Genomic DNA, 100,419 nt, shown 5'->3' on the forward strand with positions numbered 1-100,419 from the left:
ACGTTCTTCAACAGCTTCTGTAATAGCTTCGAAACCTGGTTTCAAGAATTTACGTGGGTCGAAGAGTTTCTTCTTGTCGTATTCTGCTTCATTTGCTTCGTATTCAGCAACAAATTTACGTGTTGCGTTAGCAAATGCGATTTGACATTCAGTGTTAACGTTAACTTTAGCAACACCAAGTTTGATAGCTGCTTGGATTTGATCGTCAGGAATACCTGATCCACCGTGCAATACGATTGGGAAGTTAGGAACAGCTTCTGTCAATTTTTGCAAGTGGTCAAGGTGAAGTCCGCTCCAGTTTTCTGGGTAAGGACCGTGGATATTACCGATACCTGCTGCCAAGAAGTCAACACCAGTTGCAACCATAGCTTTAGCATCTTCGATTGGTGCCAATTCACCGTCACCAACGATACCATCTTCTTCACCACCGATTGTACCAACTTCAGCTTCAACTGATACACCGTTAGCGTGTGCAAATTCAACAACTTTAGCTGCTTTTTCAAGGTTTTCTTCGATTGGAAGGTGTGAACCGTCAAACATAACTGAAGTGTAACCTACACGGATACATTCCAAAGCATCATCGTAGTGACCGTGGTCAAGGTGAATAGCAACTGGTACAGTGATACCCATTGATTCAACCAATTCTTCGATAAGAGCTTTACACAATTTGTAACCACCCATGTACTTAGCTGCACCCATAGAAGTTTGGATAAGTACTGGAGCTTGTTTAGCTTCTGCTGCACGCAAGATAGCTTGAGTCCACTCAAGGTTGTTTGTGTTAAATCCACCAACTGCATAACCATTATCACGAGCTGCTTGGACAAATTTTTCTGCTGAAACGATTGCCATTATAAAGGCCTCCTATATTTTTTTGGGTTTGAACCCGTTTACAAGTTTATTCTATCACAATTAGACTCAAAAAACTAGCTTTTCTACAATTTGTAAGCGTTTTGATTTTTTAATACAAAAAAACCAGTCATCTGACTGGTTACTCTGCGGAAAGAGGGACTTGAACCCTCACGACCTAAAGCGGTCACAGGATCCTTAGTCCTGCGCGTCTGCCAATTCCGCCATTTCCGCTAACAACATTAGTTATTATATCAAGATTGACAACTCGTGTCAATACTTTTTTTGAAAGTTTTTATAACTTTCTCTTGTCTCTTTCGAAACAACTACTATATAATACCATTTATTGTTTGCTGACGTCAATACTTTTTTGCCTTTTTTAAATTTTTTAGCAAAAGTTATCTATTATATCTTTTATCAAAGGTTAAGCTAAACTCTTATTCAGTTTATCTAATTTCTCTCTAAGGGGAGCTAAGTACACTTCTTCTCCAAAACCACGCGATTTTAAACCATCCTCAGCACAAGACAATAGCGATTCTGTCAAAGGTAAAATCATTTTGAGATCTGTAGCAGAAATATCCTTTTTCGAAAATAAACGACGAATTCTAGGAAAATCATAGTCAAATACTTCAAAAAAAGGTGAGTCATTCAAAATATTTTCCAGATTTTCCAAATTGACTAAAAGACCAAGGTGAAAGGCTGCTGGTGCAAAGGTTGATGAGAAAGGTTGGGTACAAACACTGCGAAACTCAATCGTCCCTCGTGTCGTTAAATCTTGGAATTGATAAGAACGGTGAGTCTTAAAATCTTCCTCACTTGGCTCAATAGTGACTACTTCGCCATGAATAGAGTGTGCTTTGACAGATGACGTACTTAGATAGTCTTTAGCACGTATTGGTTCAAAATAGTAGGTTTCATCACCACGCTTAGCAGTAAAAATGGCCGTCTCAGACAAGTAAGAAAAATAGTGATCTTCGCTCTTAAACACCTTGGGAAATACCCCTGCATTTTCCTCAAAAACACCATGCATGGAATTCTCCCAGAAAACATCACGAGAAAGCGCTAAATCCCAATCTGAGCCCCAAAATTCAGAGTTTGCCAATAATACTGCTTTGGGTCCCTCTATTTGATTAAAAGCATTTAAAACCCTTAAATAGGACGTTTTTGAAACATCTAACTGTACCTGACTCCCACAGATGAAAGAACCATATTCTGGATAATCATGAAAGAAAGGATCGTTCTTTGCTTTAGATAACTCGAGAAAATCCATAAGCATCTCATAACGAGGAGATTTAACAGGTCTGTTGTCATTTTTTGCCCAGTTTGGATTCACTCCCCAACCTTGCAACTCATGATTATGATTCTGAAGATAAGGTTGAATTATACCGAGGTAAGTATCCAAACGTTCCTCAACCTCAGAGATTCTTTCAGCCTTTGCAAAAGCAAACTCAATCGTATTGTAGGAGACTTCAAAAAGAATCATATCTCCAGAAGCTTTATCGATAAGCTGAATGGGATTATTATCAGAATCATACTTATCAGCTTGAAAATCAAAATTATCTAAGAGATAGACTAGTAACTGTTTTGTAAGAGAGACATCTGTAGCATTACCACTCAAATTAACAACTGGGTATTCCAACTCAATCCCCACAAATAATTCCGGTTGCTCCTTAATTGGCTCATAATACCTTTGCTTAAGCAGTTCCTTGGCTGTTGTCAAAATAATGTCCCCCTTTTTGAAATAAGCTTATTCCATTATATCAAAATATTCAGACGATTTATAGCCCAAAAAAACGCCTGCTTACGAAAAATAACAGTATTACCTTTCGTAAACAAGCGTTACATGCTTATTTATTCCCATTTTTATGATGAGTGTTCCCGCTAGGCGTTTGCCCAGCGGTAGACCAGAGCTAGACTAAGAAAAGCTAAGCTATTCCATCATCATAACACTCAACAAAATTGATAAAAATTAAACAAGTTCGATGATTGCCATTGGGGCAGCATCGCCACGACGTGGTTCTGTTTTAAGGATACGAGTGTATCCACCGTTACGTTCAGCATAACGAGGTGCGATTTCTGAGAAAAGTTTTTGAAGAGCAGTTGTTGATGTATATTTATCAGTTGCTTCATCATAGCTTTCAGATGCAATTTCGTTACGTACAAATGCAGCTGCTTGACGACGTGCGTGCAAATCACCACGTTTACCAAGAGTGATCATTTTTTCAACTGTTTTACGGATTTCTTTAGCACGTGCTTCAGTTGTAACGATTGCTTCGTTAATGATAAGATCTGTAGTCAAATCACGAAGAACCGCTTTACGTTGTGAGCTTGTGCGTCCAAGTTTACGGTAAGCCATGTTATCCTCCTATATTATTATTTATCGTTTTTGAGTCCAAGTCCAAGATCAGCCAACTTAACTTTGACTTCTTCAAGAGATTTACGACCTAGGTTACGGACTTTCATCATTTCAGGCTCAGTTTTTTCTGTCAAATCATGAACGGTATTAATACCGGCACGTTTCAAACAGTTATATGAGCGTACAGACAAATCAAGTTCTTCGATGGTACGGTCAAGCACCTTTTCATCGTTCACTTTTTCAGTTTCTTTCATTACATCAGTGGCTTTAGCAACGTCAGTAAGGTCAGTAAACAAGTTCAAGTGTTCAATCAAAACGCGAGCCGAGAGACCGAGGGCATCTTCAGGGATGATTGTTCCGTTTGTCATGATTTCGATTGTCAATTTATCAAAACCATCATTGCTACCTACACGGGCAGGTTCAACTTGATAATTGACTTTCTTCACTGGTGTGTAGATTGAATCTACAGCCAATGTTCCCACTGGTGCATCATCTTTCTTGTTTTCATCTGCTGGAACATAACCACGGTTTGTAGCTACAGTCATAGTCGCTTTCAAAGAAGCGCCGTCAGCGATAGTGAAAAGATAATGATCAGGGTTAACAATTTCAATGTCGCTATCAGTCAAGATGTCTCCAGCAGTAACTTCAGCTGGACCTTGGACATCAAGTTCAATTGTCTTTTCGTCTTCGACGTAAGATTTTACAGCAAGTCCTTTAATATTAAGGATGATTTGCATCACGTCTTCACGGACGCCTGGTACGGTATCAAATTCGTGGAGTACTCCATCAATCTTAATTGATGTTACGGCAGCACCTGGAAGTGATGACAAAAGTACACGACGAAGAGAGTTACCCAAAGTTGTACCATAACCACGTTCTAGTGGTTCGATGACAAATTTGCCGTAATCTTTATTTTCATCAATTTTTGTTATTATTGGTTTTTCAAACTCAATCATTTATTATACTCCCTCGAAACGAACCTTGTGTACTATTGTTATTAAAGATTACACACGACGACGTTTTGGAGGACGACAACCATTATGTGGTACAGGTGTTACATCACGGATTGCTGTTACTTCAAGACCTGCAGCAGCAAGAGCACGGATAGCAGACTCACGACCTGAACCAGGACCTTTAACAGTTACTTCAACTGTTTTAAGACCATGTTCTTGTGCAGATTTAGCAGCAGCTTCTGAAGCCATTTGTGCAGCAAATGGTGTAGATTTACGAGAACCTTTGAAACCAAGAGCACCAGCTGATGACCATGCTACAGCGTTACCATGCACATCTGTAATCATAACAATAGTGTTATTGAAAGTAGCGTGAATGTGAGCAATACCAGATTCGATATTCTTTTTCACACGACGTTTACGTGTTGGTTTAGCCAATGTTTTTACCTCCTATTTTATTTTAATTATTTTTTCTTACCTGCAATCGCAACAGCTTTCCCTTTACGAGTGCGGGCATTGTTTTTAGTGTTTTGTCCACGGACAGGAAGTCCACGACGGTGACGGATACCACGGTATGAACCGATTTCCATCAAACGTTTGATGTTAAGGTTAACTTCACGACGAAGGTCACCTTCAACTTTGATTGCATCCACTTCGCGACGGATAGCGTCTTCTTGATCGTTTGTCAAATCTTTAACGCGGATGTCTTCAGAAACGCCTGCAGCAGCCAAGATTTTCTTAGATGTTGCAAGTCCGATACCGTATACGTAAGTAAGTGAAATTACTACACGTTTATCGTTTGGAATGTCAACTCCAGCAATACGAGCCATGATTTCTCCTTTCTATATTATCCTTGACGTTGTTTGTGTTTTGGATTTGTTGGACAAATTACCATAACACGACCGTTACGACGAATAACTTTACAGTATTCGCAAATTGGTTTAACCGATGGTCTTACCTTCATGTTTTAATCCCTCCAATTATTTCGATTATTTAAAGCGGTATGTGATGCGTCCACGTGTCAAATCATAAGGACTCATTTCAACAGTCACACGGTCACCGACCAAAATACGAATGTAGTTTTTACGGATTTTACCAGAAACTGTCGCCAAAATTTGGTGTCCATTTTCCAATTCAACAGTAAACATAGCATTAGGCATAGTTTCTACAACTTTACCTTCAATTTCAATCACGTCTTCTTTTGCCACGCAAAAGTACCCCCTAAAATTTCGATTTGATTTCCTCTGAGCACAGAGGTAACAATTATAAGTCAGACTAAAGTATTATAACATGCTTAAGCCTGATACGCAAGTAAGATTATATAATTATTTAATTGCTGCAATCGCTTTTTTAACATCAGCGAATACATCATCGATATCTTGGTTACCTTGAATATCTGATACAAGACCAAGCTCACGATAATGTGCAATAATTGGCTCACCTTGAGCAATGTTTACGTCAAGACGACGTTTAACAGTTTCAGGTTTGTCATCTTCACGTTGGAAGAATTCATGTTCGCCACAAACATCACATGTTCCTTCAACCTTAGTTGGGTTGAATACTTTATGATATGTTGCACCACATGAGCGACAAATGAAACGACCTGAAAGACGTTCAACCAAACTCTCTGGATTAACTTCAATATTGATTACACCGTCAAGTTTAATACCAAGTGCTTTCAATGTTTCATCCAATGCATGAGCTTGCTCAATAGTACGTGGATAACCATCTAGCAAGAAACCTTTTTCAGCAATATCAGATTCAGCCAAACGCTCTTTAACGATTCCATTTGTCACTTCATCTGGTACCAATTCACCTTTATCGATGAATGATTTTGCCAAAGTTCCCATTTCTGTTTGGTTAGCCATAGCAGCACGGAACATATCACCAGTTGAGATGTGAGCTACACCAAATTCTTCAACAATTTTTGCAGCTTGAGTCCCTTTACCAGCACCTGGTAGACCCATAATTAAAAGATTCATCTTACGAACTCCTTATTTTTGTTTTCAAATAACTCTATCAAAGTTTAAAAACATTGGTAGAGTTATCAAAAAACAAAAGAGAAGGGACAGAAAGTAACCTTTCTTTCCCTCTCAATTGTTCATGAGAAGACTTAGTCTTCAAGATTCATAAATCCAACGTACTGACGTTTCAATAGGTAACCTTCGAGTTGTTTCATACCTTCGATACCAGTTGAAATCAAGATCAAAAGAGATGTACCACCAAGCGCGATTGAGCTTGTAAGGTGCATAAACTGTTGAGCCGCAATTGGAGCCAATGAAATAAACGCGAGAAATACAGCCCCGATTGTTGCCAATCTCTTAAGCAATGAAGACATGTACTTTTCAGTCTCACGACCTGGACGAACACTAGGAATATAAGACCCATTCTTTTGAAGATTTTCTGCAGTTTTTTCAGGATTTACTTGGACAAATGTGTAGAAGAATGAGAACAAGATAATCAATATCGCGTAAGTGATCATTCCACTAGGTGTATTATACGAGAGTAGTCCTTGTAAGTGTGATAACCATGTAACCTTCGAGAAGAATGGAAGAATAGTACTAGGGATTGTTGTAATCGAGCTAGCAAAGATAACGGGAATAACACCAGCTGGATTAACTTTCAATGGAAGGTAAGAACTCGTTGGAGCCCCTTGAACCAATTTAGTATATTGAATTGGAATTTGATATTCTGCCTGTTGAACAAATGTCGTAAAGAAGACAATCGCCAAACCTACCACAATTAGCAAAGCAACTATGATATATGAACGAGTCAATTCTCCTGAACGAACGTTGACAAAGAAATCCTCGTAAATTGTTGAGAACATTTTTGGAATAGAAGCAATGATCCCTGAAAAGATAATCATTGACACACCATTACCAAAACCTTTATCTGTGATTTGTTCACCAAGCCATGTCACAATTATGCTACCAGCAGTTAGAATTGTTCCAATCAATAGGTAGGTTGAAACATTTGGTGTTTTAACCAATGAAATTGATGAGAGAGTATTAAAACTTGCTGTAATACCAATCGATTGAACAAAGGCTAAAACAAGAGTGATGTAGCGAGTCGCTTGGTTCAATTTACGACGACCAACTTCCCCTTGTTTGCCCCACTCTACAAATTTTGGATAAATATCCATCTGCAAAAGTTGGACAATGATTGATGCTGTAATGTAAGGACTAACCCCCATCGAGAAGATAGAGAAGTTATTCATGGCATTACCAGACACCAAGTTAAGCATGTTCAAGAAAGGTAAATCACTTAATTGTTTCAAACTTTCCGCATTGATACCAGGAACTGTTACATGAGTCCCTACACGAAAAACGAAAATAATGAAGATTGTAAATAAAATCTTATTACGAACGTTTTTGACTTTCAATGCGTCTTTTAATAGTTTAAAGAACATAATGAGTTACCCCTCATTAGATGACTTCGATTGAACCACCTTTAGCAGTGATAGCTGCTTCAGCAGATTTTGAGAATTTAGCTGCTTTAACAGTCAGTTTCTTAGTCAATTCGCCGTTACCAAGAACTTTAACGCCTGATTTTTCAGCACGAACGATTCCAGCTTCTTTAAGAACTGCTGGAGTTACTTCTGTACCATCTTCAAAGACGTTCAATTGATCAAGGTTTACAAGTGCGTATTCTTTAGCGTTGATGTTAGTGAATCCACGTTTTGGAAGACGACGGAACAATGGAGTTTGTCCACCTTCAAATCCTGGACGTACGCCACCACCGCTACGAGCTTTTTGACCTTTTTGACCACGGCCTGAAGTTTTACCGTTACCAGATGAAGTACCACGACCTACACGGTTACGGACTTTACGAGAACCTTCAGCAGGTTTCAATTCATGAAGTTTCATTATTATTTTCTCCTCTTTTTGTAAAATGCTAGCGCCTCTAACCAAGTAAGGTAGCTTAATTAGAAACTCGCCTATACATGAAATTCAGTTTAAGTCGCAAGGGAACCCTCACGACTTAAATCAATTTTTATTTAACGTCTTCTACAGTTACCAAGTGAGATACTGCGTTGACCATACCACGGATAGCAGCGTTGTCTTCTTTAACAACTGAGCTATTCAATTTACCAAGTCCAAGAGCAACAACTGTTTTACGTTGTTCTGGTTTGCGTCCGATTGGAGACTTAGTCAAAGTAATTTTAATTTGAGCCATTGTTATCTCCTTTCTTATGCCAAGTCAGATACTGAGATGCCACGAAGAGCCGCAACTTCTTCAGCACGTTTAAGTTGTTTCAACCCTTCAACAGTCGCACGAACGATGTTGATTGGAGTGTTTGAACCGAGTGATTTAGATGTTACATCAGCAACACCAGCCAATTCGATGACGGCACGAACTGCACCACCAGCGGCAACCCCAGCCCCTTCAACAGCTGGTTTCAACAATACTTTCGCTCCACCAAATTCTGAACGAACTTCGTGAGGAATAGTTGTACCAACCATAGGAACTTCGATAAGGTTTTTCTTAGCTGCTTCAACTGCTTTACGGATAGCTTCTGGAACCTCTTGAGATTTACCAGTACCAAATCCTACGCGACCATTACGGTCACCAACAACAACAAGAGCAGCAAAACGCATGTTGCGTCCACCTTTTACAACTTTAGTAACACGGTTGATAGCAACTACGCGTTCTTCAAGTTCTACTGCATTATCTTTAAATGCCATTATTAAGTGTCCTCCCTATTAGAATTTCAATCCGTTTTCACGAGCTGAGTCAGCCAAAGCTTTAACACGTCCGTGATAGAGATATCCACCGCGGTCAAACACCACTTCAGAAATACCTTTAGCTACTGCGCGTTCAGCAACAAGTTTACCGACAACAACGGCTTGTTCTGTTTTAGTTCCTTTAGAAACTTCTTTATCAAGAGTTGATGCACTTGCGAGCGTTACACCCGCTACGTCATCAATAACTTGAGCGTAGATGCCTGTATTAGAACGGAAAATGTTCAAACGTGGGCGATCAGCAGTTCCAGAGAGTTTTCCGCGAACGCGACGGTGGCGTTTTTGGCGGAGTTTGTTTTTATCTGGTTTCGAAATCACAATTTTCACCTCTTAATTATAATGCTTGCTCATGAGAGCTTTTGGTAAAGAGACAATCCAAAAAGAATTGCCAAAAGGATAAAATCCTATTATTTACCAGTTTTACCTTCTTTACGACGTACGTATTCACCAACGTAACGGATACCTTTACCTTTGTAAGGTTCTGGTGAACGAAGGCTACGGATGTAAGCAGCTGTTTGACCAACAACTTCTTTGTTAATACCACTTACAACGATTGAAGTTGCAGATGGTACTTCAAAAGTAATACCTTCTGGAGCTTCAACTTCGTCTTGGTGAGATTTACCAACTGAAAGAACAAGTTTTGTTCCTTGGAGTTGCGCACGATATCCGACACCGCGCATTTCAAGTTCTTTTTTGAAACCTTCAGAAACACCAACAACCATGTTGTTCAAGTTTGCACGTGAAGTACCGTGGATTGTTTTGTTTTCTTTTGAGTCGTTTGGACGGTGAAGTGTAACTTCGTTGCCTTCAACTTTGATTTCAATGTTTTTGTTAAACTCACGAGTGAGTTCGCCTTTAGGTCCTTTAACAGTAACAACGTTATCGTTGTTTGTTACTTCAACACCAGCAGGCAAAGTAATAACTTTATTACCAATACGTGACATAGTATTTAATTCTCCTGTTAGATTATCAAGCCACAAAGTGACTAGTTTTCACGGGGATGAGTTTCATCGAATATAATCAACGAAACTCGCACAAATCATTTGAGATAAGTGCTTAGTATCAGCTTCTTACCAAACGTAAGCGATAACTTCTCCACCAACGTTCTTTTGACGAGCTTCTTTGTCAGTCAAAAGACCTTCTGAAGTAGAGATGATCGCGATTCCAAGTCCGTTAAGAACTTTAGGAACATCTTCACGTTTAGAGTAAACACGAAGACCTGGTTTTGAGATACGTTTCAAGTTAGTGATAACACGTTCACCGTTTTGTCCGTATTTCAAGAATACGCGGATGATACCTTGTTTGTCATCTTCGATAACTTCAACGTTTTTTACGAAACCTTCACGTTTAAGGATTTCAGCGATACCTTTTTTAATGTTTGATGCAGGTACTTCAAGTACTTCGTGTTTAGCTTGGTTAGCGTTACGAATACGTGTCAAGAAATCTGCAATTGGGTCAGTCATAACCATTTTATATTTTCTCCTCTTACTAGTAGTTTGAATAATTCACTTGCTAGTTAATGATTGAGCTAGGCTCAGATTGTGTTTAATACAATCAAATTAGGTAAAACTAAATTGATTGTACCATGTTTTTACCAAGAAGCTTTGGTAACACCTGGAATTTGACCTTTGTAAGCCAATTCACGGAAGCAAACACGGCAAAGTTTAAATTTGCGATAAACTGAGTGTGGACGTCCACAACGTTCGCAACGAGTGTAAGCTTGCGTAGAGAACTTCGCAGGGCGTTTGTTCTTAGCAATCATTGATTTTTTAGCCAATTTATTTACCTCCTAGATTATTTTGCAAAAGGCATTCCAAGGCCTTTAAGCAATTCACGACCTTCTTCGTCAGTGTTAGCAGTAGTTACGATAACGATATCCATACCACGTACTTTATCAACATCGTCGAAGTTGATTTCTGGGAAGATAAGTTGTTCTTTAACACCAAGTGTGTAGTTACCACGTCCATCAAATGATTTAGTTGGAACACCATGGAAGTCACGAACACGTGGAAGTGATACTGATACCAATTTATCCAAGAATTCGTACATGCGTTCACCACGAAGGGTAACTTTAGCACCGATCGCTACACCTTCACGAAGACGGAAGCCAGCGATTGATTTCTTAGCTTTAGTAATCAATGGTTTTTGACCTGAAATAAGTGCCAACTCAGCAGCAGCTTTTTCAAGAGTTTTAGCGTTGTTTACAGCTTCACCAACACCCATGTTGATAACGATTTTATCAACTTTTGGCACAGCCATAACTGAAGAATAGTTAAATTTTTCAGTCAAAGCTGGAATTACTTCGTTAGTGTATTTTTCTTTAAGACGGTTAGCCATTTAATACTTTCTCCTTTCCTTCGTGATTAGTCAAGCACTTCGCCTGATTTTTTGTTGTAACGAACTTTTTTGCCGTCAACAACTTTGTAACCTACACGTCCAGCTACACCGTTCTTGTCAAGAACTTGAACGTTTGAAGCGTGGATTGGTGCTTCTTTTTCCACGATAGCACCTTGAGGGTTTTCTGCTGATGGTTTTTGGTGTTTTTTGATGATTGCAACACCTTCAACAACAACTTTGTTTACTTTTGGAAGAGCTTTAAGAACTACTGCTTCAGTTCCTTTGTCTTTACCAGCAATAACGCGAACTTTATCGCCTTTTTTTACAAACATTTGAGTATTTCTCCTATTATTTCTTACGCCCTAATGGGCACCCTGAATATATCAGGGGACTAAGTTTGTGTTAATTCAGATTAAAGTACTTCTGGCGCCAAAGATACGATACGCATGTATCCACCTTCACGCAATTCACGTGCAACAGGGCCAAAGATACGAGTTCCACGAGGAGTTTTGTCATCGCGGATGATTACTGCAGCGTTGTCATCAAACTTGATGTATGAACCGTCTGGACGGCGAGCACCAGTTTTTGTACGAACGATAACAGCTTTAACAACATCACCTTTTTTAACAGCTCCACCTGGTGTAGCTTGTTTAACAGTTGCAACGATAACGTCGCCGATGTTAGCGAATTTACGTCCTGAACCACCAAGAACCTTGATAGTCAAGATTTCACGAGCACCGCTATTATCAGCAACTTTTAAGCGACTTTCTTGTTGAATCATTTCAATTGTCTCCTTTTAGTTTTATTAGATAATAACAGCTTCTTCCACAACTTCTACAAGACGGAAGCGTTTTGTAGCTGAAAGTGGGCGAGTTTCCATGATACGAACGATATCGCCTTCTTTAGCAACGTTGTTTTCATCATGTGCTTTGTATTTTTTAGAATAGTTGATACGTTTACCATAGACTGGGTGGTTACGTTTAGTTTCAACTACAACTGTGATTGTTTTATCCATCTTGTCAGATACTACGCGTCCAACAAGGGTTTTACGTTGATTACGTTCCATTATTAGAATTGCTCCTTTCCCAATCTATTATTTGATTTCAGATTGCACAGTTTTAACACGTGCAATTTGTTTTTTCACTTCGTTCAAACGGGCAGTTTGATCAAGTTGACCTGCTGCAGCTTGGAAACGAAGGTCGAAAAGTTCTTTCTTAAGTTCGTTTTCTTTTTTAGCAAGCTCTTCTTGAGACAAGCCACGAAGCTCAGCAACAAACTTTTTGATTTCTTCAAGTTTCATGTCTTCTCCTTATTCTGCTTCACGTTTCACGAATTTACATTTAACTGGCAATTTGTGGCTAGCAAGACGAAGCGCTTCACGTGCAACTTCTTCAGAAACACCTGCGATTTCGAACATTACTTTACCACGTTTAACTGGTGCTACCCAACCTTCAGGTGCCCCTTTACCAGAACCCATACGTACACCGATAGCTTTAGCAGTGTATGATTTGTGTGGGAAGATCTTGATCCAAACCTTACCACCACGTTTCATGTAACGAGTCATGGCAATACGAGCAGCCTCGATTTGACGGTTTGTGATCCAGTGGCTAGTTGTAGCTTGAAGACCGTATTCACCGAATGATACTTCTTTACCACCTTTAGCCTCACCGCGCATTTTTCCACGGAATTCACGACGGTGTTTAACACGTTTAGGTACTAACATTTGTTATTTGCCTCCTTTAGTGTTTTTACGAGCTGGAAGAACTTCTCCACGGTAGATCCAAACTTTAACACCAAGTTTACCGTAAGTTGTGTCAGCTTCTTCCCAAGCGTAATCGATATCAGCGCGAAGTGTGTGAAGTGGAACTGTACCTTCAGAGTATCCTTCTGCACGGGCGATATCTGCACCGTTCAAACGACCTGATACTTGAGTTTTGATTCCTTTAGCTCCAGCACGCATTGCACGTTGGATAGCTTGTTTTTGTGCACGACGGAAAGCAACACGTTGCTCAAGTTGGCGAGCAATTGTTTCACCAACAAGGTGAGCGTCCAAATCAGGTTTCTTGATTTCAACGATGTTGATGTGTACTTGTTTTCCAGTCAATTTGTTAAGTTGAGCGCGAAGAGCGTCAACGTTTGATCCACCTTTACCGATAACCATACCTGGTTTAGCAGTGTGAAGTGAAACAATAACTTTGTTTACAGCACGTTCGATTTCAATAGTTGAAACTGAAGCGTCTGCAAGTTCTTTTTGAATGAATTTGCGGATTGCCAAATCTTCGTGAAGGTAATCTGCGTATTCTTTTTCAGCATACCATTTCGCATCCCAGTCACGGATGATCCCGACACGCATACCAATTGGATGTACTTTTTGACCCACGAGTTTACCTCCTTATTTTTCTGACACAACTACTGTTACGTGAGTTGTGCGTTTGTTGATTGGTGAAGCTGAACCTTTCGCACGTGGACGGAAACGTTTCATTGTTGGTCCTTCGTTTGCGAATGTTTCAGATACTACCAAGTTAGCTTTTTCCAAACCAAAGTTGTTTTCTGCGTTAGCGATAGCAGAGTTAAGAGTTTTCTCAACAATGCGAGCTGCTTTGTTTGGAGTGAATTTCAAGATTGCGATTGCATCAGCAACGTTCTTACCACGGATAAGATCAAGAACAAGACGTGTTTTACGAGGTGAAACACGCACTGTACGAGCCATTGCTTTAGCTGAAGTAATTTCTGCCATTGTGTCCTCCTCCTATTAACGACGTGTTTTCTTATCGTCAGCTGCGTGACCTTTGTAAGTACGAGTTGGTGCAAATTCACCAAGTTTGTGACCTACCATGTCTTCTTGGATGTAAACAGGAACGTGTTTACGTCCATCATAAACTGCGATAGTGTATCCGATGAAACTTGGGAAAATCGTTGAACGACGTGACCAAGTTTTAATTACTTTTTTCTTTTCGTCATTTGCTTGAGCTTCAACTTTTTTTCATCAAATGCTCATCGACGAAAGGTCCTTTTTTAAGACTACGTCCCATTTTGTAGTTTTCTCCTTTAAATTAAATGTACCACAGCGGCTTGCACTAAGAAGTGCTACCGAGTTGGCGGATGTTATGTGCTAAGCGACTAAATTATTTTTCGTTACGACGACGAACAATAAGTTTGTCAGATTTAGCTTTCTTGTTACGAGTTTTAAGACCAAGCGCAGGTTTACCCCATGGAGTAGATGGCGCTTTACGTCCAACTGGTGCTTTACCTTCACCACCACCGTGTGGGTGATCGTTAGGGTTCATTACAGAACCACGAACTGTTGGGCGAACACCTTTCCAGCGATTACGGCCGGCTTTACCAAGGTTGATAAGTGATTGTTGTTCGTTACCTACAGTACCGATAGTTGCACGACATGTACCAAGAACCATACGAACTTCGCCTGATTGAAGACGAACAAGTACGTATTTACCTTCTTGACCCAAAACTTGAGCAGATGCACCAGCAGCACGGATAAGTTCAGCACCTTTACCTGGTTGAAGCTCAATGTTGTGGATAACTGTACCAACTGGGATGTTTGCAAGTGGAAGAGCGTTACCAACTTTGATATCCGCATCTGGACCTGAAACGATACGTTGACCTACTTCAAGACCTTTAGGTGCGATGATGTAAGCTTTAACCCCGTCAGTGTAGTGTACAAGAGCGATGTTTGCAGTACGGTTTGGATCATACTCAATTGTTTTAACAACTGCTTCAACGCCATCTTTGTTACGTTTGAAGTCAATCAAACGGTAGTGACGTTTGTGTCCGCCACCTTGGTGACGTACAGTGATACGACCGTTGTTGTTACGACCAGCTTTGTTCTTAAGAGAAACAAGCAATGATTTTTCAGGAGTGCTTGTAGTGATTTCTGCGAAATCCAAAGAAGTCATGTTACGACGGCCATTTGTCGTTGGTTTATAAACTTTAATACCCACGTTAATTTCTCCTTTGATTATTCAGCTTCAGCTGCAAACAACTCGATTGCTTTAGAATCAGCTGTAAGAGTGATGATAGCTTTTTTAGTTTTTGAAGTGAAACCAGTGTAACGTCCAACACGTTTTTGTTTTGGTTTAACAGTTACAGTGTTCACGCTAGCAACTTTAACACCTTCAAATGCAGCTTCAACTGCTTGTTTGATCAAGAGTTTGTGTGCACGTGTATCAACTTCGAAAGTGTATTTTCCTGCTTCAAGAGCAACCATAGATTTCTCAGTGATAACAGGTTTTTTGATTACGTCATACAAATTCATTATGCAAGAACCTCCTCGATTGATGAGATAGCTTCTTTAGTAACAAGAAGTTTATCTGCGTTTACGATGTCAAGTACACTTGCAGTTGCAGGAGTTGCAACAGTTACGTTTGCAAGGTTACGTGCTGAAAGTTCAGCGAATTTGTTTCCTTCTTCAACGATAACAAGTACTTTAGAATCGATGCTAAGAGCTGAAAGAACGTTTGCGAATTCAGCAGTTTTTGGAGCTGCAAATGAAAGAGCTTCAACCGCTACAAATTTATCTTCTGCAACTTTAGCTGAGTAAACAGATTTCAATGCAAGGCGACGAACTTTTTGAGGAAGTTTGTATCCGTAAGAACGTGGAGTTGGTCCGAAGACAACACCACCACCACGCCATTGTGGTGAGCGGATAGAACCTTGACGAGCACGTCCAGTTCCTTTTTGACGCCATGGTTTACGTCCACCACCTGATACTGCTGAACGGTTTTTAACCGCGTGAGTACCTTGGCGAAGGCTAGCACGTTGGCTGATTACGACATCAAATACTACTGATTCGTTTGGTTCGATACCGAAGATAGCGTCGTTAAGTTCAACTGTGCTAACTTCTTTACCAGTTTGGTCAAATAGTTTTACGTTTGCCATTTTTAACTGATTTCTCCTTTCTTATTATTTAGCAGCTTTAACTGCTGATTTGATAGTGATAAGAGATTTCTTAGCACCTGGTACGTTACCTTTGATAAGGATAACGTTTTTCTCTGGGATAACTTGTACAACTTCAAGGTTTTGAATTGTCACACGGTTGCCACCCATACGTCCTGCCAAGTGTTTGTTTTTGAAAACACGGTTAGGCGCAACAGGTCCCATTGAACCTGGACGACGGTGGTAACGAGAACCGTGAGCCATAGGTCCGCGTGATTGACCATGGCGTTTGATAACACCTTGGAAACCTTTACCTTTTGAAGTACCAGTTACGTCAACAACATCTCCAGCTTCGAATGTGTCAACAGTGATTTCTGACCCAACTTCCAAGCCTTCAATGTTTTTGAATTCACGAATGAAGCGCTTAGGAGCTGTGTTAGCTTTCGCTACGTGGCCTTTGGCAGGTTTGTTGCTCAATACTTCGCGTTTGTCGTCAAAACCAACTTGAACTGCTTCGTAACCGTCTGTTTCAACAGTTTTAACTTGAAGCACAACGTTTGGAGTAGCTTCGATGACAGTAACAGGGATAAATTCACCTGCTTCAGTGAAGATTTGAGTCATTCCCACTTTTTTCCCTAAGATTCCTTTTGTCATGAGAAAATATTTCCTTTACTTTATTGTTTTTTCAAAAAGTTTTTTATGAGCGTTTTTTATGCTCAAAAAAAGTTTTTAACGAGCGTTTTTTATGCTCAATGAATCAAGCTTTAAATTAAAGTTTGATTTCTACGTTCACACCACTTGGAAGATCAAGTTTCATCAAAGCGTCAACTGTTTTTTGAGTTGGGTTGATGATGTCGATAAGACGTTTGTGTGTACGCATTTCAAATTGTTCGCGAGAATCTTTATATTTGTGAGTCGCACGAATAATTGTGTAGAGACTACGTTCAGTTGGAAGTGGAACTGGCCCAGCAACTGTCGCACCTGTGCGAGTTGCAGTTTCTACGATTTTTTCAGCCGCTGTATCAAGCGTACGGTGTTCGTAAGCTTTCAAACGGATACGGATTTTTTTGTTTGCCATTTTTTCTCCTCTTTCGTCTATTTAAGATAATAGGCTAGCTCCTCAAGAAAACCAACACGGATTGCGTGGCAGTGCAACCAGGCGTGTCGCAACCTCTTGTATCATAGCTAAGCGCTGTATTTACAGCACCATAATATAATAACAAAAGAACCTACTCATTGCAAGGGATTTTTTAAGTTTTTTTTCTTTTTCTTTATTTTCTTTTTTGCCTAAACAAAAAAATCCATCTTCGATGGATTTTTTATCAACTTTCTTGAGTGTAGTCGTACCCCATGTGTTCATAGGCTTTAACCGTTGCAACACGTCCTGTTCGTGTTCGCATAATAAATCCCTTTTGAATTAGATAGGGTTCGTACATATCTTCTACCGTTTCTCGCTCTTCTGCAATATTAACTGACAAGGTACCTAGACCAACTGGTCCCCCACCATACATTTCAATCATGGTGCGGAGAATTTTTTGGTCGACATAATCTAGTCCTTCATGGTCCACATCCAACATAGTCAACGCCTTGTCTGCAATCTTATCATCAATGATGCCATCACCCATGATTTGTGCATAGTCTCTCACGCGCTTAAGTAGGCGGTTAGCAATACGAGGGGTCCCACGGCTACGACGTGCTAGCTCTAGAGCAGCTTCAGGTGTTATAGTCATGTCAAAGATTTCTGAAGTACGTTCAATAATTTCCTTCAAATCTGGTAGCTCATAATATTCCATATGACCATTAATCCCAAAGCGAGCCCTCAATGGATTTGACAACATACCTGCTCGAGTAGTTGCACCTACTAATGTGAACGGTGGTAACTCTAGATGGACACTACGACTTGTTTCGCCTGCACCAATCATGATATCGATGTAGTAATCTTCCATAGCACTATAAAGAACTTCTTCAACTGCCATAGGCATCCGGTGAATCTCATCAATAAATAAGATATCACCTGGCTCCAAGTCATTGAGTATAGCAACTAAATCACCAGCCTTTTCAATTGCTGGCCCAGACGTCTGCTTTAAATTGACGCCCATCTCATTAGCTATCACAAAAGCCATAGTTGTTTTCCCCAAACCTGGAGGACCAAACAAAAGAGTATGATCTAGGGCTTCATCACGAAGTTTAGCTGCCTCTATAAAAATCTTTAATTGGTCTTTAACCTTATCTTGACCAATGTATTCCTTAAAGTACTGAGGACGAAGGGTACGCTCAACATACTCTTCATCTCCTAGTAAATCATTATCTAATATTCTTGCCATAGGCTTATTTTAGCACAAAACAAAAAATGCAGTCAAAATTTGTCCATAAAAAAGAAGACAAGACTTGTCTTCTCTCTTAATTATTTCTTACCACCCTTAACTGGTGCCTTATCAGCTTTCTCTATAGCTTCTTTAATTGTCTTAGTATAGAGTTTAGCGCCACGGTTAATTGAGTCGCTATCAGATCCAAAGTGAACCCCATCTGTACCATTCCAGATAGAAATATTTTCTTTAGCCACTTGATACCAGTCAGCAACTGTCACAAAGTCATATTTCTCCGCCATCTCTAACTCATACTTACGTAACTGAAGCAAAGATTGAGCCTCGTTACCAGATTTACTTCCATTATATGGTGTTACAAAGATAATATGGTGACCCTTAGGTAAATTCTTGATGATTTTATTAATAACGCCTTTATAGTCGTCAATCTCATTAACACCACCAGCAATGACAACATCCTTAGCAAGAGCATTACTATCCGCGTAATCTTTAAGCAAATCGTTGATTGTTGATAGGTTACGACTGACTACTGCATCTATAGCGACATTATCAATACTTGATTCCAGCTGATCTTTTGATCTAAGAGCTACGGAGTCCCCTAAAACTGTCACTCCCTTATTCACACCAAATGAAGTAGCCTGACTGTTCTCCGCATTTGTACGAGTTAATTTCATTTTAGTCTGAGCTTGCGACAACCCATTAGCTTCTAAATCTTTCTCAAAGTTCCCTACAGCCGGCGCAAAGAGAGAAATAAGCACTGTAATTAAGGTAAGACCACTAAATACATAAAGCACAATATGTCGGTACGGCGTCAAGTCTAAGTCTATTCCAAAGAGACTGGCCTTTCTTCCTGCAATAAATGGCTCTATTATATAGTAGGAAAGTGTCGCAAAAACAATTGACAGAATCGTTGTCAGAATGACTGCAATAATATTATTGGTCAATTGACTAAAGATAATATATAGTGGCCAGTGAAAAAGATAGACACTATAGCTGATTTCTGCCAGATAACTAATAAGAGCAGGCTCTGATTTTCCAGGCAATTTCTCATGGAGGACACGGGCAGAGTAAATCATAACAGCCGTGAACAAACTAGCCAAAACAAAACCAAATAGGTAGGTGATGCGTTCCTCAAAATGAAGGACTAAGCCCAACAATACGAGCAAGGCAAAACTTCCTGCCATATAAAGGACTGTCTTTTTCAGAGTCCAAAGACGTATATTTTTCTTGAACCTAGCGGTCGTTTCATACACACCTGAAAGTGTCGCAAAGAGAGAACCTAGGAAGAATGGATAGGCATGCGTAATTGATGAGAAATATAAGCGAGAAAAACTATCAACAAAGAAAGCACTAATAAACATTGATAGGAAGCTCACCATAAAGCAGGCAAGAGATACCATAAAGACTAGGCCTCTAAATTGATTTTGGTGTTTGACACGCTTAGCTAGGAACCAAAGCAAGGCACCCCAAAGAATATAATAGTGAACCTCAATAGCCAGACTCCATGTATGGAGGTAAATATGCTGGTTAAACTGGTTCTCGTAATTTCCTCCAGTCAGAATCTCATAATAGTTAGTTACAAAACCGATAACAGAGGTAATTTGACGTCCAATACCTGCAATAAAATCATTTCGAACCAAGAGTGCCAAAGGGGTACAGATAAGCACCATCAACACAAGTGGCGGTACTATCCGGTAGAAGCGTCGTCGCATAAAACCAAGGTAATCAATGCGATGCGTCCGAGATACCTCATCGATCAAAAGCGCTGTAATCAAATACCCTGAGAAGGTAAAGAAGACATCAACACCGATGAAGCCCCCAGGAAGAACACTTGGGAAGAAATGATAGATCAGAACCAAAAATAGTCCTGTCACACGAATATAAGAAAACCAGTTAATTCTCATCCTTTAAAAATCCCCTGTTTAAATTTCCCTTTGTAGGTAACCTTATTTTCAGTAGTCAATTTTCCTTGGCCATCGGCTTGGCCAGACTTGAACTCACCTTGATAAATCCAACCCTCATGAGATTTGAAGGTTCCTTGACCATTAAAGGAACCATTCTTAAATTCTCCTGTGTAGGTATCACCATTGTCATAGGTCAAAGTTCCTTGACCATTCAAACGGTGGTTCTGCATCTGACCTTTATAGGTAATCTTAGTCCCATCAATCTTGATAGAATGTTGCGTTTTTATAGTCACCAAAAACAAGGACAGGGCACATAAAATAATAACCCCTACTGTGATACGCTCAAATTGATTTCGGTCAATATCAATATTTTTAAAATCAAAATCCTTTAGTTGTTTAAAATTCATTGTCTATCCTTAATCCACTGTAACCAGTCTCGACAACCTGCAGTTACCAATTTATATGTTTCTTCAAAGTCACCTGTGTACCATGGGTCCGGCACTCCACCAGGTCTGAAAAGCTTGATTTTATCGTCATAATGCCCTGCAGATATCTGTAGAAGATCCTCAACATTTGACTCATCCATTCCCACAACTAGATCAAAGAACTCAAAATCAGCCTGACTAATCTGCTGTGAGCCCTTGGAAGAGTCAAAAGAAATAGCATATTTCCTTAAAATCTTTTGGGTACCTTGATGAACTGGATTTCCATGCTCCCATGAAGATGTCGCGCGACTTTCGATATGCAAAGACTCTCCTTGGTCCAGCTCTTTCATCACAAATTCTGCCATTGGGCTACGACAAATATTCCCCAGACAAACAAATACAATCTTCTTCATTATTCACCTCTTGCCCAAAGCTATTAAGAGATATGCTCACTTATTTTCTTTGTCAAAATTACGAACACACTTTTAAATCATGAAAGTAGGTTCTCATTAATTTTCATTTAATCAATCCATATTATACCGAAAAACTAATCAAATAGAAAGGTTTCTCTCCTAATCATATCGAAAAATTAGTAACCTTTTTTAATAGTTGCAACATTCATATTAATCCATAAGTTTAAGGCGTGAGAAAAGAGAACCTAGTTTCCTAGATTCTCCTTTTGTTGGCTTTAGATATTTGACCAAACACTTTCAAGAATGTTTGTTTGTTCACGTCCTGGTCCTACAGAGAAAGTAGAGATACGTACACCTACCAATTCACCAACACGACGAACATAATTACGAGCATTTTCAGGAAGCTCATCTAAACTACGGCAACCTGTGATGTCTTCTTCCCAACCTGGCAATTCTTCATAGATTGGTTTACAGCGTTTCAATTGCTCAAGACTAGCTGGGTAGTAATCAATACGCTCACCATCAAGATCATAAGCTACACAAATTTTTACAGTGTCAAGACCTGAGAGAACATCGATACAGTTCAAGCTGAGGTTTGTGATACCTGATACACGACGGCTATGGCGCATCACCACTGAGTCAAACCATCCTACACGACGTGGACGTCCAGTTGTTGTTCCATATTCATGACCAACTTCACGGATGCGTTCACCCACTTCATCAAATAACTCAGTTGGGAAAGGACCATCACCAACACGACTCGTATAGGCCTTACATACACCAACGACCTTGTTGATTTTAGATGGACCAACACCTGAACCGATTGTAACACCACCCGCAACTGGGTTTGATGACGTTACAAATGGGTAAGTACCTTGGTCAATATCAAGCATAACCCCTTGAGCTCCTTCAAAGAGGACACGTTTGCCTGCATCAAGAGCGTCGTTCAAGATTACAGATGTATCTGTGACATATTGCTTAATTTGTTGTCCATAAGCATAGTACTCTTCAAAAATCTCTTCGAATGATAATTCTTCAGATTCATACATCTTACTGAAAAGACGGTTTTTCTCAGCTAAGTTTGTTTTCAAACGATCAGCAAAGATTTCTTTGTCCAAAAGGTCTGCAATACGGATACCTACACGCGCAGCCTTATCCATATAGGCAGGACCAATACCTTTGTTAGTTGTACCAATCTTATTATCACCTTTAGCAGCTTCTTGCAGTTGATCAAGTTTAATATGGTACGGCAAGATAACGTGCGCACGGTCAGAAATACGAAGGCTCTCTGTTGACACACCTTCGGCATGAAGATATTCCAACTCTTTGACAAGTGATTTAGGATTGACCACTACACCGTTCCCGATAACAGAGATTTTCTCTGGGAAGAAAATACCTGATGGAATCAAGTGCAATTTAAATTTCTTACCATCGATAACAATCGTGTGACCTGCATTGTCTCCACCTTGATAACGTGCGATCACTTCGGCATCTTGACTTAGGAAATCTGTAATTTTCCCTTTACCTTCATCACCCCACTGGGTACCCACAACAACTACTGATGTCATATTATTTTGATAACGGACAGCTCCACCTTTACGAGGCTGTCCCCACCTTTCTTGAAAAACTTCACGGTGGGAATTTCACCCACAAGTTTCGCGTTACAGTTTATTATAGCAGAAAAAAGGCTATTTGTTCAACGTTGAAAGCGCTTCTTACGAAATATTCTGACAGTTATGTCTCGGTTTGCGACTGGTTGCTTACTGTGTATTTTATGTAAAACTACCAGCTATTTTATGACTAAATAATTCTACTAGCTATTTAACCTGCTTCATATAATGATTTAACTGCCTTTGATTCTTTAAAATAATTGTCTTGTCAGAATAATTTTTAATAACTACATTATATTGCTCGACATATTTTTTAGAACGTCCGTCTAATAAAATCCATTTCACAAATGCAAAATCAAATTTTTCATTACAGTCTTCTGCCATGCTAGGACGTGTCTTTCCCCTATATGTTAAATAGCGCCTAAATGCCCGATAGAGACAATTAACTCTGTTAAAGTTGAAATAGACAATACAGTCAGCTTCCCTCATGCGTTCTTCATAAAGACAGGCCGAGTAATTCCCTTCAATAATCCAATCACGTTGTAGCATAAATGTTGATATATCGTCAGTCATTTCATCAACTGTTCGCTCTTGCCAATTTGATGTGAAATGAATTTTATCTAAATGAAGAACCTCACAATTGTAGTGTTGACCTAAAAAGTTTGCCAAAGTAGACTTTCCAGAGCCGCTATAGCCAATGATTGCAATTTTCAATACAGGTCTCCTTTTTCAATTCTGTTTCCTGACTAATATCATAACACAAAGCATATATCTTAGAAGGAATTATCATTTGGAACAACTCTCGTTTGGACAAACAAGCACGTAAAGTTCTGTTTAAAGTGAGTTCTTTCTTAGAAAAATAAAAAAAAAGAGACCTACAATCAAGTCTCTTTTCGATATTAAACTGCCCCCTACATGAATTTGTAAGAACTTTTCATATTGAAAATAAACAAAAATGTTGAAATATAGCTGATTTTAGGGAAATACTTTTAGGTATTTTCAATGTCAGGATTTAAAAATGGGGCAAAAGTGGGGCAAAAACAAATTAACGAAAAAAATATCGAGTTCGTGCATCAAGTAAATGATAAATTGCAAGAATAAGTGCAACATTTACTCGAACTCATCCTCTAGAGCTTCACTAGCAGTTCTGTAAGCTAAACATTTTCGTGGTCGGTGATTGATATCATATAAAGCCTTGGTTCCCAAAGCTTTTTTATGTTATAAACTCATTAAAAGAACCCCCAGTTAGATTTGGAATATTTTTTATTCTGTGTCACATAAAAATAAATAAAATGAATGGCTATAGCTAGAGCGAAGATGGTTGCAATACTCAGCACTATTGTAGGATTCGAAGCGAAAACCAAAGAGAGAATCAAGGCAGCCAGATAGAGTGTCGCTTGAGCACAGTAGTAACTTTTCGAATAGCGAAGATAGTTTTTGTTATAGGGCCCATTTGCTAGGACAGCAGCTTGGAAGAGGCCAATTCCGATATAAAAGAAGCTGATTGCAACGAGAAGATTAGCCTCAGGATTCAGAAGAAAACCCATCGAAACTGTCATCAACATAAGCCCAATGAAAATAGGATAGTGACTATAAATTATAAATAATCCCTTTTGATTGGATCCTTCGTCAATAGCATGGTCAAATTCACCAAAATAAAACAAGAACAGAGAAAGCATGATAACGAAATTAAGAACCGAATATATCGAGAAATTCTCAACTGTAAAGAAGTTAACTAGCCCAATAACCATCTCTCCAAACGTAATAATGACAAGAAGGGAGACGCGCTCGATTAAATGGGGAAGATTTACTTGGAAATGCTCATCTTTAGTAATCAAGAAAATTGGCACAATAAATGTTAGCAGAATACTAGCAATAAAGATATAGACTCCAACGTAAATAGGAAAAAGAGCTGCCAGATAGACTCCTAAGCTTTGTAGACCTGTCAACCATAGAAAACCTTTGATACTTTCCCGATCAGCACTATCGGTTGATCCTCTAAAAAACTGAACCAAATATTGAAAAAATAAGGTAAGGGTTAATGTGCCAACAGCCCAACAGGTATGATAGTACCATTGTTGCCAATTGTATCCAATCATATTGGATATAAAGAGCATAAGTCCCATGTTGATAAACATGATTACCATGTTAAATAACGAGTTTGTTCCATAGCGATTGGTATAAATGGTTTGAATCATCCAGGAATTGATGATAACCATGACAGAGATGAAGAAATCAAGTAAAGAGTCCCAAGCCAAAACACCGTTATGAATAGGGTGAATTAAAGCAGTTGCTTTTGAAATTGCAAAAACAAACACTAGGTCATAAAATAGTTCTGAAAATTCTACACGTTTATGCTTAATAAGAGTTGCCATCTTAAGACCTTTCTATTCTAGAAGTACAATTTATTATAACAGAAAATGGTAATGAGAGAAAAGGAGATGCTTAAATAACTTCATGTGACGCGAATTGTCAAAACCTTGGAGCACATTTACCTCATGTACCAACTCACAGGCAGAGTGTTTGATGATTGATAATGAAGAATGGGTAATGAAAAAATTATCGAAATGGATAGGGAATATCCCTTTTTATTTTGCTTTAAATCAGATTTTTGGATGGAATAGTAGATGATAAGACAAAATATCTTTGAAGATACAAAAAGACAAACGCCAAAAATGACGTTTGTCTACGTTCTGAGGTAGCCTTTAGGCTCCCTTTTTTCTTAGAAAATACCGATGAGTAATTGCATGCCAAGACTAGTCAGGATGATAGCAATCCAGCAAAGGGCTCCAAGAAGAATGGATTTTCCACTGGATTTGATCATAGCAACGAGGTTAGTTTTGAGACCAATAGCACTCATAGCCATGATGATGAGGAATTTGGAGAGCTGTTTGAGAGGTGAAAAGAAGCTATTGCTAACACCAAAAGAAGTAAGGACGGTAGTTAGCAGAGAAGCTAGGATGAAGTAGAGAATGAAAACGGGGAAGATTTTTTTAAGCTTTACTCCTTGGTTGTTGTCTTGTTGACGGCTTTGCCAATAGGAGAGGAAGAGAGTAATAGGGATAATAGCTAAGGTACGAGTCAGTTTGACAATGGTTGCAGATTCTAGAGTATTGGTATGATACAGACTATCCCAGGCGCTAGCTGTGGCTGTTACAGAGGAAGTATCGTTGACCGCAGTACCCGCAAAGAGAGCAAAACCTTCGTTGGAGAGATGGAGCCAAGAACCTAGAGTTGGAAAGATAAGAGCTGCCAAGACATTGAAGAAAAAGATAACAGAAATGGCTTGGGCTACTTCTTTTTCCTTGGCGTGAATAACAGGAGCAGTCGCTGCAATGGCAGAACCGCCACAGATAGAAGAGCCTACCCCAATCAAGGTAGCTAGCTTTGTATCCATGTTAAAAAATCGTTGGAAAAAGAAAGCAATAATTAAAGCGATAGAAATAGTCGAAAGGATGACAGGAAGGGAAGATTTTCCAACTGCGAAAACTTGAGAGATATTGAGTCCAAAACCAAGTAAGATAACAGCATACTGAAGCAATTTTTTGGAGCTATAAGTCAAACCAGCATCCAGTTGTTTATAGGGAGTGAGAAAGGGGTAGAGAATCATTCCGATAAAAATGGCGAAAACAGGTGCTCCCACAACAGGCAGAAAGCCTCCTAAAACCCAAGAGATGATAGAAATGATCAGACAGACTAACAGTCCTGCCCAATTTTTTGATAGAAATGACATAAAAACCTCCGAAAATAAATACTTCTTATTATAATCTTATCTGTCAGAAAAGTAAAATAGAAAGTAGGAATAAGGTTGTAAATTAACGGAATTTTGCGGTCAGAGAGCTTTTGTAGTTTAATAGATATATGTTCTTTGATCAATAAGGATGCAAATGTGGCATATGTTATTGAAAAAAATGAATTTGATGAGCCTGGATATGTGAAGTAATTATGTGAGATAAGAAAATAAATAAGAGAGTTGAAAATGTACTGCACCCCAAAAGTTAGACAGAAAAAATCTAACTTTTGGGATCAGTACATATCCTCGCTTTTTTTAATCTAATAGGTCCTTATTTTCAATTAAGAGTTCTAGTGGGGATTTATCTCTTGCTACAATAAAACCAGGTTCATATTGGTTATGAAATGTTCTTTTCTGAGAAGTTGGATCAATATACAACTCATCTCCATCTTCTGTGTATAGCTGGTTGCCTCTTGTTAGGTAAAGTAAATCCTCTAAGTACTGTCCATCAGTTTGTAGAAAATGTTCGATGTATTTGACAGCCTTTAAGATCTCACTTACTTTATCAGAGTATTCATTCGATTCAAGAACACTCTTTTCTAATTCAATCTCCTTACTCGTTCCAAAAAGTTGAGTTGGAGTTGCATTAAAATATTCTGCTATCTTATCTAAATTTGCAAAGGTAGGATAGCTTTTTTGTTTTTCATAATCAGAGATGGACTGTTTACCAATTCCTAAGTCTTCAGCTAGTTGAGTTTGACTTACTCCTTTTTCTATGCGTAGTCGTGCCAAATTGGGTCCAAAATTTTGAATAATAAAGGTCATGGGAAACTCCTGTTTTTATTTTTAACTTATTTTATCACCTGTAAACTTACAAATCAAGTTTTTAGTTGACTACCCCAAATATTTTTTGTAAAATATATTTATAACTTATAAATAAGTTATAAATGATACAAAATAGCTCATATGTTTAGGAATAGTGAGTGAGGAGGAAGTTGAAGACGAGACTATGACTTATGACTATTCGAAGCCTTGGAGCTAGAAATTGTGTGGACAAGGACAAGGGACGAGCCTGACGGGAAGTCAGGCGAAGTCCTGCGGACTGCCGTCCAGACAATTTCTAGCCAAGCAAAAGCTGGCTATTCTAACAGCCAGCAAAAAGGGACACTTAGGACAACGTCCAAAGAACGACGGAACGAGCAAACGTTGATTTTACGGTGTTTCTGAGGCCTAAAAAATCTAAAAGAAGGGGGGACAATTTTGTTGGTTTCTATACAAGATTTAAGAAGCATTCAAGAACGATGTGATGTAGGAGAATTAGTACAGAGGTTAGATGTCAGTATCGATAGACTAACGGTTATCTGGGATACTGATACTGGTTCTCTAAGACGGATTTTCAAAAATCTGAAACAGGCAATAAGTACAAGAGTTGACTCATTTGAAATACATGATAACGTGCGAGATGATGTCTTTACTTTAGCTAAAGATTTTAATGAGTATGATTCAATCAATATTATATTTTTTCAATTATCCACTTATGGAGGTGAACAATTGATTCGGATTGATTTCAATCCTAACACTTTAAAAGAATTTGATGGAATGAAAGTATGGAGGCAATTAATGTACTTTGCCAGATTGAATTCATTGACGGTACGATTGTCTCGTTTTGATTTGGCATTTGACATTCTCAACAGGCCTGAGATCGTTAATTTGCAACATATTAAAGGTGGTGTTACCCATAAGGTCTTCTATGGTCGAGGGGGCGAATTAGAGACGAAATATTGGGGTTCTAGCGGTAGTAATGTACAAGTTAGGTTATATGATAAGAATAAAGAAATCATTGCTCACAAGCGTGAAGAGAAGCTAGATTTGGCTGTAAATCCGTTTTGGTGGAGACTAGAGTTCCAACTCAGAACCAAAGCGATTGGGGAGGAGATGGTCCAAGATATTATGAATCGACTTGATAATTTCGGATTTTATAAGCTAGATCATATTCGAGTGGAGCAAAGAGCATTTACAATTATCTTTGTCAACAATCCTGAACTGTTGTCATTGGCTTTTCCAAATTTAAAATCAGATAGCATCAAAAAGAAAAAAACAAGAGTCCGCAAACTATTGAGAGAAGAAACGAACCAATTTGCGGAAGAATTAAAAGAAGTATTAATACAGAATCTCCCTAAATTAAATACAGAATTACAACTACTTGTAGGTGAGTTTCTGACTTTAGAAAATCAATAAGGAGGATAACTATGGATCATAATTTAATTAGCAACAAAGAATTAATTGAAATGGGCTATCGCCCTCACACTGCAAATGATATCATCCATCAGGCAAGAGAATTACTTGTCTCACGAGGCTATACATTTTATAATCGCAAACGTTTGATGGTTGTTCCAAAAAGTGTTGTAAATGAGATTCTAGGAACTGAGGTGGCGTAATATGGCAAGTGTTCGTTATCGAAAGCGAGGAGATAGTAATTTATGGACCTATGAAATTCGTAGCGAAGGGAAAACTGTTGTTCATAATAGCGGTTTTAAAACAAAAAAACTTGCAGAGTCAGAAGCTGAACCGATTCTGCAAGAACTTCGTTTAGGAAAAAGAATTTCTAGAGATATTTCTCTTGTAGATCTGTATCAAGAATGGCTTGAACTAAAAATTCTACCGAGTAGTAGGTCGGAAGAGACAAAGAAAAAATATCTTCTCCGTAAAAACACAATTGAAAGATTATTTGGAAATAAAAAAGTCACTCAAATTCGTGCGAGTGAATACCAAAGAATTATGAATAAGTATGGACAAACAGTTGGTAGAAATTTTCTTGGTAGATTGAATACTGGGATTCATCAGAGCATCCAAATGGCAATTGCCGACAAAGTTCTAATTGATGATTTTACACAACATGTCGAGTTATTTTCATCCAAAGAACAACAGATGACAGAAGAGAAATATTTACATACAGAAAGGGACTATCTGGATTTACTTTTAGCAGTAAAGAAAAAATTTGATTACCAACGTTCAATTGTTCCTTATATCATCTATTTTCTATTAAAAACAGGCATGAGGTTTGGAGAGTTAATAGCGTTAACTTGGAATGAAGTTGACTTTGACAGAGGACTGCTAAAAACATATAGGAGGTTTAATACCCTTTCTCATAAATTTGTCCCTCCAAAAAACAAAACGTCTATTCGGATGGTACCGATAGACGAAGAATGTATTAAGATATTACAAGACCTAAAAATTGAACAGGAGAAGGCTAATAAAGAGCTAGGAATCAAGAATAGGTATAAAATGATTTTTCAGCATTATGGATATATTCACTTGGTACCAGATATTGCAAGTGTCAATAAAGCTTTGAGTGTTCTTTTAAATGAATTAGATATTTATCCAATTATCACGACAAAAGGAGCACGTCATACCTATGGAAGCTACCTCTGGCACAAAGGATTTGACCTTGGAGTTATTGCAAAAATTCTAGGGCATAAAGATATTTCAATGTTAGTAGAAGTATATGGACACACTTTAGAAGAGAAAATTTTTGAAGAATTTAATCAAATTAGAGATGTCTGGAAAGATTGCTCATAAAAAAATGTGGGGCAAATGATGGGGCAAATCAGTTATAGACAAGCAAAAAAGCCTTATAAATCAAGGCTTTTTCCTGTTGATTTAGATGCCCCCTACAGGGCTCGAACCTGTGACCCATGGATTAAGAGTCCACTGCTCTACCAACTGAGCTAAGGAGGCTGGATGCTGTATTGGTACCGATGATCCACCGTTTGTATTGAACCCGCGACGTAAAAAAGCAGGTGGGCGACTCGCTACTAACTTCAGTTGCTTCTGGGTGAGCCAGCCTGCACACTGTTAATAGACCTCTGTCTCCCGATAATACAAAAATTAGTCGGTCAACACTTATATGTGGATTCGTATACCACAGCAATTTCTATGTTTTTATAATACCACTTTTGAAAATTATTGCAAGAGGAAAAATCAATTTTATTGCAATCGTTTTCGTTGATTCCTCTCGTATTACCTAGATAACTTATCGATCCGTTCTTTATTAGCTCCAAGAGCTCTTTCATATTTCCCGGTTTCATTGGGTTGGAAATAATTCACACCTCTTAATTTATCCGGAAGATATTGTTGTTTGACCCACTTTTCAGGATAAGCATGGGGATACTTGTAATCTTGTGCATTGCCCAGTTCCTTGCTTCCAGCATAGTGTCCATCTCTCAAATGACGAGGAATAGGTAAATTCCCTGATTTTCTAAGGTCTGCCAAGGCAGCATCCATAGCCATATAAGCCGAATTCGACTTAGGAGATAAAGCTAAGTCAACAACTACATTGGCAATCAAAATACGCGCCTCTGGGAAACCTACTTTCTGTGCAGCTTCCAAAGCTGTAACCGTGTGAACTTGCGCATCAGGATTAGCTAAACCAATATCCTCGTACGCAATCACAGTCAAGCGTCGTGCTAGACTAGGGAGATCTCCTGCTTCAACCAAACGTGCTGCATAGTGAAGACTGGCATTAACATCAGAGCCTCGAATAGATTTTTGCAAAGCAGAAAGTACATCATAGTGTCCATCACCGTCTTTATCCATGGTGATATAGCTACGTTGTAAACTATTTTCCACTGTATCTAAAGTAATATGGCGAAGCCCATCTTCTGAAGCTGGCGTCGACATGACAGCTAAATCTAAGGAATTATAAGCCGAACGTAAATCACCATTAGTAGCCGTAGCAATAAAATCTAGAGCATCCTCATCTAACTGGACATCAAAGTCAAAGCCACGCTCCTTGTCCTCTAGAACACCTAGTATAGCTTCCTTAATATCCTCGTTAGAGAGTGGTTCCAACTCAAATATTTGTACACGACTACGGATGGCTGGTGTGACAGAAAAAAACGGATTCTCCGTTGTAGCCCCAATCATGATAATATTACCATTCTCTAAGAGTGGCAATAAAAAGTCTTGTTTAGCTTTATCCAAACGATGAATCTCATCTAGAAGCAGAACTAAGCCACCTGAAAATTTAGCCTCTTCCGCAATTTCCTGTAGGCGTTTCTTGCTATCAACAGTAGCATTAAAGGTTCTAAAAGCAAATTTTGTTGTTCCTGCAATAGCACTAGCTATTGAGGTCTTCCCGATTCCTGGTGGCCCGTAGAGAATCATTGACGACAGCATATTCGCTTCTACCATACGGCGAATAATTTTACCTTCACCAACCAAATGCTTCTGACCAATCACCTCTGAAATTGTACGTGGACGCATGCGTAGAGCAAGATTATCTGGCATCTTCTCTCCTTTTTTAACTGATTTTTTCTTATTATAATAAGCATATACTATTTTGTTATAAAAAGAAATTATAAATAGTTCTTGTCAAACCTAAATTCTTATGATAGAATGTTTTGGTATGTGGTGCTAGCACATCCGTAATAAATTCTACCTAGGAGGAAAACACGAAATGGCTAAAGTATGTTACTTTACAGGACGTAAAACTGTTTCTGGAAACAACCGTTCACACGCTATGAACAAAACTAAACGTGCCGTTAAACCTAACCTTCAAAAAGTTACTATCCTTGTTGATGGTAAACCTAAAAAAGTTTGGGCTTCAGCTCGTGCGCTTAAATCTGGTAAAGTTGAACGCGTTTAATCTTATTGGATATTAAGAGAGATGGCTTCAGTCGTCTCTTTTTTTGTTCATCGTCTTTCCCTTTTGGCTATACTTATGTTATAATAAAGAACTAACAGATAATTCTTATAGAAAGAAGGTGTCAGTATGGGATTTACAGATGAAACTGTTCGTTTCAACCTAGACGACGGTAGCAAAGATGAAATCAGTAATACTTTGACAAATGTCTACCGTTCGTTAGCTGAGAAAGGTTATAATCCTATCAACCAAATCGTCGGTTATGTTCTGAGCGGTGACCCTGCTTATGTTCCGCGTTATAATGACGCCCGTAACCAGATTCGTAAATACGAACGTGATGAAATCGTTGAAGAACTCGTTCGCTATTATCTTAAAGGAAATGGAATTGACCTCTAATGCGAGTAATGGGACTTGATGTTGGCTCAAAAACAGTAGGAGTTGCGATTAGTGATCCCCTCGGTTTTACAGCCCAAGGCGTTGAAATTATTAAAATTGACGAGGAGGCTGAAGAGTTTGGTTTCGACCGACTAGGCGAGCTCGTTAAAGAATATAAGGTAGAAAAATTTGTTGTTGGTCTTCCTAAAAATATGAATAACACTGAAGGACCACGTGTTGAGGCAAGCAAAGCCTATGGTTACAAAATCAAGGAAATCTTTGGAATTCCTGTAGATTACCAAGACGAACGCTTGACAACTGTTCAAGCCGAGCGTATGTTGGTTGAACAAGCAGATATCAGCCGTGGTAAACGTAAAAAAGTTATTGATAAATTAGCTGCCCAACTTATTCTACAAAACTACCTCGATCGAATGTTTTAAGAAAGTGTAATAGAGACCTAATAGTCAAGTGACAATCTAGTAAACTGCCAAGCAATATACTAGATTTCCTCACTATTCAGTGCTCTCTACAAAAAGGAGAACAATATGTCACACAATCACGACCACAACCATGATCATGAAGTCATCACTTTAGTAGACGAACAAGGAAATGAAACACTTTTTGAAATCTTGTTGACTATTGATGGACGCGAAGAATTTGGTAAAAACTATGTTCTTTTGGTACCAGCTGGTGCTGAAGAAGATGCTAATGGAGAAATTGAAATCCAAGCATACTCATTCACTGAAAATGAAGACGGTACTGAAGGCGACCTTCAACCAATCCCTGAAGATTCAGATGCTGAATGGGATATGATTGAAGAAGTTTTCAATAGCTTCATCGATGAAAACTAAAAAATAATCAATGCCATAGGCAAAGAAATGACTTGTTAAAAAGAGATTGGGATATTGTATCTCAGTCTCTTTTTTAGATATTTTTTTCTTAAATGTAAGAAATTAGAGGAAAATTGACTAAATGGTATTATCTGATATACTTTAAATAAGACAATTAGGGGATAAGACCCTTTTATTTATAACTATCCAAATGTCAACAAAGGAGTTTAATTGTGAGTCCATACAACGAAGACAATACTTTAGATTCAAGTGGCTACCAAGGTTATCATCGAAGCCACCATCAATCTCATATACAAGATAATCAATCCGAAAAGATTGAAGTGACAATTCAGGGACATACAGAAGAATCAAATTCGTCTCAAATAGAGAAAAAAACTAAGATTTCACTTCCATGGAAGCATAGAGGCCATATCCTGATTCTCAGTTTGATTTTGAGTATTTTTAGTATATCAGTTCCCTGCTTTACAGACTTTGCCAATAATATACAGTCTCAAAACCTTTACATTGCAAAAATGTTTGCCAATGGTAGCTTACCCTACTCTGACTTTTTTGCGACAGGCGGCTTCTTTTATTACTTACTAGTTTCTCTGGCTTTCCGTTTAGGATCAACTCTTTGGCTGATTCCTATTCAATTCCTTACCTACTATCTTTCTGGAAGTTACCTTTACAAGACTGTCATGCACATGACAAACAAGAAGGAAATTGCCACTCTAATTAGTATTATTTTCTATGTCACTAATGGAACACTTGGTTTTGGTGGTCTCTACCCTATCCAATTTGCTATGCCTTTTGTCCTAGGTGCCATCTTCTTCTTAACTCGTTACTTTGCGGGTCACAGTCGTGATGAAGCCTTTATTCTTTACGGCTTCGCTGGCACTGCGGGAGCTCTTTTTGAAGCTCGAACTCTTATTTTCTGGATATTGTCACTTGTGACAATCTTCGTTTACAACCTTGTCAACAAACACTTTGCTCGTGGTTTTTATCAAGTTCTTTGTATTATTTTTGGTAACATTCTAGTATTGTATCTATGTCTTTACTTTATCCTAAATTTACAAATTACATCGGACTATATTAACCAAGTTTTGGTTTACAACTTTACACAACTCGCTGTAGAAAAAAATGACTTTCTACTTACGTTAGCTTACCAAAGTTTTGCTGTTATAGGCTCTGGATTACTTGTTGGTGCACTGACTACAAGCAACCACCTTCTTGGCGATGCTAAAGATAAGAGCATCAAGTGGGTACTACTCCTTAGTTTTATCTTTACAGTAGTTTACAGCTTGTTCTCTCAAAGCTTTGGGCTTTACAGTATTCTCAACATCGTACCTTATGGTCTAGTCTTGACAGCACTTTCTTTAGATGATGCTATTAAAAAGAGAGCAGAGCGAACTTCTCACCGACGTCGTAATGGTAACCAGATTCACACACTTAAAGTTTTTGGTATCTTCCTTAGTCGTAATTACTTCTTACCTATTGCAGTCTTTGCATTTGCTTTCGCGATGCCAATCATTATATTCCTATTTAATTTAGGAAATAATACTGAACGTAGTACTGTTGCAAATTACCTCGCTAAAAATACTAAGAAGGATGAAACTATCTACGTTTACGATTCATCAGCAAAAATTTATTTGGAAAGCGGTCGTAAAGCAGCCTCACAATTTGTTCTTCCAGAACTTAACACAGCTAAATCTAGTCATCAGAAAGCTCTCTCAGATACTATTATCCAAGATTCAGCACAATATATCGTTGTCCAACAAGATACACAACTACCTTCTGATGTTAAATCTACACTTTCAAAAAACTATAAAAAAGCCCCTGTAAAAGGCGTTGAACGATACACTGTTTACGTCCTAAAATAGGTCAAAAAATCAATATATAGTGGTTGAGATAAAAATATACCACAATATATTGATTTTTTTTTGCCTAGTGCTATAATTAGTAGCGAGGTGATTTTTAGATGATTACATTAGAAAAAGAAAAGGTTACAATCAACCCTGATATCAAAGTCATCAAACGTGATGGTCGTATGGTTGTCTTTGATTCAAGTAAAATATATGAGGCTATCCTAAAAGCAAGTGAAGCTATTACACCTATCACACCCTTGATTGAAGCAAAGTTGGAGGGAATTGCCAACCGTATTGTTGCTGAAATCAATGACCGCTTCACTCAAAATATCAAAATATATGAAATCCAAAGCATAGTAGAGCACGAGTTACTCGAAGCTAACGAATATGCTATCGCTCAAGAATATATCAACTATCGTACCAAACGTGATTTTGAGCGTTCTCAGGCTACTGACATCAATTTCACCATTAGTAAACTTGTTAATAAAGACCAGGCTGTTGTTCACGAAAATGCTAATAAAGATAGCGATCTTTACAATACGCAACGTGATTTAACCGCAGGAATTGTCGGAAAATCTGTAGGACTTAAGATGCTTCCTCCACACGTAGCAAATGCTCATCAAAAGGGAGATATCCATTTCCACGATTTAGACTACAGCCCTTACACACCTATGACCAACTGTTGTTTGATTGACTTCAAAGGCATGTTGGCAAATGGTTTTAAAATTGGTAACGCTGAAGTTGAAAGTCCTAAATCCATTCAAACTGCAACAGCACAAATTTCACAAATCATCGCAAATGTTGCCTCTAGTCAATATGGTGGCTGTACTGCAGACCGTATCGATGAGTTTTTAGCTCCTTACGCAGAACTTAACTACAAAAAACACTTAGCTGATGCTAAAGAGTGGGTAGCTGAAGAAAAACGTGAAGACTATGCACGCGCCAAAACGCGTAAAGATATCTACGATGCTATGCAATCTCTTGAATACGAGATTAATACGCTTTTCACTTCGAATGGACAAACTCCCTTTACCTCCCTCGGTTTCGGTTTAGGGACAAACTGGTTTGAGCGTGAAATCCAAAAGGCTATCCTACAAGTTCGTATTTTAGGACTTGGCTCCGAGCACCGTACAGCCATTTTCCCTAAACTCATTTTTACCTTAAAACGTGGACTTAACTTAGAGCCTAGCTCACCTAACTACGATATTAAGCAACTAGCTCTTGAATGTGCAACAAAGCGTATGTATCCAGATGTCTTGTCATATGACAAAATCGTTGAATTGACAGGTTCCTTTAAGGCTCCTATGGGATGTCGTTCCTTCCTCCAGGGGTGGAAGGATGAAAATGGTGTTGAAGTTAATTCTGGACGAATGAATCTGGGTGTTGTAACCCTTAATCTTCCTCGAATTGCCCTAGAATCTAAGGGAGACCAAGATAAATTTTGGGAAATTTTTGAAGAAAGAATGGGAATTGCCAAAGATGCACTCGTCTACCGAGTTGAACGTGTCAAAGAAGCTACACCTGCTAATGCACCTATTCTTTATCAGTACGGGGCCTTTGGCCAACGTCTAGGTAAATTCGATAATGTAGATCAACTCTTCAAACATCGTCGTGCAACTGTATCACTTGGTTATATTGGGCTTTATGAAGTAGCATCCGTTTTTTATGGTAGTGACTGGGAGACTAATCCAGAAGCCAAAGCATTCACGTTAGATATCGTTAAATCTATGAAAAATGCTTGTGAAAGTTGGTCTGACGAATATGATTATCATTTCTCTGTTTATTCAACACCATCAGAGAGTTTGACGGATCGTTTCTGTCGTTTGGATACTGAAAAGTTCGGTGTCGTGACTGATATCACAGATAAAGAGTATTACACCAACTCTTTCCACTACGATGTTCGTAAAAATCCAACACCATTTGAAAAATTAGAATTCGAAAAAGCTTACCCCGAAGCTGGCGCAACTGGTGGATTCATCCATTACTGCGAATATCCAGTTCTCCAGCAAAATCCAAAGGCACTCGAAGCTGTCTGGGACTTTGCTTATGACCGTGTCGGTTACCTCGGAACGAATACTCCAATTGATAAATGCTACAAGTGTGACTTTGAAGGGGACTTCACCCCAACAGAACGTGGATTCATGTGTCCTAACTGTGGCAACACAGATCCTAAAACAGTTGATGTTGTCAAACGTACTTGCGGCTATCTAGGAAATCCACAGGCACGCCCAATGGTTAAAGGACGCCACAAAGAAATCTCTGCTCGAGTCAAACACATGAACGGTTCAACCATAAAATATGAAGGTAAACACCTTTAATAAGACCTAGAATACATTATAATAAACTAGAAGCAGCTGGATGATACCTTCCAACTGCTTTGCTTATTTCATTTTTAGAAAGGAATATAATGGGAAAATATCAGTTAGATTATAAAGGTATGCAACAAGTGGAACGTTACCACGAAAAAAATGCAACTGTAAAAAACGATAAAAAAGCACGTGTCCAAGCCCTTTTGAAAAAAGCTGGAAAGAAGAAATAATATGATCTTACGCCGACCGAGTCAAACAGATAAAGAAGCTATCTTAGAGATGATGGCTGAATTTGAAAGGGAGCAATCTGCTCATGATGGTGGATTTTGGAACCCCGACAATTTTGTTTATGAAGAGTGGCTGGAAGAAAATATTCAAGCGGAAGCGGGACTCAATATTCCTGAAAACTGGGTTCCTGCTATCCAGCTGGTTAGTTTTGACGAAGCGGATCATGCTCTTGGTTTCCTCAACCTTCGTCTCCGATTAAATGACTACTTACTAGAAAAAGGGGGCCATATTGGCTACTCTATCCGTCCATCCGAACGAGGAAAGGGTTATGCGAAAGAATCACTCCGTCAAGGCTTACAAGTAGCTAAAGACAAGAATATTCATCGTGCTCTGGTCACTTGTAGTATCAAGAATCCTGCTAGTCGAGCTGTTATATTAGCCAACGGTGGCCAGTTGGAGAACATTCGCCATGAAACTGAGCGCTATTGGATAGATTTGGAGTAGAATCATGACATGGAATACACCAAAACCACAGGAATGGAAGTCTGAAGAACTTAGCCAAGGACGTATTATTGACTACAAAGCTTTTAATTTCGTTGATGGTGAAGGCGTGCGTAACTCCCTTTACGTCTCTGGTTGCATGTTTCATTGCGAGGGATGCTATAACGCTGCCACCTGGTCCTTTAAGGCAGGAATTCCCTATACTAAAGAACTTGAAGAACAAATCATGAGGGATCTAGCTCAACCTTACGTACAAGGTCTCACGCTACTTGGTGGTGAACCCTTCCTAAACACAGGAATTCTCATTCCCCTAGTCAAACGCATTCGTGAGGAACTCCCGGAAAAAGATATCTGGTCTTGGACTGGTTATACTTGGGAGGAGTTGATGCTTGAAACTCCTGATAAACTAGAACTTCTTCAACTCGTTGACATTCTCGTTGACGGCCGCTTTGACATCACTAAAAAGAACCTTATGCTCCAGTTTCGAGGATCATCTAATCAACGTATTATTGATGTCAAAAAATCTCTTAATCAAGGAGAAGTCGTTATTTGGGACAAGCTAAATGACGGTCAAACGAACTATGAACAAGTCGATCGTAAAGATATGCTATAAAAAAGTCTGAGCTTATAACTCAGACTTTTTATGCAATTTTAACAAAAACTAGCTCATTATTAGAGGATAAATCCTCACGATAATTAAACTCATCAAAAGACAATTTTCGTAAATCATTAATCGTTTGACAATTCTCCTCCATAACAGCTGTCAAAAAAGCCCCTCTTGCCTTTTTGGAAATCGTAGAGTGAGTCTTAAGAACCCCATTGCGGTCTTCCATAAAACTAACCGTGAATAACTGCTTACGAAGAGTTGGACTAAAAACATCCTCGAATTCACTTGAAAGCAAAGAAACAACCGGAACTTGACTCTCCTCTAAAAATTGATCATATTCAGCACGCCAATAGTTTTTTAAGGACTGACCATCAACCTTAATCTTCGTATGAAAGTCATGACGATGTTCTTGAATCGGGTAAAAAGCGGGAATGATTCCATAAAAAGAAGATGTGATAAATACTTGTTGGTCTAAGAATTCTTTTTCACATGTGGATAAGTCACTACGTTTGATGTGACGATACATCAGTCCATTAAAAAGCTCGATAGCCGGATAGGTTTTCGCTTCTCCCGATAAAATCGCAGCCCAGCGCTGCTTTTCTTTCTCAGCCTGCTCAGGCTTTATTTTATAAGCTGTGGATAATTCATCTGTGGACAATTTTGCCATTTCAGTTAGGATAGCCGCACTCTTTTCGGATAATTTTTGAGACGAAACTTCCTTACTGGCCTTCATTTCTTTTGCGGTTGGAATTAAAAATCTAATCATACTGATATTGTAAAGTCAAGCAGGCATTTCGTCAAGAATTCTCTCCAACAAAAAAGAAGCTAACGTTCGTCAACTTCCTTTTTTTGTTAGTCATCTAAATCAACAAAACGACCTAGAATATGTACATTTTCTGCGATGGAGACAAAGGCTTTGGGATCTGTCTTTCTCATATAATGCTTGAAGTCAGTATACTCTTCACGCGTAATAATCGCCAGTAATACTGCTTTCTTTTCGTGATTATAAGTCCCTTCCGCATCATTAATCAGCGTTACTCCACGGTGGAGTTTCTTCTGAATCATCCTTACAACTGGGTCAGGATTACTTGTGACAATCATAGCCTGCATTTTCTTTTGTTTTGTGAAAATCGCATCTGTAACTCGACTAGAAACAAAAATAGTCACCATTGAATAAAGAGCATATTTCCAACCAAAAAGAATGCCCGCAAAAACCATGATAATTCCATTGACAATCAAGGAGATATTACCAACATCACGACCTGTTTTCTTACGAATAGTGAGGCTAACGATATCCGTCCCCCCACTAGAGATACGTGATTTTAAACCGAAACCAATCCCCGTACCCATGACCAAACCACCAAAGATAGCATTGATCAAAGGATCCTCTGTCAAGGTTACATGTGGCATCACCTGAATAAAAAGGGAGCTCATCGTTACTGTAATGAAGGTAAAGATTGTAAATTTATGGCCAATCTTGTACCAAGCCATAATCAAGAGAGGGATATTAATCGCATAGAAAGTCAATGATACTGGTATCTCAAAGCCCAAAGTTCTAACACTCAATGCCGATAAAACCTGTGCCAAACCTGTTGCTCCACTGGAGTAAACATGTCCAGGTTGAAAAAAGAAATTAACGGCGATTGACGATAAGAGACCATAAAGTAAAGAAGCTGAGACTTTTTCAGTATATTTTTCACGGGAAATACTACGTACAGCCTGCAAAACGCCCATTTTCTTCGCAGACTTTTTCGCTACAAATTTAACATGTTTATGAAGAGGTGCTTTATTCATTTTCTAAATCTACATGAAGGGCAAGTTCTTCCAACTGTTTATCAGCCACAAGACTTGGGGCCTGAGTCATAGGATCTGATGCCTTATTATTTTTAGGGAAGGCAATCACTTCACGGATATTATCTTTACCTGCAAGAAGCATAACAAAACGGTCAAGACCGATAGCCAAACCACCATGTGGTGGGAAACCATAGTCCATAGCTTCAAGAAGGAATCCAAATTGCTCATAGGCTGATTCTTCAGAGAAACCAAGGGCTTTCAACATACGTTCCTGTAGGTCTTTATGATTGATACGTAGACTTCCTCCACCAAGCTCATAACCATTCAAGACAATATCATAAGCTACAGCACGTACCTTGGAAAGATCTCCTTCAAGCTCTGCTGCAGAATCTTCTGTTGGCAAAGTAAATGGGTGGTGAGCAGACATATAGCGTCCTTCTTCTTCAGACCACTCAAACATTGGCCAATCGACAACCCAAAGGAAGTTGAACTTAGTGTTGTCAATCATGTCAAGTTCTTTAGCAATTTGATTACGCAAAGCACCAAGTGTGTTATTAGCGATTTCAAGTGTATCTGCTACAAAAAGAACTAGATCATTCTCTTCAAGGTGTAAAGCATCTGTCAACTTATCTTCAATACTTGTCAAGAATTTAGCAACTGGACCTGCTAGAGCTCCGTCAGTCATCTTAACCCAAGCAAGACCTTTAGCGCCAAATTGTTTGGCAAACTCTGTCAACTTGTCAATACTTTTACGTGAGTATTTGTCTGCATTTCCTTTGACAACAATTGCCTTAACAGCTGGCGCTTCAGCAAACACTTTGAAGTCTACACCCTTGACAACCTCTGTCAAGTCTTGTAAAAGCATGTCAAAGCGTGTATCTGGCTTGTCAGAACCATAGTTATTCATGGCATCATCGTAAGACATGCGTGGGAATGGTAGTGTAACTTCAATTCCTTTAGTTTCTTTCATAACCTTAGCAATCAATCCTTCTGTAATATCTTGGATTTCTTGCTCATTAAGGAATGACGTTTCCAAGTCAACTTGTGTAAACTCAGGTTGACGGTCTCCACGCAAATCTTCATCACGGAAACACTTAACAATTTGATAATAACGGTCAAAACCAGCATTCATCAATAATTGTTTAGTGATTTGAGGACTTTGCGGAAGAGCATAAAAGTGACCTTGGCTAACACGGCTTGGAACCAAGTAATCACGAGCACCTTCTGGTGTAGATTTTGTCAACATTGGTGTTTCAACATCGATAAATTCCAAGTCATCAAGATAATTACGGATGGCGTGAGTTACTTTTGCACGGAGCTTAAAGTTTTCCAACATCTCTGGACGACGAAGATCCAAATAGCGGTAACGCATACGTGTATCATCACTAGCCTCAACACCATCTTTGATTTCAAATGGTGTTGTTTTGGCAGTATTAAGGACTTTAAGGTCTTCAACTTTAAGTTCGACAGCACCTGTAGGCAAGTTATCATTAGCTTGTTCACGCGCTTCAACAGTTCCTGTTACTTCAATAACAAATTCGCTACGCAAGCTTTCAGCTGTTTCAACAACATTAGCATCCGCATTTTCAGGGTTAACAACCAACTGCATCAAACCTTCACGGTCACGAAGATCGATGAAAATCAAACCTCCGAGGTTACGACGGCGAGATACCCAACCTTTCAAAGTAATAGTAGTTCCGATGTGTTCACTACGAACACGTCCGGCATACATAGAACGTTCCATAAATACACTTCTTTCGTTAATTTTTTAGTCTTAACTATTATAGCAAAAAGCCCATCAAAACCCCACCCATTTCAGGTTAGAATTTTAATAGACTTTCTTTTTTATAAAACTATTTGCCAAATTGTTTCAACAAATCACTAGTATCCACGTAATCCTCAGCAAACTCTTCAAAATCTTCAAAACGATAATCGGCTGTTTCTAAGTCAAGTAAACTATTCCAACGGAATCCGTAAACATCTTCAATGATAACACTAAGTTCATCAGTTTCCTCGTCTACCTGCCATCCCAAATAACGTTCCTGGGTTTCAAAACTCAAGACCACATCTTGACAATCCTGACGCCAAACTTGACCAAGTAATTGCTGACACATCGCATGATCACTTGCAGGCTCATCATTAAACCAAGTAATATCATGTTTATCAAGAAAGGCAATCAACTGCCAAAACTGTTGTTGGAAACGAATGGGCATACTGCGATCAAAAGCCAAACTGAACTTTTCACTCCGTTTGAGCATATCAACTATACTAACCATACGCCCCCTACTTTTCTAACTGTTCGAGGACTGCAGCAAAGTTTTTAGTTAGCTCTTCGAAACTTACAGTAACTTCCTCACGAGTAGCATTATTTTTGACATTAACCTGACCTGACTCCACTTCACTCTCACCTAATGTGATAACCGTCTTGGCCTTGAAGGTATCTGCTGACTTAAATTGTGCCTTAATCTTACGTCCAAGATAATCACGTTCAGCCTTAAATCCTTGATAGCGGATAGCTTGAACTAACTCAAGAGCTTTGCCATTGGCACCTGAACCAAGTACTGCAATGTAAACATCCAGATTTTCTTCCACCGGAAGCTCAATACCTTGTTTATCAAGAACCAAAAGCAAGCGTTCTAAACCAAGTCCAAAACCAAAACCAGCTGTTTCTGGACCACCGAAGTATTCAACCAAACTATCGTAACGACCGCCTGCACAAATTGTCAATTCAGACTTATCAATAGTGGTAATAAATTCAAAAATCGTGTGGTTGTAGTAATCAAGACCACGTACCATATTAGTATCAATCACGTAAGGAATGTTAAGACTATCAAGCATGGTACGTACTTCGTCAAAGTGCGCTTGACTTTCTTCATCTAAATAATCAAGGATAGATGGAGCATTTTCAACGGCAACCTTATCTTCTTTTTCTTTTGAATCGAGTACTCGCAAAGGATTTTCATCCAAACGACGTTGACTATCTTTTGACAAACTTTCACGCATTGGTGTCAAATAGTCAATCAAGGCCTGACGATAAGCCAGACGACTCTCAGTATTTCCAAGGCTATTCAAATGAAGGGTAACATCCTTAATGCCAAGCGTATTAAAGAGTTGGTAGGCCATAGCAATGGTTTCAACATCTGTTGCAGGATTTTTTGATCCAAAGCACTCTACACCTAGTTGGTGGAACTCGCGCAAGCGTCCTGCTTGAGGACGTTCATAACGGAACATTGATCCAATATAATAAACTTTAACAGGTTTTTGGACCTCTGGCGCAAAGAGTTTGTTTTCTACATAAGAGCGTACAACCGGTGCTGTTCCTTCTGGACGAAGTGTAATATGACGGTCTCCCTTATCATGAAAATCATACATTTCCTTAGTAACGATGTCAGTTGTATCACCTACTGAACGTGAAATGACCTCGTAATGTTCAAACATAGGTGTACGAATTTCACCATAATTGTATTTCTTAAATGTTTCACGTGCAACATTTTCTACGTACTGCCATTTGGCACTATCCGCAGGTAAAATATCCTGCGTTCCCTTAGGTTTTTGAAGTTTCATAATGATGATACAGGCCTCAGATAGACCTGCCCTCCTTTTCCGTTATTACAGATATAATCACTCTATTCTATCATAATTTATATAGCTTTTGGGAAATGGTGGAGGATTTTTCAACGTCAGAAAGAAACAGACCTCTCGGCCTGCCACAATCATTAATCTTCCTTATAAAGAATGAAGGTCACAATGAAAGATACCACAACAGAAATTACAAGACCTGCAATAGCTGTGTAAAAATATTTAAGTGTATCTTCACCAATATACGCAGCAATCGTCAAGAGACCTGGGGAACCACCCGCAAAATTTCTCGCACCTAAAATACCAAGGAAGAAGCCACCTACTCCCCCGGCAACAATAGATCCTATAAGGGCTGCTTTATTTTGTAAAGTTACCCCATAAAGAGCCGGTTCCGTAATTCCACAAATCGCAGTAATCCCAGCAGATGAAGCCAGAGCTTTTTTATTGGTATCCTTAGTTTTTAAAGCAATAGCAAGGGCTGCTCCACCCTGAGCCACATTTGAAGCCAAAGCACCTGGCTGTGCAATCGTATCATAACCAATAGTCATACGGTTATTGATTCCAATGGATACTAAGCCATAGTGAGTTCCTGTTGTAACCATTAACGGGAAGGTTGCTCCTACAATTGTCGGAACAACCCATGGGCCAAAGTTTTCCAACCACTTAAAGAAGTCACCCAACCAGTTACCAATGACAGCACCAATTGGACCTAAAATCTAAAGTGTTACGATTGCAGTAATTAAGGTCGTAATCATAGGAACCAAGAAAAACTTCACAGCTTTTGGTGAAATTTTAATCGCAAAGCGCTCCACGTAACTCATAAACCAAACTGCCAAAATAACAGGGATAACCGTTGATGAGTAAGAAGTTAATGTAAGAGGAATACTAAAGAAAGAGACGCCATGACCTGATTCCTTGGCAGTTGTCACAATCTGAGTAAAAGTTGGGTGTAATAAAATAGCACCAATCAACATCCCCAATTGAGCATTCGTCTTAAACTGTCGAGCTGCTGAGGCACCTAAAAATACAGGTAAGAAATAAAATCCAGCATCGCCAATAAAATTAAGAACTTGATAGTTAACATCATCTACAGCTACTACCTTAAAGACAACCAAAAGGGACAAAACGGCCTTGATCATCCCTGCTGCTGTAATTACTGGTAAGATTGGGGTGAAAATCCCAGAAATAAGAGCTAAAAAGCTTTGAAGAGGAGTTCTATCTTGTTTTTCCGATGATTCCTTAGATACTTCATCCAGATCCAATAAACCTTCTAAAGCGCGGTATACATTTGGTACATCACTCCCAACAACAACTTGATACTGGCCACCACTCTTAGCCAAACTCACCACACCATCGATAGCTTTAACAGCCTCATCATCAGCTTTAGAATCATCTGCTAAGGTAAAACGTAAACGTGTAGCACAGTGTGTTAGATTCTGAACGTTCTCCTTTCCTCCTACAGCTTCTAAAATCTTCTGACCTGTCTCTTTATAATTCATGACACTTCCTTTCTATATTCATAAAAAGAGAGAACAGGCTGAGCCCGTCCTCTGCATTTTTTCTATTATGACCAAACTTTATCAGTAATTGTTTTAATCAATTTCAATTTATTCCACTCATCTTGCTCAGTCAAGATATTACCTTCTTCAGTTGAGGCAAAACCACATTGAGTTGAGATACCAAGGTTCTTAAGTGGTACAAGTTCAGCCGCTTCATGGATACGAGCAATAACAGCATCTACATCTTCCAAAGCTGGATCCTTAGAAGTAATCACACCAAGTACCAATTCAACATGATCACGGTTATTCCAAATCGTTGGAAGTGGTGCGAAGCTACCTGAACGCGCATCATCGTATTCCAAGAAGAAGATATCATAGTTCAATTGACCAAGATATTTAGCGACTGAATCATAGCCACCTTCAAAAAGATAAGTTGACTTAAAGTTCCCACGACAAATGTGAGTAGCCAAAGTCAAATCTTCTGGAAGACCTTCCAAAGCTTTATTGATAGTATATACATCATCCTCAGCAATTTTTGCCAACTCAGCTGTTTTCTCAGGATTATTTTTTTCATTCTCAAACTGTTGAATCAAATAACCCCAAGTCGTATCATCCAATTGTACATAACGTGCACCCAAATCGTAGAAATGTTGGATGGTATCATGGTAAGCTTTAGCCAAATCATCAAGGAAATCTGTCCATGAATCATAGTAATCAGCATAAAGATCACTACGGTGGTCACGGTTAATGATGAGTGATGGACTTGGAATAGTTACTTTTGGAGTAATTCCTTCAGGAGTCACTGATTTAAGATATTCAAAGTCACGATAGAAAGGATGATTAGGATTTTCAGCAATTTTACCATTGATACGAACGTTAGTTGTACGTGTCTTAGCTCCATGGAATTTATATGAATCCTCTTGTTGGTAAGCTTCAAAACCAGTTAGGTTCCATAGGAAGTCAAGGTGCCACCAAGAACGACCAAATTCACCATCAGAAACGACTTGAAGGCCATTTTCTACCTCATGATGAACCAATTCCTTAACCAATTCATCTTGTACTTTCAACAATTCCTCTTGCGAAATCTCACCATTGGCAAATTTTTCACGTGCTTCTTTTAAAGCTTGTGGACGAAGGTAAGAACCAACATGATCAAAATGATAATGAACTTTACTCATAGTTATTTACTCCTTTTTATTCTTTCATTTAATGTAATAATAAGCCTATTCTAGCACTTGCTGTTATAGCTGTGAAATATGTATTTACTATCAAATTGTATAGTTTTTAACTATATGTTTTCTTGAGAAGTTTTTTGTCAAGTAACTTTACTTTACAAAAAAGATATGTTATTCTGTTATAGTTGATTTAAAATCAAGAACATAAATATTAATTCGGAGGAAATAAAGAAATGGCAGTACCTGCACGTCACACTTCAAAAGCGAAGAAAAACAAACGTCGTACACACTACAAATTGACTGCTCCATCAGTACAATTTGACGAAACAACTGGAGATTACTCACGTTCACACCGTGTATCACTTAAAGGATACTACAAAGGACGTAAAATCGCTAAAGCTAACGCAGCTAAATAATAGAAGGGAGATACCATGCGCGTAAATATTACACTTGAACACAAAGAATCTGGTGAACGCTTGTACCTTACTTCAAAAAACAAACGTAACACTCCAGACCGTCTTCAATTGAAAAAATACTCACCAAAATTGCGTAAACACGTAATCTTTACTGAGGTAAAATAAGGATTCAATACGAATCAATACAAAAGAAAAACGCTGATTTCAAGCGTTTTTTCTTTTTGTCAATTGCAGTTTATTGCACTGTATTTCAATTCAAACTCTACCTTTTTCTCTACCTTTTTATCGTAAAATCTGATTGGACACGGTTTGTGTCCAAGTTATTTATAAATAGCTTTATATCAACCTTTAGCAAGGTTGTACAACTTATTCATAAAAAATAAATAGATCTGATTGAAGACAAAGTCCTCAGAAGTTATACTTCTGGGGACTTTTCTTGCTTCGAAGGAGTATAATAAAAGAAAAGGTATTTGATGAGGTACTCCTATGTTTCACAAAGATAATCCTGAATATAATCGTCGTCAAATAGGTTTCTATACACTTGATGAACTTGTGCCTAAAGACCATTTTCTAAGAAAAGTTGAAGAAACGATTGATTTTTCTTTTATTTATGATGTTGTTGAGGATAGTTATTCTTCAGATAATGGTCGCCCTAGTCTAGCCCCTGTTTTGTTAGTTAAGATTCCTTTGATTCAATGTTTTTATGGCATTCGTTCTATGCACCAAACCATCAAGGATATCGAGGTGAATACGGCTTATCGTTGGTTTCTTGGCTTATCTCTGGATGATAAGGTACCACATTTTACAACTTACGGTAAGAACTATAGCTGACGCTTTCAAAATAAAGAATTGTTAGCACACATTTTTAGTCATGTGCTTCATCACGTTTTGGAGGCGGGGCTCATTGATCCCTCAGAAATCTTCATCGATGGGACACATATCAAGGCAGCTGCTAATAATCATAAGTACAAAAATGTTGTTGTTGATCAAAAAGCTAAATTCATGAGTGAACAACTGGATGTTGAGATTAATTTAGACAGGAAGAAGCATGCAAAAAAGTTCTTAAAGCCCGCCAAAAAAGGCGAAGCTAAATCTAAGAAACAATCAACGACTGATCCAGATAGTGGTTGGTTTCACAAGGGAGAACACAAGGAAGTCTTCGCTTATAATGCTCAGGTAGCTTGTGATAAACATGGTTGGGCCTTGGCTTATACAGTTGAAGCAGGTAACATCCATGATAGTCAGGCCTTTCCTGTTCTTTTCGCCAAGTTAGAACCCTTCTCCCCTGAATTCATTATTGCGGATTCAGGCTACAAAACACCTAGTATTGCCAAGTTTCTTTTAGAAAAAGAGATTACGCCAGTATTCCCTTACACTAGGCCAAGAGTAAGAGAGGCTTTCTACGTCCTAAAGACTTTGTCTATGACGAGCATTTTGACTGCTATCTTTGTCCAGAGAACCAGGTATTAACTTACCGTACAACGACACGTGAAGGTTATAGAGAATATAAAAGTAATCCCGAAATTTGTAAGACCTGTCCCTTGTTAGCGATTTGTACTGAAAGTCGCCAGCACCAAAAAGTTGTTGTGCGTCATATTTGGAAAGATGCCTTAGAAATCTGTGAAGATATCCGTCATCAAAGTGGGATGAAGGAACGGTACCAACACCGGAAAGAAACGATAGAACGTTTATTCGGAACAGCTAAAGAATATCATAACTTGCGTTATACCAGAGAAAAAGGAAAGTCCAAAATGGAAGATAAGGTTGGGCTTACTTTGGCATGTCTAAATATCAAAAAATTGGTAAAAATGATGGTAGGGAAGACCTGTTATTTTATCCAAATACCTCAATATTATTGGATTATGGGAGAATTAAGTGTGAATATAAAAAAAGACAAACATCAAAAACGATGTTTGTCTTCATTCTGAATCAGAATTTTAATAGGAATTCTGATTTTTTTATGCAAATCCATTTAAAAGCCAAAGGGTGTTTAATTATTATTTATTAAAATATAGATAAATATCATTTGATTAGTATTTGTTAAGTAGGAGTGCTTAATTCAAACGACCTCATTATAATGCTTATCACATACATTAAAATAATAAAAAATTGAAAGAAGGTTGAAAAATAAAAATAACATGCTATAATTATAGCGTCTATATGAATAGGGAACATGGGTAGTAGTAACTCGAAGCCAACCTGTTTGTAATATTTTGACTCTTTTGGGGAGAGTTGAATGATTACTTGTTGGTACTTGGTGCTATGTGATATGGTATTGGGATAGGGTTATCATACCGATGTTTTGATTTGTAAGATGGGGATAGAGCGTAAGTAAAGGGGACGCTCTTTAAAATGGGGAGAAGTTTTTATGAAATATATGTAAATTAGCAATACTGCAGGAGAAAAAACACTTTTATTAGCAAAGCGTTTTTTCTCCTGCAGTTTTTTTATTTATTAAATAGTGTATTTTTAAATTCGGGGGAGAAGACTAGAAAATCTCAAAACAATTGATATCCTTGGATGATATGACTTAGTTTTCTTGTCTTACTTCTTGAATTTTATACGTAATGATAGTCTTTTTATTGAGACCTTTTTCTTTATCTACTTTACATCATTTGCAAAACAAGACCAATAGCGAGGGCATTCCCTTTAATGCTTTTGGAGAAAGGATAACTCATTTTCCTTTTTATTGGGGATAATAAAGTGATAATGTAGAGTCTTATTTGTCAATATTATATTGATTTCGTATAGGTCATAGGGGGGGATCTTATGGGAAAATTAAATATTATGGTTGTCTTTGGGACAAGACCAGAGGCAATTAAGATGGCGCCGTTAATTCTTGAGTTGAAAAAAACATCAAGAAACCATTAATACTATTACAGTAGTCACAGCTCAACACCGTCAAATGCTTGACCAGGTTTTGGAGACTTTTGAAATAGTTCCTGATTATGATTTGGATATCATGGGAAAAAAATCAATCACTTCAGGAAATTACTTCTAAAATTTTGGCTAATTTTGATCCAGTTGTTAAGAAAGAACAACCTGATTTGGTTTTAGTTCATAGTGATACTACAACAACTTTTGCTGCTGGATTGGTTGCATTTTACAATAAAGTAAGTATTGGTCACGTTGAGGCTGGGCTTAGAACTTATGACAAATATTCACCATATCCAGAGGAAATGAATCGTCAGGTGACGGTTGTGACTAATTCTATCCATCATGCTGTTAAGCTGGTAGATCTCGGTATTAGTACTAGGATTATTGGTGGTAAGGTTAAACATTCAACAGATGCCTCTATTGGAAGTACAGCTCTGGAACAAATCAGACAACTGAATTTTGATTGTGCTTTCATTGGTGCTAATGGAGTTGATGCCAATTATTTCACAACGCCAGATATGGAAGAGGCGGTCATTAAACGAACAGTGATAGCTAATGCGCAAAAAGCCTATGTTCTAGCTGATGCTTCTAAACTTTCTCAACCTATGCTAAGGTAGCCGAGGTTGAGAAAGTAACCATAATCACAAATGCTTCGGAAGAAGGGCTCCTTAAATAATTAAAAGAGAAAACGAGGGTTATTGAAGTATGATTTATACTGTGACGCTAAACCCATCAATCGACTTCATTGTTCGTATCGACAAGGTAGAGATTGGTGAAGTTAACCGAATAGAGAGTGATGATAAATTCGCTGGCGGTAAGGGTATTAATGTCAGCCGTATTCTACAACGTTTAGGAATTGACAATACTGCTACGGGCTTCATCGGTGGTTTTACAGGACGTTTTGTTACAGACAGTTTGGATGCTGAAGGTATTAAAACTACTTAGAATGGTGAGACTGTAATGGTATTAGGAAAAGTAAGTGATTTTTTAATCAAGCATCAAAGATTGTTAACATACTTAAGTATTTTTGCTGCGTTAATGTTATTAATGCGCTTAGTGTATGATGATGTTTTGATTGACCATGATAATCCCATCGTTTTAGCAATCTTTATAGGAATACTAGTTCTTTGGACCCTAGCATCTTACCTTAATCGAAGACAGCATATGCTATCCCACTTTATCTTACAGAGTTCGAAACTTATTAACGTCTATGCTGTAGACTTAGATTATCGTTTTATTGCGGTTAATAAGAATGATATTCGGCTCATGGAAGAAATCTTTTATTTCACTCCCAAAATTGGTGACTTTCCAATGAATTATCTTAATAGTGAAGATGCTGCGCGTTTAAAAGCAAATGTTGATCGTGCGAAAAAGGGTGAAACATTTATATTTATGGATACTATTAAGACAGGCGACAAAACGCTTTACTGGCAAAATATGTATTCTCCCATTTATAACAATCGCCAAAAAGTGATTGGTGTTTTTTGTTTTGTTCTTGATGTTACAGAGCAGAGACTTCATGAACTTGAAATACAGAGGATGGCATACGAAGATGTTTTAACACGGGTTCATAATCGACGATATATTGAGCTTGCTTTTGAGGAATGTCTGACACGTAAAGAAGAACAAATTACGGTTATTATATCTGATTTGGATAAATTCAAGGAAGCAAATGATACCTTTGGACATGCTACGGGAGATAAGATTCTAATTGAATTTGGTGATATTTTAACGAAGATAATGCCTGAAAGTGCTGTAATAGCAAGGTTAGGTGGAGATGAATTTGCGGTTTTACTCCCTGGAGTTTCTGAAAATCAAGCTGAATTTTTAATAAAACTTGTTCAAGCAGAAATGACTCTCAAAGATATGGGGATTACAGCATCTTTAGGTGCTTATACGGACTCTTATCAATCACATAAAAACTTCGTTGATTTTTTTGCAATAGCTGATAAGAAAATGTACGAAAATAAAAGTCAGAAAGGAAAATCAAATGTTTGACATTATTCTAGTCGATGACGGTAGTGGAGCTGATTTTGCACCGTTATTTGCAATAGCTGATAAGAAAATGTACGAAAATAAAAGTCAGAAAGGAGAACGTCGATGATGTTTCAAGATGTTGTTATTGTCATTCCTGCCTATGAACCTGATGACCGTTTGTTGGAACTTTTGAAAAATATTCGGGATAAGGAAAATCAAATGTTTGACATTATTCTAGTCGATGACGGTAGTGGAGCTGATTTTGCACCGTTATTTGCAATAGCGCAGAGTAACTATGCTTGTCATTTGCAAAGACATGCTGATAATAAAGGAAAAGGTCGTGCTTTAAAAACGGCTATTTCATATATTTTGGACAATTTTCCTAATGCCAAAGGAATTGTGACGATTGATTCTGATGGTCAACACACCTACGAAGACATGATGAAATGTTTGGCTGAATTTTTGCAACATCCTGATAGTTTGGTGCTGGGTGTTAGAACATTTGAAAAATCTGTTCCTTTACGTAGTAAATTTGGAAATTTATTGACAAGAGACGTCTTGGGGGCTATGACAGGTGTGCACGTTTCTGATACGCAAACGGGACTTCGTGTGATTCCTATGTCATGGTTGCCAAAACTCTTAACCGTGGAGGGTGAACGGTATGAATTTGAGATGAATATGTTACTTGAGGCAAAAGAGGACAATATTCTGATTTGTGAAGTTGGCATTGCAACGATTTATTTGGATGAAAATCAGTCGTCGCATTTTGATGCGATTCGTGACTCGATTAGAATTTACAAGGTTTTCTTCAAGTACATTTTTTCAGCATTGTTTTCCTTCTTGGTTGATATTGTTGCTTTTACGATTTTAATTTCTTTGTTTAATGGATTGAGTTTTAGTGCGGTGACGTTAGCTTCGATTTTAGCGCGTGTGATATCATCTGTTGTTAATTTCACCCTGAATCATAAGGTGGTCTTTAAACAAGGTCAATCAAATAGTGCGATAAAATACTTCACTTTGGTGGTAGTACAGATTGTTTTGTCAAGTTTATTGGTAACAGTTCTAGGAAATGCCTTGACGACGCTGCCAATTTCATTGGTGAAGATTTTAGTTGACGGTACACTTTTCATTGTCAGTTATTTTGTGCAAAAACATTTGATTTTTAGTGGAGGTGAGAATGAAGACTAGTAAGAGGATACTCTATTTCGTTGCATTTGTAACGACTGCCTTTTATTTAACTTGGCGTTTGGTGGCGACTATTCCGTGGCATGATTCATGGTTTGCGCTGATCTTTGGGATTTTATTGTGGGGAAGTGAGGTAGTTTCAGCCATTACAGGCTACATTCTCATTTGGAATAAGCAAAAGGACTTTGAGCTTGAAAAGCCTGAGATTGCTAAGGAGCGTTACCCAGATGTGGATGTTTTGATTGCAACGCATAATGAGGATCCAGAGTTGCTTTATAAGACGATTAATGCCTGTACTTTTATGGAATATCCTGATAAGTCTAAGGTGCATATCTACGTCTGTGATGATACCAATCGTCTAGAAGTTGCCAAATTGGCTGATGAGCTTGGTGTTGGTTATTTTGGTTTGGCGGATAATAAAGATGCCAAATCAGGAAACTACAATAATGCTTTACGTCAGACGTCATCACCTTTGGTGGCGACATTTGATGCGGATATGATTCCTTATCGTGAATTCCTGTTGGAAACTGTGCCTTATTTTGTTGAACAAGTTGAGGCTTATGAAAATGGTGACGATTATGATAAGTCAAAAGTTGGTTTGATTCAAACGCCACAAAGTTTTTACAATGCTGATATTTTCCAATTTAACTTGTTTTCAGAATCAACCTTACCAAACGAACAAGATTTCTTTTCCAAAGAAATTAATGTTTGCAATAATTCGCACGGTGCAGCGGTTTATACGGGGTCTAATACGCTTATTTTCCGCAAGGCGATTGAAGATGTTGGTGGTTTTCCGACAGATACCATTACGGAGGATTTCGAGCTAGGTGTTCGGATGAATGCGGCTGGTTATGTAAATTATTCGACGAAAAGTCCAATGGCTAGCGGGTTAACGCCAACAGATTTGAAGAGTGTCCTCAAACAGCGCGCGCGCTGGGGACGTGGCGTTATTCGCAGTAGCTACAATATGAATATCTTCTTTAATCCCAAATTGACAAAGGGGCAAAGAATTGTTTATATTAATGGCTATCTTTATTGGTGGTCTTTCTTTAGACGGTTATTGTATATCTTGGCACCGATTTTATATACGGTTTTCCATGTGCGTGTGGTGGTGTCAAATATCTGGCTACTGTTCCTATTCTGGTTGCCAAGTTACGCATTGACACACTTGTCAATGCGAGAAGTCTCAAAACAATACCGAACACAGGTTTGGGGAGAAATTGTGGAAACGATTTTTGCTCCGTATTTGTTTATTCCCATGATGTTGGAGTCCTTTGGCATTAGCGATAAAAAATTTAAGGTGACACGTAAGGAAAATGATACGTCGTGGACGTTGTACCTTTATGCGCTTCCTTATCTTGTTTTATGGGGATTAGCCGTTTATGGTTTGGTGACTTTTAACTATGGAAAATTTGGTTCAGAGCTTTTTTATGGAAGTATTATCAGTTTTTGGTTGATTTATCATATCATCAATTTGACCTTTGCGATTTTCTGTGCGCTTGGTCGTCCGATTTATCGCTCAAGTGAGCGTTTTACTGTTGATGAAGCTATGGTTATTGAGGTTGATGATGATTCTTACCAAGTGAGAGTCTGTGATATTTCAGAAACGGGGATTTCATTCTATACGGATTTACCATTGTATTTGCCGAAAGAAAAAGAACTGACGCTTAATTTGCAATCACGTGATTACCATGCGAGGGTAAAAGGTCATGTTGTTCGTGTTTTTGCGATTGATAATGGTTGGCGCTACGGCGTTCAATTTTCAGAAATTCCTGAAGCTGATAAGCGCGAATTTTATCAGTACATTTATGACCGCATTAATCACAATCTTCCGAAGGAAAAAGACCCTTGGATGACAACATGGGATGATTTATTTGAGAACTTTAGTCAACGTTTCCAAAATAATGAACGTCCTGTTTCAGCCTATGACCAAGTAGCTTTTCCGAAAGTTCGTGTTAATGAAGAGGTTCAGGTTGCTGGAAAAAAATGCCAGCTTAGAAAGACAGATTATTATTACATGACATTTTCTGGAAAATTGACAAATCCTAAAAAAGAACCGAATGTCGCATTTACCTACAAAGATTTGCCAATTCAGTTGACTTTTGTGTCCTATGATATTGATAGAGACGAATCGCTTTATCGAGTTACCAATTTAGCGGATTTGGATAGCTTACCTGCTTTTAAAGCCTTAGCAAATGAATGGAGAGGGAGAGTATGATTAGTATTGCTAGATTACTGTTGTTCTTTGTGATTACCATGGGGTACAATGCCTTTTTCCGTAATACTGTGAAGATGAATCGCAGTCTGACATGGGTGTTTACATTTTCAGTCATTACATTGGTATTGTACCTTGGTAGTTTGTTAGGCTTTATGTTGCAGACCGTGTATGCCATTTCTGTTTTGGGCTGTCTTTTGAGTCTTTATTATCTTTGGGCGGTATGGAAAAAGAAATATCGCTTTAGGAGACTTGATTATATTGCGCTTGGAATGATGGCTTATTTGCTTTTGTTTGGAATAACGCTCTGGCATTCACCGCTTTTACATTATGATAATTTTACGCATTGGGCAACGATTGTAAAATTTTTCCATATCAATAATGCTTTGCCAACACAGCAGGATACGATTATTAGTTATTATACCTATCCTGTTGGAAGTTCACTTTTCATTTATTTTTTCACGACTATCGTAGGCTTTTCAGAAGGTAGTATGTTGGTCGGGCAATTCTTCTTGATTGCTTCCAGTCTTTATGCCATGTTTGCGGCACTTCGTGATGATCGACGTGTCTTAATGGTTAGCATGATTTTTGCTTCGTTTGCTGTTTTTAATACGTTCAACGTTGCTATTCGATTAAATAATTTGCTGGTTGATTTTCTGCTTCCGGCCTTGGCCTTGGCAGCCATAGCAGGTTGTTTTGTCTATCGTAATCGTTTCTGGTTTTTGTCGCTAAATACGGCGGTAATTCTTGGATTATTAAGTATCGTCAAAGTAAGTGGACTTTTCTTTGTCGCTCTCGTTTTAGTAGTTTATGTGGTTTGTATTGTGCGTTTACTTGTTCGTAAAAGAGCACGTTTAAAAGCACTAGTGCTACTCATAATGACCTTGCTAGTCAGCTGTCTTCCTTTTGTTATTTGGCAAAAGCATGTGACGGATAATTTCCCAAATGCCTCAAGTGCCAAGCATGCGGTGTCCATGTCAGAACTTGGTCAGGTATTGACTGGAAATCTGTCAGGCGTCCCACAAAAAATTATCACTCTTTTTGTCAAATCGGTGTTTACGTTTGACAGTTTGGCAAGCAATGGAATTTTGATAATCAATCTGATTATGCTGATTGCCTTTATTGTGATTGGCATTCGTTTGAAATATAAGAAATTTGTCTTGTTGACTTGGGGATTTGTTGATATTTCGATTGTGACTTACTATATTGGCATTTTACTCATGTATCTGACAGCAATGCCGACTGATGAAGCGTTAGAATTAGCAGGATTTGAGCGCTATGCTTCGAGCATCGTTATCTTTGTTTTTGGTTGTTTGACCATGGCTTTAGCATGGGTAATGGACAAGTGTCTGTATGAAAAAATCATTAGTAAACGTAATGCTAGGTCTTACAAGAGCTTATTTAATAAACACTTGTACCAATACGCGAGCCTTGTTTTGACAGTTTATGCCATTGGAATGTTCTTGTCAGAAAATAATAGCATTGTTTACAATAACAATCAGGAAACAAACGAGGTCGTAAAAGAAATTCATCAGTTTACTGGAAGTCAGAGTAATTCGTCAACGGATAGAATTTTGGTTGTAACAGCAGATAAGGAGAATGTAGATAATTATTTTGTCCAATATGCTAGTCGTTATTATCTGTGGGATGTCAATGTTGATGCCAGAGAAAATTTTGTGTCGGTTGACCAAGAATTTTTAGATTTAATGGCATCATACAGCGACAGAGCAACAAGTTATTACCTCAGCAATGAAAATATCGATACTAGAGATGGTTCCAATTTAACAGACGATGACTTTATTGCACTCTTAAAAACGTATGACGAAGTCTTGATTTTAGATGACCATTATACGTTTAATGCCTTGACGAAAAAACTATTTGGTCGGACATATTCCCCAGGATTGTATAAAGTATCAGATATTCTTGCTGGAAAAGGGTAAGTTTTCTAGCTTTATCAAGCATAAGTCTTGATATTTCAAATAAAATATTCTATTATAACAAAAAATATGTAGAAGGAGGCGGAGTTTGTGACTTCGCCTCTTGTGGTGCTCAAAAGACTTTCTTGAACATTGGAGAGGAAGCTAAGATAAGTCCGTTTGAATTATCTGCTCTACTCATCACACAAAGCGAGGTCCTTAAAAGATACAATCCACGTTCCACACACTCAACACTAGCATAGAAAAATCTCATATCTACAAAAGCAATATCAGATTTTGGTTCTCGTGAACAATCAAAATAGCCCTTTATCTATCTCTTTTATAGTTGTTTTCCCAATATTCCCTTTCACCTTTTCCTATGCCTTCTGGTAGTTGCTTCAAACATTGTCCCATACTTTGATATTTAACAATTTCAGTTATTTCAGCCAAAGAAAGTCTATGGGATGCTCTGCTAAAGTCCGTATCGAAGTAATCAACCTCTTCTATTTCAACTAAAATCTCATAATTTTGACCAAGATAATATTTAATTTCAGACGGTACTAACTTCTCTGATTCTTACTGAGGTAAAATAATTGAATTAAAAACCATGAAAATCTTATTTTCATGGTTTTTCTATTACTCAAAGAGGATCTCCTATGACAAAAATAGAAACATTTAGATGGCGTATGTGGCATGTTTATCTCCTTATTTTTATAACCATTCTACTTACAGGTACATTCGTTCGCTATGGTTATAGAATTCAGGCCGCTTATTCCTTAGACGATAGACTTTACGACTATACTAACAAAAAAGTTACTGTAACATCCTTTCAAAACGTCAAAATTGGAAACTTTAACGTTTTAGGTGTTAAGTTTGGAAATGAAAAAGCACTTGAGAGAAGTCAATTAGCCGTCGGTCGCTCCTATCTAGCCTTCCAAGAATCTAGGTATAAAGCATCTAAACACAAGAAGTACCCTAAAAATTATGATATTATCCACTATTATCAGCTTGGTAAAGATACTGGAAAAGGACACACTATTGATGTACTAGACCTTGCTAAGAAACTAGGATACGATGATCCCGGTTCTATGGATAATACCATGTACTCCGATGGTAGGGATGAGTTTGTGAAATTTTCATCCTATGACAACGAAAAAGTATTCTATGTCAATTTACGCACCCATAAGGCAACAAAACCAAACCAGCAAAAGTCAGTCAATACTACGAATTTGCTAAACCTTACCGCTATCTCCTTTCAAAGGATAATTTTTCTATAGGTCATAAAGATGATCCCCTCACTATCAACTCCATGCCCCTTATCTGGACCAAAGAAAGAAATTTTGCTGATTACAAAGATCAAGACGATAACGAATACAGTGACCAATCGCTCAAAAAAAGAGTCAGCCTAATTATCGTAACAACTGATTCACTTAATTTGGATGATGCCATTAAACTCCAAAAAGAGTTAACACCAGATAAGGAGGATATCTATTGGTATTTTACAAGTACTGATACAACGACTGGACACCTCGAGGAAGTTAAAAGTCAAAAAGATTACAACCTACTAGTTAAGGAGAGTCATAACTAATATGGTAAAAAATAACTTAAAATACCTTAAAATTACTATGCCCTTGATTTTATTATTGACCATGATTGCTATCTTTTTCTATTACAATGCTCAAGAAAATATTAAAGGGTTTTATAAAACTCGTGGATTTCAAGGAAAGGTGCAAATAACTGGTATCGGATGGGCAGATAAAATTACTTATTGTATGAATAAAGAAGATGAGGTTAAACATTACTTGATTTTCCATATTGATTATCAAGAAACCATTAATAACAAAAAAGAACATGTAAAGACTCAACTGCCTCTCCATATTCAAGATTTACTCTATCCTTACATTGCCAGTCCAACGGAAAGCGACTCAGATTTTAATCGCCAAAATAGTGAATATAAGATTTTACCTGATGAAAGAGAATATGGGGACGACTTTGTTAAAAAGTCTATTAAAATCAACCCTAGAAATCAAAAATTTATCAATGATATCTCTAAAGCTCTAAGATCCGAGAAAGATTTAAAAAATATTATTGTTCAGATAGAACCTGTACCATACACGACACTCTATACTTATGAGAGGGGACATTCTAAAGCGCTAGGTGGCTATTATGATTTTTCACTTAAAGATGCTCTACGAAACAAACAACTTACTGTCCAATTGAGTTTTCCTTCTGGTTCCACGACTAAAGAAATTGACTTACATTCTCAATTAGAACAGATACTTAAAAACTCTGAACTACCAGATGGATGGTATATCTTAAATCAAAATAACGACTTTCCAAAAGAGGTACATATTGATGACAATCAAATTAGAATTAACTGAAGAAAGAACTCAGAGAGAATTATCTGAGGAAGAATGGGCTTTTCCTATTTGGAGATGGGCGGCTTTCTCACTATTTGACACCCTAATCCTAGTTAGTCCCCTGACAAGAGAATTGATTTATCCTGGGGGGAGTGATTCTCGTTTTTACCTAGGTAAATCATTGGGTAACTTGATGCTAGATGATACACAACGCTTCATCTTTATTATTATCATTCTAACTCTGTTGCTACCTGCTTTTGCCTTAATCGTAGAAAGCCTATTATTTTCAAAAGGACATCCTCTACTTTCAATGATATGTAGCTGTCTAATTTTGTTAGTGCAACGGTCCTATTTGTCTATAGTCTCAGTATTGTCCCAGATTTTTGGAGCTTTACAATTTATAGTTATATGCTTTACCTTCTCTTCAACATAGGTAACTCCCTCAGAAAAATCAATAGAATCATCAATCTTAGGCAGAATAACACCAAAGCATAACAGCCTCTATCTACATAATACTCCCCTTTTAGTATAGGAATGACACAAATGAAACAAAAAAATCTTGTCTACTCTGAAGTTGACCACCTAGCTAAAAGCTTCCATATTAATTTTGAAAATCATTTTAGGAATACTCTAGACCCCTGTCTCAGAAATAAATTTCACTCCTTTTGTAGCAAATAAACAATTTAATTAATAGTAAAAAAATCAACATATTACCGTTGATCTTTTATTTTTACTCTAAATCTTTCAGAATATCTGTAAATCTGTGTGTAAACATAGCTGTCATCCCCCATATATTTTCTGTCAAGTTTCTGTAAAAAGGAATATGACGTTCACTATACCCAAAATTGTATTTTTCTCTGTTTTTTACCAAGAAAAATGGGAAATCTTTCGCATCACTCAAGGTAGAAATCACTTTATAATAAATCGGATTCTCTGTCAACAACGTGTCAACATAGATTGTAAACAACCGTTTCACCTCTTCATTTGGATGAATATCCTCCCAATTTTCTATATTTATCTTTCCAACAAAGCAATGGATGGTTCTCCCCTGATGAATCAGATAATCAATCTCTCCCCAAATGTCAATTTGATCAGGAAATAAGTTTAATTCCTCACAAGTTTCTCGTATAGCAGCTTCTTGAAAAGTCTCACCTTCTTCGACACGGCCACCAGGAAAAGAAACCTCACCTGGTTGAGAAATATGCTCACTTCGTACTTGGTAAAGGATTTGATACTTATCAGTTTTTACATCATATATCAAGGGTAAAAGCACTGCATAGCGTCCTTTCTCCCCTAGTGGCTTTGGCTCGTAATGAGCTAGTTTATCTTTAATAGTCATAAGAACTCCTTGACTTCATATTATCATAAAAAAGAAGTTATCCCTATTATATAAATTTTTTATATATAAAATATTGACATATCTTTCTAAAAGAGATACACTCAATGTGTAAAATAATTATATATAATTTTTATACATATCCTAAAAGCAAAGGAGCACATTATGTATTTTCCAACATCGTCAATCCTGATAGAGTTCCTAATACTAGCTATTATAGATAGAGAAGACTCTTATGGCTATGAAATTAGTCAAACCATTAAGCTTGTGGCTAATATCAAGGAGTCAACACTTTATCCTATTCTAAAAAAGCTTGAAAAAGCAGGCTATATGACCACTTATAGCCAAGCATATCAAGGGCGTAAACGTAAATATTACAGTATTACCCAAGAGGGAAAAAATCATCTTCAATTTCTTAATGAAGAATGGTTAACCTATAAAGAAACCTTCGATGGTATTGTAGAAGGGAGATTAAGACATGACAAGGACTGAATATATAGCCAAATTAACAAAATATCTACGAAAATTACCACAAAAGGACTATGAAGAGGCTCTCGAATATTTCATGGAATATTTTGAAGAGGCTGGACCTGAAAATGAAGCTCAGGTTATTGCAGAATTGGGTACACCTAAGGAAGCAGCACATGAAGTCATTAGTCGTCTTCTAGACGAAAAGATTATTGAGGAAAAGAGTAGCTTACGTAATAAAACAACTATCCTCTGGATTGCGATTCTAGCTGTTTTAGCCAGTCCAGTCGCCTTACCAATTCTACTATTCTTCCTAGCTATGCTATTGACACTTCTTGTGGTTATTTTTGCAGTTATAGTGACTGCCTTAGCTCTTACTTTTGCCTTACTCATTAGTGGTATTTACACTTTCTTTACAAGCTTCTCTCTCTTAAATGTTTCACTAGCTTCAACACTGTTTGGAGTGGGTCTAGGTCTATTGATGTTTGGAGGAGCACTCTTACTGCTTTTGATTTCATTTGAAATCTGTAAACTTATTGTAAAGCTAATTACCCTATTGATTAAATGGCTCATCAAGAAAGGAAGAAAATCATGAAAACTTGGAAAAAGATTGTCCTCGGAGTGTCTCTTATCTCTCTATTTTTAGGAGGAGGATTAGTAGCTTGGGGTTATAGCCAAGGTGGCTTAACAGATTTACAAAATAAAACTATAAGTGAGCAAGATTATGTCAAGAAAGAAGTTAAGGACTTCAATAAAATTGATATTAAAAGTAGTAGCTACAATGTGCTTATAAAAAATGGTGAAGTTGACAAAGCAACGCTTTCTTACTACCAAAAAACAAAAAATCCAATTGACACATCTGTAAAGGATGGTCAATTGACTATCAATGATAACAACTCTGAATTAGATTCGACTTCTAACAAACATATTAACTTTTTCGGATTAAAAGATTTAGTAAGGCTTTCTACTCTCAACAAGGAAGTCAGAAATAAAACCATTGTCATTACACTCCCTAAAAAACAAACGATTGATTTTTTAAAGGTTGATTTAGCAACTGGAAATCTAGATTTAAGTAATAGCACCATCAAACAAGCAGACATCAATCTAAATGTAGGGGACCTAACTTTTACTAAAATGATTGTCAGCAACCTAAAAGCTAATCTTGATGTTGGTAGTGTTGATAGTGATCATACACTTTTTACTAACTCAGATTTATCTATTGCAATGGGAGATTACTCTGGAGATAACCTGATTTTCAATGGTCACAATAAACTTGATGTTACATCCGGTGATATTGAAATAGCTCTTAAAGATTACACGCTCAATGTTCAAGCCGATAGTCATTCAGGAGAGGTGTACATCACAAATAACCTTAAGATTTCAAAGGATAACACACTAACTATTACCTCAGACCTTGGTGATATAACTGTTGAATAACATAAAAAGCCAGCTCACATTAGAGCTGGCCTTTAGTTTATTCATTTTCAGACTTTGGTCTATAAATAATAATACCTACAACTACAAAAATAAGTAAGAAAATGAATAACATACGTACTTGATCTGAGATCTGTCCTGTCATTGAAATAGTTTGACGAAGACCTGATACGGAGTAGGACATTGGTAAGAATGGTTGGACGACCTTAAAGAACTTAGGACTAAGTTCAATTGGATAAGTCCCTGCACTAGAACCTAGCTGCAAAAGGAGCATAATCATAGAAGCAAATGCACCATATCTATCATCCCAACCCACAAGGGCTGTAACGAGCGCCATTAAAGTCCATGCTGCAAGGAGAATCATACCAAATGTAGCTAATGGATGATTTGGTTCAACTCCCACAAATCGAATGGCAATATAAAGGGCAATTGCAGACATAGTCGTAATGATACCATTGATAAAGAACTTATTCTTAGCCCAATCAAAACGGCTCGTAAAGTTTCTTCCCGTCAAGCTCTTAGCAAAGATAACATTAGTTGAAAGAGCGACAACCATAAGAGAAACAGAAATCATATATGGAGCCATCCCCACACCATTAGTGTCAACCTTATCCTTATCAGTTTTCTTCTCTTTAAGCGGAGCACTAACCATTTTTGCATTGTCTGAGTTTACAGAAACAAGAGATAATTGCTGATTAGCCTTATTTAATGAATCAGACAATGTAGAAAGGTTAGTTGACAAACTTGTCAATCCATTTGTTAAGGTATTTCCGCCCGTTGCTAATTGTTGAGCACCTGTATTGAGAGCACTTGTACCACTCTGAAGAGTAGCAAAACCAGTCATTAAACTACTACTGTTAGCATCTAGAGTTTGAGCACCACTGGCAATCGTTGACACTGCACCAGTATAAGTTGACAAACCAGTTGAAAGTGCACTTGCACCTGTTGCTAGAGTATTTTGAGCGGTTGATACACCTGAAGCCACTTGAGTTGCTCCTGGTGATAATTGATTGACAAGTACTGAATTGACATTAGCAATATTAGCTTGCATTGATGATACCGTTGATGAAGCTACAGGGAGAAGAGCATTCGCCGAACTTGCAATGCCTGAAATAGACGTTTGTAGAGAAGCCAAACTACCTGAATCTCCGCTACTAGTTGTTGTCGTACCTGTCAAGCTAGATAAAGCAGTTGACATACTTGACACATCAGATGCAATAGTTGAAGCATAACTACTAGCTGTAGAGCCTGCATTACTAATTGCCGATGTAATCTCCGCTTGTTGATCTGCCGTCAAGCTTTGATAAGCAGCTGTTCCTTGTACCGCAGCCAAATCATTTGCTTTATCAGTTGCACTAGCTGTAGCTATAGAGCTAGCTGCAGAAGAAATATTTGAAAGATAAGTCGCTATTGAACTTGTATCTACTGATGTTGTTGATGTTCCACTTGGTAATGATGTGTTACTTACCGCTGTATTAAGATTTTGAATTGCTGTATTTAAATCAGTTAAATTAGTTGACAGGGTTGACAACTGTGCTTGCTGTTCTTCAGATAAACTTGTTGCTGTAGCCATTTGACTGAGCGCTGTTGACAACGAATCTGCACCTGTAACTAAGGTATTCATGGCCTCTGCTCCTGATACAAATTGACCTGCAGCAGAATTAACAGCCTCAGAGTTCGCATTTAACTGTGACAAAGCGCCTGACAAAGTTGCCACACCTGAAGTATAGGCAGACGCGCCTGAACTCAAGGTATCAACACCTGTAGCCAATGTTTGTGTAGATCCAGCAAGAGTTCCTAAGCCATTTGATAAGGTCTGACTCCCAGACTGAAGTGCGCCTGCACCTGCATATAATTGACTAGCCCCATTCGCTGCAGTTCCCATACCACCCTGAAGTTGAGACATACTCCTAAAGACAGCTCCAACATAAGTTGACGTAATATTTTTAGAAACGGTATCCTTTAACTTAGACATGGCAGAATCGCTCATTTTTGAAGAAACGAAGCTATGCCCTGCTGTTGTCTGATAAGAAATTTCAAGTTTCTTAGGATCATTTGTCAAAAGACTTGCTGCATTACTTGAGAGATTTTCTGGAAAAGTGATTACCATATAGTAGTCACCATCATCAATTCCTTTTTTGGCTTCATTTTCAGTCACAAAATGATAGTCTAGATTTTTATTTTTAGACATATTGTCTACCATATCATGACCAATATTTAGAGTTTTATTCTGGAAACTAGCACTCTTATCTTTGTTCACTACGGCTACTGGCAGATGCTTTACATTTCCATAAGGATCCCACATAGAAGATAAAAAGATTAGATTATATAAAGCGGGTATCAATGAGACACCAATAATAGTTATCCAGAGCTTTGGACTTTTAAGAAGCGCCTTTAATTCTGCTAACATATTTCTCCTTTTTAGACATTGTGTTTATTTTTATGATATAATCAATTATAAACTCATTTACATGAAAATCAATGTTAAATAATTAGTTTTTGGACACATAGTCTAAAAGTGTATAAAAGGAGATTTGTATGTCAAAAGATCAAAGGCGAGCTCAAACTAAAAAAGCTCTTTTAGATGCTTTAGTAATATGCTTAAAAGACCAAGATTTCAATGATATTACTACCATTCGTCTGGTTCAAACAGCTGGGATTAGCCGTTCGAGTTTTTATACCCACTACAAAGATAAGTATGAAATGATTGATAGTTATCAGAAAGAGCTTTTCCATAAACTAGAGTATATCTTCGATAAATACGAAGGAAAGAAAGAGGGAGCCTTCCTCGAAATCTTTGAATTTCTTACTCGTGAAAAACTCCTATCAGCTCTATTGTCTACCAATGGATCAAAAGAAATTCAAGATTTTCTGATACATAAACTTCAGCGTATGATAGCTGAGGACTTCATTGTCCCTACTGCTGAAGAAAAATCTCTAAAAGGATTTGAGAAAGACTATGCCAGTATTTATTTTGCACACGCTATTTTTGGTGCTTGTCAAGCCTGGATAAATAAAGGAAAAAAAGAATCCCCCCGAGAAATGACAGATTTTCTTCTACGATTTATTCCACAATAAAACAACTTCAAAAGCATAAAAAGCTGCAAACCATTTCAACAGTTAAAGCAGCTTTTTCTTTTACAATAAAATCTTTAAAATAAGGAAATGATAAGTGAAAGTAAGGTCAAGATTGCGGGTCCACCTTGAGTTAAAATAATTTTCTTATTTGCAGTTATAGCACCATAAACAGCAGCAAAGAAAACATTGAGTACAAAAACAGTTACAAGTAGCTGACTACTTGTGAAAATCCCATACAAGAGGAATACAGCAATCAAACCATTGTAAATCCCTTGATTTTTAAATAAGTTTGTAACAGAATCACGTTGAAGTTCTTCTTTACTCATATTGAAAACACGACTAGTCGTGTCTGAATGTGTCGCAAAAGTTTCCAAATACATGATATAGAGATGCTCCAAAGCAACAATCCCAGCTAAGATTAGTGTAATAATAGACATAGTAGCCTCCTTCTTAAATAACTTTGACAGTATATCAAAAGTAAATTTTTAAAACAACATATATGATTCATACAATTTGAAATATGGTAAAATAAAGAATGAAAGAGAGGTTCTTATGACAAAGACAGAAGTAATCCAACGTCTCCAAAAAGATTTGGGAATTCCTAGATTTCAGGCTTATATAGAGGATAAAGATTACTCCGAAGAGGAGTACGACCAACTAAAAAAAGATTTTGAAAGCTACTTCACCAACTACGTTTCAAACGTTTCAGCAGATTTTGAAGGCGGATTGGATAATAAATAATTTATACCTCAAAATCATCTATCATCATGTTACGAATCCCTTAGTCACTTGTATCAGACTAGGGGTCTTTTTAATATTCGAAAACAAAAAGCCGTCTCATTCTATGAAATGGCTCTAAAATCTATATAAAAGTAAGCAAAAAGGTAAGCAAATTGCTGAAACAGTCTTTTAAAACAAAGAAAAAGCCCATAACAACGGGCTTTTCGATACAATAATCTTAAAATTAAAGCATTTTGTTGTAGAATTCAACGACAAGTGCTTCGTTGATTTCTGGGTTGATTTCATCACGTTCTGGAAGACGTGTCAATGAACCTTCAAGTTTTTCAGCATCGAATGATACAAATGCTGGACGTCCGATAGTAGCTTCTACTGCTTCAAGGATAGCAGGAACTTTAGCTGATTTTTCACGAACTGAGATTACTTGACCAACTTCAACGCGGTATGAAGGGATATCAACACGTTTACCGTCAACAAGGATGTGACCGTGGTTTACGAATTGGCGTGCTTGACGACGAGTAGTTGCAAGACCAAGACGGTAAACAACATTGTCAAGACGACGTTCCAAAAGAACCATAAAGTTGAAACCAAGTGTTCCACCTTTAACTTTAGTAGCTTGTACGAACAAGTTACGGAATTGTTTTTCACCCAAACCGTATGAGAAACGAAGTTTTTGTTTCTCAGCCAATTGCAAACCGTATTCTGAAAGTTTTGAACGGTTGTTTGGACCGTGTTGACCTGGTACGTAGTTACGACGTGCCAATTCTTTACCTGTGCCTGTAAGTGAGAAACCAAGGCGACGTGATTGTTTCCATGATGGACCTGTATAACGTGACATTAATAATGTCCTCCTATAAAAAATATTTTTAGGAAATAACGTTTTAGATAAACCTGATTCGTTCAGAAAGACTTCGCCCAAACAGCAAAGGTTACTTTTCTAGCCGACTTCCTGTTGACGAGCTTCATTTTATCCTGCTATTATTTCACATACTTTAATAGTTTACCACGAAAAAAGGCCCAAGTAAAGGCTTTTTCTTATTTATTTTCGATTTCTGCTTGTTCCTCAGGACTCAAATAACGAATGAGAGTCTTCTCAGTCAAAATATCTGAATAAGTGTAAGATTCAACATAACTATTATTAATAGCTCCTGCTTGGGAACTGAAGTCTTGATATTCAACAATAAACAATGATGGATAAACTTCTGTCAATCGACCAATTTTATTCTTTTCACGTTTACGCCCATTCTCTAGGGTCAATTCTACTAGCTGACCTTCATGCGACTTAATGGCTTCCTTGATGTTTTTCATCTTAGCAACATCTGCAAATGCATCACTCATATATATATCTCCTTAAATCTGAAAATTATGATTCCTCAAACTGAGCAATCGATGAAAATTTATTGTATTCTTTTTGGAATAGTAACTTGACTGTTCCACGCGCACCAGCACGGTTTTTTTCTAGGATAACTTCGATGGTATTATCTTCAATCGCATTTTCTGGTTCTTCACCCTCTTTTCGGTAGTAATCATCACGATACAAGAAGGCGACAATATCGGCATCCTGCTCGATAGATCCTGACTCACGGATATCAGATAAGACTGGACGTTTGTCCTGACGTTGTTCAACCCCACGAGATAACTGACTCAAGGCAATTACAGGAACTTTGAGCTCCTTGGCCAGGATTTTTAACTGTCTTGAAATATCTGAAACCTCTTGTTGGCGATTTTCTGGTCGCGTACCTGTAATCAACTGCAAGTAGTCAATCACAATAAGACCGAGACCACCCTCTACTTCTTGTGACAATTTACGGGACCGTGCACGAATCTCAGTAATCTTTATACCAGGGGTATCATCTATATAAATAGGTGCCTCAGCCAATGCCCCTTGAGCAATCATCACATTATTCCAATCTTGCTCTGTCAATTGACCTGTACGTAAAGCATGGGAATCAATCATCCCTTCAGCTGCCAACATACGATCAACCAAGCTTTCTGCACCCATCTCTAGAGAAAAGACTGCAACAGCTTTATTTTGCTTGGTACCAACATTCTGAGCAATATTCAGCACAAAGGCTGTTTTACCAACTGCGGGACGAGCTGCTAAAATAATTAATTGATCAGGGTGTAAACCTGTTGTAATCTTGTCAAGGTCACGGAAACCTGTCGGTAATCCAGTAACATCTGATGTTTGCTGTGAACGCATCTCCAAAGTATTAAAATTGACATCAAGAACTTCTGATATTTTGCGGAAACCACTACGATTGCTATGCTCTGATACATCAACTAAGGCTTTCTCAGCATTCGCAATAATTTCATCAGATTCAGTAGCGCCCTCATATGCTTGGTTGACAGTCTCTGTCAATCTATTTATAATACGGCGAAGCATGGCTTTCTCAGCCACAATCTTAGCATAGTACTCAGCATTTGCGGATGTTGGGACACTATTGACCAAATCTACAAGATAAGAAATACCCCCTATATTTTGGAGGTCATCTTGGTCATCTAGAATGGTACGTACTGTCGTGGCATCAATGGCATCATTTCGATCCGACAGTGTTACCATTGCTTTAAAAATGACACGATGGGAATACTTGTAAAAGTCGTCTGCTTCGATAAATTCTCGAACTGTAATCAACTTTTCCGGGTTAATGAAAATAGCCCCCAGAACAGACTGTTCCGCTACTAAATCATGAGGTTGCACTCGTAATTCTTGAGCTTCTGCCACAATTATTCCCTCCTTTACAAGATTTACTTATAGTGTCAACGAATTACTCAGCACTATTTTTGATGTTAAGTTTAATTTGTGCACTCACTTCTTTATGAAGCTTTACAGGAACCTCAATTAGACCAATCGCACGAATAGGATGTTCAAGTTCAATATGGCGTTTATCAACTTTAATACCAAATTGTTTTTGAAGTCCTTCTGCAATCTTTTTGGCTGTAATTGAACCAAAAGTACGTCCGTCTGGTCCGACCTTCTCAGTAAATTGAAGTCGATTTTCTTCTTTTTCAAGTTGCTCTTTAACTTGCTTCGCTTCAGCCAACAACTCTGCTGCATGTTTTTCTTCAGATTTTTGCTTACCTTTCAACTCACCGATAGCTTGGTTTGTCGCTTCCTTGGCAAGATTCTTTTTAATTAAGAAGTTTTGAGCGTAACCTGATGGTACTTCTTTAATTTCACCTTTTTTACCTTTACCTTTAACGTCTTGTAAGAAAATAACTTTCATTTTAGTCCTCCTTGGGAGCCAATTCTCCCATAATAGTTTCAATCAATTTATTTTTTGCTTGAGCAACACTACAGTCTCGCAATTGACAGGCCGCTAAGTTGAAATGGCCTCCACCACCCATTTTCTCCATAATACGTTGTACATTAATCGTTTTATGGCTTCGAGCAGATATATTCACAGTAGAATCACTGGTCCTAGCGACAACAAAAGTTGCTTCGATACCTGCCATGGCAAGCATCGTATCTGCCGCCTTAGAAATCACAACATTATTATAACATTTAGGATTATCACCTGAGGCAACAATGATATCATCTGTAATACGCTCACCTGCTAGAATTAGCTCATTGATACGTCGATACTCTTCAAAATCAGTGGCAGAAATCGTTTGGATTTCTCCACTATCACTTCCTAAACTACGCAGATAAGAGGCGACATCAAAGGTTCGACTAGTCACACGAGTTGAGAAATTTTTAGTATCCAACATGATACCTGCCATAAGGATAGAGGCTTGGATTTTACTTAAACGTTCTGGGGCACCTTGGAATTGCAATAACTCCGTAACCAATTCACAGGCTGAACTCGCCCCGCTTTCAATAAAGGTCAAAACAGCATTTTCAGGAAAATCATCATCTCGACGGTGATGGTCTACGACAATAACTTCATTAAATCGATCATAAAAATCCTTAGATAGGGTTAAATTGATCTTAGAATGGTCAACCATAATTAGCAACGAATGTTGGTTTACCAGCTCTTCAGCCTCTGAAAGTGTAATAAGAGGTGACTGACCATCTTCTTTTAACCGTTCGACTGCACGCTCAATATCTGCATTCATAGCCGTATCATCGTAAACAGCATAGCTTTTTCGAACAATTTGACTGGCAAAATGAGCCATACCGACCGTTGCCCCTAGAGCATCCATATCGAGATTCTTATGTCCGACAACAAACACTTTTTCGACTGTTTTCAACTTATCAGAGATTGCAGTCATCATAGCCCTTGTTCTTGTACGAGAACGTTTTACTGTTGAAACAGAACCTCCTCCAAAATAAAGAAGTTCCTTGTGATCATCGTTTTCCTTAACAACAGCTTGATCTCCACCGCGAACTAGTGCGATATTCAGATTCTGCAAGGCAACCTGACCGATTTGATCATGCTTAAGCGTACCAAATGAAATTCCCATGCTCAAAGTTAGTGGTAAACCACGCTCCTGAGCCTGCTGACGGAAATCATCCAAGACAGAAAACTTTTGATCCATGAATTCTGTCAAAACACTGTAGTTGGTGAAGAAGTAAAAACGATCACCTTCAATACGTCGATAATGAATATGCTTGGCCTTAGCAAACTCAGAAATAAACCCTGCCACAAATGTATTGATTTTTGAAACATCGGCATCGGGTAAACTTCCCGTCACATCGTCATAGTTATCAACTGAAATAATCCCGATAACAGGACGAGTCATATTTGGATCAGCATTTTCATCTTGATCATAAACATTGTCAATAAAATATGTCAACTTATTGTCAAAATCCACAAAAGCGGCATATTTATTATCACCAACGGTTATCACATTCGAAGGTGAACCCTTTCGTTTCTGGGAAATAAAATCCGCAATCAACTGCTTATTGAAATTTCCATTTTCATCCGAAAGTACTAGCTTCGCATAGGGGTTGAACCATTCAATATGATCGTTCTCATCAAAAGTAATAACCCCAACAGGCATCTTTCCGAGAAGGATCTTCAAAGAATCTTCAACATCCTGATTCAGTTCATCTAATTGCTCTATTTCTAAGGACTCATATGTTGTCTTTTGGTAATGCAATAAGGCAACAACTACTACCATAATAATAAAAAGCGCAAAAATGAGTGCAGACTCCGATTTTAGTACGCGAACAAAAATAGTAGCAATTCCAAAAAGAATTAGCCCAATCATTACAAGATGAATCGTTGCAAAGTGAAATCTTTTCATATAAAACCTCTTAATCTAACAATTATAACATAAAAAAGCCTTAATTAAAAGGCTTTTAAACGTGTTAGCACCGTTAGTCTACTTTCCTGCGGGCCTTATTATTACCTTCAAGATAAACCATCAAAATTGAGATATCTGCTGGGTTGACCCCTGAAATACGACTCGCTTGACCAATGGTCTCAGGATTGATTTTCTTAAATTTTTGACGAGCTTCGGTAGCAATGGAATCAATAGCATCCCAATCAATATTTTTCGGAATCCTCTTTTCTTCCATACGCTTCATCTTAGCTACTTGATCCAAAGCTTTATTGATATAACCTTCGTACTTGATTTCGATCTCAAGCAACTCTATAATCTTAGCGTCCAAATCTTCTGCAGCTGGGCCCACAAACTGAGTAGCTGTGGCGTAATCAATCTCTGGTCTACGCATAAACTCTTTAGCTGTCATGGCATCTGTCAATGGCTTAAAGCCTAGGGCTTGAATTTTTTCATTCGTTTCTTTAATAGGTTTTAATTTTTCTTTTGACAGACGTGTCAACTCGCTGTCAAACTGATTTTTCTTAATTTCAAAGATACGCCAACGTTCATCGTCAACCAAACCAACTTCTCGACCAATAGGTGTCAAGCGCATGTCAGCATTATCATGACGTAATATGAGACGATACTCTGCGCGTGATGTCAATAAACGATATGGCTCCAAGGTTCCTTTTGTGACAAGATCGTCAATCATTACACCAATATAGGCATCACTACGTTTGAGAATAAGTTCAGGTTTACCTTGAACTTTAAGAGCCGCATTGATACCAGCAACTAGACCTTGACCTGCTGCCTCCTCGTATCCAGAAGTTCCGTTGGTCTGTCCTGCTGTAAAGAGACCTGAAATCAACTTCGTTTCAAGTGTTGCACGTAGTTGATGAGGGAGCACGATATCATATTCAATCGCATAACCAGTTCGCATCATCTCTGCCTTTTCGAGACCTTTAATTGAGTGAATCAACTCTTTTTGAACATCTTCTGGCAGACTAGTTGACAGGCCTTGCACATAGACTTCCTCAGTCTCTCTTCCTTCAGGTTCAAGGAAAAGTTGATGGCGATTCTTATCGGCAAATCGGACAATTTTATCTTCGATTGATGGACAATAACGAGGTCCTACACCCTTGACAATACCTGAAAACATTGGGGCACGGTGTAAGTTGTTATTGATAATATCGTGGCTCTCTTGATTCGTATAAGTTAGCCAACAAGGAATTTGATCCTGAAGATAATCTTCATCCTTCGACAAGAATGAAAAATGATTCGGCTTTTCGTCACCTGGTTGAATTTCAGTTTCTTCGTAATTAATTGATGATGCCTTGACACGAGGAGGGGTCCCTGTTTTAAATCTTCCTATCTCAAGGCCAAGATCCCTCAAGTTATCTGCCAATGTAACAGATGCAAGACTGTTATTAGGACCTGAAGAATATTTGAGCTCACCTAGGATAATTTCACCACGCAAAGCTGTTCCTGTTGTGACAACAACCGCTTTAGCTCCATATTTTTGATTTGTGGCTGTTCTTACACCAACTACCTTACCATCTTCAACAAGAATTTCATCAACCATGGACTGACGGAGAGTCAGGTTTTCCTGACGCTCAACTGTATGCTTCATTGTCATAGCATACAAGGCTTTATCGGCTTGTGCACGTAAAGCTCTGACAGCAGGTCCCTTACCGGTATTCAACATTTTCATCTGAATATAAGTTTTATCAATATTTTTACCCATCTCTCCACCAAGGGCATCAATCTCACGGACAACAATCCCCTTGGCAGATCCCCCAATAGAAGGATTACATGGCATAAAAGCCAACATCTCTAGGTTAATAGTCGCTAATAAAACCTTACATCCCATGCGGGCTGCAGCTAAGCTAGCTTCCACACCAGCGTGACCAGCACCAACAACAATTACATCAAAATTTTCATCAAACTCGTAAGACATTTTTTAGATTTATGCAGTGATTTACAATCAACTGCCCATCCTTTCCTTGTTTTTTCCTACAAAAATAGCCAAAACTCCAGAAAACTGTACGCAAAAACGCACAATTCTCATGAGCTTTGACCATCATGACTATTGTTAAAGTTATTTTATCAAATCAAATCGTTTTGTCAATGAAAATCACTATTTAATCAAGGTCTGAACACTGACGATAATCATCTGTATACCTATGGAGAATAGTAAAAGTCCCATCATTTTCGTTATAATTTTCATCAAATTTTCTCCCAAGAAGCCTGCAATTTGTTTTGCACTTCTTAACAGGAGATAAGTGATGACACATAGTAGAGCAAAAGCAACTACGGTTATCAGTTGATTCTGCAAACCTCCATTAGCCAGACTTAAAGCAGTTGTAATTGTACCTGGTCCTGCAAAAAGTGGCATTGCAAGAGGAGAAATAGCAATAGACATTGGGTCTGAATTTACTGCTTGCTGCTCCATTCCTTTATAGCTAGGTGAATGATTACCATTAATCATATGATAACCGATAACAGCCACTAATATTCCGCCAGCAATTCTGAAAGAAACAATTGTAATTCCAAATACTTTAAAAATGAAATCTCCTGAAAAGATAAAAACAGTTATAATAACAAAGGCAATCAAAAGACTCCTAAAAGCAATTTTTCGTGAAATTTTTTGACTATCATCTGCTACTAAAGCCATGTAAGCAGGAAGATTTGAAATTGGGTTCATTATAGCGAAAAATGCCATAAATGCATAAAAAAAATTGAGAACTCATCGTTTTTACTTAACTCCTTAACTCCAGTTAGATATACTGACAAACTTTTCCGTCTTTATACGCTTGGTCAATAATACCGCCGCCCAAACATTCCTGACCATCATAGAAAACAACGGCTTGACCAGGTGTAATAGCACGCTGAGGTTCAGCAAAAATAACCTCTGCTTTATCACCCTTAACCTTTACAGTAACTTTACTATCAGGTTGACGATAACGGAATTTTGCTGTGCATTCCATTTCAAATTCTTCTGACATATCTCGAGTAAAGTGAATCATTGAAGCGTCAAGTGAAGTTGACATCAATGACTCATGGTGGAAACCTTGACCTACGTAAAGAATATTTTTAGAAAGATCTTTCCCTACTACAAACCAAGGAGCATTATCTCCGCCTTTTTGGCCACCAATACCCATACCACCACGTTGACCAATGGTATAATACATGAGTCCGTTGTGTTCACCCATATCACGACCATCTACAGTCATCATACGACCTTTTTGAGCTGGTAAGTATTGACTAAGAAACTCTTTAAAGTTTTTTTCACCAATAAAACAAATGCCTGTTGAATCTTTTTTCTTGGCTGTTGCAAGACCTGCACGTTCAGCAATCTCACGAACTTCTGGCTTTTGTAGATGTCCTAAAGGAAACATCGTTTTCTGCAACTGCTCTTGCGAAAGTTGACTAAGGAAGTAGGTTTGATCTTTATTGTTATCTGCACCACGCAACATATGGACAATGCCGTCTTCATCGCGAACAACTTGAGCGTAATGTCCTGTAGCCACATAATCCGCTCCCAATGTCATCGCATAATCTAAGAAAGCCTTAAACTTGATTTCCTTATTACACATAACGTCTGGATTAGGGGTACGGCCTGCACGGTACTCTGCTAAGAAATACTCAAATACACGATCCCAGTACTCTTTTTCAAAGTTGACAGAGTAATAGGGGATACCAATCTGATCAGCTACTGCTGCTACATCTTTATAATCTTCGGTTGCTGTACACACACCAAATTCATCTGTGTCATCCCAGTTTTTCATGAAAACACCGATTACATCATAACCTTGCTCTTTTAAAAGTAAGGCTGTTACTGATGAATCAACGCCACCACTCATACCGACAACAACACGTGTTTTTGAATTATCAGTCATAGATAACTCCTCCCATCAAATAAAAATTAACATAGACTTGAAGGGTCTAGTTATTCAAATATCGATTTGAAGGTCGATTTTGAAGCGTAAAAGCACGCAAGCTTAATTATATCATGATTAAAGAATAATGCAAAAAGGTTACCACTAGGCAACCTTTTTGATACTTATTTTTGTGTAAAGCCACTGTAAACCTATTACTACCAAGACTATTATTGGAATCAATAACGCTACAAATAGCCATCCTGGCTCCTTATAACTTAATAAAAGTTTATTTTGTCCTTCTTGTGAGGAAACGGTCGGTGTACCAATCGTTGACAAGTCATAGTCATCCTTGTCTAGTTCTTTACCATTTAGTGTCAAGATAGAATCTTTATAGACAACTATCGGTAGATTCAGTTCCTCCCCTTCAGCAGCCTGCCAAGTTAATACAAGATAACCATCTTCGAGTAGCTTTTCTGCCTTCTGATTCGTAACGATATTTTCGTAATAAAGATCATAAGTGTTCTGCTTACCTATTGTCCCATAAATAGGTACGTAATCTGGTGTGGGTTTGACAACTAAATTTAAAAACTGTGACAAGTCACTGTCATTCATGGTAAGACTTATCGTCTGATAATCTCCTTCAACGTAAGTATGTTTAACAATGGAAATAAGTTCACCATCTTGTGCCGCCGTTTTTACACGATCGGTAGTATCCATCATGTTCTGAATAAGACCAACACCCGCAAAGGCAAAGAGTAAAACAGCAATACTTTTTCGCCAGTTTACAAATCGCGTGACCGTTAACCCCGTAATTGCTAAAAGTAAAATAGTGGCAGGAACAAAGAATCTAAATGGAAATTGAATCAGTTCAGCAAATGTATTTCCATTTTCTACTAGATACTGCCACGGAAAAAGACCTGTCGACAAGAAGAAGAAGACAAAATAAATAAAATGTAGTATTTTTTTCCATCTAGCAAATTTCTTCCAATTCAAAACAGCGTAAAGAAACTGTAAAATGAGTAACACCATTAAAGAAATTGGAGTATATAGCCAGTATCTTGCTGTTCCATCTATCCCATTCTTACCTATTTCTCTATTTATAAATGGATCTAAGAGATGATTAGTCCCTCTCAAATATAGGAGTACTAACCAGACATTGACAGTCAGTAAGAGGAACAAAATGACTGCTATAAGGACTTGTACGAAGGTTTCCTTTTTCTTAGCTATAGGAGACTTTACAAAAGTGTAAAGATAAAAAGGAAGATACATCATCACTAATATCAAAGCACTGAGTACGTGAACCTGAAAAATCAATGCCATAGATAAGGCAAGTCTAATTGGTTCTACTTTTTGATAAAAGACATAGTGAATTGCCGGAATAAAACAAAAAGGTAGTAATGCTGCTCCCCAACTAGAGAAACCCTGACGCATCGTCCAGTATTGGATAGAGAATGTTGTCGCATAGAGTAAACCTAGTGACAAGGCAATGTTTGTCTTAACTTTACACTGCTTGAGCAAGGCATACATTGAGGACTCAGCTAGTATATGTAGTAATACCCTTGACACAATCTGATAACGAAACCAAGTGCGACTTATTAAAATAAGCCCTCCTTGTAAATAGGCAAAAAAAGGACCGTAAAGAGCATTGACAATGCGGCCTGACTGTTGGAATCCATATAAAGATAAAAAGTAAGAAAAGTTACCATTTTTTAGTTGCATAGCAGCTTCATAGAACCTGTTATAGTGAAAGATGGAATCTGAACCTAAAATGACTTTTCTTGTAAATAGTTGTGGTGTAACCAATAACACAGCAAAAGCTATAATAATAAGAGAAACCCACAACTTTTCTCTTAATTTAAAAATTTGTTTCATTGCTATACCTTTCATTCCTATTATAACAAAAAGCTCTATAAAACATATTACCTACATCCAAATTAAAAAGCTGAGAGTATGCTCCCAACTTCTATTAATATTTAATATTAGTAATTCCAAGCTGACAAACCTTGTGCGTTATAGGCATTCAAGGCTGATTGAATTTGATCCTCAACTGTTGCAGTAGAGCCCCATCCAGGCATTGTTTGAAAAAGACCTGATGCACCTGAACCATTTGCTGCAGTATGATCACCATTTGACTCACGCGCAATAATTGACTCCCAAGTTGACTGAGGAACACCAGTAGCTGCTGCCATCTGTGCCGCTGCATAAGAACCAACTTCTCCTGCAGTGTTACCATTTGAGAGAACAACTGACCCGCTACCAGTTGCAGCAACCGAAGGAGCTGTTCCAGTATTTTGAGTCGACGTAGTATCAGTATTCGTTGAAACAGCGCTTGTAGTAGTATCTAACTGAGACTTTTCAGCTGCTTCTACCGATTCTCCTGTTGTTTCTGACTGAGGCTTACTTTCTTCAACCTTTTCTTTGTTAGCTTTATTCTCTTTGCTTGAGCTAATTTCTGTTGATTTAACTAAATCTGCTGTCGATTCTGACGTTGTTGATGCTGTTGAAGGTGCTGGGGTAACAGAATCTGAAAATGCATTAACCAACCCTTTATTAATTAGTGTAGAAAGTGATACTGCCAAAATGACAATAAAACTTGTTACAATTGCTACTGGTACCGCCAATGATTTCTTCGCTGCTAATTTGATACGGCGTCCCTTATAACTTTTTTTTAACATAAATCCCTCCTAGTTAATTCTAGTTACATTCATCATAACTTAGTAATATTACTGCCGATTATTTGTATTATGTCTAATGTTACAATGATTTATCATTTTAATAAAAAAATGCCAAGAATCTGGCATTTTCCCCTTATTTGTATGAGGTTTTACAAGTTTTCCTCATAAGGCAGTAATAATGATTTAGTACCAACCATTAGCATTCCAGAAAGCAAGAGCTGCTGTCCATGAACCATAACGGCTTGCTACATAATTATCTGCTACCTTTTCTTGATTTTCAGGAGACAAGTCTCCGTTCAAATATGATGATGCTAATTGGTAACGTCCATAATATTGCCCATTTTGAGCTGTATAGCTACCGCTTGACTCACGTTGTGCGATTTCTTCTTTGGCAGCTGCCTCTGAAGAAGAAAGATTTGTATTGGTTGCTTGAGTATCTTCACTTTGTGTAGACTCTGTTGATTGTGTTGATTCAGCAGCTGCTTCTGTTGTAGCTGTTGTAGCTGAAGGTTCTGTAGTCTCTTCAGTTGTTTCATTAATTGTTAAGTTTTGACCAATAGAAATCTTATTGGCGTCTTGAATACCGTTTTTTGAAACGATTTCATCTACGGTCGTACCATTTTTCTTAGCAATAGCTGAAAGTGTATCGCCTTTTTGAACTGTGTAAGTTTCTGCATTAGCTAAAGCTGTTGCCCCAAGTGTTGCTACTGTAACAAGTCCAAAAAGACCTAATTTTTTAGTGTTAGATGTATTCTTTTTTTGCATGATGATGCTCCTTTATCTATTTATAGTCCAATCCATATTAGTCAAAGATTTTAAGTTATTTTATTGTTTATGACTAATAGGTAAATCAACTGGCTTACTCTATATAGGGATTTCTCAATCCAGATTAAGCTGAAGAACTATAACCATGTATCTATGATACCTTGGAAATATAACATCCCCTTGTTAGGGATATTAAAAATATTACAAGTAGGTTGGGATTAGACGAAAAAAGAACGCCTACGTGGGCGTCCATCTATAACTTCTAGGTCTTAAGACCTAGTTTTTATTTATCTCAACGAGTTAACTCTTAAGATAAAAAAGCATTAATCCTAAAGCTAAAATAGCAATAATTGATAAGGTATCTCGACCATTCCATGAAAGTCGACGATATTTTGTTCGTCCTTCACCACCTTGATAGCCTCGTGCCTCCATAGCAATCGCCAGAGCATCTGCTCGTTTAAAGCTTGATGCAAACAAAGGAATTAAAATAGGTATTATTGACCGTACCTTTTGAATAATATTTCCTTCACCAAAGTCAACACCACGCGCCTTTTGAGCATTCATAATACGAGTCGTATCATCCATCAAAGTTGGTACAAAACGTAGACTCAAAGATAGCATTAAACCAATTTCATGTGCTGGCACTCTGAAAACAGTAAGAGGTTTTAAAAGTGATTCAACTGCATCAGATAAACTTAAAGGTGTTGTCGTTAGAGTAAGTAGGGTGGAAAAACTAATAATGAGAATAAATCTAAGGAATATCATCCAACCTTGATTTAAACCGACTTCCGTAATCTTTAAAAAGCCGATAGACCAAAGCACACTCCCTTTTGTATTGAAGAAAACTTGAAATAGGGTAGAAAATAAAATAATCCAAATCATTGGTTTGATTCCACCTAAAAAGAAACCAAGTTTTATTTTAGACAAGAAAACCAAGAAAAGTGTAAATAAAGTTATTACAGCATAAGTTAAAGGATTATTAGCCCAAAAGATAATAACAATATAAATCAGCATGGCTAATAATTTACTTCTAGGATCTAATCGGTGTATAAAAGAGTCCCCAACAATATAACGTCCAATAATTAACTTATCCATGCGACACCACCTCTACGAATTCCTCGATTGTAATAGGGAGACTTTCAAAGTGATAACCTTTTTCTTGTAGCTGTAGCGCAAACTCCGTTATTTTAGGAACACCCAACTGCTTTTCTTTAAGAAAAGTAACCTTTTGAAAAACATCTTTAGGAGCTCCCGACAACACTAGTTGCCCTTTTTCCATAACATTCACAGCTGTTGCATAATCGGCAACATCATCCATCAAGTGAGTTACTAAAACAATCGTCATTCCAGAAAGATGTAACTCCTTAAAGAGAGACATCAATTCCTTCCGGCCCTGTGGATCTAGACCAGCAGTCGGTTCATCCAGTACTAAAATATCTGGTTGCATAGCTAGAATCCCTGCGATGGCAACACGTCGCATTTGTCCCCCTGATAAATCAAAAGGATTCTGTCCATGAAACTCTTCTGGGAGTCCAACTAATTTTAGACTTTCAATAGCACGTTGTTCTGCTTCTTCCTTAGAAACTCCGAAATTTTGAGGTCCAAAGGCAACATCTTCTAAAACAGTTTCTGCAAATAACTGACTTTCTGGAAATTGAAAAACTAAACCTACCTTCTTACGAACTGGTTTTATGTCCTTATTCTTTGATTGACTGGTTATGATCGTATCATCAACTTGAACCTGACCACTAGTGGGTAAATAAAGGCCATTCAAGAGCTGCATAATAGTAGATTTACCACTTCCTGTATGTCCAATAAAGGCCGTATATGAACCATCTTTTATCGTCGTCGTCATATCAAAAAGGGCACGCCCCTCAAAAGGAGTACCCGCTTGATAGATATAACTTACATTTTTGAGAGAAATTCCCATAGTTGTTCTACCAATTCCTTTTCTGTCAGATAGTCTTCACAATCTATCAGACCTTTATTTCTTAGCTTTTGAGTTAATAATGCACTAAAAGGGATATCTAAACCTAAGTCAACTAACTCTGAGCCTCTACTAAATAGTTCACGAGGACTTGAAACAGACTCCACTTTACCTTTTTTCAAAACCAAAACACGGTCACTCAAAGCGACCTCATCGAGATCATGAGTAATTGATAAAACAGTCATTCCGTATTCTTTACGAATAGCTTTAATAGATTGAATCAATTCCTGGCGACCTTCCGGGTCAAGCATGCTAGTTGCCTCATCCAAAATCAAAATAGATGGTCTCATAGCTACAATACCTGCGATAGCCACACGTTGTTTTTGGCCTCCAGATAATCTAGCTGGCTCTCTATCCTTAAATTCTGACATTCCCACAAATTCCAGAGCCTCCTGAACTCTTGAAGCCATTTCTTCATAGGGAACACCTTTATTTTCAAGACCGAAAGCAACATCATCTTCAACAGTTGCCCCAACAAATTGATTGTCTGGATTTTGAAAGACCATGCCAATCTTATCACGGATATCCCAGACATTGTCTTCTGTTAATTCTTGACCATCAACAATAATCTGCCCAGACTCTGCCACTAATAGTCCGTCAATAAGACGTGCTGTCGTGGATTTTCCAGAACCATTATGCCCTACAATGGATAACCATTCCCCACGTTTCACGTGAAACGATACATCATCAAGAATATAGGATGGTTGATCTTGATGATATTTAAACTTTAAATTTTTTATTTCAATCATTGATTTATCGTACTATTTGAAAGTATCCTTAAATAAGAAACCTGCACCTTTGAAATAATCATAGCCTGAGTAAATTGTAAAGAACAAAGCAATATAAAGCATAATTGTTCCTACAAAATGCAGATGACACAATAATAGAATAATAGATAACATCTGGGTCACTGTCTTAATCTTACCAGGCATAGCTGCAGCGAGAACTGTACCACCGTTCTCCACTAATAAAAGACGAAGACCTGTGACTGCAAGCTCACGACAGATAATAACTGAAACCACCCAGGCTGGCGCTTGATTAATACCGACTAACATAATAAATGCTGACATCACTAGCATCTTATCTGCCAATGGATCTGCAAATTTCCCGAAATTAGTAACAACATGCCATTTTCGTGCCAAATAGCCATCTAAATAATCTGTAATACTGGCAATAGCGAAGACAACCGCCGCAGCAATATGCATGACATTACTTGACGCAAGTGATGTCATCAGTAAAAAGATAGGAATCAAAACAATTCTAGCAAGTGTCAATAAATTAGGTAAATTTTCTTTTTTAAACATTTCTTCTCGATTCTATTGGATTCTTAATGTGAGGTAGCTAGGTGTATTTTTATCTAATTGAGATAAATCAAGTGACTCCCCATTTACCTTTAGAGTTACTTTTGAAGATTGAGCAATAATAATTTGAGTTGGTTTAGTTTTATCAGAAAAATCTAAAGAGTATTTTGAATTTTTCGTTTTTGAAAGGAGGTAACTCTCTGAAGTATCTGAGTTATCTACTGAAAACCATGTGTCATCACTATCTTTTGATAACTCCACATCTAAAACTACTGAAGAATTTACATTGGAGAAATCAACCATTAGTTGATTGCCTTGAGTTGTCGTTGTAACATTTGCCCCCGAAACGGTAACCTCAGAAATGCTTCGTGACGATTTAGCCTTACTAGCCGTTGACAGATGATTAACTGTAGAGATAGTATTTGGTTTTATCACCTGAGGTTGATTAGAAAGATGTCTAATAATAATATAACCTACTGAGCAGATGATAAGTAACGAAACCGCACTAAGCATTAGTAAAGGTAGATAGTTAGACTTTCTTTTTTCTTCACGTTTATGCTTTAAAAAGCGTGACATGGGAGCTTTAGTAGCTAAGGTATCTTCCTTACGTTCAACTGGTTTCTTCTCTTTTTTTAGTTTTTGCTCATTCTGTCTCTGCTCCTCAAACAGACGTTGTCCATCTAAACCAACTGAAGTGGCATACTTTTCAAGCGCCTCTTGCTGAATGTCCTCTGGCAAAGCTTTAAGTTGATCCATTTCCATAGCCAGAAGAAACTGGGCTTCTACTCCAGAAATTTTTTCTACATCATACAAACTTAATTCCTTTTTTATACGCGCTGCACGTAATTGCTCACCTAGAGAGTGTAACTTCATTTTTCCCCTTTCTAATATTCTTCTTTGTTTTCGTGTCTCTATTATAGCAAATAATCACTTATTTAGGGAAGACAACAAAATCGGTAATCTCCATATTTGAGAGATAGTGATTCAAAAAATCCTTCAACTCCTTGGAAGTAATGCTCATCAGTTCCTGACCAAAATCAAAGTATGTTTTATCATTCTCAAAATACGCTAAATATTGGCTACCTAAATTCTGGACATTGTCTAGACTACGTAAAAATTCACCATACAAAGCTTTTTTTTGTAAATCCAATGCTTCTTCCGTCAACAATCGTTTTTTATCTGCCGATGTCATCACCTGACGAATTAAACTTGACATACGGATCGGTTCTGCAGTGTCCATAGTCATAATGACAAATGAATATCGATTAGATACCTCGTATTCAATTGACACAGACTCGTCTATTTTTCCTTCAGCATACCAATTTTGATAATAAGGAGACGTCCAGCCAAACAGTAAATTGAACAATAACTGTACCAGTATGTTTCCTCTCATACGATTATCAGTAAAAGGAACACTCTTAAAACCAATGGCTAGTTTTGAGATGAATATCTCCATTTGAAGACTATCTAATTTTTGGATATCTGACTCAATGAGATGCTTTTCTTTCTCGACTATTCTCTCAGGTGGTGTAAACTTACTTTGTTTTTCATTGACAAAAGTGTAAATGTTTTCAACATCAAAATCGCCCACTAAGACGAGATGACAGTTTGCTGACCTGTAAAAGCAATCAAAATTATCTTTTAAGTCCTTTACAGTAATTTCTTCAATGCTATCAACACTTCCAGCAATGTCTTGACCTAATATAGTATTAGGATACAAACTTTGCAAACAACCTAGATAAGCTCTGTAGTCAGGATCATCCTGATACATATTTATTTCTTGTTCAATAATTCTTTTTTCATGATTGACAGCATCTTCAGAACTTGTAAATCTCGATGTAAACTTTAATAAAAGCTCTAAAGACTCCTCAAAGTGGTCAAGGGTAGAAAAATAATATGTTGTCTTCTCCAATGTTGTAAAAGCATTGACATCAGCTCCAAGCTTGACAAAATCCAATGTCACATCCCTTCCCTGCTCATCCTCAAATAGCTTGTGTTCAAGAAAATGAGCAATACCTGCAGGGTAAGATTGTAACTCACCATCAATATAGAAGTGATTATCTAGCGCCCCAAAATTTGTTGACAAAAAGGCGGCTTTTTCTACAAATCCTTTTTTCTTAATGATTGATAAAGACATACCACTATCTAAAATTGCTGAATAAACTTCTTCATCAATTTTTTGATAATAACGTTTCTTCAAAGCAGCCATTCTAAGACACTCCTTCTAAAAAGAACAAACTCTGTAGCTTAACTTGACGCGCTACACGGCAAACATCTTTTTTAGTAATCTTCTCAATCTCATCTATCCAATTCTCCAATGAAAGACTTTTATCACCAAAAATCACCTCATTAAAACGTTGTTCCACTAATGTTAAGGCATGATCTTCAGAGAGTAGGGCATTCATTCGTATGATTTTTTTGGTTTGATTCAGGAGAGAACTTGAAAAACGTCCTAATTTAATGTAATTCAACTCTCTACTAATTCCTCGCATAGCCTGATTTCTATTAGATTTTTCAATTCCAGCGTAAACTTCCAGTAAACCTGTAAAGATATCAAATTGGCTACTAATTGAATAAGCTAACCCTTCCTTTTCTCTAAGTGTTGTAAATAAAGCTGAATGGGCAAATTCACCAAACATGGCATTGAATACAATTAAAGCAAAGTAATCTTTATCTCCATATTGATACGGAAATTGGTACCCTAGCTGTAAAATAGATTGACTACTCTGTCTCGGTTCTATCTTTTCTTTCACAACGTTGACATAAGGTTGACTATAGCTAAACTGTAAATCAACTTGACGTCCCTCCAAAGGAAAACGATGTAACGCTTGGAGTACTTGATAATCATCAAATTCTCCAACCATAAAGATATCAATACGATCTCTTGTCAACATGCTTTGAAATTCTTGATAAGCTGTAAACGAGGTTTCTGCTTCAACAAGTTCTGGTTGGCCATATTTGGGAACCTTCAATCCCTCGTTTACAAAATAAAGCTCTCTTCCCTTAACTTCACTGTAATAGTAATTATTCTCTGTGTCGACATCCAGGTAGGTCATTAAATTTTGTTTTTCTATTTCAAATACTTTATTTTGGTATTGAGCTACTCTTGACAGCGGCTTGTAAAGACACTCTTTCAAAAATCCTAGCACTTCCCAAAATAATCCTTCATTCGTAGGGATAAAAGCATCTTTCAGATATGTCAACTCGATGTCAACGCTATGTGTCAATCCTTTAGTTGACACTCTAGTTGACAACTGTGTTCCATAAAGAGAAGCTAGTCTCTCTTTAAAAGACTGTACTGTTGGATACGTCTGATTGGCTGTAGCCAACATTTGTGAAACTAGGGCTCGTTTAGCAATTGTTTGTTTATTCAAAGAACCTGTCATTCGAAAAACAATACGATTAGTTTTATATTTTTGTGTTGGAATGAAGTGTACATAGACACCATCAGCAATTTTCATTGATAACCTCTAAAAAGTTTATGCTTCCAATTATACCATTTTTATGCTATCTTATCTCAAGAGAAAGTTGAGGTACTATGGAATATAAATTATTTGATGAATACATCACACTGCAGGCACTTTTAAAAGAATTAAGTATCATTCATAGTGGCGGAGCTATAAAAGGTTTCTTGGCTAATAATACCGTTTTATTCAACGGTGAGGATGAAAAACGTCGTGGAAAAAAACTTCGTTATGGAGATGTTATTACCATTCCGTCTGAGGAACTTGAAATAACGATTGTAGCTCCAACGACAAATGAAATTGAAGAACATCAAAAAGAAGTCGCTGAAAAAGCACGTGTTGCTGCCATTGTTAAAAAAATGAATCAGGATAATAAAAAGAAACAAAAAGCACATCCGTCAAAAGAAAGCAATAAAACTAAACGACAACCCGTTCGTTTCCCAGGAACCTAACTATGTGGCTCGAAAAAATTGATATTCAACACTTTAGAAATTATACTGAAGCCTCTGTGAGCTTCTCACCTCATCTCAATATTTTTCTTGGTCGCAATGCCCAAGGAAAAACAAATATTCTTGAGGCCATCTATTTTCTAGCATTGACACGTAGTCATCGGACCCGTTCAGATAAAGAACTGATTCAATTTCAACAAAATACTCTCAAACTGAACGGCATCGTGCATCGTCATAGTGGGAAGCTACCTCTGGAAATCAGTTTATCTAATAAAGGACGCATAACAAAGGTTAACCACCTCAAACAAGCTAAATTATCCGATTATATCGGTCACATGACTGTGGTGCTATTTGCTCCTGAGGATTTACAACTTGTAAAAGGATCTCCAAGCCTGAGACGTAAATTTATAGATATTGATTTAGGACAGATTAAGCCTGTTTATCTCTCAGACTTATCAAGTTATAATCATGTACTCAAACAACGTAATGCCTATCTCAAATCTACTGACAATGTAGACATTAATTTCCTCTCAGTGTTAGATGAACAGCTTTCCGATTTTGGAGCACGAGTTATCGAACATAGACTAGAATTTATCAAGCAATTAGAGGAGGAGGCAGATAGACATCATAGTAACCTCTCAAATCAGATAGAGCGCCTTAAAATCTCCTACGAATCTAATATCCCACTGGAAAATAACAAAGTTATTCGCGAATCATTTTTAACCACGTTAAAGCAAAATCACAAAAGAGATATCTTCAAAAAGAACACTGGTGTTGGTCCACATAGGGATGATTTGACATTTTACATCAATGACATGAACGCATCTTTCGGTAGTCAGGGGCAGCAACGTAGCCTCATTCTTTCTTTAAAAATGGCTGAGATTGCTCTGATAAAAAAAGTAACAGGTGAATTTCCTATTCTTCTCCTCGATGATGTCATGAGTGAGCTTGACAACCACCGTCAACTTAAACTGTTAGAAAGTATTGACGAAGAGGTTCAAACCTTCATGACGACAACTTCACTTGATCATCTGAGTAACCTACCACCTGATTTAAAGACCTTCTTAGTTAAGAATGGTAATATTTATGAAAAACAAGTCGATTAAATGACTTGTTTTTCTATTTTTGGGTAATTGACAGATGTGACAAGTATCACCTAACAAGTTGTAAATTCTTTCAACCTAAATCCTTTATTAACAACTATACTCACGTAAATACGTTGTAAACTTATTGTAAATATCTCTGTAAACAAAAAGTACTTATCTGAGATAAGTACTTTTATGTTTATTAATGAGCTGAGTAGTTAGGCGCCTCGTTGGTAATTTGAACATCATGAGGGTGACTTTCAATAAGTCCTGCACCTGACATTTCAACAAACTGAGCTTTATCATGTAAAGCCTGGATGTCTTCTGCACCTGTATAACCCATACCTGCACGGATACCGCCAATCAATTGGAATACAATATCAGCAGCAGAACCTTTATAAGCTACACGGCCTTCAATTCCTTCTGGAACAAGTTTATTCGCTTCATTAACTGCACCTTGGAAGTAACGATCGCTTGATCCCTTCTTCATCGCTGCAATTGATCCCATACCACGGTATGATTTATATTTACGACCTTGGAAAATCTCAGTTTCACCTGGTGCTTCATCAGTACCAGCAAACATAGAACCAAGCATTACAGCATTACCACCTGCTGCAAGAGCTTTTACAATATCACCTGAGTATTTGATACCACCATCAGCAATGATTGTTTTTCCGTATTCACGCGCAACACTTGCAGCATCGTAAATAGCAGTGACTTGAGGAACACCTACACCCGCAACCACACGTGTTGTACAAATAGAACCTGGTCCGATACCTACTTTAACGACATCGACACCTGCTTCATAAAGTGCACGCGCACCTTCAGCTGTTGCAATATTTCCTGCAATCAAAGTACGATCTGGGAAGTGGGCACGAATTTCAGCAATTTTACGAAGAACACCTGCTGAATGACCATGTGCAGTATCAATGACAATAGCATCTGCGCCTGCTTCAAAGAGAGCTTCTGCACGTTCAAAGGTATCAGAAGTAACCCCTACAGCACCTGCTACCAAAAGACGACCGAACTCATCCTTAGCTGCATTAGGAAACTCGATAACTTTTTCGATATCCTTAATAGTAATGAGTCCTGACAAACGACCTTCTTCATCAACTAGAGGTAGCTTTTCAATACGATGCTCATGGAGAATACTTTCAGCTGTTTCAAGATCTGTTCCAACTGGAGCAGTGACCAATTTTTCAGAAGTCATGTGTTCTGAAATTGGAGTATCGTAATTAGAGATAAAACGCATATCACGGTTTGTGATAATACCAACCAATTTACGATTTTCAAGTGTCTCAACAATTGGAACCCCTGAAATACGGTAACGTTGCATCAACTCTTCAGCTTCAGCAACTTTATTTTCAGGCGTTAAGAAGAATGGATCAATGATGACACCATTTTCAGAGCGCTTTACTTTTCGAACTTCTTCAGCTTGTTCCGCAATAGACATATTTTTGTGAATGACACCCAAACCACCTGCACGAGCAATTGAGATAGCCATCTTACTATCTGTGACCGTATCCATGGCTGCAGTGATAATTGGGATATTTAATGTCAAATTTTTAGCCAATTTCGTCTTCAAGTTGACGTTGTTTGGTAGAACATGACTTTCCGCAGGAATAAGCAATACGTCATCAAAAGTGTAACCTTTTTTCAAGAATTTAGTGTCCCAATTTGACATTATAATCGTCCTCTTTTCTCAAAGTTTTGAGGTACAGAAACCCCAGTCTATTTTTTAATTGATAATATCATATCATGCTAAAATGATTTGTCAACAGATTTCGCATAAGATTCTAAGAAAACCTTTTTCCAAATAAAAATAGGGCTCCAGATTATCTTGAGTCCCTACTTTTTATTTCTTAAAAATAATTAATTCCCATTGCTTCTTTTACTTCTGCCAATGTTTGTCCAGCAACTTCACGCGCTGCTTGACTACCTTTTTCAAGCATACGGAAAACTTCTCCCATATCCTTGGCATATTCTAAACGGCGTTCACGAATTGGAGCTAACTCACGTTCTAAGATTTCTAGAAGATAACGTTTCGTCTTCACATCTCCTAAACCGCCTCGTTGATAATGTTCTTTCATTTCAGCAATTGTAGTAGCATCCTCTTCGCGACCAAAGATATCAAGATAATGGAAAACCATGTTACCTTCAATTTGGCCTGGATCTTCCACACGAATATGATTTGGATCCGTATACATGCTCATGACTTTTTTACGAACAGTGTCCTCATCATCTGAAAGGAAGATACCATTACCCAAGGATTTAGACATCTTAGCATTACCATCTAGACCTGGAAGGCGTCCTGCAGCTTCATTTTCAGGGTAGATTCCCTCTGGCTCAACCAAAATATCACAATTATAAGTATGATTGAAGCTACGTGCAATTTCACGTGTCTGCTCAATCATTGGCTTTTGGTCATTACCTACAGGAACATAATTTGCTTTAAAGGCCGTGATATCAGCTGCCTGAGAAATTGGATAAACTAGAAATCCTGTTGGAATCGATTCTCCGAAACCTTTTTGAGCAATTTCCGTCTTAACCGTTGGGTTACGCTCTAAACGTGCCAATGAAACTAGGTTCATGTAATACATAGTCAACTCAGCCAACTCAGGAATCTGACTTTGAATGAAAATAGTTGACTTCGCTGGATCCAAACCTACAGAGAGATAATCTAAAGCAACATTCCCAATTGATTCTTTGATGATCTCTGACTCTTTTGCGTGATCCGTAAGAGCTTGCTGATCAGCCAAGAAGACAAACATGTTATATTTATCTTCGTTTTGTAAAAGGACACGATTTTTTAAACTACCAACATAGTGTCCTAGATGAAGTTTCCCTGTTGGACGGTCTCCCGTCAAAATAATAGGTTTCGTCATATAATTACCTCTCTAATACAAAAAAATCCCCACGCAAAAACATGCGTGAGGGCGTTAATCACTTTTGATACGCGGTACCACCTCAGTTGATAACTCATTCTGCAGCTATCATCTCAAACCTTCTCAACAAAGAAGTTGCACGATAAGGGGTGCCAAACCTAACGTTTATGTGTTCACGTTAATTGTCAATTCTCTTCAGCCCATTCATTCCACCTTCATACTGGTTTTCAGCAACCACCAGCTCTCTATAAAAAAGGATAGAATTACTCTTCTGATGACTATTATTCTACATTGTTTTATCTATTTTTGTCAAGATTATGTTTCTAGTTTCACGTGAAACACAACCTCAGATACAACCAAAATAGTCATTACTTGACGGAAACTTAAAAAGACTTGATAATAAGAATATCATTTCTAGGAGATATTATATGAAACGTCGAATAATAGACATACTTTTAGTTACACTCGGTTCTTTTATTGCTGCGGTTGGCTATAACTCACTTTTAGTTAAGAATAATATTGCTTCAGGTGGTGTCGGAGGGCTAGCCATTAGTTTAAACGCCCTTTTTGGTTGGAATAATGCTAACTTCGTCTTAGCAACAACCATCCCTTTGTTAATTTTATGTTGGTTCTTTCTTGGCCGCGAAGTTCTCCTAAAAACCTTCTATGGGTCTCTTGTCTTCCCAACTTTTATTAAATTAACTGAGGGCTTACCTACACTCACCAAACAACCTTTGTTGGCTGCTATTTTTGGTGGGATTGTATTAGGGCTAGGACTAGGAATAGTCTTCTATGGAAATTCCTCAACTGGAGGAACTGGAATTATCACACAAATTCTCAACAAATATACGCCACTCCCACTAGGAATGGTACTACTTATTGTCGATGGGATCATTGTCGCAATCAGTGCTATTGCCTTTCCTCCTGATACTGTTATGTATTCCATTCTCTCACTTGGAGTTGTTTCTCTTACAATTGATAAAATGATGGTCGGACTCAATTCATCACGAAATCTTCTAATCATTTCGCAAAATAGTGAACAAATCCTAAACTACATCACTAGAGTGGCTGATCGAGGAGCAACAAAAATCCCAGTTCTTGGTGGACATACCGGACATGCACAAAATATGATTATGACCACCTTGTCAACTCATGAGGTTCCAAAAGTCCAAGAAGAAATCCAAAAAATAGATGAAACTGCCTTTATCGTCATTGTTCCTGCTTCTACAGTTATGGGACGTGGATTTAGCCTCCAAAAAGATTACCAAAGAGTTCCAAATGACTTTATTAATCCCTTGTAAAATCAATTGAAATAAAGTCTAATTTCTCGTAAAATAGTAGTTAAGAATAAAAATAAAGGATATTATATGCTTACTGTATCAGATGTATCGCTTCGTTTTAGCGATCGTAAACTTTTTGATGATGTTAACATTGCCTTCACGCCAGGTAATACTTATGGTCTTATCGGTGCTAATGGTGCTGGTAAATCTACTTTTTTGAAAATTTTAGCTGGTGATATCGAACCAACAACAGGACACATCTCTCTTGGTCCTGATGAACGTCTTTCTGTCCTTCGTCAGAACCACTTTGACTATGAAGAAGAACGCGTTATCGATGTTGTTATCATGGGTAATGAGCGCCTCTACGATATCATGAAAGAAAAAGATGCCATCTACATGAAAGAAGATTTTTCAGATGAAGATGGTGTCCGTGCTGCTGAACTAGAAGGACTCTTTGCTGAATTAGGTGGTTGGGAAGCTGAAAGCGAAGCCTCACAATTGCTTCAGAATCTAAATATCCCAGAAGACCTTCACTATCAAAATATGAGTGAATTGGCTAATGGTGACAAGGTGAAAGTGCTCCTTGCAAAAGCACTCTTTGGTAAACCTGATGTACTTCTTCTTGACGAACCTACCAACGGTCTTGATATTCAGTCAATCTCTTGGCTTGAAGATTTCTTGATTGATTTTGAAAATACTGTTATTGTCGTATCCCATGACCGTCACTTCTTGAACAAGGTATGTACGCATATGGCCGACCTTGACTTTGGTAAAATCAAACTCTATGTTGGTAACTATGACTTCTGGAAACAATCTTCAGAATTAGCTGCTCGCTTGCAGGCTGACCGTAATGCCAAAGCAGAAGAAAAAATCAAAGAACTTCAAGAGTTCGTTGCACGTTTCTCTGCCAACGCTTCAAAATCTAAACAAGCGACTTCTCGTAAGAAAATGCTCGATAAAATTGAGCTAGAAGAAATCGTCCCATCAAGTCGTAAATATCCATTCATCAATTTCAAAGCAGAGCGTGAAATCGGTAATGACCTTTTAACAGTTGAAAATCTCACTGTTAAGATGGATGGTGAGACTATTCTTGACAACATTAGTTTCATCTTACGACCAGGAGATAAAACTGCCATCATCGGTCAAAACGATATTCAAACAACTGCATTGATTCGTGCTCTTGCCGGTGATATTGACTACGAAGGTACAATCAAATGGGGTGTTACTACTAGCCGTTCTTACCTTCCAAAAGATAATTCTAAGGAATTTGCCTCTGGTGAATCTATCCTTGAATGGCTTCGTCAATTCGCAGAAAAAGGTGAAGATGATGATACCTTCTTGCGTGGATTTCTTGGACGTATGCTCTTCTCAGGAGATGAGGTTAATAAATCAGTTAGTGTCCTCTCAGGGGGAGAAAAAGTACGTGTCATGCTTTCAAAACTCATGCTTTTGAAATCTAACGTCCTTCTTCTAGATGATCCTACTAATCACTTGGATTTGGAATCAATTTCAAGTCTAAATGATGGTGTCCGTGACTTCAAAGAGTCTGTTATCTTTGCCAGTCATGACCACGAGTTTATACAAACAATAGCGAACCACATCGTTGTCGTTTCAAAAAATGGGGTTATTGACCGTATTGATGAAACTTATGACGAATTCCTTGAAAATGAAGAAGTTCAAGCTAAAGTCAAAGCTCTATGGGCTGATTAACTATAAAAAGACACAGGTTGGGATATCCCAACCTGTCTTAGTATCATTATGACAAATAAAAAATACCAAACGACCTCATTATTTTATCTGGCTGCTTTTTTCATACCTGTAATAATCATGATAGGTGTCCTTTTCAGCCAAAAAATCTATCCAGGTAGTGAAAGAACTATTTTAACAAGTGATGGTTTTCATCAATATGTGATATTTGCGACTGAACTTAGGAATATACTTCATGAAGATGGGAGCCTCTTTTACACCTTCACAAGTGGTCTAGGGCTTAATTTCTATGCTCTAACAAGCTATTACCTAGGTTCCTTCTTGTCTCCACTTTACTATTTCTTTACTGTCAACCAAATGGCCGATGCTTTTTATTATATAACACTCCTTAAATTCGGCCTTATTGGGTTATCAGGAGCTTTTAGTTTTAAGCGGCTCTTTACAAAAGTGTCAAGAAGTTTCATCCTATGTCTTTCTACAGGATTTTCTTTGATGAGCTTCGCTACCAGTCAGTTAGAAATTAATACCTGGCTAGATGCCTTTATTCTAGCACCTCTAATCATATTAGGTTTACACCTCTTACTAAGATTCAATAAACGGGGCTTATACTTTTTTAGCCTAACCTGTCTTTTTATCCAAAATTACTATTTTGGTTATATGATGGCTATTTTCCTAACCCTTTACACCATAGTACAATTGATAACTATCAAGGGATGGAAGATTAAGATTCTTCATTTCATAGACTTTGGAATTGTTTCTATACTTGCTGGTTTAAGTAGTGCTGTCATGTTACTGCCTACACTACTTGACTTGACCACACATGGTGAAAAGTTTACAGGTGCGTCAAGTTTGTTGACAGAGTCCACCTATTATTTTGACTTCTTTGCGAAAAATCTCGTTGGAGTTTACGATACTACTAAATTTGGGTCAATCCCTATGATTTATGTGGGAATCTTACCTTTGATTCTTTTTCTACTTTTCTTTATTAGTAGGGAAGTCAAGCTATCATTACGTCTAGGTTATCTCTTATTAGTAGCTTTCTTTATCGCTAGCTTCTACTTACAGCCTCTTGATTTGTTTTGGCAAGGAATGCATGCACCCAACATGTTTCTCCATCGCTATTCTTGGCTCCTATCTCTCCTAATTGTTCTTTTGGCAGGAGAAACACTCAACCGAATTAAAAACTTTTCTTTTAAAAGACTCCTCCTATCTTTCTTAGGATTGAGTACCGCTTACTTACTAACTTGGATTTTCCAATCTCACTATAGCTTCATTGAATCAGTCTCCTGGCTATTAAGCCTAGCATTTCTTCTAGCCTATGCCATTCTATTTATTAGCTATTTTAGACAGCAAATTCCTGGGAGTGTTTTTCGCTGTTTCACCTTCTTATTCTGCATTTTTGAGCTTGCATTAAGTACTTACTATGTTGTTGGAGCTCTGGGAAATGAGTGGGTATTTCCAACTCGTGAAGGCTACCTACGAAATATGTCAGCCATTACAAAACTAGTTTCAGATACTAAGCAAGCAAATAAGACTTTTTACCGTACTGAAAGGTTAGAGGCTCAAACTGGTAACGACAGTATGAAATTCAACTATAATGGTATCTCTCAGTTCTCATCCATTCGAAATACTGCTTCAAGCTCAACACTCGATAGGTTAGGCTTCAAATCTGAAGGGACTAATTTAAACCTACGTTACCAAAATAACACCATTATCGCTGATAGTCTCTTCGGAATAAAATATAATTTATCGAACTTTGACCTTAATAAGTATGGTTTTAATCACGTAACTTCTGAAAAAACAATGGGGCTTTATCAAAATAATAATGCAAGCCAGCTTGCTATCTTAACTGATGGCATTTACAAGAATATTGACTTCGCTGTCAATACGCTTGACAATCAAACTAGCTTGCTAAATGCTCTATCTGGACTTAACTTAACCTATTTTAAACGAGCTCCATCTCAACTTTTTGATCAAGATGCTAAGTCTTTGAATCAGCGCGTGGCTAAAAACGTTAGCAACTCGAATAAAGATTTTGTAACAATCACCTATCGAGTCATCGCTCCACCACATAGTCAACTCTATGTTAGTATTCCTAATATTTCTTGGTCCGATGACAATAACCACTCTCTGTCAATTACTGTAAATGGTGTGACAAGGAATCAAGTTACTGATAATACCTTTGATTTCTTCGATCTTGGCTACTTTGAAACAGAATCAATGGTTACCATCAAACTTAGTTTTCCTGGCAATAAAGCAATATCCTTTGATAATCCTAGTTTTTATGCCCTTGATACTCAAAACTATCAGATAGCTATGGATACTATTAATGAACGTGATAGCAAGGTTACGACGTCAAATAATAAAGTGTTCGTTGATTATAGTAGTAAAACGAATGCCTCACTATTCTTCACCATTCCATACGATAAGGGGTGGACAGCGACCATAAACCATAAAAAAGTTAAGATTCAACGAGCCCAAAAGGGGTTCATGAAAGTCGATGTCCCTAGTGGGAAAGGTAAAGTTGTTCTAACCTTCATTCCCTATGGTCTTAAGACAGGTTTATTGATTAGTCTATTGGCAAGTATCATATTTTGTTGCTACGCTTATTTCATCAGAAAAATAACCGTTATTCAAAAACGCTGATTATCTTAAATAAAATTAAATAGGTCTGGAACAATTGTTCCAGACCTTATTTATCTTTGGGTACAAAAAAACTCAAGCTATACAACTTGAGGTGTCTTATCACTCCGCCAGTAGGACTCGAACCTACGACATCATGATTAACAGTCATGCGCTACTACCAACTGAGCTATGGCGGATAAAACTGCTAAGTAGCAAAAATAGTCCGTACGGGATTCGAACCCGTGTTACCGCCGTGAAAAGGCGGTGTCTTAACCCCTTGACCAACGGACCAAGTTCTGAGATTTTTATCTCGTTAACACTCTTATTATTATATCAGAGTATTCGATTTTGTCTATACTTTTTTTCAAAAAAAAATATTAAATTTTGCTAAATTTATTCGAATTTTACGTTAGTTTTTATCTTGCTTTTACAAAGTATTGACATGTTGCTATATATTTTGTAAACTAATAGAGTTATTGGTCCCATAGCTCAGCTGGATAGAGCATTCGCCTTCTAAGCGAACGGTCGCAGGTTCGAATCCTGCTGGGATCAGATAAAAAACGCAATCTAGAATCTCTAGTTGCGTTTTTCTTTTGCCTCGATAAATAGGAAATAATTTAAAACAAGCAAGGGAAGCAAAGTCGTATATAGGCTGTATTCATGTAAATATTGAGCAAACCAAGTTGAGGCTGCAACTCCTACCATAAATGTAAAGATGATAATAATAGTGTAAGAAGCTTGTTTAAGCACTTTGGGATCCCCCTCGTCAATAGCCCTGGCAACGGTTAAAGAGGTATTCGTAATATTACCAGTCATCATGAAGGAAGCATAATTTACCCCTCTGACGCGCTTAAAAATCCCTACCTGAAGAGAGGCAAAAAATGCCAAGCCTGCAATCGTAATAGTAGAATCAACGTAAGGTGTAATAATGGCGAGAATAGTCATCAAGAGAAAGGCAAGTCTAATCGCTTGCAAATGCCATCCCCATTTATGGTTAATGAGCCACTTCTTAACAAAAAAAACAAAAAACTGACCTAAAACAAAGAAAAAAATAGGTATCACATAGCTGAAAGCTCTTGCAATATGCCCCTCAACAAGATGAATAACCAAATAAAGGAGATTACCTGTCTGAATACTTGCAAATCGTCCGTCTTGAGTATTGTAAGTATAGGCATCAATGAAGCCCCCTATATAACTTACTAGAGTTGCTACCCGTAATCCTTCAAAAACACGATAGGAGCGTTTTTTCATTCTGAACATGTCTGTTTCCTTCTTCTACTTATGGTAAGGACTTCCCTGCTGAATCATGAATGCGCGATAAATTTGTTCTACTAATACAAGGCGCATAAGCTGATGAGGGAACGTTAAGAGACCAAAACTCATTAATTGATTAGCCCTCTTTTTCACTGTAGGAGAGAGTCCCAAACTTCCCCCTATAATAAAAGTAATATCTGAATAGCCTCTAAGAGTCGCTTGCTCTAACTCTTTAGCAAATTGCTCCGAGGGAAATTGTTTTCCTTCAATAGCTAAGGCAATGACATAATCACGATCACCTACTTTAGCCAAGATACGCTGCCCCTCTTTGTCTAGGATAGCTTTATTTTCAGATTCGCTTGCATTATCTGGTGTCTTTTCATCCGTTAATTCTATAGACTCAAATTTTGTAAAGCGTCCTAGTCGTTTGACATACTCCGCAATGCCATCTTTCAAATATTTTTCTTTCAATTTTCCAACGGTAATCAATTTAACTTTCATAGGCTTATTATAGCACATATCCACAATCTTTTAACACCTTATCCACACCTTTTTACTGTTAAGAATCTTTAGTTATCCCTATAAAATAGCTTCTTATCTACACTTTTTGAAACTTATCCACAGACTGTTGATAACTGTTTTTTAAAATCACTTTATGATATAATTAAGCTTACTTTGATATGTTTATCAAAAAGGAGGACTAAACGTGAAAAAATTTAACTGGAAAAAAATAGTAGCGCCGATTGCAATGCTTGTTATTGGCTTACTAGGTGGTTTACTAGGTGCCTTTATCCTACTAACAGCAGCAGGGGTATCTTTTACCAATTCAACAGATACAGGTGTTAAAACAGCTAAGACCGTATACAATAATACAACAGATACAACTAAAGCTGTTAAGAAAGTACAAAATGCCGTTGTTTCTGTCATCAATTACCAAGAAGGGTCATCTTCAGATTCTCTAAATGAACTTTATGGCCGTATCTTTGGTGGAGATGATAGTTCTGACTCTAACCAAGACAAATCAAAAGATTCTGATGGGTTACAAGTCGCTGGTGAAGGTTCCGGTGTTATCTATAAAAAGGATGGTAAAGAGGCTTATATCGTAACCAACAACCACGTTGTCGATGGCGCTAAAAAACTTGAAATCATGCTTTCAGATGGATCAAAAATTACTGGTGAACTCGTTGGTAAAGATACTTACTCTGACCTAGCAGTTGTCAAAGTTTCTTCAGATAAAATTAAAACCGTAGCGGAATTTGCAGACTCAAACTCTCTCACAGTCGGTGAGAAGGCAATTGCTATCGGTAGCCCACTTGGTACCGAATACGCCAACTCAGTAACAGAGGGAATCGTTTCTAGCCTTAGCCGTACCGTAACTATGCAAAACGACAATGGTGAAACTGTTTCAACAAATGCTATCCAAACGGATGCTGCCATTAACCCTGGTAACTCAGGTGGTGCCTTAGTCAATATCGAAGGACAAGTTATCGGTATTAACTCAAGTAAAATTTCATCAACATCAGCAGTCGCTGGTAGCGCCGTTGAAGGTATGGGATTTGCCATTCCATCAAACGATGTTGTCGAGATTATCAATCAATTGGAAAAAGACGGTAAAGTTACACGACCAGCCCTAGGAATCTCAATGGCCGATCTTAATAGCCTTTCTAGCAGTGCAACTTCTAAATTAGATTTACCAGATGATGTGAAATCTGGAGTGGTAGTCGGCAGCGTTCAAAAAGGTATGCCAGCTGACGGTAAACTTCAAGAAAATGATGTTATCACTGAAATTGACGGTAAGGAAATCAGCTCAAAAACTGATATTCAAACCAATCTTTACAGCCATAGTATCGGAGATACAATCAAGGTAACCTTCTATCGTGGTAAAGAGAAGAAAACTGAAGAACTTAAATTAACAAAATCTACAGAAGACTTGTCTGACTAAGTCATTGACAAATCTGTCAAAAGACCTTTACAATAATGTAAAGGTCTTTTTTCGGAAAGGAATAACATGCAAGAACAACTCAAAGCTTTACCTATTAGTGACATCTATCCCAATCCTTTTCAACCTCGTATAGAGTTCTCTGATGAAGAATTAGCGGAGCTAAGCCAATCGATTGCAGAAAATGGACTGATACAGCCAATCATTGTCCGAAAATCGGATATTATTGGTTATGAACTAATTGCTGGGGAAAGACGTTTACGTGCCTGTAAACGTCTAGGAATGACAGAAATCCCTGCAGTTGTAAAGAAAGTTACAGATCAAGAAAGCCGTAAACAAGCTATTATTGAAAATTTACAACGATCGAATCTCAATCCCATTGAAGAAGCAAAGGCCTATCGTAGTTTAATTAATGAGCTAGCTTATAGTCACGAGGAACTGGCGAAAGCTATGGGGAAATCCAGACCTTATATCAGTAACGCTCTCAGACTCCTCCAACTTCCCCAAGAGATACAGACGAGTATCGAAAATGGCAAACTGAGTCAAGGACATGCTAGAGCACTTTTAGCTGTTGAGGATACAAAAAAGCAATTAACTATCTATCATCAGGTCCTTACTGAAAAATGGTCAGTTCGTACCCTGGAAAAAAGACTTCAAGAACTTCCAAAAAAACAAAAATCAAAAAAAGATATTCATATAAAAGATAAAGAAAAAGAACTTGAAAAATCACTTGGTCTCCCTGTTACTCTTCGTTATCACAAAAATCACTCTGGAACTATTCAGATCCACTTTTCGACGGAAGAAGATTTTAACAGAATTATCAACAAGCTTATTTGACCTGTGAATTGAGTAGCAAAAAGAAACAAACTTATCCACATCATAAAACGGTTGCCCTCCCTTTATTTTAGAGGGTTTCTTTTTTTATTCACAACTTGTGGATAACTCTTGTGCACAATGTTAATTACCTTTTTT

Annotated in this window: 105 protein-coding genes, 5 tRNA genes, 1 other RNA gene, 7 pseudogenes and 1 other annotated feature (1 of these 119 only partly in view); of the genes and pseudogenes, 40 read left to right on the forward strand and 78 right to left on the reverse strand. The window is 37.7% G+C overall.

What is annotated here, in order from left to right; genetic code table 11:
- The 41 genes and pseudogenes from SSAL8618_RS09645 to SSAL8618_RS09840 all read right to left on the reverse strand — a co-directional run.
- Positions 1-849, reverse strand: the 5' portion of a protein-coding gene (locus SSAL8618_RS09645) for a class II fructose-bisphosphate aldolase (protein ID WP_038676880.1). The gene continues 33 nt to the left of window position 1, outside the view; 849 of the gene's 882 nt are visible here — the first part of the coding sequence; its start codon is at positions 847-849; its stop codon lies off the left edge, out of view.
- Positions 850-994: 145 nt separating this feature from the next.
- Positions 995-1,080 (reverse strand) — tRNA-Leu (locus SSAL8618_RS09650).
- Between the two features lie 190 nt (positions 1,081-1,270).
- Positions 1,271-2,566 (reverse strand): glutamate-cysteine ligase family protein, encoded by a 1,296-nt coding sequence (locus tag SSAL8618_RS09655; protein ID WP_038676882.1) that lies wholly within the window; start codon positions 2,564-2,566, stop codon positions 1,271-1,273.
- Between the two features lie 249 nt (positions 2,567-2,815).
- On the reverse strand, positions 2,816-3,202 hold the full coding sequence (gene rplQ / locus SSAL8618_RS09660; RefSeq protein WP_002885709.1) for a 50S ribosomal protein L17: 387 nt from the start codon (positions 3,200-3,202) through the stop codon (positions 2,816-2,818).
- 17 nt (positions 3,203-3,219) lie between these two features.
- Positions 3,220-4,158 carry a DNA-directed RNA polymerase subunit alpha gene (locus SSAL8618_RS09665; protein WP_002885793.1) on the reverse strand — a complete coding sequence of 313 codons (939 nt, stop codon included), beginning with the start codon at positions 4,156-4,158 and terminating at the stop codon, positions 3,220-3,222.
- Positions 4,159-4,206: 48 nt separating this feature from the next.
- On the reverse strand, positions 4,207-4,590 hold the full coding sequence (gene rpsK / locus SSAL8618_RS09670) for a 30S ribosomal protein S11 (RefSeq protein ID WP_002885718.1): 384 nt from the start codon (positions 4,588-4,590) through the stop codon (positions 4,207-4,209).
- A gap of 26 nt (positions 4,591-4,616) precedes the next feature.
- Positions 4,617-4,982 carry a 30S ribosomal protein S13 gene (rpsM, locus tag SSAL8618_RS09675; RefSeq protein ID WP_002885820.1) on the reverse strand — a complete coding sequence of 122 codons (366 nt, stop codon included), beginning with the start codon at positions 4,980-4,982 and terminating at the stop codon, positions 4,617-4,619.
- A 17-nt stretch (positions 4,983-4,999) separates the two neighbouring features.
- Entirely contained in the window at positions 5,000-5,116 is a 117-nt protein-coding gene (gene rpmJ, locus SSAL8618_RS10485; RefSeq protein WP_000868345.1) for a 50S ribosomal protein L36, read from the reverse strand.
- Positions 5,117-5,141: 25 nt separating this feature from the next.
- Positions 5,142-5,360, reverse strand: coding sequence for a translation initiation factor IF-1 (gene infA, locus SSAL8618_RS09680; RefSeq protein WP_001040189.1), 219 nt, complete (start codon positions 5,358-5,360; stop codon positions 5,142-5,144).
- Positions 5,361-5,477: 117 nt separating this feature from the next.
- Positions 5,478-6,134, reverse strand: a complete 657-nt coding sequence (locus SSAL8618_RS09685) for an adenylate kinase (protein ID WP_002885632.1) — start codon at positions 6,132-6,134, stop codon at positions 5,478-5,480.
- A 131-nt stretch (positions 6,135-6,265) separates the two neighbouring features.
- Positions 6,266-7,561 (reverse strand): preprotein translocase subunit SecY, encoded by a 1,296-nt coding sequence (gene secY, locus SSAL8618_RS09690; RefSeq protein ID WP_002892081.1) that lies wholly within the window; start codon positions 7,559-7,561, stop codon positions 6,266-6,268.
- 16 nt (positions 7,562-7,577) lie between these two features.
- Positions 7,578-8,018 carry a 50S ribosomal protein L15 gene (gene rplO, locus SSAL8618_RS09695; protein ID WP_002885849.1) on the reverse strand — a complete coding sequence of 147 codons (441 nt, stop codon included), beginning with the start codon at positions 8,016-8,018 and terminating at the stop codon, positions 7,578-7,580.
- Between the two features lie 127 nt (positions 8,019-8,145).
- Positions 8,146-8,328 (reverse strand): 50S ribosomal protein L30, encoded by a 183-nt coding sequence (gene rpmD, locus SSAL8618_RS09700; protein WP_002885773.1) that lies wholly within the window; start codon positions 8,326-8,328, stop codon positions 8,146-8,148.
- Between the two features lie 14 nt (positions 8,329-8,342).
- Positions 8,343-8,837 (reverse strand): 30S ribosomal protein S5, encoded by a 495-nt coding sequence (gene rpsE / locus SSAL8618_RS09705; protein WP_002885626.1) that lies wholly within the window; start codon positions 8,835-8,837, stop codon positions 8,343-8,345.
- Between the two features lie 18 nt (positions 8,838-8,855).
- Positions 8,856-9,212, reverse strand: a complete 357-nt coding sequence (gene rplR, locus SSAL8618_RS09710; protein ID WP_002885810.1) for a 50S ribosomal protein L18 — start codon at positions 9,210-9,212, stop codon at positions 8,856-8,858.
- Positions 9,213-9,301: 89 nt separating this feature from the next.
- On the reverse strand, positions 9,302-9,838 hold the full coding sequence (gene rplF, locus SSAL8618_RS09715; RefSeq protein ID WP_002887056.1) for a 50S ribosomal protein L6: 537 nt from the start codon (positions 9,836-9,838) through the stop codon (positions 9,302-9,304).
- Positions 9,839-9,964: 126 nt separating this feature from the next.
- Positions 9,965-10,363: a 30S ribosomal protein S8 gene (rpsH, locus tag SSAL8618_RS09720; RefSeq protein WP_002885642.1), complete on the reverse strand. Its 399-nt coding sequence runs from the start codon at positions 10,361-10,363 to the stop codon at positions 9,965-9,967.
- A 122-nt stretch (positions 10,364-10,485) separates the two neighbouring features.
- On the reverse strand, positions 10,486-10,671 hold the full coding sequence (locus SSAL8618_RS09725) for a type Z 30S ribosomal protein S14 (RefSeq protein WP_001085699.1): 186 nt from the start codon (positions 10,669-10,671) through the stop codon (positions 10,486-10,488).
- A 17-nt stretch (positions 10,672-10,688) separates the two neighbouring features.
- A complete protein-coding gene (rplE, locus tag SSAL8618_RS09730; RefSeq protein ID WP_002887058.1) occupies positions 10,689-11,231 on the reverse strand; it encodes a 50S ribosomal protein L5 in 543 nt (180 codons plus the stop codon).
- Positions 11,232-11,257: 26 nt separating this feature from the next.
- Positions 11,258-11,563: a 50S ribosomal protein L24 gene (gene rplX / locus SSAL8618_RS09735; RefSeq protein ID WP_002885874.1), complete on the reverse strand. Its 306-nt coding sequence runs from the start codon at positions 11,561-11,563 to the stop codon at positions 11,258-11,260.
- An 80-nt stretch (positions 11,564-11,643) separates the two neighbouring features.
- Positions 11,644-12,012, reverse strand: coding sequence for a 50S ribosomal protein L14 (gene rplN, locus SSAL8618_RS09740; protein ID WP_002885711.1), 369 nt, complete (start codon positions 12,010-12,012; stop codon positions 11,644-11,646).
- A 24-nt stretch (positions 12,013-12,036) separates the two neighbouring features.
- Positions 12,037-12,297: a 30S ribosomal protein S17 gene (gene rpsQ / locus SSAL8618_RS09745; RefSeq protein ID WP_002885836.1), complete on the reverse strand. Its 261-nt coding sequence runs from the start codon at positions 12,295-12,297 to the stop codon at positions 12,037-12,039.
- Positions 12,298-12,324: 27 nt separating this feature from the next.
- Complete coding sequence (rpmC, locus tag SSAL8618_RS09750; RefSeq protein ID WP_002885754.1) at positions 12,325-12,531, reverse strand: 50S ribosomal protein L29; 207 nt, start codon at positions 12,529-12,531, stop codon at positions 12,325-12,327.
- Positions 12,532-12,540: 9 nt separating this feature from the next.
- The gene (gene rplP, locus SSAL8618_RS09755) at positions 12,541-12,954 is read right to left on the reverse strand and encodes a 50S ribosomal protein L16 (protein ID WP_000960950.1); all 414 of its coding nucleotides are present in this window, start codon (positions 12,952-12,954) and stop codon (positions 12,541-12,543) included.
- 3 nt (positions 12,955-12,957) lie between these two features.
- Positions 12,958-13,611, reverse strand: coding sequence for a 30S ribosomal protein S3 (gene rpsC, locus SSAL8618_RS09760; RefSeq protein ID WP_002885727.1), 654 nt, complete (start codon positions 13,609-13,611; stop codon positions 12,958-12,960).
- Between the two features lie 12 nt (positions 13,612-13,623).
- On the reverse strand, positions 13,624-13,968 hold the full coding sequence (gene rplV, locus SSAL8618_RS09765) for a 50S ribosomal protein L22 (protein WP_002887063.1): 345 nt from the start codon (positions 13,966-13,968) through the stop codon (positions 13,624-13,626).
- Positions 13,969-13,983: 15 nt separating this feature from the next.
- Positions 13,984-14,263 (reverse strand): annotated as a pseudogene (gene rpsS / locus SSAL8618_RS09770) (30S ribosomal protein S19).
- A gap of 93 nt (positions 14,264-14,356) precedes the next feature.
- Complete coding sequence (gene rplB, locus SSAL8618_RS09775) at positions 14,357-15,190, reverse strand: 50S ribosomal protein L2 (RefSeq protein ID WP_002885867.1); 834 nt, start codon at positions 15,188-15,190, stop codon at positions 14,357-14,359.
- A 17-nt stretch (positions 15,191-15,207) separates the two neighbouring features.
- Positions 15,208-15,504 carry a 50S ribosomal protein L23 gene (locus SSAL8618_RS09780; protein WP_002885771.1) on the reverse strand — a complete coding sequence of 99 codons (297 nt, stop codon included), beginning with the start codon at positions 15,502-15,504 and terminating at the stop codon, positions 15,208-15,210.
- Positions 15,504-16,127 (reverse strand): 50S ribosomal protein L4, encoded by a 624-nt coding sequence (rplD, locus tag SSAL8618_RS09785; RefSeq protein ID WP_002885795.1) that lies wholly within the window; start codon positions 16,125-16,127, stop codon positions 15,504-15,506. Before rplD ends, SSAL8618_RS09780 begins: the two co-directional genes overlap by 1 nt.
- A gap of 24 nt (positions 16,128-16,151) precedes the next feature.
- The gene (rplC, locus tag SSAL8618_RS09790; RefSeq protein ID WP_002885755.1) at positions 16,152-16,778 is read right to left on the reverse strand and encodes a 50S ribosomal protein L3; all 627 of its coding nucleotides are present in this window, start codon (positions 16,776-16,778) and stop codon (positions 16,152-16,154) included.
- A 115-nt stretch (positions 16,779-16,893) separates the two neighbouring features.
- Complete coding sequence (rpsJ, locus tag SSAL8618_RS09795; protein ID WP_002885653.1) at positions 16,894-17,202, reverse strand: 30S ribosomal protein S10; 309 nt, start codon at positions 17,200-17,202, stop codon at positions 16,894-16,896.
- Positions 17,203-17,446: 244 nt separating this feature from the next.
- The gene (ruvB, locus tag SSAL8618_RS09800; protein ID WP_002887068.1) at positions 17,447-18,448 is read right to left on the reverse strand and encodes a Holliday junction branch migration DNA helicase RuvB; all 1,002 of its coding nucleotides are present in this window, start codon (positions 18,446-18,448) and stop codon (positions 17,447-17,449) included.
- An 80-nt stretch (positions 18,449-18,528) separates the two neighbouring features.
- Positions 18,529-20,352: an acyltransferase family protein gene (locus SSAL8618_RS09805; RefSeq protein ID WP_038676887.1), complete on the reverse strand. Its 1,824-nt coding sequence runs from the start codon at positions 20,350-20,352 to the stop codon at positions 18,529-18,531.
- Positions 20,349-20,759: an MORN repeat-containing protein gene (locus SSAL8618_RS09810; protein ID WP_002885750.1), complete on the reverse strand. Its 411-nt coding sequence runs from the start codon at positions 20,757-20,759 to the stop codon at positions 20,349-20,351. The genes SSAL8618_RS09805 and SSAL8618_RS09810 overlap by 4 nt, the downstream gene beginning before the upstream one ends.
- On the reverse strand, positions 20,756-21,190 hold the full coding sequence (locus SSAL8618_RS09815) for a low molecular weight protein-tyrosine-phosphatase (RefSeq protein WP_022496078.1): 435 nt from the start codon (positions 21,188-21,190) through the stop codon (positions 20,756-20,758). Before SSAL8618_RS09815 ends, SSAL8618_RS09810 begins: the two co-directional genes overlap by 4 nt.
- 275 nt (positions 21,191-21,465) lie before the next feature.
- Positions 21,466-22,758 (reverse strand): adenylosuccinate synthase, encoded by a 1,293-nt coding sequence (locus SSAL8618_RS09820; protein ID WP_037601293.1) that lies wholly within the window; start codon positions 22,756-22,758, stop codon positions 21,466-21,468.
- Between the two features lie 249 nt (positions 22,759-23,007).
- Positions 23,008-23,514, reverse strand: a complete 507-nt coding sequence (locus SSAL8618_RS09825) for a DNA topology modulation protein (RefSeq protein WP_022495839.1) — start codon at positions 23,512-23,514, stop codon at positions 23,008-23,010.
- A gap of 515 nt (positions 23,515-24,029) precedes the next feature.
- On the reverse strand, positions 24,030-25,175 hold the full coding sequence (locus SSAL8618_RS09830) for a low temperature requirement protein A (protein ID WP_014635148.1): 1,146 nt from the start codon (positions 25,173-25,175) through the stop codon (positions 24,030-24,032).
- A gap of 347 nt (positions 25,176-25,522) precedes the next feature.
- On the reverse strand, positions 25,523-26,533 hold the full coding sequence (locus tag SSAL8618_RS09835; RefSeq protein ID WP_003009857.1) for a YeiH family protein: 1,011 nt from the start codon (positions 26,531-26,533) through the stop codon (positions 25,523-25,525).
- Between the two features lie 315 nt (positions 26,534-26,848).
- Positions 26,849-27,358 carry a helix-turn-helix domain-containing protein gene (locus SSAL8618_RS09840; protein WP_014712806.1) on the reverse strand — a complete coding sequence of 170 codons (510 nt, stop codon included), beginning with the start codon at positions 27,356-27,358 and terminating at the stop codon, positions 26,849-26,851.
- A 207-nt stretch (positions 27,359-27,565) separates the two neighbouring features.
- On the opposite strand from SSAL8618_RS09840, the gene SSAL8618_RS10945 reads away from it, so the two are divergent.
- Genes SSAL8618_RS10945 through SSAL8618_RS09855 form a run of 4 tightly spaced genes read left to right on the forward strand, consistent with a single transcriptional unit; the run spans position 27,566 to position 30,112 of the window.
- The gene (locus SSAL8618_RS10945) at positions 27,566-27,760 is read left to right on the forward strand and encodes a hypothetical protein (RefSeq protein WP_072903616.1); all 195 of its coding nucleotides are present in this window, start codon (positions 27,566-27,568) and stop codon (positions 27,758-27,760) included.
- Between the two features lie 33 nt (positions 27,761-27,793).
- Entirely contained in the window at positions 27,794-28,771 is a 978-nt protein-coding gene (locus SSAL8618_RS09845; RefSeq protein WP_038676890.1) for a replication initiation protein, read from the forward strand.
- 11 nt (positions 28,772-28,782) lie between these two features.
- Positions 28,783-28,971 carry a DUF3173 domain-containing protein gene (locus SSAL8618_RS09850; protein ID WP_002903611.1) on the forward strand — a complete coding sequence of 63 codons (189 nt, stop codon included), beginning with the start codon at positions 28,783-28,785 and terminating at the stop codon, positions 28,969-28,971.
- Between the two features lies 1 nt (position 28,972).
- Positions 28,973-30,112, forward strand: coding sequence for a site-specific integrase (locus tag SSAL8618_RS09855; protein WP_014635152.1), 1,140 nt, complete (start codon positions 28,973-28,975; stop codon positions 30,110-30,112).
- 86 nt (positions 30,113-30,198) lie between these two features.
- Here SSAL8618_RS09855 and SSAL8618_RS09860 read toward each other — a convergent pair.
- From SSAL8618_RS09860 to SSAL8618_RS09865, 3 genes are all read right to left on the reverse strand, one after another.
- Positions 30,199-30,271, reverse strand: a tRNA-Lys gene (locus tag SSAL8618_RS09860).
- Position 30,272: 1 nt separating this feature from the next.
- A non-coding RNA gene (gene ssrS / locus SSAL8618_RS10495) (6S RNA) lies at positions 30,273-30,467 on the reverse strand.
- Between the two features lie 86 nt (positions 30,468-30,553).
- A complete protein-coding gene (locus SSAL8618_RS09865) occupies positions 30,554-31,822 on the reverse strand; it encodes a replication-associated recombination protein A (RefSeq protein ID WP_002885641.1) in 1,269 nt (422 codons plus the stop codon).
- A gap of 169 nt (positions 31,823-31,991) precedes the next feature.
- Here SSAL8618_RS09865 and rpmB point away from each other — a divergent pair, with 169 nt between their 5' ends.
- From rpmB to nrdG, 9 genes are all read left to right on the forward strand, one after another.
- Positions 31,992-32,180: a 50S ribosomal protein L28 gene (gene rpmB, locus SSAL8618_RS09870; protein WP_002885786.1), complete on the forward strand. Its 189-nt coding sequence runs from the start codon at positions 31,992-31,994 to the stop codon at positions 32,178-32,180.
- A gap of 126 nt (positions 32,181-32,306) precedes the next feature.
- Entirely contained in the window at positions 32,307-32,573 is a 267-nt protein-coding gene (locus tag SSAL8618_RS09875; protein ID WP_002885737.1) for an IreB family regulatory phosphoprotein, read from the forward strand.
- Positions 32,573-32,992: a Holliday junction resolvase RuvX gene (gene ruvX / locus SSAL8618_RS09880; RefSeq protein ID WP_022496180.1), complete on the forward strand. Its 420-nt coding sequence runs from the start codon at positions 32,573-32,575 to the stop codon at positions 32,990-32,992. Before SSAL8618_RS09875 ends, ruvX begins: the two co-directional genes overlap by 1 nt.
- Before the next feature lie 105 nt (positions 32,993-33,097).
- A complete protein-coding gene (locus SSAL8618_RS09885; protein ID WP_002887079.1) occupies positions 33,098-33,403 on the forward strand; it encodes a DUF1292 domain-containing protein in 306 nt (101 codons plus the stop codon).
- A 212-nt stretch (positions 33,404-33,615) separates the two neighbouring features.
- Positions 33,616-35,262, forward strand: coding sequence for a hypothetical protein (locus SSAL8618_RS09890; protein ID WP_038676894.1), 1,647 nt, complete (start codon positions 33,616-33,618; stop codon positions 35,260-35,262).
- Positions 35,263-35,360: 98 nt separating this feature from the next.
- Positions 35,361-37,565, forward strand: coding sequence for an anaerobic ribonucleoside-triphosphate reductase (nrdD, locus tag SSAL8618_RS09895; RefSeq protein ID WP_002885751.1), 2,205 nt, complete (start codon positions 35,361-35,363; stop codon positions 37,563-37,565).
- 89 nt (positions 37,566-37,654) lie between these two features.
- Positions 37,655-37,786, forward strand: coding sequence for a hypothetical protein (locus tag SSAL8618_RS10895; protein WP_002885877.1), 132 nt, complete (start codon positions 37,655-37,657; stop codon positions 37,784-37,786).
- A gap of 1 nt (position 37,787) precedes the next feature.
- Positions 37,788-38,288 carry a GNAT family N-acetyltransferase gene (locus SSAL8618_RS09900; protein ID WP_002885693.1) on the forward strand — a complete coding sequence of 167 codons (501 nt, stop codon included), beginning with the start codon at positions 37,788-37,790 and terminating at the stop codon, positions 38,286-38,288.
- A 4-nt stretch (positions 38,289-38,292) separates the two neighbouring features.
- Positions 38,293-38,898 (forward strand): anaerobic ribonucleoside-triphosphate reductase activating protein, encoded by a 606-nt coding sequence (gene nrdG / locus SSAL8618_RS09905; RefSeq protein ID WP_002885801.1) that lies wholly within the window; start codon positions 38,293-38,295, stop codon positions 38,896-38,898.
- A 28-nt stretch (positions 38,899-38,926) separates the two neighbouring features.
- On the opposite strand, the gene yaaA (SSAL8618_RS09910) is transcribed toward nrdG, so the two are convergent.
- From yaaA (SSAL8618_RS09910) to SSAL8618_RS09940, 7 genes and pseudogenes are all read right to left on the reverse strand, one after another.
- Positions 38,927-39,658 (reverse strand): peroxide stress protein YaaA, encoded by a 732-nt coding sequence (yaaA, locus tag SSAL8618_RS09910; protein WP_002885850.1) that lies wholly within the window; start codon positions 39,656-39,658, stop codon positions 38,927-38,929.
- 86 nt (positions 39,659-39,744) lie between these two features.
- Positions 39,745-40,686, reverse strand: coding sequence for a YitT family protein (locus SSAL8618_RS09915; RefSeq protein ID WP_038676896.1), 942 nt, complete (start codon positions 40,684-40,686; stop codon positions 39,745-39,747).
- Positions 40,679-42,430: an aspartate--tRNA ligase gene (aspS, locus tag SSAL8618_RS09920; protein ID WP_002885629.1), complete on the reverse strand. Its 1,752-nt coding sequence runs from the start codon at positions 42,428-42,430 to the stop codon at positions 40,679-40,681. The genes SSAL8618_RS09915 and aspS overlap by 8 nt, the downstream gene beginning before the upstream one ends.
- Before the next feature lie 109 nt (positions 42,431-42,539).
- Positions 42,540-42,962, reverse strand: coding sequence for a hypothetical protein (locus SSAL8618_RS09925; protein ID WP_002885776.1), 423 nt, complete (start codon positions 42,960-42,962; stop codon positions 42,540-42,542).
- Positions 42,963-42,969: 7 nt separating this feature from the next.
- Entirely contained in the window at positions 42,970-44,250 is a 1,281-nt protein-coding gene (gene hisS, locus SSAL8618_RS09930) for a histidine--tRNA ligase (RefSeq protein WP_002885861.1), read from the reverse strand.
- Positions 44,251-44,402: 152 nt separating this feature from the next.
- A pseudogene (locus SSAL8618_RS09935) lies at positions 44,403-45,764 on the reverse strand (PTS transporter subunit EIIC).
- Positions 45,765-45,829: 65 nt separating this feature from the next.
- Positions 45,830-46,942 carry a vitamin B12 independent methionine synthase gene (locus tag SSAL8618_RS09940; RefSeq protein ID WP_022496170.1) on the reverse strand — a complete coding sequence of 371 codons (1,113 nt, stop codon included), beginning with the start codon at positions 46,940-46,942 and terminating at the stop codon, positions 45,830-45,832.
- Between the two features lie 230 nt (positions 46,943-47,172).
- Here SSAL8618_RS09940 and rpmF point away from each other — a divergent pair, with 230 nt between their 5' ends.
- The 14 genes and pseudogenes from rpmF to SSAL8618_RS10005 all read left to right on the forward strand — a co-directional run bounded on the left by rpmF (position 47,173) and on the right by SSAL8618_RS10005 (position 60,318).
- Positions 47,173-47,355: a 50S ribosomal protein L32 gene (rpmF, locus tag SSAL8618_RS09945; protein WP_002885630.1), complete on the forward strand. Its 183-nt coding sequence runs from the start codon at positions 47,173-47,175 to the stop codon at positions 47,353-47,355.
- 15 nt (positions 47,356-47,370) lie between these two features.
- Positions 47,371-47,520, forward strand: a complete 150-nt coding sequence (gene rpmG / locus SSAL8618_RS09950) for a 50S ribosomal protein L33 (protein WP_002262412.1) — start codon at positions 47,371-47,373, stop codon at positions 47,518-47,520.
- Positions 47,521-47,841: 321 nt separating this feature from the next.
- Positions 47,842-49,296: pseudogene (locus SSAL8618_RS10505) on the forward strand (IS1182 family transposase).
- 828 nt (positions 49,297-50,124) lie between these two features.
- Positions 50,125-50,552 (forward strand): annotated as a pseudogene (locus SSAL8618_RS10900) (UDP-N-acetylglucosamine 2-epimerase); the annotation flags it as partial.
- A pseudogene (locus SSAL8618_RS09965) lies at positions 50,526-50,908 on the forward strand (DeoR/GlpR family DNA-binding transcription regulator); the annotation flags it as partial. The pseudogenes SSAL8618_RS10900 and SSAL8618_RS09965, both read left to right, overlap by 27 nt.
- A gap of 29 nt (positions 50,909-50,937) precedes the next feature.
- A pseudogene (locus SSAL8618_RS09970) lies at positions 50,938-51,171 on the forward strand (PfkB family carbohydrate kinase); the annotation flags it as partial.
- Positions 51,172-51,192: 21 nt separating this feature from the next.
- Positions 51,193-52,230: a sensor domain-containing diguanylate cyclase gene (locus SSAL8618_RS09975; RefSeq protein WP_014635176.1), complete on the forward strand. Its 1,038-nt coding sequence runs from the start codon at positions 51,193-51,195 to the stop codon at positions 52,228-52,230.
- A 102-nt stretch (positions 52,231-52,332) separates the two neighbouring features.
- On the forward strand, positions 52,333-53,397 hold the full coding sequence (locus tag SSAL8618_RS09980) for a bifunctional glycosyltransferase family 2/GtrA family protein (protein WP_038676899.1): 1,065 nt from the start codon (positions 52,333-52,335) through the stop codon (positions 53,395-53,397).
- Positions 53,387-55,612 (forward strand): glycosyltransferase family 2 protein, encoded by a 2,226-nt coding sequence (locus tag SSAL8618_RS09985; RefSeq protein ID WP_038676901.1) that lies wholly within the window; start codon positions 53,387-53,389, stop codon positions 55,610-55,612. Before SSAL8618_RS09980 ends, SSAL8618_RS09985 begins: the two co-directional genes overlap by 11 nt.
- Positions 55,609-57,549: a hypothetical protein gene (locus SSAL8618_RS09990; RefSeq protein ID WP_038676903.1), complete on the forward strand. Its 1,941-nt coding sequence runs from the start codon at positions 55,609-55,611 to the stop codon at positions 57,547-57,549. The genes SSAL8618_RS09985 and SSAL8618_RS09990 overlap by 4 nt, the downstream gene beginning before the upstream one ends.
- 632 nt (positions 57,550-58,181) lie before the next feature.
- A complete protein-coding gene (locus tag SSAL8618_RS09995; RefSeq protein ID WP_223896469.1) occupies positions 58,182-58,802 on the forward strand; it encodes a hypothetical protein in 621 nt (206 codons plus the stop codon).
- A 32-nt stretch (positions 58,803-58,834) separates the two neighbouring features.
- Entirely contained in the window at positions 58,835-59,113 is a 279-nt protein-coding gene (locus SSAL8618_RS10905; RefSeq protein ID WP_223896471.1) for a hypothetical protein, read from the forward strand.
- A 1-nt stretch (position 59,114) separates the two neighbouring features.
- Entirely contained in the window at positions 59,115-59,906 is a 792-nt protein-coding gene (locus SSAL8618_RS10000) for a hypothetical protein (RefSeq protein WP_038676904.1), read from the forward strand.
- A complete protein-coding gene (locus SSAL8618_RS10005) occupies positions 59,881-60,318 on the forward strand; it encodes a hypothetical protein (RefSeq protein ID WP_223896473.1) in 438 nt (145 codons plus the stop codon). Before SSAL8618_RS10000 ends, SSAL8618_RS10005 begins: the two co-directional genes overlap by 26 nt.
- 297 nt (positions 60,319-60,615) lie before the next feature.
- On the opposite strand, the gene SSAL8618_RS10010 is transcribed toward SSAL8618_RS10005, so the two are convergent.
- Positions 60,616-61,224, reverse strand: coding sequence for an NUDIX hydrolase (locus SSAL8618_RS10010; protein WP_014635184.1), 609 nt, complete (start codon positions 61,222-61,224; stop codon positions 60,616-60,618).
- Between the two features lie 162 nt (positions 61,225-61,386).
- Here SSAL8618_RS10010 and SSAL8618_RS10015 point away from each other — a divergent pair, with 162 nt between their 5' ends.
- The 3 genes from SSAL8618_RS10015 to SSAL8618_RS10025 are packed head-to-tail and all read left to right on the forward strand — an operon-like array spanning position 61,387 to position 63,126.
- Entirely contained in the window at positions 61,387-61,713 is a 327-nt protein-coding gene (locus SSAL8618_RS10015) for a PadR family transcriptional regulator (RefSeq protein WP_038676906.1), read from the forward strand.
- Positions 61,700-62,284 carry a DUF1700 domain-containing protein gene (locus tag SSAL8618_RS10020; RefSeq protein ID WP_014635185.1) on the forward strand — a complete coding sequence of 195 codons (585 nt, stop codon included), beginning with the start codon at positions 61,700-61,702 and terminating at the stop codon, positions 62,282-62,284. Before SSAL8618_RS10015 ends, SSAL8618_RS10020 begins: the two co-directional genes overlap by 14 nt.
- Positions 62,281-63,126, forward strand: coding sequence for a DUF4097 family beta strand repeat-containing protein (locus tag SSAL8618_RS10025; protein WP_080730939.1), 846 nt, complete (start codon positions 62,281-62,283; stop codon positions 63,124-63,126). The genes SSAL8618_RS10020 and SSAL8618_RS10025 overlap by 4 nt, the downstream gene beginning before the upstream one ends.
- Before the next feature lie 37 nt (positions 63,127-63,163).
- Here SSAL8618_RS10025 and SSAL8618_RS10030 read toward each other — a convergent pair whose 3' ends face one another.
- On the reverse strand, positions 63,164-65,533 hold the full coding sequence (locus tag SSAL8618_RS10030; RefSeq protein WP_038676910.1) for a YhgE/Pip domain-containing protein: 2,370 nt from the start codon (positions 65,531-65,533) through the stop codon (positions 63,164-63,166).
- Between the two features lie 128 nt (positions 65,534-65,661).
- On the opposite strand from SSAL8618_RS10030, the gene SSAL8618_RS10035 reads away from it, so the two are divergent.
- A complete protein-coding gene (locus SSAL8618_RS10035; protein ID WP_038676912.1) occupies positions 65,662-66,201 on the forward strand; it encodes a TetR/AcrR family transcriptional regulator in 540 nt (179 codons plus the stop codon).
- 74 nt (positions 66,202-66,275) lie between these two features.
- Here the strand turns inward: SSAL8618_RS10035 and SSAL8618_RS10040 are convergent, their stop codons facing one another.
- On the reverse strand, positions 66,276-66,638 hold the full coding sequence (locus tag SSAL8618_RS10040) for a DUF1304 domain-containing protein (protein WP_038676914.1): 363 nt from the start codon (positions 66,636-66,638) through the stop codon (positions 66,276-66,278).
- A 115-nt stretch (positions 66,639-66,753) separates the two neighbouring features.
- Here SSAL8618_RS10040 and SSAL8618_RS10045 point away from each other — a divergent pair, with 115 nt between their 5' ends.
- Complete coding sequence (locus SSAL8618_RS10045) at positions 66,754-66,942, forward strand: hypothetical protein (protein ID WP_003095232.1); 189 nt, start codon at positions 66,754-66,756, stop codon at positions 66,940-66,942.
- Positions 66,943-67,165: 223 nt separating this feature from the next.
- Here SSAL8618_RS10045 and rpsD read toward each other — a convergent pair whose 3' ends face one another.
- The 18 genes and pseudogenes from rpsD to yfmF all read right to left on the reverse strand — a co-directional run bounded on the left by rpsD (position 67,166) and on the right by yfmF (position 86,220).
- Positions 67,166-67,777 (reverse strand): 30S ribosomal protein S4, encoded by a 612-nt coding sequence (gene rpsD, locus SSAL8618_RS10050; protein ID WP_002885833.1) that lies wholly within the window; start codon positions 67,775-67,777, stop codon positions 67,166-67,168.
- Positions 67,778-67,974: 197 nt separating this feature from the next.
- Positions 67,975-68,277 (reverse strand): Veg family protein, encoded by a 303-nt coding sequence (locus tag SSAL8618_RS10055; protein WP_002885699.1) that lies wholly within the window; start codon positions 68,275-68,277, stop codon positions 67,975-67,977.
- A gap of 25 nt (positions 68,278-68,302) precedes the next feature.
- Complete coding sequence (dnaB, locus tag SSAL8618_RS10060) at positions 68,303-69,664, reverse strand: replicative DNA helicase (protein ID WP_002885809.1); 1,362 nt, start codon at positions 69,662-69,664, stop codon at positions 68,303-68,305.
- A 43-nt stretch (positions 69,665-69,707) separates the two neighbouring features.
- Positions 69,708-70,166 carry a 50S ribosomal protein L9 gene (rplI, locus tag SSAL8618_RS10065; RefSeq protein ID WP_002885729.1) on the reverse strand — a complete coding sequence of 153 codons (459 nt, stop codon included), beginning with the start codon at positions 70,164-70,166 and terminating at the stop codon, positions 69,708-69,710.
- A 1-nt stretch (position 70,167) separates the two neighbouring features.
- Positions 70,168-72,132, reverse strand: a complete 1,965-nt coding sequence (locus tag SSAL8618_RS10070; RefSeq protein WP_038676917.1) for a DHH family phosphoesterase — start codon at positions 72,130-72,132, stop codon at positions 70,168-70,170.
- Positions 72,133-72,205: 73 nt separating this feature from the next.
- Positions 72,206-74,107, reverse strand: a complete 1,902-nt coding sequence (gene mnmG, locus SSAL8618_RS10075; protein ID WP_022496153.1) for a tRNA uridine-5-carboxymethylaminomethyl(34) synthesis enzyme MnmG — start codon at positions 74,105-74,107, stop codon at positions 72,206-72,208.
- A gap of 180 nt (positions 74,108-74,287) precedes the next feature.
- Positions 74,288-74,887, reverse strand: a pseudogene (locus tag SSAL8618_RS10080) (MarC family protein); the annotation flags it as partial.
- 40 nt (positions 74,888-74,927) lie between these two features.
- Positions 74,928-76,049 carry a tRNA 2-thiouridine(34) synthase MnmA gene (gene mnmA / locus SSAL8618_RS10085; RefSeq protein ID WP_037611163.1) on the reverse strand — a complete coding sequence of 374 codons (1,122 nt, stop codon included), beginning with the start codon at positions 76,047-76,049 and terminating at the stop codon, positions 74,928-74,930.
- A 144-nt stretch (positions 76,050-76,193) separates the two neighbouring features.
- A complete protein-coding gene (locus SSAL8618_RS10090) occupies positions 76,194-77,903 on the reverse strand; it encodes a putative glycosyltransferase family protein (RefSeq protein ID WP_038676920.1) in 1,710 nt (569 codons plus the stop codon).
- Positions 77,904-78,010: 107 nt separating this feature from the next.
- Complete coding sequence (locus tag SSAL8618_RS10095) at positions 78,011-78,706, reverse strand: transglycosylase SLT domain-containing protein (protein WP_048676465.1); 696 nt, start codon at positions 78,704-78,706, stop codon at positions 78,011-78,013.
- A 183-nt stretch (positions 78,707-78,889) separates the two neighbouring features.
- Positions 78,890-79,471 (reverse strand): aggregation-promoting factor, encoded by a 582-nt coding sequence (gene apf / locus SSAL8618_RS10100; RefSeq protein WP_002885621.1) that lies wholly within the window; start codon positions 79,469-79,471, stop codon positions 78,890-78,892.
- Between the two features lie 300 nt (positions 79,472-79,771).
- Positions 79,772-80,566, reverse strand: coding sequence for an energy-coupling factor transporter transmembrane component T family protein (locus SSAL8618_RS10105; RefSeq protein ID WP_022496149.1), 795 nt, complete (start codon positions 80,564-80,566; stop codon positions 79,772-79,774).
- A complete protein-coding gene (locus SSAL8618_RS10110) occupies positions 80,559-81,401 on the reverse strand; it encodes an energy-coupling factor transporter ATPase (RefSeq protein ID WP_038676922.1) in 843 nt (280 codons plus the stop codon). Before SSAL8618_RS10110 ends, SSAL8618_RS10105 begins: the two co-directional genes overlap by 8 nt.
- Positions 81,377-82,207, reverse strand: coding sequence for an energy-coupling factor ABC transporter ATP-binding protein (locus SSAL8618_RS10115; RefSeq protein WP_038676925.1), 831 nt, complete (start codon positions 82,205-82,207; stop codon positions 81,377-81,379). The genes SSAL8618_RS10110 and SSAL8618_RS10115 overlap by 25 nt, the downstream gene beginning before the upstream one ends.
- 12 nt (positions 82,208-82,219) lie before the next feature.
- Entirely contained in the window at positions 82,220-82,762 is a 543-nt protein-coding gene (gene pgsA, locus SSAL8618_RS10120; RefSeq protein ID WP_002885640.1) for a CDP-diacylglycerol--glycerol-3-phosphate 3-phosphatidyltransferase, read from the reverse strand.
- A gap of 12 nt (positions 82,763-82,774) precedes the next feature.
- Positions 82,775-83,632: a helix-turn-helix domain-containing protein gene (locus SSAL8618_RS10125; protein ID WP_022496147.1), complete on the reverse strand. Its 858-nt coding sequence runs from the start codon at positions 83,630-83,632 to the stop codon at positions 82,775-82,777.
- Between the two features lie 58 nt (positions 83,633-83,690).
- Positions 83,691-84,968, reverse strand: coding sequence for an EF-P 5-aminopentanol modification-associated protein YfmH (yfmH, locus tag SSAL8618_RS10130; protein WP_022496146.1), 1,278 nt, complete (start codon positions 84,966-84,968; stop codon positions 83,691-83,693).
- A gap of 1 nt (position 84,969) precedes the next feature.
- The gene (gene yfmF, locus SSAL8618_RS10135; RefSeq protein ID WP_038676927.1) at positions 84,970-86,220 is read right to left on the reverse strand and encodes an EF-P 5-aminopentanol modification-associated protein YfmF; all 1,251 of its coding nucleotides are present in this window, start codon (positions 86,218-86,220) and stop codon (positions 84,970-84,972) included.
- Positions 86,221-86,297: 77 nt separating this feature from the next.
- Here yfmF and yaaA (SSAL8618_RS10140) point away from each other — a divergent pair, with 77 nt between their 5' ends.
- A complete protein-coding gene (yaaA, locus tag SSAL8618_RS10140) occupies positions 86,298-86,675 on the forward strand; it encodes a S4 domain-containing protein YaaA (protein WP_038676929.1) in 378 nt (125 codons plus the stop codon).
- A 2-nt stretch (positions 86,676-86,677) separates the two neighbouring features.
- Entirely contained in the window at positions 86,678-87,778 is a 1,101-nt protein-coding gene (recF, locus tag SSAL8618_RS10145; protein WP_038676931.1) for a DNA replication/repair protein RecF, read from the forward strand.
- 181 nt (positions 87,779-87,959) lie between these two features.
- Here recF and guaB read toward each other — a convergent pair whose 3' ends face one another.
- Positions 87,960-89,441: an IMP dehydrogenase gene (gene guaB / locus SSAL8618_RS10150; RefSeq protein ID WP_013991341.1), complete on the reverse strand. Its 1,482-nt coding sequence runs from the start codon at positions 89,439-89,441 to the stop codon at positions 87,960-87,962.
- A gap of 178 nt (positions 89,442-89,619) precedes the next feature.
- On the reverse strand, positions 89,620-90,642 hold the full coding sequence (gene trpS / locus SSAL8618_RS10155) for a tryptophan--tRNA ligase (protein WP_002883969.1): 1,023 nt from the start codon (positions 90,640-90,642) through the stop codon (positions 89,620-89,622).
- Between the two features lie 44 nt (positions 90,643-90,686).
- Positions 90,687-90,926, reverse strand: a binding site (T-box leader).
- Positions 90,927-91,070: 144 nt separating this feature from the next.
- Here trpS and SSAL8618_RS10160 point away from each other — a divergent pair.
- The 3 genes from SSAL8618_RS10160 to SSAL8618_RS10170 all read left to right on the forward strand — a co-directional run bounded on the left by SSAL8618_RS10160 (position 91,071) and on the right by SSAL8618_RS10170 (position 96,275).
- A complete protein-coding gene (locus SSAL8618_RS10160; RefSeq protein ID WP_002883963.1) occupies positions 91,071-91,943 on the forward strand; it encodes a YitT family protein in 873 nt (290 codons plus the stop codon).
- Positions 91,944-92,009: 66 nt separating this feature from the next.
- The gene (locus SSAL8618_RS10165) at positions 92,010-93,632 is read left to right on the forward strand and encodes an ABC-F family ATP-binding cassette domain-containing protein (RefSeq protein WP_022496143.1); all 1,623 of its coding nucleotides are present in this window, start codon (positions 92,010-92,012) and stop codon (positions 93,630-93,632) included.
- Positions 93,633-93,680: 48 nt separating this feature from the next.
- The gene (locus SSAL8618_RS10170; protein ID WP_038676934.1) at positions 93,681-96,275 is read left to right on the forward strand and encodes a YfhO family protein; all 2,595 of its coding nucleotides are present in this window, start codon (positions 93,681-93,683) and stop codon (positions 96,273-96,275) included.
- Between the two features lie 102 nt (positions 96,276-96,377).
- On the opposite strand, the gene SSAL8618_RS10175 is transcribed toward SSAL8618_RS10170, so the two are convergent.
- Both SSAL8618_RS10175 and SSAL8618_RS10180 read right to left on the reverse strand, forming a co-directional pair.
- Positions 96,378-96,451 (reverse strand) — tRNA-Asn (locus SSAL8618_RS10175).
- A 22-nt stretch (positions 96,452-96,473) separates the two neighbouring features.
- A tRNA-Glu gene (locus tag SSAL8618_RS10180) sits at positions 96,474-96,545 on the reverse strand.
- 187 nt (positions 96,546-96,732) lie between these two features.
- Between SSAL8618_RS10180 and SSAL8618_RS10185 the strand changes: the two genes are divergently transcribed.
- A tRNA-Arg gene (locus tag SSAL8618_RS10185) sits at positions 96,733-96,806 on the forward strand.
- 24 nt (positions 96,807-96,830) lie between these two features.
- Here SSAL8618_RS10185 and SSAL8618_RS10190 read toward each other — a convergent pair.
- Positions 96,831-97,514 carry a YoaK family protein gene (locus SSAL8618_RS10190; protein WP_038676936.1) on the reverse strand — a complete coding sequence of 228 codons (684 nt, stop codon included), beginning with the start codon at positions 97,512-97,514 and terminating at the stop codon, positions 96,831-96,833.
- Between the two features lie 15 nt (positions 97,515-97,529).
- The gene (gene rlmH, locus SSAL8618_RS10195) at positions 97,530-98,009 is read right to left on the reverse strand and encodes a 23S rRNA (pseudouridine(1915)-N(3))-methyltransferase RlmH (RefSeq protein WP_022495861.1); all 480 of its coding nucleotides are present in this window, start codon (positions 98,007-98,009) and stop codon (positions 97,530-97,532) included.
- 205 nt (positions 98,010-98,214) lie between these two features.
- Here rlmH and SSAL8618_RS10200 point away from each other — a divergent pair, with 205 nt between their 5' ends.
- Positions 98,215-99,450 (forward strand): S1C family serine protease, encoded by a 1,236-nt coding sequence (locus SSAL8618_RS10200; protein ID WP_037611167.1) that lies wholly within the window; start codon positions 98,215-98,217, stop codon positions 99,448-99,450.
- Between the two features lie 66 nt (positions 99,451-99,516).
- Positions 99,517-100,284: a ParB/RepB/Spo0J family partition protein gene (locus SSAL8618_RS10205; RefSeq protein ID WP_038676938.1), complete on the forward strand. Its 768-nt coding sequence runs from the start codon at positions 99,517-99,519 to the stop codon at positions 100,282-100,284.
- Positions 100,285-100,419: the final 135 nt, after the last annotated feature.

The sequence above is a fragment of the Streptococcus salivarius genome (assembly GCF_000785515.1).
GTDB classification, from domain to species: domain Bacteria; phylum Bacillota; class Bacilli; order Lactobacillales; family Streptococcaceae; genus Streptococcus; species Streptococcus salivarius.

Excerpts from the sequence above, each read along its gene's own strand:
- rplQ (WP_002885709.1), bottom strand. The coding sequence starts at position 3,202 with ATGGCTTACCGTAAACTTGGACGCACAAGCTCACAACGTAAAGCGGTT.
- SSAL8618_RS09665 (WP_002885793.1), bottom strand. The coding sequence starts at position 4,158 with ATGATTGAGTTTGAAAAACCAATAATAACAAAAATTGATGAAAATAAA.
- rpsM (WP_002885820.1), bottom strand. The coding sequence starts at position 4,982 with ATGGCTCGTATTGCTGGAGTTGACATTCCAAACGATAAACGTGTAGTA.
- rpmJ (WP_000868345.1), bottom strand. The coding sequence starts at position 5,116 with ATGAAGGTAAGACCATCGGTTAAACCAATTTGCGAATACTGTAAAGTT.
- SSAL8618_RS09685 (WP_002885632.1), bottom strand. The coding sequence starts at position 6,134 with ATGAATCTTTTAATTATGGGTCTACCAGGTGCTGGTAAAGGGACTCAA.
- secY (WP_002892081.1), bottom strand. The coding sequence starts at position 7,561 with ATGTTCTTTAAACTATTAAAAGACGCATTGAAAGTCAAAAACGTTCGT.
- rplO (WP_002885849.1), bottom strand. The coding sequence starts at position 8,018 with ATGAAACTTCATGAATTGAAACCTGCTGAAGGTTCTCGTAAAGTCCGT.
- rpmD (WP_002885773.1), bottom strand. The coding sequence starts at position 8,328 with ATGGCTCAAATTAAAATTACTTTGACTAAGTCTCCAATCGGACGCAAA.
- rpsE (WP_002885626.1), bottom strand. The coding sequence starts at position 8,837 with ATGGCATTTAAAGATAATGCAGTAGAACTTGAAGAACGCGTAGTTGCT.
- rplF (WP_002887056.1), bottom strand. The coding sequence starts at position 9,838 with ATGTCACGTATTGGTAATAAAGTTATTACTTTGCCTGCTGGTGTTGAA.
- rpsH (WP_002885642.1), bottom strand. The coding sequence starts at position 10,363 with ATGGTTATGACTGACCCAATTGCAGATTTCTTGACACGTATTCGTAAC.
- rplE (WP_002887058.1), bottom strand. The coding sequence starts at position 11,231 with ATGGCTAACCGTCTTAAAGAAAAATACACTAACGAAGTAATTCCAGCT.
- rplX (WP_002885874.1), bottom strand. The coding sequence starts at position 11,563 with ATGTTTGTAAAAAAAGGCGATAAAGTTCGCGTTATTGCTGGTAAAGAC.
- rplN (WP_002885711.1), bottom strand. The coding sequence starts at position 12,012 with ATGATTCAACAAGAAAGTCGCTTAAAAGTTGCTGATAATAGCGGTGCT.
- rpsQ (WP_002885836.1), bottom strand. The coding sequence starts at position 12,297 with ATGGAACGTAATCAACGTAAAACCCTTGTTGGACGCGTAGTATCTGAC.
- rpmC (WP_002885754.1), bottom strand. The coding sequence starts at position 12,531 with ATGAAACTTGAAGAAATCAAAAAGTTTGTTGCTGAGCTTCGTGGCTTG.
- rplP (WP_000960950.1), bottom strand. The coding sequence starts at position 12,954 with ATGTTAGTACCTAAACGTGTTAAACACCGTCGTGAATTCCGTGGAAAA.
- rplV (WP_002887063.1), bottom strand. The coding sequence starts at position 13,968 with ATGGCAGAAATTACTTCAGCTAAAGCAATGGCTCGTACAGTGCGTGTT.
- SSAL8618_RS09780 (WP_002885771.1), bottom strand. The coding sequence starts at position 15,504 with ATGAATTTGTATGACGTAATCAAAAAACCTGTTATCACTGAGAAATCT.
- rplD (WP_002885795.1), bottom strand. The coding sequence starts at position 16,127 with ATGGCAAACGTAAAACTATTTGACCAAACTGGTAAAGAAGTTAGCACA.
- rplC (WP_002885755.1), bottom strand. The coding sequence starts at position 16,778 with ATGACAAAAGGAATCTTAGGGAAAAAAGTGGGAATGACTCAAATCTTC.
- rpsJ (WP_002885653.1), bottom strand. The coding sequence starts at position 17,202 with ATGGCAAACAAAAAAATCCGTATCCGTTTGAAAGCTTACGAACACCGT.
- ruvB (WP_002887068.1), bottom strand. The coding sequence starts at position 18,448 with ATGGCAAGAATATTAGATAATGATTTACTAGGAGATGAAGAGTATGTT.
- SSAL8618_RS09805 (WP_038676887.1), bottom strand. The coding sequence starts at position 20,352 with ATGAGAATTAACTGGTTTTCTTATATTCGTGTGACAGGACTATTTTTG.
- SSAL8618_RS09810 (WP_002885750.1), bottom strand. The coding sequence starts at position 20,759 with ATGAATTTTAAACAACTAAAGGATTTTGATTTTAAAAATATTGATATT.
- SSAL8618_RS09815 (WP_022496078.1), bottom strand. The coding sequence starts at position 21,190 with ATGAAGAAGATTGTATTTGTTTGTCTGGGGAATATTTGTCGTAGCCCA.
- SSAL8618_RS09820 (WP_037601293.1), bottom strand. The coding sequence starts at position 22,758 with ATGACATCAGTAGTTGTTGTGGGTACCCAGTGGGGTGATGAAGGTAAA.
- SSAL8618_RS09830 (WP_014635148.1), bottom strand. The coding sequence starts at position 25,175 with ATGGCAACTCTTATTAAGCATAAACGTGTAGAATTTTCAGAACTATTT.
- SSAL8618_RS09835 (WP_003009857.1), bottom strand. The coding sequence starts at position 26,533 with ATGTCATTTCTATCAAAAAATTGGGCAGGACTGTTAGTCTGTCTGATC.
- SSAL8618_RS09840 (WP_014712806.1), bottom strand. The coding sequence starts at position 27,358 with ATGACCTTTATTATTCAAAATTTTGGACCCAATTTGGCACGACTACGC.
- SSAL8618_RS09850 (WP_002903611.1), top strand. The coding sequence starts at position 28,783 with ATGGATCATAATTTAATTAGCAACAAAGAATTAATTGAAATGGGCTAT.
- SSAL8618_RS09855 (WP_014635152.1), top strand. The coding sequence starts at position 28,973 with ATGGCAAGTGTTCGTTATCGAAAGCGAGGAGATAGTAATTTATGGACC.
- SSAL8618_RS09865 (WP_002885641.1), bottom strand. The coding sequence starts at position 31,822 with ATGCCAGATAATCTTGCTCTACGCATGCGTCCACGTACAATTTCAGAG.
- rpmB (WP_002885786.1), top strand. The coding sequence starts at position 31,992 with ATGGCTAAAGTATGTTACTTTACAGGACGTAAAACTGTTTCTGGAAAC.
- SSAL8618_RS09875 (WP_002885737.1), top strand. The coding sequence starts at position 32,307 with ATGGGATTTACAGATGAAACTGTTCGTTTCAACCTAGACGACGGTAGC.
- ruvX (WP_022496180.1), top strand. The coding sequence starts at position 32,573 with ATGCGAGTAATGGGACTTGATGTTGGCTCAAAAACAGTAGGAGTTGCG.
- SSAL8618_RS09885 (WP_002887079.1), top strand. The coding sequence starts at position 33,098 with ATGTCACACAATCACGACCACAACCATGATCATGAAGTCATCACTTTA.
- nrdD (WP_002885751.1), top strand. The coding sequence starts at position 35,361 with ATGATTACATTAGAAAAAGAAAAGGTTACAATCAACCCTGATATCAAA.
- SSAL8618_RS10895 (WP_002885877.1), top strand. The coding sequence starts at position 37,655 with ATGGGAAAATATCAGTTAGATTATAAAGGTATGCAACAAGTGGAACGT.
- SSAL8618_RS09900 (WP_002885693.1), top strand. The coding sequence starts at position 37,788 with ATGATCTTACGCCGACCGAGTCAAACAGATAAAGAAGCTATCTTAGAG.
- nrdG (WP_002885801.1), top strand. The coding sequence starts at position 38,293 with ATGACATGGAATACACCAAAACCACAGGAATGGAAGTCTGAAGAACTT.
- yaaA (WP_002885850.1), bottom strand. The coding sequence starts at position 39,658 with ATGATTAGATTTTTAATTCCAACCGCAAAAGAAATGAAGGCCAGTAAG.
- SSAL8618_RS09915 (WP_038676896.1), bottom strand. The coding sequence starts at position 40,686 with ATGAATAAAGCACCTCTTCATAAACATGTTAAATTTGTAGCGAAAAAG.
- aspS (WP_002885629.1), bottom strand. The coding sequence starts at position 42,430 with ATGGAACGTTCTATGTATGCCGGACGTGTTCGTAGTGAACACATCGGA.
- SSAL8618_RS09925 (WP_002885776.1), bottom strand. The coding sequence starts at position 42,962 with ATGGTTAGTATAGTTGATATGCTCAAACGGAGTGAAAAGTTCAGTTTG.
- hisS (WP_002885861.1), bottom strand. The coding sequence starts at position 44,250 with ATGAAACTTCAAAAACCTAAGGGAACGCAGGATATTTTACCTGCGGAT.
- SSAL8618_RS09940 (WP_022496170.1), bottom strand. The coding sequence starts at position 46,942 with ATGAGTAAAGTTCATTATCATTTTGATCATGTTGGTTCTTACCTTCGT.
- rpmF (WP_002885630.1), top strand. The coding sequence starts at position 47,173 with ATGGCAGTACCTGCACGTCACACTTCAAAAGCGAAGAAAAACAAACGT.
- rpmG (WP_002262412.1), top strand. The coding sequence starts at position 47,371 with ATGCGCGTAAATATTACACTTGAACACAAAGAATCTGGTGAACGCTTG.
- SSAL8618_RS09975 (WP_014635176.1), top strand. The coding sequence starts at position 51,193 with ATGGTATTAGGAAAAGTAAGTGATTTTTTAATCAAGCATCAAAGATTG.
- SSAL8618_RS09980 (WP_038676899.1), top strand. The coding sequence starts at position 52,333 with ATGATGTTTCAAGATGTTGTTATTGTCATTCCTGCCTATGAACCTGAT.
- SSAL8618_RS09985 (WP_038676901.1), top strand. The coding sequence starts at position 53,387 with ATGAAGACTAGTAAGAGGATACTCTATTTCGTTGCATTTGTAACGACT.
- SSAL8618_RS09990 (WP_038676903.1), top strand. The coding sequence starts at position 55,609 with ATGATTAGTATTGCTAGATTACTGTTGTTCTTTGTGATTACCATGGGG.
- SSAL8618_RS09995 (WP_223896469.1), top strand. The coding sequence starts at position 58,182 with ATGACAAAAATAGAAACATTTAGATGGCGTATGTGGCATGTTTATCTC.
- SSAL8618_RS10905 (WP_223896471.1), top strand. The coding sequence starts at position 58,835 with ATGCCCCTTATCTGGACCAAAGAAAGAAATTTTGCTGATTACAAAGAT.
- SSAL8618_RS10000 (WP_038676904.1), top strand. The coding sequence starts at position 59,115 with ATGGTAAAAAATAACTTAAAATACCTTAAAATTACTATGCCCTTGATT.
- SSAL8618_RS10005 (WP_223896473.1), top strand. The coding sequence starts at position 59,881 with ATGACAATCAAATTAGAATTAACTGAAGAAAGAACTCAGAGAGAATTA.
- SSAL8618_RS10010 (WP_014635184.1), bottom strand. The coding sequence starts at position 61,224 with ATGACTATTAAAGATAAACTAGCTCATTACGAGCCAAAGCCACTAGGG.
- SSAL8618_RS10015 (WP_038676906.1), top strand. The coding sequence starts at position 61,387 with ATGTATTTTCCAACATCGTCAATCCTGATAGAGTTCCTAATACTAGCT.
- SSAL8618_RS10020 (WP_014635185.1), top strand. The coding sequence starts at position 61,700 with ATGACAAGGACTGAATATATAGCCAAATTAACAAAATATCTACGAAAA.
- SSAL8618_RS10025 (WP_080730939.1), top strand. The coding sequence starts at position 62,281 with ATGAAAACTTGGAAAAAGATTGTCCTCGGAGTGTCTCTTATCTCTCTA.
- SSAL8618_RS10030 (WP_038676910.1), bottom strand. The coding sequence starts at position 65,533 with ATGTTAGCAGAATTAAAGGCGCTTCTTAAAAGTCCAAAGCTCTGGATA.
- SSAL8618_RS10035 (WP_038676912.1), top strand. The coding sequence starts at position 65,662 with ATGTCAAAAGATCAAAGGCGAGCTCAAACTAAAAAAGCTCTTTTAGAT.
- SSAL8618_RS10040 (WP_038676914.1), bottom strand. The coding sequence starts at position 66,638 with ATGTCTATTATTACACTAATCTTAGCTGGGATTGTTGCTTTGGAGCAT.
- SSAL8618_RS10045 (WP_003095232.1), top strand. The coding sequence starts at position 66,754 with ATGACAAAGACAGAAGTAATCCAACGTCTCCAAAAAGATTTGGGAATT.
- rpsD (WP_002885833.1), bottom strand. The coding sequence starts at position 67,777 with ATGTCACGTTATACAGGTCCATCATGGAAACAATCACGTCGCCTTGGT.
- SSAL8618_RS10055 (WP_002885699.1), bottom strand. The coding sequence starts at position 68,277 with ATGAGTGATGCATTTGCAGATGTTGCTAAGATGAAAAACATCAAGGAA.
- rplI (WP_002885729.1), bottom strand. The coding sequence starts at position 70,166 with ATGAAAGTTATTTTCTTACAAGACGTTAAAGGTAAAGGTAAAAAAGGT.
- SSAL8618_RS10070 (WP_038676917.1), bottom strand. The coding sequence starts at position 72,132 with ATGAAAAGATTTCACTTTGCAACGATTCATCTTGTAATGATTGGGCTA.
- mnmG (WP_022496153.1), bottom strand. The coding sequence starts at position 74,107 with ATGTCTTACGAGTTTGATGAAAATTTTGATGTAATTGTTGTTGGTGCT.
- mnmA (WP_037611163.1), bottom strand. The coding sequence starts at position 76,049 with ATGACTGATAATTCAAAAACACGTGTTGTTGTCGGTATGAGTGGTGGC.
- SSAL8618_RS10090 (WP_038676920.1), bottom strand. The coding sequence starts at position 77,903 with ATGAAACAAATTTTTAAATTAAGAGAAAAGTTGTGGGTTTCTCTTATT.
- SSAL8618_RS10095 (WP_048676465.1), bottom strand. The coding sequence starts at position 78,706 with ATGTTAAAAAAAAGTTATAAGGGACGCCGTATCAAATTAGCAGCGAAG.
- apf (WP_002885621.1), bottom strand. The coding sequence starts at position 79,471 with ATGCAAAAAAAGAATACATCTAACACTAAAAAATTAGGTCTTTTTGGA.
- SSAL8618_RS10105 (WP_022496149.1), bottom strand. The coding sequence starts at position 80,566 with ATGGATAAGTTAATTATTGGACGTTATATTGTTGGGGACTCTTTTATA.
- SSAL8618_RS10110 (WP_038676922.1), bottom strand. The coding sequence starts at position 81,401 with ATGGGAATTTCTCTCAAAAATGTAAGTTATATCTATCAAGCGGGTACT.
- SSAL8618_RS10115 (WP_038676925.1), bottom strand. The coding sequence starts at position 82,207 with ATGATTGAAATAAAAAATTTAAAGTTTAAATATCATCAAGATCAACCA.
- pgsA (WP_002885640.1), bottom strand. The coding sequence starts at position 82,762 with ATGTTTAAAAAAGAAAATTTACCTAATTTATTGACACTTGCTAGAATT.
- SSAL8618_RS10125 (WP_022496147.1), bottom strand. The coding sequence starts at position 83,632 with ATGAAGTTACACTCTCTAGGTGAGCAATTACGTGCAGCGCGTATAAAA.
- yfmH (WP_022496146.1), bottom strand. The coding sequence starts at position 84,968 with ATGGCTGCTTTGAAGAAACGTTATTATCAAAAAATTGATGAAGAAGTT.
- yfmF (WP_038676927.1), bottom strand. The coding sequence starts at position 86,220 with ATGAAAATTGCTGATGGTGTCTATGTACACTTCATTCCAACACAAAAA.
- yaaA (WP_038676929.1), top strand. The coding sequence starts at position 86,298 with ATGGAATATAAATTATTTGATGAATACATCACACTGCAGGCACTTTTA.
- recF (WP_038676931.1), top strand. The coding sequence starts at position 86,678 with ATGTGGCTCGAAAAAATTGATATTCAACACTTTAGAAATTATACTGAA.
- guaB (WP_013991341.1), bottom strand. The coding sequence starts at position 89,441 with ATGTCAAATTGGGACACTAAATTCTTGAAAAAAGGTTACACTTTTGAT.
- trpS (WP_002883969.1), bottom strand. The coding sequence starts at position 90,642 with ATGACGAAACCTATTATTTTGACGGGAGACCGTCCAACAGGGAAACTT.
- SSAL8618_RS10160 (WP_002883963.1), top strand. The coding sequence starts at position 91,071 with ATGAAACGTCGAATAATAGACATACTTTTAGTTACACTCGGTTCTTTT.
- SSAL8618_RS10165 (WP_022496143.1), top strand. The coding sequence starts at position 92,010 with ATGCTTACTGTATCAGATGTATCGCTTCGTTTTAGCGATCGTAAACTT.
- SSAL8618_RS10170 (WP_038676934.1), top strand. The coding sequence starts at position 93,681 with ATGACAAATAAAAAATACCAAACGACCTCATTATTTTATCTGGCTGCT.
- SSAL8618_RS10190 (WP_038676936.1), bottom strand. The coding sequence starts at position 97,514 with ATGTTCAGAATGAAAAAACGCTCCTATCGTGTTTTTGAAGGATTACGG.
- rlmH (WP_022495861.1), bottom strand. The coding sequence starts at position 98,009 with ATGAAAGTTAAATTGATTACCGTTGGAAAATTGAAAGAAAAATATTTG.
- SSAL8618_RS10205 (WP_038676938.1), top strand. The coding sequence starts at position 99,517 with ATGCAAGAACAACTCAAAGCTTTACCTATTAGTGACATCTATCCCAAT.